The organism is Mycobacterium haemophilum DSM 44634, assembly GCF_000340435.2.
GTDB lineage: Bacteria > Actinomycetota > Actinomycetes > Mycobacteriales > Mycobacteriaceae > Mycobacterium > Mycobacterium haemophilum.
The window spans coordinates 1,843,534-1,958,876 of record NZ_CP011883.2 but is presented as its reverse complement, the minus strand read 5'-3'; the positions used below and the strand labels follow the sequence as shown (position 1 = coordinate 1,958,876).

The following is a 115,343-nucleotide window of genomic DNA, read 5'->3' as shown; positions in this document are numbered from 1 at the left end:
GTTGCCGAGCGCATAGGCGTCTCTAAAAAGCAGTCTGACGGCGGCTTTGTCGGCGTCGAAGAACTCCAACGTTGCCTGCACGGCACAGCGAAATCGCGCCTCTCCCCCGGCGTCTGCGGCCAGCGCTGCCAGCGCCGCCAAGACGTGCGCACGAAGCGCGCTCTCCTCGACCGCCATCAATGCGTGGAACAGCTCATCCTTCGAATCGAAATACCAATAGATCGAACCGTAGGCCAGGCCGGCCTGTTTGGCGATGTCAGCAATAGCCGTAGCGTGAAAACCCTTGCGGGCGAAGACTTCTTTGGCAGCCGCCATAATCTCGTCGCGCCGCTCTGACTTGTCCTCGTCGCTGACCGCGCGGCGCCTGCGCCGGGTGCTGGTGCCCGTCGACTTTTCAATCACCTTTCGATCTACCTATCAACTAAGCTCTCGAGCTGGCCGATGGTATCGATGAACTCCGCCACCATGTCGAGCACCACGGCGCGTGCCGGGCGAACGCGGTCCAGCGAGCCGACCACCTGACCAACGAAATAGGTCGCTAACTCGCGCGCCTTGGCGCCCGGGTGGCCCGCGGCCTGGTTGATACGCACCTGCGGGTCACCAATGAGTGCACTCTGCAGCGGCATACCAAGCGGGTCGGGGCTATCAGGCCGGTCCCACTCGTCGGTCCAGGCCGTGCGCAGCATCCGCGCCGGCTTACCGGTCAGCGATCGGGACCGCACCGTGTCCGAGGAAGTGGCGGCCAAGAACTTATCCTTGATCACCGGCGGCGTCTCGGCTTCCTCGGTAGTCAGCCACACCGACCCACACCACACGCCCTCGGCGCCCAATGCTAGGGCCGCCGCGATCTGACGCCCGCGGGCGATCCCACCGGCAGCCAATACGGGAAGTGGATCGACGGCATCTACTATTTCGGGGACTAAAACCATGGTCGCCACTTCACCGGTGTGACCGCCGGCCTCGGTGCCCTGCGCCACGATCAGGTCGACACCCGCGGCAGCGTGCCGCCGCGCGTGTTGCGTCGTTCCCGCTAGTGCGGCTACCAGCACGTTGTGGTTGTGGGCACGTTCGACGACGTCCGACGGTGGCGGACCGAGCGCGCTGGCGATCAGCCTGATGCGGTGAGCGAAGGCGACGTCGAGCAGCGGCTGGTAGCCCATGGGTGAGATGTTGAGCCCGCCGCTCGAGCCGCGCGACACCGCCCCGGTATCCGGGGTCGGCGCGATGTCATACCGGAACAGCAAATCGTCCACGAACGCACGGTGCTCCGCAGGCAGCAGCGCCTGAACCCGTTGGGCGTCAATCCCGCCTTGCTCGGCACCAACGTACTTGGGCGGCAACAGCAAATCGACCCCGTAGGGCTTGCCGCCGGTCTGTTCCTCGATCCAGGTCAGCTCGTTCTGGAGCCGCTGCGGGCTGTGCGCGACGGCGCCGAGGATCCCGAACCCACCCGCGTTTGACACCGCGGCTACGACGTCGCGGCAGTGGCTGAAAGCGCATATCGGGAACTCAACACCGAGGAGTTCGGCAACCCTGGTCCGCATTTCACGACGCTAGGAGTTATTGATTGATATGTCAATCAAATGTGGACATGGCTTGAACACCGCGCCAACCACTCGCGTTCGGCGAGCAAGCATCTTGTTTTTCCCGCGACCGCACGATTTCCCGACGTGTGTGGCGTTAACCGACTATGCTGCTGGTCACTTCAGGATTTCAAGCTTGACTTTGTCGATGTGGGGGTCGGTGGACCTACGTGCGGCACCGCGGTTTTCGCGGTATTCCCATCTACATCGGAATTCGACAACGTTTTCTGACAGCGCGTGAGAAGACGTGAAGTATTGCCAACAAGAGGATCCCGGTAGACATCTAGGCGCGAACCAAGACGACCGACTAGGAGCAGCCCGACAATGAAATTTGCATTGGCGGTCCATGGAACTCGAGGCGATGTCGAGCCCTGCGCCGCGGTTGGTCTAGAGCTGTTGCGCCGAGGACACGACGTGCGCATGGCGGTTCCCCCCAACCTGGTGGAGTTCACCGAATCGATCGGTCTGGCGGCGTTCGCGTATGGCCCGGACTCGCAGGCGCAGCTGGACGAGGACCTTTTTCAAAATTTGTGGAAGGTCCGCAATCCGATCGGCGTGCTACACGCAGGCACCGAGTACATCACGCGGGGCTGGGCAGAAATGAGCACGACGCTGACGGTGCTCGCGGACGGAGCCGACCTGATTTTGCATGGTCAGACTTACCAAGGGGTCGCCGCCAATATCGCAGAGTACTACGGCATTCCGATGGCAGCGCTGCATCACTTCCCGCACCGAGTCAACGGCCAACTGCTTCCCGTTGTGCCGCCGTCGTTGATCCGCACCACGATGAAGGTTGGCGAGTGGATCTATTGGCGCATGACGAAAGCGGCGGAAGACGCGCAGCGCAGTGACTTGGGAATGGCGAAGTCACTGACCTCCTCGGTGCGCCGCATTGCGGAACGCGGCTCGCTGGAGATCCAAGCTTACGAAGAGCTCTACTTTCCGGGACTGGCAACCGAATGGGGTAGCCGACGCCCATTTGTCGGCGCACTGACGCTCGAATTGCCGACCGACACCGACGACGAGGTTGCATCGTGGATTGCCGCGGGAACACCGCCGATCTACTTCGGTTTTGGCAGCATGCGGGTCGAATCTCCCGCCGACACAGTCGCCATGATCAGCGAGGCCTGCGCACAGCTCGGCGAGCGAGCCTTGATTTGCTCTGGCGCAAGCAATTTCAATGACTTACCACATCGTGACCACGTCAAAGTGGTCCGGGAGGTCAACCACGCTGCGGTCCTTCCCACTTGCCGCGCCGTCGTCCACCACGGGGGCGCGGGTACCACGGCCGCAGGCATGCGAGCCGGAATCCCCACCTTGGTCCTCTGGATCGGAGCCGAACAGCCGATCTGGGCAGCTCAGGTCAAACGGCTAAAAGCCGGCACGTCGCGGCGCTTCGCGAGCGCCACCAGGAAATCACTGATCGCCGACCTGCGCCGGATCCTCATGCCCCAATATGTCGCTCGAGCCCGCGAAATCGCCACCCTGATGACCAAACCGACGGCCAGCATTACCCGCACCGCTGATCTACTGGAACAAAGTGCCCGCCTCGGCGTCTGACATGGCCGGTGGTCCCCAAAATACAAAGAAGCAACGGGGCTAGTCGATCACACCGGTCAGGTCAAACTGCCCAAGCGTGTGCGCCACCAGCTCACGCAATAGGGGCTTGGAGTTCTCCACGCCAGGCTGATAGGCAACGATGCTGATCGACATCTTGCCGGTGATGCGTCCAGCCACCAGAGTGAGAAGGCCACGTCTTTTCTCCAGGAGCTGTCGCGTTACATGTCGGTCTACCCCTCGTAGCATGACGTAGTCAGCGTCGGTCCCATCAACACGACCGACGGCAGGATCGAGGTCTCCAAGAAACGAGCAGGCCACCGGGAGATCAGCGGTTAACAGTGCATCGGCGGCTCGTCTCACCACTCTCTTCGGGATAAACGGGGTCAGTGGAAGGATCTGCAGCGCCGGATCGGGCACTTCCCGCGCCATCTTCAGTCCCTGCCTGATGGCGACACGGACATCGGACAAGTCTGTCGTGACCTGCATTGGGTCAACGCTGGCGTGGGCAAGAATTGCTGCGTTCGCACGCGTATCGTCCGGGATCCGGTCGCTCATAGGGAAGTACAACGTGACGGCGCGGTCGTCGGCGCATCGCCCCATACGTTCGGCGAATTTCGCAGCGAACCCGGCAAGCAACGAGTTGCTAGTTCCAGCAAGGGTTTTGGCTCGGTCATCCCAGTCTTCAAGATCGACGTAGACAGTGATCGCCGGAACGACAAAGTTGCGATCGGCGCCCGCTGCTGAGATCAATGTGGTTCGCGATTCTCGTGATTGACCGAAATCACGTCGGCGGGCGTATACCAGTTTGGCCGCTGCGACAAGGGTTCGAGCGACCTCAGGCACACCCCGGGCGGTCTCGCGGAGATCGGAAGCCGCAGCGCGAAGTCGAGTCCGCGAATTTGGCGGTGGGTAGCCAAAATCGCGTACATTGCCCTTGACGGCATCGATGACAGTGGCAAAACCCCCGAAACCGTCCGCCAGACAGTGCGAAATCACCAGGCTGACCGCATTCGAACCGTCGGTAAGCGGCAGGACTCCGATATGCCAGCCGGGCCCCCATTCCGGATCAATGGGCAGTTGTGCGCGTTCATCCGCCCAGTCGCTGAGCTCAGCGCGTGGGCGGGCGCACTCTGCGATCTCGATGTTGGACGGCGGCTCCTCGGACGCGACCCATCGATGTCGACCGAACGGCAGCGGTGAACGCTCGATCCGCCGTCCCATCAACCCGTGACCGAAATTGCGATGAAAACGGCTCAGCCCATCGAAATCGAGAGCGCGCTCATACAGCCACACGGCCTGGGCAACAGGCTCTTGACCAGTGGCACGTAACGACAGAAACATGACCTGATCCGCAAACGAGAGCCGATTGTCCGGCGGTGCTGCTGGACATCCAGTCATCGATTCGACCCTTTCTCATTCGAAACGTTGAAATGGCGGTCCCCACTTGAGGATTGCCGCGTGGTCGGCATCCATGATCGGGTCGTTGCAGCGGGCTGCGCAGGCGCCACGTTCGGACTCACGTGCGGAAAGAAGTCCCCCACCTCGGCTCTCTCGATCCCGCTTCGGCACATCCCACGATTTATCATGTGGATCGGCAGTTTACTGGCTGCGCTCCATACTTGGAGCAAAATAGCCTGCTCGAGGAAATACCCGGGTGCCATCAAGCACTGCGACCCGCGTGTCGTGCCCGCACCACTTGGCGACGCAAGGAGCTCACCTTCACCGAGATCACCCCTAGGGCGATCGGCCGTCGGGCGGCCAGCTAGAAACGCCCTCCTCCAACGGGACGTTGAGACTACGCGTAATTGAGGCGATCATTCGCCACGCGCCGATAGCGGTGATCAGTTCGACGAGAACTGTTCTGTCGCTATGCAGTTCGCGTTCACAGGCGGACCAGCTATCGGCGCTCACCGCGCCATCATGTACCACGTCATCGGTGGCTGCCAAGACCGCCCGCTCAGCAGGCCCGAACCCGGTGTATGCCCGCCAATCACGCACGCCGAGCAGATCGTTGGCCGATACGCCGAGCCTCGAAGCAACGCGCCAGTGCTGGGTCCACTCGTAGTCAGACCCGGTGAGCCAGCTGATCCGCATAATGATCAACTCGCGTAGTCGGCAGTCGAGGGCACCGTGCCACAGCATGGTGGCAAGCAGGTCATTGAGGGCCCGCGCCAATTGCGGGTGGTTCAGTAACACCTGGAAGATGCTGAGCTCGGCCATGTAGTCCGGCACGCCCGCTTCGTCGGCAGCGGCCTTGGCGTCACCGAGCGGCAGTCGGGGGACGCGAGATGTGGTCATGGTGTGAGCACTCCGTGGACTAGCGAGACACCAACGCGTTCACCGGCCATGGTAGTCATGGCGAATCCGCTGCGCTGCCGAGCCGAACGCGCCGGCGTAGCAAGTCCCCACCAAACCAAGCGCAAAGCGGTAGGCGGTGACGTCCGTCAATTTCGCGCAGCTCTTTGAATACAACTTTGAATACAACGGGTCGCATGCTCGCGGACCGGCAGCGAGGAAATTTTCGGTTCGTCCACCCGATTTTTCCACGCGCCGGATATCAAGCGGCTACGCTGTTGAGCACTTGCTAAATTGACGATTTGACCTGGATGTTGGGGGGAGTGGAGCTCCGTGCGATGCTGCAGATTTCCCAACACCAAGGGTGCCGGCTTTGCGGAGGCGTCGACTCCCCTGACTTGCTGCGCGCAGCTCGGCTGTGCAACAACGCAGCTAGCCTCGACGATTGTCCCGGCTGATGGGCAATGCTGAGGTAGCCCGCCCCGGCGGCATCTTCGACCGACTAGGCGACTTGGTCGTCCAGTGGCCCGTTCTGGTCATCGGATTCTGGATCGCCATCGCGGGCATTCTTAGTACCTCATTACCGCCCCTGGCCGCGATTGCCGCACAAAGTCAGGGCGGGGCCCTGCCGAACGACTCCGCAACGATGGTCACAGCCCGCGAAATGACCAAGGCGTTTCACGAAACAGGCAAAGGCGCCCAGGTCATGGTCATCTTGACCAACGAGAATGGCCTAAGTCCCGCCGATGTGGATACGTACCGCGCACTGGTGGACAAGCTGCACCAGGAACCGGCGAACACGCTGTCGACGCAGGACTTCATCAGCCAACCGAAAATGCACGACTTCTTAACCAGCAAGGACAACAAGGCCTGGAATCTACCGATCAGCTTCCCCGATAACCCAGGTACACCGGCAACTGATGCGGCATACAAGCGAGTCAAGGAGATCGTCAAGCAGACCGTCGCGGGATCCACGCTAACCGCAAACTATTCCGGCGGGCTGCCCAGCATAGAAGACCTGACCAACATCGGTATGGCGGATGCGCATCTCATCGAGATCGGCACCGCAGCCAGTGTGCTAATCATCTTGTTGATCATCTATCGCAACCTGATCACCATGATGGTACCGCTGGTCACGATTGGCATATCGATAACGACCGCGCAGGGCGTTATGTCTGGGCTCACCCAATTCGGCCTGGACGTGAATACGCAAACCCTGATCTTCATGAGCGCCGTCATGATCGGGGCAGGGACCGATTACGCTGTCTTTCTGATCAGCCGATATCACGACAATGTGCGGCTTGGCAGAAATTCTGATCAAGCCGTCAAACATGCGTTAATGTCTATCGGAAAGGTGATCGCCGCGTCGGCGGCCACCGTGGCGGTCACGTTTCTCGCGATGATCTTCACCAAATTGCCGGTGTTTTCGACAATCGGCCCAGCAATTTCAGTCTCGATCGGCGTGGCGTTTCTGGCTGCGGTAACGCTGCTGCCCGCCATCCTCGTCCTCATCGGGCGACGAGGCTGGATCAAGCCACGAGGCGACCTGACCCACCGTTTCTGGCGCCGAACTGGAACACGCATTGTGCGCCGACCCAAAATCCATCTGGTGGCGAGTCTGATCGTCCTCATTGCCCTGGCCAGCTGCACGGCCCTGGTGAGCTTCAACTATGACGATCTCCGGGCACTGCCGGATGACACCCCGAGTGTCGCCGGACGCGACGCGATGGAACGCCATTTCGCGCCGAACCTAACGTCTCCAATGGTGCTCTTCATCAAGTCGTCACACGACTTGCGGGCCCCGGCCGCACTGGCCGACCTGGAGCAGATGGCTCACCGAATAAGCCAACTGCCCAATATCACGGTGGTGCGCGGCTTGACCCGGCCCGAAGGAGAGCCGCCGGACCAGACCAAAGTGTCGTATCAGGCCGGCGAAGTCGGCGACAAACTCGACCAAGCATCCACCCAGATCCACGACCACAGTGGCGATATGGACAAGCTGGTCAATGGTGCGAACACGTTGGCCGACGCCCTAGCCCAAATACGGGGCCAGGTCAACGGAGCGATGGGTACCGTCAGCACGCTGGTCACGCTGCTGACCACGATGAAGCAACTGATGGGCGGCGATAAAACGCTGAGCAGCCTTGAGCAAACGTCCAAACTCGTCACCCGCATGCGAGCCCTCGGTGATGCCCTCAATGCCAACGTGTCGGATGTCGGAAACGCCGCCACGTGGGCCAGCCCGATGGTGGCAGCTCTCAATGCCAGCCCGGTCTGCAACGCCAACCCCTCGTGCAGAGCCTCGCGGGCCCAGTTGCAGGCATTAGTCGTCGCGCAGTCCAACGGGACTCTTAAGAGCATTGCCGAGCTAGCGCACAACTTGCAGCAAACCAAAGAAGTGCAAACAGTCGGCCAGACGGTGACCAAACTACAGAAATCGCTAGACCAAGCCGTCAGCACCTTAAAGTCTATTGACGGACTGCAGGCGCGAATGAACCAATTACAGCAAGGCGCCAATGCCCTGGCCGAAGGCAGCCGCGCAGTTGCCGACGGCGTGCAAGCGTTGGTCGAGCAAACCAAGCAGATGGGTCTGGGGCTTAACGATGCGTCGTCATTCCTTTTGGGGATGAAACGCGACGCGGACAAGCCGTCGATGGCGGGCTTCAATATTCCGTCGCAGGTACTGGCTGGGGACGACTTCAAGAAAGGCAGCGTTTTTTTCATCTCACCCGACGGGCACGCGGTGCGTTACCTCATACAGAGCGCAATACCTGCATTTACCCCCGCTGCCATGGAGCAGGTCGCCGATATCCTCGCGGCGGCACGAGCCGCCCTACCGAATACCGAGCTGTCGGATGCCTCAATATCACTGGCGGGAATTCCGAGTGGGCTTCGAGACACGCGTGACTATTACAATGCAGACATCCAATTCATTGTCGCGGCGACCGTCATCATCGTATTTCTCATTCTCGCTATTTTGCTGCGCGCGATTATCGCTCCGCTATACTTAATTGGCTCGGTGCTGCTTTCATTCTTATCTGCCCAGGGAATCGGCGTGCTCGTTTTCCAGCTAATACTTGGCAAGGAATTGCATTGGAGCCTTCCCGGACTGTCCTTCATATTATTGGTAGCAGTCGGCGCCGATTACAACATGCTGCTCATCTCCCGGATCCGTGATGAATCACCACATGGCGTGCGGGTGGGCGTCATCCGCACAGTGGGTTCGACCGGCGGTGTGATCACGTCGGCGGGTCTCATCTTCGCCGCCTCAATGTTCGGCTTGCTGGCCGGCAGTGTCATGACCATGGTCGAGGCCGGTTTCATAATCGGCTCGGGCATTCTGATCGACACGTTCTTGGTGCGCACCATCACGGTGCCGGCTCTGGCCGCAATGATCGGGCAGGCAAACTGGTGGCCATCACGAATCGGATCCCGCAAGGCTACGCACCTGCACCGGCAACAATCGATTCAGCTACCCACCACTCGACCTCCGGTCGGCGCCGCTAGCGGACGACCTCACGCCGCACGGCCCGCGTTGCAGACAACAGGAGTCGTCACCTGTGATCACGGAAGCGACGAACCAATCGATCCCGATGGCCAAGCGCTGCCGCTGTTTGGCCCCAACGGGTTATCCCAGATCCTGACCACCACGCCGCGAGAGCCAACAGCAGATTGCCCAATCAATGGCAACAGCAACGGCAATCACCGCAACCGGGTCGACAGCCACCCGCTACCGCTGTTCGGCCCTAACCGCCTACCTCAGCTGACCAACCTGCAGAAATTGACGCCGTTCCTCCCAAACGCCAACGGCAACGGCCACACCAACGGCAACGGCCATACCAACGGCAACGGCAGTGGCAATAGCCACACCAATGGCAATGGCAAACACCCAAGCGACCGTCTCGACGGCCACCCGCTACCCCTATTCGGCCCCAACGACCTACCTGAGCTGACCAACCTGCGTAATACCCTGCGTAATGCGAGGCCAGATTCCCACGGCAACGGCCAACACGCTCTCGACGATCTCGACAGCCACCCGCTACCGCTATTCGGCCCTAACCGCTTACCTCAGCTGACCAAGTTGCTAACGACGACACCAACCTCCAACGGCAAACACGACGTCGACCATCCACAGGAAATGATCAATCGGCCGGTGACCACTTAGTTCTTACGGCGCAACGCTTCTCGTGTCCATGACCGGGGTCCGGTCACGCTGCTGTCAGGGAGATGACGGCACTAAACGTCTAGACGCGTGAACTCGTCGTGTTGATACAACTCGACACACTGCGCTCGTCTGACCTTGCCACTTGTGGTGATGGGAATTGCCCCTGGGGACACCAGGACGAGATCTGCTACCCGCAACCCGTGCGACTTTGATATCGCCGAGGTGACTTCACGCTTGACGACGCGCAGCGACGTCGCATCCTCGTCGGAGCCGTTCCGCTTCTTGAGTTCGATAATCGCGACCAGCTTCTCAACACCATGATCGGGAACCGCGATTGCCGCGCAGCGGCCGGGGGTGACTTCTTGAATCGTCGCTTCGATGTCGTCTGGAGAGTGATTGCGGCCGTAGACGATCAAGAGGTCCTTGATGCGGCCGATGATAAACAGGTCGCCTTCGGAGAAGAAGCCTGAGTCTCCGGTTTTCAGCCAGGGACCTTCGGGCGTGCCGGCCGACGGGTTGACAATGGTTGCACTGAACTTGCACACCGACTCCTCGGGCTTCTGCCAATAGCCGGTAGCAACGTTGCGGCCGTGCACCCAAATCTCACCGACCGTTTCCGCCGGACACTCGACAGCGGTGTCGGGATCGACGACGCGCACCAGCGGTGACGTCGCCACGCCGTAACTCACCAGCGGTGTGCCGCTTCCGCTCGCGCACCGCTTCGCGTTGCCTGCCGCAAGTTCGTCGGATTCGAAGTGAACGACCTCTGGCGGCGTCCACGCTTCGCGGGTCGCCACGAACACCGTTGCTTCAGCCATTCCATACGAGGGCCGCAGCACCGTGGGATCAAGGTTGTAGGCAGCGAACCGATCAACGAATCGTTTGAGGGTCACCGGCTGTACCCGCTCACTACCGTTGAGAATGCAGTGCACATCCCCGAGGTCAAGCCCGGCCATTTCGTCGTCTGAGGTCTTGCGGGCCGCCACCTCGAACGCGAAGTTTGGCGCTGCCGAATACACGCGACTGTTGTTTGCCAGCAATTGCATCCACCGGCTCGGCCGCTGCAGAAATCCCGCCGGGCTGGTCAACACCGCGTGAGCTCCGGCCAAAATCGGCAGCATGATTCCTACGATGAAACCCATATCGTGATAGAAGGGCAGCCACGACACAAACGTGGTATCGGGCGGAGGAACGTTTCCGTGAGTTCCATAGTAGCCGGCCATTATTTGCTCGAAATTGGTGAAGAGGTTCTTGTTCGAAACCATCACACCGGCCGGCGTACGGGTGGATCCCGACGTGTACTGCAGATACAACGTACTCGGCCAGTCGACACCGGCCGCGCGAGCGCCTGGCCGACTCGATGAGCGAAGCCGAGAGTCTAGATCCAGCACATCAACTTCGACGATTGATGCGGCAGGTTGGTCAGGCCGCGGCTGTGCATACGGGGCCACTTGGTCAGCGACCGCAGACGTGGTGAGAATGACAGCGGGCGAAGTATCACCCAACACCGAAATCGCACGCTCGTCGTGCGCGCCACCGTGTGGAACCGATAGCGGAACCGCGATAAGCCCGGCCTGGAATGCGCCTAGTAATCCGACTATATAGTCAAGTCCCTGCGGCGCCAGTATCACCGCCCGATCACCGGGCGACCCGGAAATTCTGAGCACTTCGGCGACGTTGAGCATTCGCCGATACAACTGCGACCACGTCAGGCTTGCTGCGACGCCGTCCCAATCCTGCTCGTAGTCAATAAATGTGAGCGCCGTGTCATTGGGCGCCAGACTGGCGCGCTCACGCAGCACACCAGGTATCGAAGGCTCAACCACGGGCCTCACACTACCTCGGATGTGCACCAGACGGTCGCAGATTCTCTCCTCCCAACCACAAGCAGCACTTAGCTATGAGGAGGCCGCTCATCAACCACGCCTGAAGGTCGGCAACAAACGGGAAAGAGCGGGTTCGAGACCGCCAACGGCTGTGGTATTCGACCTAGTCAACCGGCGAAAGAGAGCCTCACGTAAATTTTTTTGGACGTACGCACAATTCATCCACACGCGTGGATCCAAGCGGCTACGCTGCAGATCACTTGACTAGTTAACGGCTGGCTTGGATGCGGGGGAAACGTGCTTCTATGCCTGATACGTGCCATCCCCGACCCGGGTCCCGACGCGACAGCATCTCGTTCAGGCTGGGGCGAAAAGAGGTGAGCGGCCATGAATGACCCACACATGACGCCTGTTGCCGTGATCGGCATGGCATGCCGGCTTCCAGGCGGGATCAATTCCCCCGAGCAGTTATGGGAGGCGTTGGCCCGCGGCGACGACTTGGTCACCGAAATCCCCACCGACCGTTGGGATGCCGACGAGTACTACGACCCCGAGCGTGGCGTGCCCGGTCGCTCGGTGTGCCGGTGGGGCGGATTCCTGGATGACGTCGCGGGTTTCGATTCGGATTTCTTCGGGATGACCCAGCAGGAGGCGACGGTAATCGATCCGCAGCACCGGCTGTTGCTGGAAATCTCCTGGGAGGCCATCGAACACGCGGGTCTTAATCCGGCGACGATGACGGACACGCGGACCGGTGTATTCGTGGGATTGATGCATGACGACTACACCTTGGTGGCAGCCAATGCTCAAGCCCTGGAAGGACCGTACGGCATCACGGGCACCGGCTTCAGCTTGGCGTCGGGGCGGATCGCCTACGCGCTGCAGGCCCATGGTCCGGCGTTGACGGTCGACACGGCGTGCTCGTCAGGCCTGGCCTCGGTGCACGTGGCATGCCGCAGCCTGCACGACGGCGAAAGCGATCTTGCCTTGGCCGGCGGCGCCAACGTGCTGCTGGATCCACGCAAATACTCCTCGGCCTCGGCCCAAGGCATGCTGTCCGCGACCGGACACTGCCATCCGTTTGACGTCGAGGCGGACGGATTCGTGCCCGCCGAGGGTTGCGCAATCGTGGTTCTCAAGCGGTTGCCGGATGCGCTGCGCGACGGTGATCGGATTCTGGCCGTCGTCCGTGGTACCGCCGCCAATCAGGATGGCCGCACGGTAAACATCGCGGTGCCGTCGCAGCCCGCACAGGTCGAGGCCTTCCAGAATGCATTGGCCGTGGGAGGCGTGGACGCGGGCACGGTCGGCATGGTGGAGGCGCATGGCACGGGTACCCCGGTCGGCGACCCGATCGAGTTCCGGGGCCTGGCTGAGGTATATGGCCTCGACGGCCCGTGCGTGCTCACATCAGCCAAGAGCAATTTCGGACACGCCCAGTCAGCCGCGGGAACATTAGGGCTGATGAAGGCGGTCCTCTCCGTGCAGCACGGTGTTGTCCCACCCAACCTGCACTTCAACCGCCTGCCTGATGACCTTGCCGAAATCGACACGGAACTCTTTGTGGCACAAGAGCTTACCCCCTGGCCGACGAACGGTCAGCAGCCCCGCAGGGCCGCGGTGTCGTCGTATGGAATATCCGGAACGAACGTGCACGCCATTGTCGAACAAGCCCCGCAGACCATTGCATGCAATGACGCGCTAGCTAACCCCGCCATTGACGGTGCGCTGATTTTTCCGCTGTCCGCGACTTCCGCCGACGGGCTGCGGCAAACCGCCGCACGGCTCGCTGACTGGGTCGAGGCCCACGTGCAGGACCTGACGGCGTCTGATCTGGCCTACACGCTTGCCCGTCGGCGTGGGCATCGACCAGTACGGACATCCATACTGGCCAGCAACCCCCAGGAACTAGCAAAGGCATTGCGGGTGGCCGCCGAGGACGAGACTCCGCGTCAGGCCGCGGTGGGGCAAGATGACCGCGGCCCGGTGTGGGTGTTCTCCGGGCAAGGTTCGCAGTGGGCCGCTATGGGCGCCGACCTGCTCGCGACCGAACCTGTGTTCGCAGCGACCGTCGCGGAACTGGAACCGCTGATCGCCCGCGAGTCAGGGTTCTCGGTGACCGAAACATTATCCGCGCCAGAGACCGTAAGTGGCATCGACCGGATCCAGCCGACCATCTTCGCCATGCAGGTAGCGCTGGCCGCCACCATGAAGTCCTACGGGGTGCACCCAGGCGCGGTCATTGGGCATTCCCTCGGAGAATCCGCGGCGGCCGTCGTCGCCGGAGCACTGTCGCCCGAAGACGGAGCCAAGGTTATTTGCCGTCGCTCTCGCCTGATGACCCGTATCGCTGGGGCCGGCGCCATGGCATCAGTGGAACTTCCTGCCCAGCAAGTGCTTTCAGAACTGATGGCTCGCGGCATCGACGACGTCGTCGTCTCGGTCGTAGCTTCTCCGCAGTCCACCGTGATCGGCGGCGCTACCACGACGGTGCGCGAGCTTGTCGCCGCGTGGGAACAGCGTGACGTGATGGCACGTGAGGTGGCCGTCGATGTCGCTTCGCACTCCGCGCAAGTCGATCCCATCCTCGACGAACTGTACGACATGCTGGCTGACCTCGAGCCCGTCACACCCGAGGTTCGGTATTACTCCGCAACCCTGTTCGACCCGCGCGAAGAGCCAATCTGCGATGCAGGTTATTGGGTGGACAATCTACGTCATACCGTGCGGTTCGGTGCCGCGGTGCAGGCCGCGCTGGAGGACGGATACCGAGTCTTTGCCGAGCTGGCACCACACCCGCTGCTGACCCGTGCCGTCGAGAAGACCGCCGAGAGCTTCGACGTTGCAGTAGCTGCCCTGGCCAGTTTGCGACGCGAGCAATCGCTACCGCACGGGCTGCGCGAACTGCTGGCCGATCTGCATAGCGCCGGCGCCGCGGTGGACTTCTCTGTCCTGTACCCCTGTGGGCAGCTGGTGGACACCCCGCTGCCGACCTGGACTCACCAACCGCTGCTGCTGAACCGCGATTATGGGGACCACCAGGCGCAGGGTCCCTGCACGGTCGCAGTCCACCCGTTGCTGGGCTCGCATGTGCGATTGCCGGAGGAGCCGGAGCGCCACGTATGGCAGGCCCAGGTCGGTACCAAAGCGCTGCCATGGTTGAGCGACCACCAAATACACAGTGCCGCTGCGCTTCCCGGGGCGGCCTACTGCGAGATGGCGCTAGCGGCGGCCCGCACCGTGCTCGGCGAGTCATCCGAAGTCCGCGACATTTGCTTCGAGCAGATGCTGTTGCTCGATGACGAGACGCCGCTATCAGCCGTCGCATCGGTGACATCACCGGGCGTCGTCGACTTCGTGGTGGAGACCTTCAGTGAAGGTGGAGTCGTTCGGCGGACCACAGCGGTGCTGCACCAGGCAGAGGATGACCAACAGCCACCCGCGTATGACATGCCTACCTTGCTGGCGGACCACCCACACCGGGTGCAGGGCGACGAGCTGCGGCAGCGGTTCGACGAGCACGGTATCCAATATGGTCCCGCTTTCACCGGACTAGTCGCGGTACACGTTGCAGATGAGGCGTCCAGCACGGTGCTGGCCGAAGTCGCGTTGCCTGCCGCGTTGCGCTCACAACAGCGGGGATACGGGATTCACCCTGCCCTGTTGGATGCCTGCTTCCAAGCCGTCGGTGCCCATTCCGACGTCCAGCTGGCAAGCAGCGGCGGTCTCATGCTGCCGTTGGGCGTGCACCAGATCCGTGCCTACGCACCTACTCGCGGCGCTCACTACTGCTATACGCGGGTGACCAATGTCGGGGCGGCCAGCGCAGAAACGGACCTCGACGTGCTGGACGAGCACGGAACAGTCCTGCTGAGCGTGCGCGGGTTGCAGCTCGGCACCGGGGCCTCCGAGAACGGTAACCGCGATCGGGTGCTGAGCGAGCGGCTGCTGACCATTGAGTGGCAACGCCGAGAGCTGCCCGAGGTCGACCCGGCGGAAGCCGGATCATGGCTGCTGATCACCACCTCCGATGCCGCCGACCTGGCGGCAACAGAGGTGACCGATGCGCTGAAGCTACATGGCGCGCAATGCGCGACCATGTGCTGGCCATGGCATGGCGACCACGCCAGCCACAAGGCCTACGCTGAGCGGCTACACAATCAGCTCGGCGCCGGCGGGTTCACCGGTGCAATCGTCCTCACCGGGCCGGACCACGGTAACCAAGCTGACACGTCGGCGGTCCGTGGCGGTGAGTACGTTCAGCATCTGGTGCGCATCGCCCGCGAACTACCGGAAATCTTGGGCGACGTGCCCCGGCTCTACGTCGTAACCAGAAGCGCCCAGACGGTGCTGGCCGACGACTGCGCCAACCTTGAGCAGGGTGGGTTGCGCGGTCTGCTGCGGGTGATCGGCGCCGAGCACCCACACCTGCGCGCCACACTCATCGACGTCGACGAGCACACCCAGGTCGAACACCTGGCGCGCCAATTGCTCACGGGCTCCGAAGAAGACGAGACCGCCTGGCGCAACGACGAGTGGTACACCGCCCGGTTATGCCCCACTCCGCTACGCCCCCAAGACCAACAAACCACCATCGTGGATCAACGACACGACGGTGTGCGCCTGCAGATCCGCACACCGGGCGACCTGCAAACGCTGGAGTTCGCGGCGTTTGACCGGGTGCCGCCTGGGCCCGGACAAATCGAGGTCGCCGTCAGCGCCTCGAGTATCAACTTCGCCGATGTCCTCGTCGCATTTGGCCGGTACGCCACCGTCGACGGGCAGATGCCGCGGCTGGGCACTGATTTCGCCGGCGTGGTGAGCGCGGTCGGGCCCGACGTCACCGATCACCAAGTCGGCGATCATGTCGGCGGCATGTCCCCCGACGGCTGCTGGGCCACGTTTGTCACCTGCGATGCCCGGCTGGCCACCAAAATCCCTCCGGGCCTCACCGACGCCCAGGCCGCAGCGGTGACCACCGCGACGGCCACCGCCTGGCACGGTCTGCATGACTTGGCTCGGATCAAAGCCGGTGACAAGGTGTTGATCCACTCAGCAACCGGCGGGGTCGGCCAAGCCGCGATCGCGATAGCACGCGCCGCGGGCGCTCAAATCTTCGCCACAGCAGGCAGCCCAAAGCGTCGAGAACTGTTGCACAGCATGGGCATTGAGCATGTCTACGACTCACGTAACATCGACTTCGCCGAGCAGATTCGCCGCGATACCAACGACTACGGCGTCGACATCGTGCTCAACTCGCTGGCTGGTGCCGCCCAACGCGCCGGGCTGGAATTGCTGTCCTGGGGTGGGCGGTTTGTCGAGATCGGCAAGCGCGACATCTACGGCGACACTCGGCTGGGTCTCTTCCCGTTCCGACGCAACCTCGCTTTTTACGGTGTCGACCTGGGGTTGCTGTCGCTCACCCATCCCCACCAGGTGCGGGACTTGCTGACCACCGTCTACCAGCTGACCGCTCAAGGCATGCTGCCGATGCCCGAAAGCATGCACTACCCGCTGGCCGAGGCGGCCACCGCGATTCGGGTGATTAGCGCCGCCGAACACACCGGCAAGCTCATCCTCGACGTCTCCCACACCGGGCGTAGCAGTGTAGTACTGCCGCCCGAGCAGGTCCCGGTCTTTCGCCCCGATGGCTCCTACCTCATCACCGGTGGCCTGGGTGGCCTTGGGCTGTTCCTGGCCGAAAAGATGGCCGCCGCCGGCGCTGGCCGAATCGTGCTCAACTCACGATCGACGCCCAGCCAAAAGGTGCTCGAGACCATCGAACTCGTCCGGGCCATCGGATCGGATGTCGTGGTGGTGTGCGGCGACATCGCCCAGGTCGACACCGCCCAACAGTTGGTCGCAGCCGCCACCGTCACCGGGCTTCCGTTGCGCGGTGTACTACACGCCGCCGCAGTCATCGAGGATGCCACCTTGACCAACATCACCGACGAGCTGGTCGACCGTGACTGGGCGCCCAAGGTGTACGGCGCATGGAATCTGCACCACGCCACCGCTACCGAGCCGTTGGACTGGTTCTGCTCATTTTCCTCGGCAGCCGCGTTGCTCGGCTCACCAGGCCAAGGCGCCTACGCCGCCGCCAACAGCTGGTTAGACGCCTTCACCTGTTGGCGACGCGCGCAGGGCCTTCCGGCCACCGCGATCGCCTGGGGACCCTGGGCCGAAATCGGGCGCGGCACCGCCTTCGCGGAAAGCACCGAAACCGCCATCACCCCCGACGAAGGCGCCTATGCGTTCGAAACATTGTTGCGCTACGACCGCGCCTACAGCGGTTACGCCCCGGTCATCGGAACGCCGTGGCTGACTGCCTTCGCACAACGGAGCCGGTTCGCTGAAGCGTTCCGGGCATTGGAACAAAAGCGTTCGGGCACGAGCAAATTCAGAACTGAACTAGAGTCACTACCACCGGACAAGTGGCCAAGCCAGCTACGGCGTCTGATCTCCGAACAGGTTAGCCTGATCCTGCGTCGTACCATCGATCCGGACCGTCAGCTCTCCGAATATGGCCTTGACTCGTTGGGGAACCTGGAGCTGCGCACCCGCGTCGAGACGGCAACGGGGATCCGGGTCGGCTCCACCGACATCACCACGGTTCGGGGTTTGGCGGATCACCTCTACACCATGCTGGCGCCGGAAGAAGCCTCAGCACCTTCGTAACGTTTCGGCAACTCCATCGCCGCTAAAGCATAGCCCGCGCACGCACTTCGCCGGCACCCTGCTCAACAGGACCAGCGACGAGCGGGTGACTTGTATAGGTTTGGCTCACATCCGCTTTCCGCAACGTCGGCGGCGCCCACGACCCCGGCGGGAATTGCTTGCGCCAGTTACGGCCATGCAGTTTCCGCATCCCGCGAACCTTCGCCAAGTTAGCTGCCGCAGCGTACCGCCGCCTGCCGAATGTAGCATCGGCGGTCTTGTGTCCAAAGTGGTTGATATAAGCCATCTCAGTTACGTACAAACCGTATCCAGCGTTTCGTGCGCGCAGGGCCAGGTCGAGGTCGATACCCCACCCATAGCGTTGAAAGGTGTGTAGGTCTAGCCCTCCAATGGTCAGCCAACAGTCACGGGACAGTACGAGCGCCGTTCCCTCCACGGTCGGCACAGCGCGATATACAGGTCGGGGAAGGTAGTCTGCGGCAGCTGGCTTCTCGTCAGCTTCCGCACAAGGGAAGCCGTGATCAATCATCGGCCCAACTATTCCCGCATCAGCGGGTAACCGACGGTCGAGCAGAGCGGCAACAAACCCCTTCGAGATGCGAGTGTCGTTGTTGAGCGTCATCGCGTGGGAGTAGCCCTCCGAGAACGCAATTCGGAACCCAAGGTCGCTGCCTCCAGCCCAACCTAGGTTCTCGCGGGTTCTGATGATCCGTTCACTGCCGATGGCGGAATAGTCACCCCGGTTGTCAACGATTAAATAATCTGCGCCCTCGCGCTCTAAGTCTTCGACGAGGGTATGGCTGTAGTCATGCTGCCCATATACAGGGATCGTAATCAGCAGAGACACCACCTGACCGTACACCGGCTACCCCGGCCGCGACTGCCATTCGGCAACGGTCAGTCCCGCGGAACATCACCCCAACTTTCACTCGTGAATCAACAGTATGCTTGCGTCCACTTGCTCAGCTGACGGGCATCGCCTGGTCGGGACGGCGATCGTGCGCCGCAAATCCGAACGAAAACCCCGAATTCTTATTGAGCCATTGCTAGTTTGCCAGCATGACGGCAATCACGCTGGTACCCGCGCGGACCGCGGGACACGTGAGAGCATGGTGTGCGACGACGACATTGGGCTCGGCCCGTTGGCAACAGGGCCTCGGGGCGTTCATTGCTGCTGCCCTCTTTTGGCCCAAGTCATCGATCGATCCTATCGTCGGACTCGATCCCTCGTGGCAGGCCGGGCTCGCACTGGCCCGGATTCACCACATCGCGTGGGGACCCGAGCTGGTATTCACCTACGGACCCCTCGGGTTCCTGCAGAACAGCGCCTACTACTCGTTCGCACAAGCGGTACTCGCCTCGATCTACCAGATAACAGTCATTGCCGCGCTGTTCCTGGGCATCGCAACGGCACTGCGCCAGCGTCACGCCCCGATGACGTCACTCATCGGCGCGTTCGTGACAACCGGCATTGCCGTCTCCCTGCACGTGGGTAACGGCTTTTCCGTCAAGGGTTCGCTGGGTATGTGGTACCCCGAGCTGGCCGTTCTTGCGGCATTCGCGTGGGCGAGCGCGTCCTTGTTGCAGCACGAACCCAAGCGGTCGACAGTGTTCACCACCTGCACAGCACTCGGCGCGGTCGCAGGCTTTCAACTGCTGGTCAAGCTCAGCAGCGGCCTCTCGATCGTGGTCATCGCGCTGGCCGTGTCGGTGCTGCTCGGCTGGCGAGCAGTCGGGCGACATTGCGCAACGCTGGTCACCTTCGTGGCGTCCATCCCGATCTGGTGGTTGCTGGCCGGCCAACAACCGGGCGACCTGCCCACCTGGCTCAAGCTCAGCGCCGCCATCGTGTCGGGTTACGTCGACGCGATGGCCACCGTGCCTCTCCCGCCGAACGCCGCGCTCGGGGTGTTATTAAGCCTTGCCTGGACGGTTGTGCTCGGTGTGATGTTCGCGCGTGGCCGCCCCGAAATCCCCCGCCGCTTCGTCGTGCTCGTGGCCATCGTGACACTGATCGCCGGCAAGGAGGCGTTCGGCCGGTTTGACCTGTGGCACTTCAGCATCTTGCTGGGCGTGATCGTTGTTGCCCTGGCCATTACCCCGCTCACCGGCACTCGCCGCCGCCGCGGCTATGTGGTGGCCGCGGTGGCGATCACTTTGGCCTCCGCCAACATTTACGCCTCGGCTGTCTACGACCGCGCTGTAGCAGTGGTGCAGGCGCCGATGCAGGTGGTCGACCGCCTAGCCACGCTCACCCTGCCTGGCCGCCTCGGCCAACGCATCGAACAAGCCAAGGCAGATCAGCGCACCCTCTACGCGATCCCGAGCCGCTTCATCACCACCATCGGGTCGGCACCAGTCCACATTGACCCCCAGGAGATTTCAGCCGCGTGGGCCTACGACCTGACATGGCGCCCAACACCGGTATTCCAAACCTACTCGGCCTACAACCCCACACTGGACCACCTAAACAGCGAATCACTAGCCAACAGACCACAATTCGTCCTATCCCGGCTATCACCAGCCTCACCCGCCACCGGCATCGACGGCCGGCTAGGGGTACAAGAATCCCCGCAATATTCGCGTGCACTGCTATGTGATTACACCGTGAACGGCATCGAAAACCGCTGGGCACTACTGACCCGCACCACCCCCCACTGCGGACCGCTCACCCCACTGTCGACGGTCCCCCTTCGCGAAAACGACACGATCATGGTCCCTGCCCCCAGCGAACCCGATATGGCAGTCCTCGTGGGAATCGATCTGGATCAAACCATTGCCGACCGGCTCTTTGCGGGAACCATCGCCCCGTTAACTAACTTCACGGTCCTACTCAACGGGATCACCTACCGCCTCGTCGCCAAAAACGCGGCCGAGCCATTTCTGGTCACCACCCCCGCCTCAGTCGCTGGCACGAACCTGCAAATCCATGCCCACGCCATCAGTGTCGGCAGAACGGTAAACCTGGGCCAACCCTTGACCACTGCACGACTACGCTTCTACGAGATGCGCGTCAAGCCATGAGCCGCAGTTGATATCGCTAAACAAGTTGACCTACAAGGTATTCCAACAGACCTTGATATGACCGGAACAACGAATGCGACTCCCTGCCGCGCGGGCAACAAAACTTATCCGGTAAATAAGAAACTCCAACGCGTCTGCCTTGTCGTGTCTACAATCCATACGCATGAAGCGTCTTGCGCTGGCCGCCGGCGCGCTATTACTCGCGGGGTGTGGAAGCGCCACGCACACCACAGCCTCGACGGTGACTGTCACGCAAACTGTCACTGTGCAGCCGACCGTCCCGCCAGCAGTAGCTCACACAACATTGCCGCCAACGGGTCCCAAGACCGTCATCGACTCCTTCGGCCTATACGAGACTGTCATCGACAACAACGGCACATACCTAATCGGCGCCGACATATCGGCGGGCAAGTACCACACACTTGGTGGCGCGACGTGTTACTGGGCACGGCTGCGCAGCCTTAACACTACGGACATCATCGATAGCCACCAGGGCAGCGGTCCGCAGGTAGTCCAGATCCGGGAGAGCGACATCGCGTTCTTGACGCAAAACTGTGGGACCTGGCAGATGGTTCCCTGGTTCTAGGGCGTGCTTAACCGACCTTGACATATCGCCGATCGACACCAGCGTCGTGGCACCAACCCCGGCCGGTTCTGTTGCGCGAAAGCACAACATGTGCGGATTGGCCTCGCCATATTCGCGCGAAACGCCCCATGCATTTGTTGCAATCTCGTACGCTCAACCGTGAATGTCAAGCATGCTTTTGATCTCGCCGAAACCCTGACGAGATCGGAGACGAGCAAGGGGAGGTGGGGGTTCGCGTGACAACTCAACCCGATAAGCGCATCTGCATCGTCGGTGGCGCCGGGCACGTCGGACTGCCGCTAGCATTGGTGTTGGCGGACGTAGGTTTTGACGTCAACATCCTCGACACGAACGCCCAGGCTTTGAAGACCGTTATGGCCGGGCGGATGCCCTTCATCGAAAATGGCGCCGAGGATCTCCTCAAGCAGCTCTTGCCGACCGGGCGTCTCACCGCGAGCAGCGACGCGTGGACGGTCAAGAACGCCGACATCGTCATCTGCGTGGTCGGGACACCCGTCGACGAGTACCTGACACCGCAAGCGCACGCCTTCTTCCGCATCATCGACGAGATCAGTCCACACTTCCACAATGAGCAGACACTCATCCTTAGAAGCACCGTCTACCCGGGATTGAGCCAGCGCGTTCACGACATGTTCTCCGAACGCGGCATTGGCGTTCACGTCACCTTCTGCCCCGAGCGCATTGCGCAGGGACACTCGATTCGTGAGCTGCGCGTCATTCCGCAGATCATCAGCGGATTCGACGACGAGGGGCTACGGGTGGTCCGCGAGCTCTTCTCGCAGGTGACCACCGAGATCATCGAAGTCAAGCCGCAGGAAGCCGAGCTGGCCAAGCTATTTTGCAATAGCTACCGCTACATCCAGTTCGCGGTGGCCAACCAGTTCTACCTGCTCAGCCGTGAGGCCGGGCTGGACTTCGCGCGCGTCCATCACGCGGCAACGTACAAGAACGGACGCGTCGATAGCCTGCCAGGCGCCGGACTGGCTGCCGGCCCGTGCCTGCTGAAGGACACCATGCAGCTCGCGGCTTTCAGCAACAACAATTTCATGCTGGGACACGCGGCTATGCTCATCAACGAAGGCCAGCCGCAGTTTCTTGTCAATATGCTCAAGCGCCGGATTAGCTTGCGCGACAGGTCGGTTGGCATCCTGGGTATGACATTCAAGGCCGATTGCGATGACACACGCGACTCGCTCAGCTTCAAGCTCAGGCATCTGCTGATGCTCGAAGCGAAAGAAGTGATGCTGCACGACCCATTCCTGGAAGGCAAGGATTATTTCCCGCTGGACACCATCTTGGACCGGGCCGACGTCCTTGTCGTCGGCGTACCCCACTCTGAGTATCGTGGCCTGCGGGTACCACGAGGCAAAGTGGTCGAGGATGTCTGGGGGTGTCTGGATTTGAGCGAGCTTGACCATAGCGAGCTGAACGGCGCGCGCTTGGCGACTCTGGGGACCAGGGCGGTTGCGCTGTGAAGGTTCTGGTAACCGGCAGCGCCGGATTCATCAACGGCTATGTCGTCGACGAGCTGCTCCGCGCCGGCCACCATGTTGTGGGTATAGACAACTACTCGAAGTACGGCAAGGTCAAGAAGAGCTATGACGACCACCCGCACTACGAGTTCGTCGAGGGCGACGTCAAAGACGTTGATCTCATGTGCCGCCTTGTCGAGGGCTGCGATCAGATGGTGGCCAGCGCTGCCCGTATCGGCGGCATTACTTACTTCCACGAGTATGCATACGATCTGCTAGCTGAGAATGAGCGTATTGCGGCTGCTCATTTCGACACCGCCCTCTACGGCTATCACAAGGGCTGGCTGCAGAAGATCAACGTGATCAGTTCGTCGATGGTGTTCGAAAACGCGACCGTCTTCCCGACTCCGGAGAAGCACATCACCGAATGCCCGCCTCCGACAAGCACTTACGGATTCCAGAAGCTGGCCTGTGAGTACTTCGCGCATGGCGCCTACGAGCAGTACGGTCTCCCCTATACGATCATCCGCCCCTTCAACTGTGTGGGTACCGGCGAGCAGCGGGCTATCGGCGGGCGTGAAATTCCAAGCGGCAACGTTAAACTCGCGATGAGTCACGTCGTGCCGGACTTGATCCAGAAAGTGGTGAAGGGCCAAGATCCACTGCACATCCTTGGGGATGGCACGCAGGTGCGCCACTACACCTACGGCGCCGACCTGGCCCGCGGGATCCGCATGTGCATGGAACACCCAGCCGCGCTGGGTGGGGACTTCAACCTTTCCACCCCCGAGGCCACGACGGTGTTGCAACTCGCCGAAGTGATCTGGCGTAAGATGCGACCCGACACCCCGTTTCGCTACGAAAGTGATCCGCCGTTCGAGCATGACGTCCAGCTACGCTCGCCGGACGTCCAAAAGGCATCCGAAATCCTCGGCTTCTCGGCGACGACTACGCTCGATGCCATGCTGGATGAAGTCATACCCTGGATCGTGAACGCCGTCGAGGCAGGGACCATTTGACGCGCGTTGCTGCTATCAAACCTAAGGAAAACATGCGAATAGCGGGTGAGCCCGACCTGCAGCGCCTCTACCGCAATCGCTTCGGCCACGACCAAGAGTCGCGATCTGCCATTTGGGGTGTACTCGTCCACCACTTTTTCCAGGCATGGGTCAGGCGCAGCGACACGGTGGTGGACTTGGGATGCGGATACGGCGAGTTCCTGAATCAGGTGGGCGCTGCCCGCCGCATCGGTGTCGACCTGAACCCGGACAGTGCCGGCATGCTCGAGCCCGGGGTCGAGTTCCACGAAGGCCCAGCCGACGATCTTCGCTTTCTTGAGGACGGCTCGGTGGATGTGGTCTTCACCAGCAACTTGCTGGAACATCTGCAAAGCAAAGCAGATGTGGAGCGCATGATCGCCGAGGCCTGGCGAGTGCTCAAGCCAGGCGGGCATTTCATCGCCATGGGGCCCAATATTCGCTTCCTGCCCGGCGACTATTGGGACTTCTGGGACCATACGGTACCCATCAGCGATCGTTCCCTCATTGAGCTGCTGGCGTCCCAGCAGTTCACGGTCGTGGACGCTTACGACCGTTTCCTGCCGTACACATCGCACTCGTCGCTGCCGCAGGCACCGATCCTGGTGCGCCTATATCTGCGGCTCAGGGCGGTGTGGCCGATCTTCGGCAGGCAGTTCGTGATCCGTGCCCGCAAATCACGACCGCCGTCGGCGACGGATAACGAGCAGCTGGTGAGTGTGGTGATTCCCGTGTTCAATGAGGGCGAGAATATTCAGGTCTGCGTCAGAGGACTCACCGAGGCGTTAGCGGAAACACCCCACGAACTGGTCGTGTGCTACGACTTCGACGAGGACAGCACGCTGCCGGCGCTCGCGGCCATGCCCGACCGGCCGACCACGGTGCGACTGGTTCGGAATTCGCTGGGCAAGGGGGTAGCAAATGCGCTGATCACCGGCTTCGCAGCCGCCCGTGGCGACGTCATCGTCAGCACGATGGCTGACCTGTCCGACCCACCGTCGGTAATTCCGTTGATGGCGGCCAAGATCCGGGAAGGATGCGACGTGGTCAGCGGGTCGCGATACATGCCCGGCGGCTTCCAGCACGGAGGTCCTCGCTTGAAGGGGCTGATGTCGCGGACAGCCGGGCTTAGCTTGCACTACCTGGGCGGTATGCCGACCCACGACGTCACCACCAATTTCCGCGCGTACAGCCGTCGATTCCTCGACGAGGTCCCGGTGGAAAGCGTGCGTGGGTTCGAGGTGGGGCTAGAGCTCACGACGAAAGCGCATCTGCTGGGCTTTCGGATCGACGAGGTCCCCAGCGGCTGGCATGACCGCGTAGCCGGTACAAGCAAATTCGATCTGGTCGGCTGGCTGCCCGCGTACCTTCGCTGGTACATGGAGGCAATGTGGCGGCCGATGTTGCGTTGGACCGGTGGCGGACTGGCAGCGCTCGGGGCCTTGCTGGTCATGCGCCGGCACAGACGGGGCAACCTGCGGCTGAGCTGAGCGCGAAAAATCATGTCGGCAAAGTGAATTGGGCTCCGGCGTCGCACCGGTAAGCTTGAACAGCCATCGGTCCAGAATGAAGAAGCGGCCGACCCAGACAATGCCGTAACCCACCAACTGGGCCAAGAACACCGCCGGGCCACGGACGAGCCTCGTCTGATCAGCCATCACGTTCTCGACAAAGTGCGTTAACAGTGTGGCCTGCGCAACGCCTAGCATCATGGCCACCCAAGACACGACCACCTGGCTGCCCACGTTCTTGCGGGACGTGACCCGCCAGACGAAGTGCTTATTAGCGAAGAAGTTTGGGACTAGCACGATGCCGGCCGACAGCAGTGACGCAGCGGTATAGTCGTCGAACCAGAGGCCGAAGACCTGGATGAGAATTTGGCCGGGCGGCACGAAGACCACCGACACGACGGCGTAGCGCAGCTTCTTGCGTGCCTCCTCGGTACGCCCGCCAACGATCAGACCCGCCCGCGATAGGTCCATGGGCGGCAACATACCTGCCAGCCGTTCGCTCCGGGCCCGAACAGGCGAAACTCGAAGAACCAAAATGGCGAGCACGTCACGGCTTTGTTCTTCAAGCTAGCTTAGCTATTGGCTTGGCTTGCAAACATTTACAAAGTCGCCACGTGTGCGTCTGGCTCCATCTACAATCGCTACCCATGCAGCGCGTCCCACTGGCCACGTCTGTGCAGCGGCTGTGGTGCCGCTATGCCCTCGGCCTGGCACGGGTCAGAACTGGACACCGCCGGTGAACAAAGTAGCCTCCCTGCAGCATTGGTCGCCTCTCGCACGGCGCGAAGACAACACGTGGACCCGCTTGGTTCCAAGTGCGCTTGACTCGTGCAGCCGGTCGGCAATGGCACAGTGGATTGGCCTACCACTGCTGGCATTCCTCTACCCCGTGATTACGGTGGCTACGCAAAAGGCTCCCTTTTACGACGACCCCTTCATCCTGATGCGCTACGGCGACCACCTCGCCCATGGTTTGGGGTGGACGTACAACCCGGGCTCGCCGACCAATAACGCCGTAACTTCCCCGCTCTATGTCCTGCTTATCGCGGCGGGAACATTCATCGGCGGCTCGCCCGAAATGTGGTCGACGGGCCTCTATGTCGGGGCATGGGGGCTGGGAGGCATCGTCCTCGCGCGCATTTTCTTCCTGGAGGGACGGCGCTTAGGCGGGTGGCTGGCATGCGGCCTGTACTCGATCGCACCGCTGCTAGCGAACGTGCGCGGCATGGAAACGTCCCTGTATTTGCTGCTGATACTCGCCGCGATCTGGGCCTTTCAGCGTGAGCGCTGGCTGGTATTGGGATGTCTGCTGGCACTGTTGGCAATGGCCAGGTCAGACGGATGTCTGCTCGCCGCAGCCTTGATCGGCTGGCTCACCGTTCGACAGCGGCGGACCGCGCTGACGGTGCTCGGACCATGTGTAGCGATAGGTGCCTTGTGGGCTGCTGCCTCGTGGGTGTTGACCGGCAGCCTGTTGCCGAGCACGCTGGCTGCGAAGCTTGCGCAACGCGACTCTGGGCAGTGGGGCGGCCAATGGAGCTTCCTGAAAGGGCTTTCCGCGAACGGCATCATCGGCGTCGAGCTTGCCCGACTAAGTGATCCCCGCGGTGTCATGCCTGGGCTCCTGTTGCTCGCAGGCGATCTGGTGCTGATAGCGGCAGTGTTCGGGACTGTGCTTGCGTTCCGGCGCGGCGGACACACACTCCCCCTACTCAGCGCGGCTGCAGCCATAGTCGTACTCGAATACGGGATCGTGCTTCGCATACCCGGGACCTATGTCTGGCATTACGGGCCATGGACGCTGTGGGTGATCGCCGGGTTAGCCGTTGCGCTGGAGGAAACTGCCCGGCATGGTCATCGTGTTACGACGTCGCTGCTGCTGGCCGGAGCAGTGGTCGCCTTGATAGCGGCGGCTCATGTCCCGGATGCGTGGAGATCGGTTCGGAGCCACTACCGGCAAGTCGCCGAGTGGATAGACCGCAACGCGGCCAGCCCACACCCCACAGTGGCAGCGGGCGAGGTCGGCGCCCTGGGCTACTACGGCCACGCCGATATAGTCGATTACCTAGGGCTTTTGGACTCCAGGGCCAACGATTCAGTTCGACGCAACGACTTTACCTGGTGGCTGTCGGTGAGACCGGACTATTGGGTCACGCCGAATGACTGGTCGGTCGACGCCCCGACGATTGCGCTGCCCGAGTTTCAGCGTGAATACGCCGTTGCAGTCACCATTGGGCCAGACACCGTCTATCGCCGAATCGCTCGATAGTGGCCGTCAGGGGGGCGGTCACCGCGATCCGTGAGCAACTCTTGGCGGTCTGCGGCCTAACCGAGCGGACGCTCCTGCTCGGCGCGGTCCTGCTGGGATCTGCGGTGTCGGCGGCGACGAGTTTCGTTCTCGCCCAATATTATTCCATCGACGTGCTTACCTCTCTCACCGGTAGCGCCGAGGATTGCTGGCTCGATTGGGGCACGCAGATCGGCCGACACTGCTTCAGTGACTACGCAATGACAGTGGGTTTCGGGATGCGCCCCAATCCGTGGGTGAGCTATCCGCTGTTCTTGCCCTGGAACAATTACCAGACCGGCGGGAGCCCCTACCCAGCAGCGGGGTTGCTGCCGCAACTGTTTTTCGGGATTCTCGGCGAATGGCTACACAGGCCACGACTGGGACTGGTGGGCTACCAACTCGTTTTGACGTGCGCGGTCTTGACGCCCGCCGTCTGGGCGGCGCGCGGCGCTCGCGGTCTGGAGCGGTTGATCGTCTTTGTGGTGGTGGGCGCCGCGGCCATCCCTGCATTGGCCGTGATCGATCGGGGTAACTCGGCTGGGTTGGTCGCACCGATTGGCCTGGTGTTCCTGGTGGCGCTATGCAGGCAGCAGTGGAGACTGGTAGCGATCACAGTGGTCCTGGCCGCGCTGCTGAAACCACAGTTTGCGCTACTCGCCGTCGCGTTGTTCGCCGCCCGAAAATGGCGGTTAGGCAGCACCGCGGTCGTGGGGGTCGTGATCTCCAATCTCATCCCGTATTTGCTGTGGCCGCGCGACTTTCCGGGAACGATCGTGCAGTCGGCCCGCCACGCCCTCCATTACAGCAGTTCGGTCGCAGCGCTTGTCGGGCCATACAACGCATCCTTTGGGAAGGGAATCTTTTTCATTCCGGATAGGATCGCTTACCCGCAGTGGGGCTATGTGTCGAACGGCTTTCTTGACGGAGTCCGACCGCTGATCGGCTATGTCGTGCTTGTTGTCGTCGTTGGCTGCGTGCTTGCTCTCGGCCGGCGCATTCCCCCAGTCATGGTGGGCATCGCGCTGCTGGCCACCGCCTGCCTCTTCCCGGGCCTGGTATTCCAGTACTACCTGGTGTTCGCCTTACCGGTCGCGGCGTTGCTGGCCCGTGCCCCAGACGGATCGGCGGGATCGGGGATCTTCGACCAGCTTACGGCCCACGGTGAGCGCCGTCGCGCCGTCGGCATCTGCGTGACCCTCGCCGCGGCGTTCAGCATCGTCTGCATCCCCCTGCCCGGCCAGCCGATCATGTCGCCGATCGCGGGCCAGCTGGGGGTCATCGGGGTCATCGGCACCACGCCAATTGTCCACACCACGATGGAACTGACGCCGCTGCTGTGGTTGATCGCGTGCGCGGCGATCATCGTCTCGTATGCGCGAAGACCGGTGGCCGACGCCCAAGCGGATGTCTGCAGCGCATCGGCGTTAGACGAACTGGCCCCGGCAGCCGCGGCCCAACTGGGTGGCGAGTAAGACAAACCGTCAGGAAGCGACTTCGCTCTGATGCCATTGCAACACAAAATCGTTCGCGCACCGCTTCGGCTGCTGTCGAGAGTGATTCCCGAACCTCGGCATCAGTCCGTGGTCTTGCCTTACTGGTACACACTCGTGCGGCTCGCAGCACCAATGCGCACGCCACCTCCGGCTGGGGTAGCTGATCGGTCGCTCACCTACCTTACCTAGGGGCTGGCGCCTGCCCAGCGTTCGCGAGGTTGTTACGGCGCATCCGCCGCTCGATCAAGTGGTACACAGCGCGTCGACCAACGGCATTCACACGGGCTCGCGCGCTGCCGGCGAGCAGGTGGTGCCGACCAAGCAATCCCGGGTGCGCGGCAGCCAACTCGCGGTGAAAGTCGATGGCCTGGGCGGCCTGGGTGCCCTTCAGCTGCACACTCCACTGAGAATGACTGACCCGGAACGCGGCGAGCGCGCGGGGCACCGCTACGAGATTTCCGAGGAGCAGCACGGCACAGTAGGTGGCCTCGTCGATGAGGTAGGGGAAGCGGTCGTCCCAACCTCCGGCGTCGGCCAGGGCGATGCGTCTGAACAACACCGACGCGGGCTCACCGAAAATGTTCGTGCCGGCGAGCACGGTGCGCCGGATAGCATCAACGCCGGTGACTTCACCGCGTAGTCCCCCCAGCCCACGGTTGGGTAGGACCGGCATTCCCGCGGCGTCAACGACGTCCCTGGTGCTCGCGGCAAGCACCGCTGAGGGGTGTGCTGTCAACGCCGCCACCTGCACCGCGAGGCACTCCGGGTAGAGCACATCGTCGCCGCAGACCAATTTGATGAACTCGCCGGAGGCAAAGTCGGTGACGGTATTCCAATTCGCCGGCGCCCCACCACCGGAAGCCAGCCGGCTCAAGCGTACCCGCGGATCGGCGGTGAACGGCTGCAGTGCCTCCCAGGTGCCATCGGTGGAGCTGTGATCGGAAACCACCAGCTCAAAGTCGCTGTACGTCTGCGCCAGAATCGATCGCATGGTGGCTTCAATGAAGGCGACACTGTTATATGCCGGGACGACGACCGACACCCGCGGCATCATGCCTGAATCTGTTGATGCTCGGCTAGACCAAGCTCGGCGGGGGTACGACGGAACGAGAACCCGCGGTGAGCGAACCAACTGAACACCACGGCAGCGCCGACGATTACCACCTGGGCCGGCAACACCGGCCAACCAAAGACCTCCACCAGCAGCGGCAGCACCGCGACGTTGGCGCCTAGGACGGAGAGGTTAACCAGCTCGAACCGCACTAGGTCGCGCACGACGTGTCCGGTCACGCGGAACACGAACCTACGGTAGAGCACAAACGCGCACAGCACCGCTACGACGTGCGCGCACAGCAGCAAGCCCAGGTAACCAACGGCATCCTGAAAGAGCCATAGGAGCAACGCAAACCACGCTGTTGGGATTGCGGTGTTGATCCCGCCGACAATGAGGAAGGCGACCCGCTGATCCCTGATCAGCCGAAACAGTGGACCGGGGACGCCGATCATGCCTGCCGGTGCACGAATATGCTCGTCGTGGGCCGCAACGGTGTCGAGATTCATGGGCAGCTCGGCCAATTTGGCGGGTAGCCCGGCAACGATGCCGCTGCACGCCGGCTCGCGGCTGCGACCAACCCGGGGGCGCCTCCGACCGTTTCGCGGATCATGAACAGCGGCCGGCCTTTGGCCTGGTCATAGAGCCGGCCAAGATAGGCGCCGATGGCGCCGAGAATCAGGAACTGCATACCGCTCAGGATGCCGATCGCGGCCGCCAACGAGCTCCAGCCTGGGACCGTCTGTCCTAGTATCGCTCCCATGCTCGACCAGACAGCAAAGGCAAATCCTACGAACGCCATCACCCAGCCGAGCATCATCGACGCCCGGAGCGGCATCACCGAGAAGCCGCAAACTGCGTCAGCCGCGAAACGCACCATCTTGGTGAACGGGTACTTGCTCTCCCCGGCCATCCGAGGCTTGCGGTCGTAAACCAGTGGCACCTGCTTGCCGCCGATCCATGCAACCATGCCGCGCACAAAGCGATGGCGCTCCGGCATGGCCAGCAGCACATCGAGAACGCCCCGCGTGATCAAGCGGAAATCGCCGGTGTCACACGGGATGTCAACATCGGTGACCCGACTGAGCGCTCGATAGAAGAGGCTGGCGGAGGCGCGCTTGAACATGTCCTCGCCTTCCCGATGACGGCGATGGCCGTAAACGACGTCGGCGCCCTGATCCATCAACGCCATCATGTCGGGCAAGAGCTCTGGTGGATCCTGCAGGTCGGCGTCAATGATCAGCACACGATCGCCACGGCACACGCTCAGTCCTGCAGTGAGTGCAAGCTGATGGCCGTGATTGCGCATCAACCGCACACCGACGATGCGCGAATCCTCAATTGCCGTCTTGGCCATGATCTCCCAGGTCCTGTCGTGGGAGCCGTCGTCGACGAGAATAATCTCGCTGGTGCCACCCATTACATCGAGTACAGCCCCCACCCGCCGCAAGAACTCCGGTAGCACTTCCTGCTCGTCGTAGCAGGGTGCCACCACCGATAGGGTCGGGCGGGCGACAGAACCCATGCGCAGTAATGTAGTTCGGAATTTGTCTCGGCGTCGGGCTTTCGCCCTTATCGCGCCAAGCGTGGGCCAAGCATGCGGGAGCAGTCGCCTGTCCGCGGCCGGCAAAAGAGCTGTTCGAGAGCTGCCTCTAGCTGATCTCGGGACGGCCGCACCTGGCTTTCCGGCGGTTGGCCAGAGCTGTCCTGATCAACCCCACCCCCTGGTTGGGATTCACGACATGCGCCAGGATGCTGATAACGCGACTGAGGTTGAGCAGGCACCGGTACGCGACGAATCGTGTTTTCCGGATAACACCGGCCTGCTCTCCGTGCTCCCTCCAATAGGTCGTCTCGTCACCGCTGAAGTTGCCAGCCGGAGCGGCCGTGTAGTAATACAGCGCTACCGACCGCCGCCACTTGCCTTTGGCGACCGGAACCGGGAACCCATGCACCGACTGGTCATCAGTGCGGAAGATGACGACCTTTCCCCAGTCCGGTAGGACCGTCTGAATAGCCCGGTTCTGGCTGTCGTACAGCGACAAACAACCCCCGTCCTGCAACGACCAGTCCTCGTTTAGGTAGACAAGAACATTGATGCGCCGATAAAGGTTCAGCGCGCGGTAGTAGTGGAAATCGGTATGAGGACTCAGGATGCCGCCCGGACCACTCAGGTGTAGGCCGCCGCCCATGAGGTAGGGATCCGGGAGCAACCGTTGGATGCCGGTGATTTGCTCGAGCACCCTCAGGAACCGTGGTTCGCTGAGCTCCCTGATAAGGGCTTTGAATGGCTCCGGAATGAGCTCGAGATTCGCGCAGGCCCGTTTGTTCTGCTGGTAGCGATCGCCCAGCTCATCCCACCCAGGCCAGGAGATGTCGGGAAAGGAACGCGCAGCAGACGGAGAAAAAAGCAGCAGATCGTCAACCACCAAGTGTTGGAATGGCTCAGCCGCATGGAATTTGCGCCGCAGGTCCGACACGTTGTGCTCGAGTTCTTCCACGTTGAAAACGGCATCCGCCATGGTGATTTCCCCCGTCGTCGGCAGGCATCGAACACAGTGAACATACAACCGCGCAGGCACGATGGCGGCCGCAATCGACGGATCTGGCGAGCCTTTGGCGCCGCAATGGTTCAGAAGCGCCATCTGCGTGTGTTTAGCCCACGAGACGGGTGTGCTGGTTACTGTTCACTCACCGACCCTAGAAAGGGACACGATGAGCAATCACAGCTACCGGGTGATCGAGATCGTCGGAAGCTCGCCCGACGGAGTTGATGCGGCCATCCGCAACGGTCTAGCGCGAGCGGCGCAGACAATACGCGCCTTGGATTGGTTCGAAGTGCAGTCGATTCGTGGCCACCTAGCCGACGGCACCGTTGCACATTTCCAGGTAACGATGAAAGTTGGCTTCCGCCTGGAAGATTCGTAGTCCCTATGACGCCGGCGGGCGTCATAGGATCAGCGAGCATTGCCTCCCGATTCGCAAACAGGGCCGAATACAGCATCAACACTGCGCGCGCCCTCTACTATGTGTTGACACGACAGGTGCCTGCCGCTGCGTTCGGGGAGAGGGATGATCGGCATGATCGTTGTCGCCACGCTGGAAGGCAAATGCTGCTCGCATAGCGGTGCCGCGGGCGCCGGCTACCGTATCGGTCCCGTACGGCTGCCCCTCATCGCTGCAATGGAACTTTCGCCGTGGTGAGCCTCATGGCGGCGGTGAAAGCCCGAATAGGACGGCCCGTGGTGCTCAACCTGCGCTCGCCCGGCGACCGTCGTGCCGATGAGACAGGCCGCTGCGTCGCGTGCGGAGCCGATACGAGATTCGCCTTCAGCTCCTGGGTTATCGGCGATGACCTGCACGCCTGCTGGGCCGATCCCAGCGTGTCGCGCGCCTACACCCGGCGCGAAAGCATGTTCTGCCACTGCTGCTGTGCGAACCTGCGGGTGAGACGGATCGCCGAGGTCCTGATTTCGCTCTATGGACCCGCCGGGTGCAGGTCGTGCGCCGAACTGGTCGAGGACCCGGTGTTCCGGGCCCTCGACATTGCCGAAATCAACACAATCGGAGCGCTGGGAGCGTTGCACAACTTCCTGGGCCGGCTCCCGCGGCTAGCCTTCTCCGAGTACAAGGGACCGCAGCGTCTGGGCGAGACGATCGAGGGCGCACGCAACGAGGACATCTGTCGTCTCACCTACCCTGATGCTGCCTTCGACCTTGTGCTGTCGTCCGACACGCTAGAGCATGTCCAAGACTTCCGCGCCGCGCTGGCCGAAACGCGGCGGGTGCTCCGCCCTGGCGGACGCCACATCTTTACGGTGCCGGTCGTTTGGACTCGCCCCACGACCGGGGCGCGGGCGCGGATCGGCGACGATGGCGAGATCGTCCACCTGATGCCGGCTCTTTACCACGGCAGGGGCAGCGGGTTGTACCGGTTCATTCCGGTGGGCCAAGATCTGCTGACGTTCACTGAGTTCGGCCGCGATATCGTCGATTATCTGCGCGAGGCGGGCTTCGAGCCCGAGATCTACGAGGGACCTGACGACGGCACGGGAGCCCAGACCGTCTTCGCGGGCCGGGTCAGCGAATGATCGCCGTGCCACCGACCATCGATTCGAACCTCACGACGGCGACTTGATCAGGATGCCCTGCCGAGCGGCCCAGACAATACGCGCCCGTCGTCATAGGGTCAGCCGGCAACGGCTCCCGGCTCGGGAAATGGCGCCCCGAACTCGGTGACCGGCTGGAAGCCGCGTTTACGGGCGCGAATGACGCCCTGCCGAATGAGATTGCCGAACATCGCCACCCCGCACTGATCCAGCACGACGAAGGGCGACAACAGTCGGTTATGCACGTATGCAAAAGCCACCCCGGTCGCCGGGTCGGCCCAACCAAACGAGCCGCCCAGCCCGCAGTGACCAAAACCTGGCATCACGCACCTGACGGGTCCGCTGTGGTAGCCGAGGTGAAATGAGAGCGGTACCAGGATGTTTCGGTCCAGCTGCCGGTCCGGTCGGCCACTCAGCCCGGCGACGAGCTCGCGCGACAAGAACTGAGCGCCGTCGATCTCACCACCATTGGCGATCGCACCATACATCCGCGCCAACGCGCGCGCGGTGACAACCCCGTTCGCGGCTGGGATCTCAGCGTCCAGCAACGGGATATCGCCTTGCACGGTATCCACAACGCCCTTGTAGTAGACCGAGCGGAATGCACCCGACACCTGGTGGGCGACCTTGCAGGCCAGATCGTTGACAACGGGATTGCCGAGGGTGCGCGGCATGATGATCTCAGCGACCCGCGTCGGAGCGTCGGCCGGCGGTCGACCCAGATGCATGCCGTCAGTTCCTAACGGCTCGGCGAGCTCCTCGCGGATCAGCGCGGCCATCCCCTTTCCGGTGACCGCCCGAGCCAGCCCCGACATCAGCCAGCCGAAGGTCAGCGCATGATATGCCGGTTTACCCAGCAAGCGTCCCGGAGACGCCGTCGCTAACCGTTCCTCCATGACGATGTGGTCCAGCAAGTCATCCTTGGTGGCGCCGCGCAGACCCGACAAGCCGGCGTGGTGTTTCATCACCTCACGAACGGTCAGCGCTGACTTGCCATTGGCTCCGAACGCCGGCCAATACTCGGCGACCGGAGCGTCGTATTCGATCAACCCCCGGTCGACGAGCCGGTGAATGACGGTGGCAGCCAACCCCTTGGTCGCGGAGAACGCCATCGGAGCGGTGTCAGCCGTCCACGGCACTTGGCCGCGCCGGTCCGCGCGCCCGGTCCACACGTCGACGACCGGTTGGCCGTCGAGATACACGGCCAGTGCTCCCCCACCGAATCGACGCCCGGGGAACAGCGCGGCAAAACTACGAACGACGCACGCAAAGTTTGAGTCCGCCGCGCCGAACACACGACGACCAGCGTCAAGGGCGTCGTGAGGAGGGTCCACGCGGCGATCGACTCGGGCTTCCACCGTCACGCTTGTGAATTTACGGCGATTTCACATCAGCCATGGGCAAACAATGATTAATTTACCTTTCCGTTAGGATGATGCCGCCTGCAGGATTTGCTGGGCCGCCATCGCGGGAGTCAGCTCCCCTGCCCGCACCTGGCGCTCCAGCTCAGCGCGGATCTCACGCACCGCAGGGTTAGACAACACCCGGTCTAGCACCGCGTCACGGACCATCTGCCAGGTCCACTCGACTTGCTGGGCCCGTCGGCGGTTCTCGAACTCGCCGGCGGCGGTAAGCACCTGACGATGACGTTCGACCGCTTCCCACATCTGGGTCAGACCGGTCCCCTCAACCGCACTCATCGTGAGAACCGGTGGTCGCCATAGTGTTTCGTGTGGATAGATCAGTCGGAGCGCCGAGGACAGATCCCGGGCGGCTACCCGCGCCTCGCGCAGATGTTCCCCGTCAGCCTTGTTCACCACCACGACGTCGGCCAGCTCCAGCACGCCCTTTTTGATGCCCTGCAACTGATCGCCGGTACGCGCCAAGGTCAACAAGACGAAGGTGTCGACCATATTGGCCACCGCGACCTCGGACTGCCCGACGCCGACGGTTTCGATCAGGATCACGTCAAAACCAGCCGCCTCCAACAGGACAACTGTTTCCCGCGTGGCCTTCGCCACGCCGCCCAGCGTGCCCGACGTCGGCGACGGCCGGATATAGGCGTCCGGGTGTACCGCCAGCCGCGCCATTCGGGTCTTGTCGCCAAGAATGGATCCACCGGTACGGGTCGATGACGGATCGACGGCCAACACCGCCACTCGATGACCCCGTTCGATCAGATGCATGCCGAGCGCCTCGATGGTGGTGGATTTTCCTACCCCGGGCACCCCGGTGATGCCGACCCGATGGGCGTTTCCAGCGTCCGGCTGCAGCGCCAACAGCAGCTGCTGCGCCTGCTCACGATGGTCGGCGCGGGTGGACTCCACCAACGTGATAGCCCGCGGCAATGCCGCGCGATCACCGCTGCGGACCGCAGCCGCCAGTTGCTCTACCGTCATTTATCCGCCATCGCGAAAGTGCAACTGGCGACACATTTCCCGAGTAACGCCGCCAGTGGTTGCACTCTCGCGGCCATCTAGGTAAGCGTGTAACCCAGCCGCTCGGCGAGCTTGTGCAGCAAGCCAATTGCGGCGTCGGCGATCACCGTCCCGGGCGGGAAGATGGCAGTGGCCCCGGCGGCGTACAGCTCATCGAAGTCACCAGGCGGGATCACGCCGCCCACCACGATCATGATGTCAGGCCGGCCCACATCGGCAAGTGCGTCTCGAAGTGCCGGTACCAGCGTCAGGTGGCCGGCGGCCAGCGACGACACACCGATCACATGCACGTCGTTGTCGGCCGCCTGACGGGCGACCTCCTCGGGCGTGGAGAACAGCGATCCGACATCGACGTCGAACCCGATGTCGGCGAATGCCGTCGCGATAACCTTCTGCCCGCGGTCGTGGCCGTCCTGGCCCATCTTGGCCACCAGAATCCTGGGCCGGCGACCATCAGCCTCAGCGAATTTTTTGACTAGTTCTGTGGCGCTTGCGATATCGGTGGCCTTCCCAGCTTCTCCCACTTCCCGGCGGTAGACCCCGGTGATGGTACGGATCTCCGCTTGGTGACGCCCGTATACCTTTTCCAGCGCATCGGAGATCTCGCCGACGGTGGCGTTGACCCGGGCGGCGTTGATAGCAAGCGCCAACAAATTATCACCGGCACGGCCGGGGGCCCCGGCGGCAGCAGACAGCTTGGCCAGGGCCGCGTCGACCGCCGACTGGTCCCGGTTTGCCCGCAACTGCTGCAGTTTGGCTACTTGTTCGGCGCGCACCCGGCTGTTCTCGACCTTGAGTACCTCGATCTCGTGATCCTCGTCAACTTGGTACTTGTTGACCCCGACCACCGGCTGACGCCCGGAGTCGATACGGGCCTGGGTGCGCGCGGCTGCCTCCTCGATGCGCAGCTTGGGGATGCCGTCGCTGATGGCTTGGGCCATGCCGCCGTGCTCGGCGACCTCGGCGATATGAGCACGAGCACGGGCAGCCAGTTGATGGGTCAGCCACTCCACATAGTAAGAGCCCCCCCACGGGTCGATCGGCCGCGTGGTGCCCGACTCCTGTTGCAGCACCAGCTGAGTATTGCGGGCGATCCGGGCGGAAAAGTCGGTGGGCAGCGCCAACGCCTCGTCCAGCGCGTTGGTGTGTAACGACTGGGTATGGCCCTGTGTTGCGGCCATCGCCTCGATACAGGTGCGGGCCACGTTGTTGAACGGGTCCTGGGCGGTCAACGACCACCCCGAGGTTTGCGAATGGGTGCGCAGTGATAGGGATTTTGGGCTTTGGGGTTCGAATTCGGCGACCAGTTCGCTCCATAGCAGCCGGCCGGCACGCAGTTTGGCGACTTCCATGAAGAAGTTCATCCCGATACCCCAAAAGAAGGACAACCGCGGCGCGAAAGTGTCGATGTCCAGTCCGGCATCCAGGCCCGCCTTGATGTAGTCGACACCATCGGCCAAGGTGTATGCCAGCTCCAAATCCGCTGTGGCGCCAGCTTCTTGGATATGGTAGCCGGAGATCGAGATGGAGTTGAACTTCGGCATCTTAGCGCTGGTGTAGGCAAAGATATCGGAGATGATCCGCATCGAGGGCTTCGGCGGGTAGATGTAGGTGTTGCGGACCATGAACTCTTTGAGGATGTCGTTTTGGATGGTGCCGGCCAGCTTCCCCGGCGGCACACCCTGCTCCTCAGCCGCTACCACATACAGCGCCAGGATCGGCAGCACAGCACCGTTCATTGTCATCGATACCGACACCGCCGACAGGTCTATACCATCGAACAGTTGTCGCATGTCGAGGATGGAATCGATTGCCACACCGGCCATTCCGACATCGCCCTGGACGCGAGGATGGTCGGAGTCGTACCCGCGGTGAGTCGCCAGGTCGAAGGCCACCGACAGGCCCTTCTGACCGGCTGCCAGGTTACGACGGTAAAACGCGTTGGAATCCGCGGCGGTGGAAAACCCAGCGTATTGACGGATGGTCCACGGCTGGTTGACATACATCGTCGGGTAAGGTCCGCGTACATAAGGCGGCTCGCCGGGGAAGCTATGCAACGGGTAGCCGGCGGCCTCGGCGGCGGCGCGGTCGGCAGCGATGTATACCGGTTTGACGTCGATACCTTCCGGTGTATGCCAGTGCAGTTGATCAGGCGTGTACCCGTGCGCTGAGGCGGCCGCGGCGACATGCCTTTCGACCGCGGCTTCAGACGGCGACAACACGGCACGATCGCCATGCAGCGGGATGTTGGCGAAACTGCCAATCACAGGTGCGGTAGTCGTCATCGTGGCTACGCCCCCAATCGGGTGAGCAGATTTGACAGTGCCTCGACCGCATTGATTTTCGTGGTCAGGTATTCATCGGGCCGGTGCCCGACGTCCCCCAAGGCTTTTTCGGGTCCCGCCAGGTAAACCCTTGATACCCCGGCGCTTCGGGCTGCCTGAACGATGTCTGCGGCCTCGTCCTGATAGCGCGAATCGGTGCCGCAGATCACCGCCGTGTTGAGCGACCCCGCGTCGACGACAGCCTGAGCGACACCCGCGGCATCGACCGTTCCCGGGTTGATCGCCACTACGCCGCCCGAGGCCAGCAGATTCGTTGCGAACGTCGCTCGAATGTTGTGCTCAGCCAGCGGGCCCAGCGGCAGCAACAGCACCTGCGGACGTGCACCGGTGCGAGCCAAGTATGCATCCGAACGATCCCGTAGCGCTTCGAAGCCGGCAGCGTAGCGCAGCAGGTTTCCCGCAGCGGTCGCCGAAACAGGCGAACCACCTTGCAGCAGAGCAGGTTCAGCGAGGTTCGGATATTCGTTGACACCGGTGATCGCGGTGCGGCGATGCGCGATGTCGTCGGTACGGCGTGCGGCTGTTTCGTCGATCTGGCCGGCAAGGTAGTCGCCGGCGTCGACGAACCCACCGTAGGTCTCGACAGCCTGAAAATGCTGCCAGGCTTGCGCAGCCAGCGCTTCGGTGAGGTCCTCGACGAACCAGGACCCGCCAGCCGGATCCAACACCCGGCCGACGTGTGACTCTTCCAACAGCAGCAGCTGAGTGTTACGGGCGATCCGGCGCGCGAAGTTGGCCGCCATGCCGGGAAAGCCACCGGGAATCGCCACGTCGAACGGGAGCACCAGCACGGTGTCGGCACCACCAACGCCCGCACCGAACGCGGCTAGCGTGCCGCGCAGCATGTTCACCCACGGGTCGCGCTGGGTCATCATCGGAAGCGACGTTTCCGCGTGCACAACGGCCGCGCCGCCTTCGGGGTCTCCCGCGACCTCTGCGACACGCGCCCATAGTTGACGCACGGCCCGCATCTTGGCGATGGTCAGGAACTGATCGTCGTCGGCAGCTAGCCGAAAACTGATTTGTCGGAGCGCCCGGCTGACCGGCATCCCGGATTCGGTGAGCACCCGAAGGTAGGCCACCGCTGCCGCAATCGCAGCGGCGAGCTCCCACGCCGCGCTGGCCCCCAGATTGTGGAAGGCAGGCCCGTCGACGGTGATCGCCCGCACTCCGCGGTCGCCGGCGACCCGCGCCGCGACTGCGGCCACCTGCTCGATCGACGGGGCCGGACGGCCGCTATGCGACGCGGTCAGCGGGTCGGCACCCAGATCGATCGAGAGCGTGCTGCGCCGACCCGAGTCCAGCTGAGCCACCAGGGCCACCATGACATCGCAGGCTTCGAGGTAGTCGACGCCCGCGTCGAGGATCACCGGAGCCAAGTCCAAGTACACGCCGAGGAGCAGGCTGCCCAGCTGCCCAGGCGCTACCCCGGACTTCCCCACCCGGATTCGCAGCGCGCCGACTCCGTCAGCGAGCGCAGCCAGTACTGCCGCGTTGCCGACCGCGCCCTGGTCGCCAGCCGCACCTGCGGCTGGCGGGTCGACCGGAAACACTTCGGCGACCTTCCAGCCGGAATTGACATCGCGTACCGCGTCGCCGCCGCGCCGATACGGCCACTCTCCCGGCAGCGGCGGCTCCGGCAGCTCGTCAAACGCGGTGTACAACGGCCGGATAGCGAACCCGTCGTAGGTCGCGGTGTCCAGCAGCCGCTCGGGCTGATCCCCCAACGTGGCGGGGTCGCTCCCGATGCTCTTCGACAGCACCCCGGCGACCGCGCTGCGCCACCGCCCGCGAATCTGCTCCAACTCGGCGAGCTCGGGTACATCTACGGACACCGACCGCTCCTATTTCCCAGCAATTGGCGAGCCCTCAATGCAGGGCCTCGAGGCTGCCACTTGCTAACCAGGCTAATTGATCGCGGCCGTCGTAAAGCGCCGAGGTGAAGCGATTGTGGCAGGTCGGCGACGAAACGCCAGCCACGAGAAACGACTTATTCATCTGGGCCCCGTAACCTTGTGAGGCGTGACGGGGGCCGCCACCTGCAAAACCACCAGCACACTGCGCAGTCTTGCCGGTGCGCTGGGCCTGGTCGCGCGTCAGGTGTCCTGGCCGCGGATCATCGCGACCGTGGTTGGAATCACAGTTCTGGTTGCGGTGGCGATGTGGGTTCCGGTACCCACCGCGGTGCAGTTGCGCGAGTGGGCGACGTCGCTGGGCCCATGGTTTCCGCTGGCGTTTCTGATCGCACACATCGTCGTCACGGTGGTGCCCGTTCCCCGCACGGCGTTCACCCTGGCTGCCGGGTTGCTGTTTGGCCCGGTCGTCGGTGTGCTGATCGCGGTGCTCGCCAGCACCGGGAGCGCGGTACTGGCGGCGCTGCTGGTCAGAGCCGCCGGGTGGCAGCTGAATCGCCTGATTCGGCACCGAGCGGTCGGCAGGGTGGACGAGCGCCTGCGGGAGCGGGGCTGGCTGGCTGTGCTGTCACTGCGGTTGATTCCTGTGGTGCCGTTTTCCGCGATCAACTATGCCGCCGGCGCGTCTGCCGTGCGAGTACTGCCCTACGCGTTGGCCACGCTCGCCGGTCTGCTGCCCGGCACCGCGGCTGTGGTGATCCTCGGCGACACGCTCGCCGGTCACGTGAGCCCGATGCTTTATCTGGTGTCGCTGTGCACGGGCGCCTTGGGGATGGCGGGGCTGATCGTCGAGATCCGCCACTACCGGCAGCGTCACCACCGCCCGTCGGAGCGGCTCGCCGCCGAGCGGGTCATCAGCGGCTAACCGACTGGCATTGTTGAGCCTGGGTATTTAGCCGGCGTCCTGATCCGGCCCCCGCACGGTCATCACCGCGTACATTGCCAGGAACGACGCCGCCGGAATCGCATTGACAGCCTTGTCACCGACCCGGATGTGCGCACCCACCGCCAAAACGAAATACAGCGTCAGCATCGCCGTCGTCAACCGCGCCAAGGCTGGGAACCGGGTAACCGATAGCAGACCGATCGTGGCGGCGGCTTTCACCACCGGCAGGACGGGGCGAATATTGTCTGAAACCTTCAGGTCGTCCAAGGTTTTGGCGATGATCGGCAGTGGAATCGCGCATGCCACCGCGTCACCAGCCTGAAAAAGGCTGAGCGCTGCATAGGTTTTCGGTGAAGTCAAAACGCCCATACGCAAATCCTGTTAAGTCAACTCGGGGCGCGCACCGGGCTGTCCGTCAACCGGCTGGTGAGCCATCGCCTCGGCTTTGGCGACCGCTTGAGCGATCGCCGGGTCGGTCTCGGTAGAGAACCAGCCCGCGACTTCGGCGTCGTCATCGGCCTGCTTATCTGAGGCATGCTTGGGGACGTCCTCAATTGGGGACGGCTGGAACCGAAATACCCCGTCCTCACCGGGGGTGCCCAGCAGTTTGGTGAACCCTTGCAACGCCGCGCTGAAGTCGCTGGGGACCACCCACACCTTGTTGGCGTCACCGCGCGCCATCTGCGGCAGCGTCTGCAGGTACTGGTAGGCCAGCATTTCCGGGGTCGGCCTGCCAGCTTTGATCGCGGCGAACGTCTTCTCGATGGCCTTCGCCTGCCCCTGCGCCTGCAGATAGGCCGCGGCGCGCTCACCCTGAGCGCGCAGCATCCGCGACTGCCGGTCGGCCTCGGCGGCCAGAATCGCGGCCTGCTTCGCGCCCTCGGCGGCGAGGATCTGCGCCTGCTTGTTGCCTTCGGCCTGCTTGATGGCCGCCTCCCGGGTGCCTTCGGCGGTCAGGATCATCGCCCGCTTCTCCCGGTCGGCCTTCATCTGCTTTTCCATCGAGGCCTGGATCGACGGCGGTGGGTCGATGCTGCGCAGCTCCACCCGGGCCACCCGCAGTCCCCAGCGGCCGGTCGCCTCGTCCAGCACACCCCGCAACTGGGCGTTGATCTGGTCGCGGGAAGTCAGGGTCTGCTCCAGCGTCATGCCGCCGACAACGTTGCGCAGCGTGGTCGTGGTGAGCTGCTCGACCCCGACGATGTAGTTGCTGATTTCATACACCGCCGCCTGCGGAACGGTGACCTGGAAGTAGACCACGGTGTCGATGTTCAGCGTCAGGTTGTCCTCGGTGATCACCGGCTGCGGCGGGAAGGACACCACCCGCTCCCGCAGGTCCACTCGGGCGCGGACGCGGTCAATGAAAGGCACCAACAAGGTCAGCTGCCCGCTGACCGTGCGGCTGTATCGACCTAGCCGTTCAATCACCGCGGCCTCGGCTTGTGGGATCAACGCAATTGACTTGGCCACCACAACGATGGCGAATATCACCAGGACGGCGAACAACGCCAGACCTGCAACCGCACCTTGCACTGGGGTTCCTTTCTTCGCAGGGTCTACCTCAGGTTCTGTCGAGCCCTTACCCGTTCCTAAACACCACCGCCGTAGCGCCGTCGATGTGCACGACGGTGACCGACTCGCCGGCTTCATAGACATCGCCGTCGTTCAGCGGGCGCGCCGTCCACACCTGGCCATCCAGCTTGACCTGGCCCTCGTTGCGGGCAACGCGATCAAGCACCAGGGCGGCCTTGCCTTCTAGCGCCTCGATTCCCAGCTGTGCTCCCAGAGCGGGCGTTAGCCGCCGCCGCACCGCAGGCCGAACCAACGCCAGCAGCAGAACCGAGACGATCAGGAACACCGTCCCGTCGGCCCATATTGGCCAATCCGTCAGCCAGCTACTGACGGCCGCGGCCAGAGCACCGCCGCCGAGCATCAACAAGAACATATCGCCGGTCAGCGCCTCCGCACCGGCCAGCACCAGCGCGAAGATCAGCCAAATCAGCGCGACAGGCATGCGGCCAGAATACGCGCAATCGGCCTTCCTGGGGCCGAACAACTACACTGCGAGATCATGTGGTGTCCCAGTGTTTCGCTGTCCGTGTGGGCCAACGCCTGGCTCGCCGGCAAGGCCGCGCCCGACGATCTATTGGACGCGTTATCACTTTGGGCGCCAATGCAATCGGTTGCCGCCTATGACGCTGTCGCTGCCGGCCACACCGGACTGCCGTGGCCCGACATTCACGACGCCGGAACGGTCTCACTGTTGCAAACCCTGCGTGCCGCGGTCGGCGGGCCGGCGAAATCCATGCCCGGTGGCCCGCATCGGCTGCGCGGGACGATCAATGTAGTACAACCGGTGCCCGGCGACGTGCGCGGGCTGGCCGCCGGCACACAATTCGAGCGTGATGCCCTGGCTGCGGGCGAGGCGGTGATCATCACCAACCCGGATGATTCCAGCACCGCCGTCGGGCTCGTCCCGGAGTACTCCTACAGCGATTCCGAGCAGAACACCGACAGCGAGGAGACGCGTCTAGCCGAATTGTCTGCGCTGTCGTGGATGGTGTACTCACTGCCCGGCGCACCCGTGTTTGACCATCACGAGCTGGGCGACGCCGAGTACGCACTGCGGTCCGCGGTACGCGCTGCCGCCGATGCGCTCGGCACCATTGGGCTGAATTCCGCCGCAGCTGACATCGTCGATCCGCGGGGACTCGTCGAACAATTGCTGGAATCCTCACGGCAACACCGGGTTCCCGACCACGCGCCGTCGCGCGCATTGCGGGTGCTGGAGAACGCTGCGCATGTTGATGCGATCATCGCGGTCAGCGCCGGCCTGACGCCGATCGGAACCCAATCACTGTCCGACATTCAGATTGCCAGCGATGCGCTGCGACCGCTCACCGCGGTGGTGCGTTCGGCGAGGATGGCCGCGGTCAGCGCAATCCTGAACTCGGCCTGGCCCGACTGATTGCACCGCGCCTACGAATCCACGCTGGAGTCTTCCCTCGCAACACAATGCGGCGGACGGCACGGCGCACCGTTGATGCTGGCCAGACAGCCCGGCACCGGATCGGGGTCATGCAGCCGAACAGGCAAGCGGCCGTGTGTGAGTTCGTCGATCAAACCTGCGGCCAGCCGGGCGAACCGCCGATCGGCGTTGGGCGTGGCGGCCCGGGCAAACGCGATGCCCGCCGCGTCGGCTTGAGATCGCAATTCGTGATCGAGATCCCACACCACCTCGATATGGTCGGCGACAAACCCGACTGGACAGACGATGACGGCTTTGGTGCCGGCGGCCGCCAGCGTCAAGAGATGATCACCGACATCGGGTGTTAGCCACAGAACATGCGGCGGCCCCGATCTGGACTGCCAGGTCAGGTCATAGTCGGCGTATCCGGCGCCGGCCGCGACGAGCCTTGCGGCATAACCGACTTGGCGGCTGTAGAGCGCAGGACCGCAGCGCCGGTCGGCGGCCACTGGCACCGAATGGGCGGTGAACACCAGCCGCGCCTCGCCGCGCAGCGCAGCCGGTAAGCTGGCGGCGGCCGCCGCGATGGCGTCGACGAACATTTCGACGAGAAGCGGATGGTCGAAGTAGGGCCGCAATTTGACCAGGTCGGGCGCATCGTGCCCGGCGTGCCGACGGGCCCGGGCAATGTCTTCGACATACTGCGTGCAGCTGGAATAACCACTCCACGCCGAGGTGGTGAACACCGCGGCACAGCGAATACCGTCGTCCCGCATGGCCACAACGGAATCTTCGATGTAGGGTTCCCAGTTGCGGTTGCCGAAATACACCGGCAGATCCAGTTCCGCTTGCAGCTCGTTGATCAGGGCGAGGTTGATCCCGTTGATTGGCGACACTCCACCGAAATGCAGGTAGTGCTCGGCGACTTCGTCAAGGCGTTCGGGCGGCACGTTGCGGCCCCGGGTGACGTTCTCCAGAAACGGCCGCACCTGCTCGGGCCCCTCCGGCCCGCCGAAGGACAGCAGCAGGGCGGCGTCGAAAAGCATTGCTGTTTAGAGCAATTGGGTGCTGGCGCCGCCGTCGGCGTAGATGATGGTCCCGGTGGTAGCCGGCAGCCACTCGGACAGCAGCGCGCACACCGTCTTTGCGACCGGCGTGGGGTCCTTCATGTTCCAGCCGATCGGGGCACGCTGATCCCAGCCCTCCTCGAGCAGCTGCATCTGGGCGCCGGCCTCCTCGCCGAGCGCGCCACCAACGATCGCGCTCATCGCCAGTGTCCGGATCGGTCCCGCCGCAACGAGATTGGACCGCACGCCGTACTTGCCGGCCTCGCGCGCAACGAACCGGTTGACCGACTCCAGCGCGCTCTTGGCCACCGTCATCCAGTTGTAAGCCGGCATGGCCCGGGTCGGATCGAAGTCCATACCGACGATGGAGCCGCCGGGGTTCATGATCGGCAGCAGCGCCTTAGCCAGCGAAGCGTACGAGTACGCCGAGATGTGGATGCCCTTGGAGATGTCTTCGTAGGGCGCGTCGAAGAACGGGTTGATGCCCATCCCAGTTTGCGGCATGAAGCCGATCGAGTGCACCACACCGTCGAGCTTGTTGTCCTCGCCGATCTCGGCCGTCACCCGCTCGGCCAGCGTGGCCAGGTGCTCTTCGTTCTGCACGTCGAGTTCGATCAGCGGCGCCTTGTCCGGCAGCCGGTCGGCGATGCGCTGAATCAGCCGCAACCGGTCGAATCCGGTCAGCACCAACTGCGCCCCCGCTTCCTGGGCCACCTTGGCGATGTGAAATGCGATCGACGAGTCGGTGATGATCCCGCTGACCAGGATCCGTTTGCCTTCCAGCAGTCCTGCCATGTCCGTCCTTGTATGTGTTCGATGCCGTCTCAGTGGCCCATACCCAGGCCGCCGTCGACCGGGATCACCGCGCCCGAAATGTATCCGGCATCCTCGGATGCCAGGAAGCTGACGGCGCCGGCGATCTCTTCGACCGTGCCGATGCGGCCCAATGGAATCGCTTGCAGCGCGGTTTCCTGGTATTTCGGGTCCATGGCACGGGTCATCTCGGTGTCGATGAAGCCGGGCGCCACAACATTGGCGGTGATCGACCGCGACCCCAGCTCGCGGGTCAGCGACCGGGCCATCCCGATGAGGCCTGACTTGGATGCGGCGTAGTTCGCTTGTCCGGGTACGCCGCTGAGCCCGACGACCGATCCCATAAAAATGTAGCGACCGAACCGCTTCTTGATCATGTTGCGTGACGCCCGCTTGGCGACCCGAAAGACACCGGTCAGGTTGGCGTCGATGACTTTCTGGAATTGCTCTTCACTCATCCGCATGATCAGCATGTCGGAAGTGACGCCGGCGTTGGCCACCACCACCTCCACCGGCCCCTGGTGCTCCTCAACGGCTTTGAAGGCAGCGTCGATGGCATCGTTGTCGGTGACGTCGCACTCGACGCCGAACAGCCCGTCGGGGGCGCCGGATGCCCGGTGGGTCACCGCCACCCGATGCCCATCGGCGGCCAGGCGGCGAGCCACCGCCAACCCGATCCCCCGGTTTCCGCCGGTGACCAGCACTGAACGAGACACGAATGCGGGTTTACCCCCCTTAGGGGCTGCTGGGGCCTTGGTAGCAGCGTTAGTCACCCCGCCAACCTATCGCCTCACGGCGACCAGCCCGACACCGGCCGGCCCTGACACTTACGCGCCCCTGTCAGGGTGAGTCAGCACACGTCGCGCTACACGAAGACGTGTACGTGCGGAGGGATGCGGAACTGACACCGGTGTTGCGGGCGAAAGCGCTTTGGCTGCGGTCGCGGCGGCGCGGCATCCTGGCGGGCTTTCGCCGCGGCTTAGAAAAGGTGCAACAAACGCTACGGCTGGATCGTGGTTCGGGTCATCGCCGAAGACCGTCCCGACGACATCGATGGCGTTACGCTCGCGTGCTAAGTGGGTAGCCGGCGGTTGATCAGCAGCGCTGCCAGCGCCGCCAGCGCCAGCACCAGCGCACCCAGCCGCAGCCAGCCCACGCTGGCGTCACCCTTGATGGTCTCGTAGCCGATCTGCTGCTGCAGTGACGCGTAGACGGCTTTTAGTTCCGCCAAAGTCGCCGCGTTGTACGAGTTCCCACCGGAGAGCTGGGCGACCTTCTTCATCGTCTCGTCGTCGACGGGCACCGGCTGACGCTGGCCGTTGATCTCAACGAAGCCGTACGGGGTGCCGAACGAGATCGTCGAGATCGGCACGCCCTGGTCCTTGGCGGTGCGCGCCGCGGTATAAGCGCCTTTAGGGTTGTCTGGGTTGGTCGGCATCGTCTCCTTACCGTCAGAGAACAACACGATGCGCGCCGGTGGTGGCGTGTCGCCGCCGCCGATCACCGCACCGACGGTGGCGATGGCCTGCAGCGCGGTGAAGATGGCCTCTCCGGTGGCGGTGCGGTCGGCGAACTGCAATTTGTCGAGCGCGTTCTTGGTGGCGTCCCGGTTGGTGGTCGGTGACACCAGCACCGTTGCCGTACCCGCGTAGGCGATCAGTCCAAGGTTGATGCCCGGGGTCAGTTCGCCGGCAAACTGTTTCGCAGCCTCTTGCGCCGCAGCCATCCGATTGGGTTCGACGTCGGTGGCGCGCATCGACTGCGATACGTCGATCACCAGCATGACGACCGCACGGTTACGCGGAATCCGGACGTCGTTCGTCGGCCCCGCCATCGCGATGGTGAACAGCAACAACGCCAACACCAGCAGGATCGCGGGCACGTGCCGCCACCCCGCAGGTCGTTTAGGAGCGACGCTTTCCAGCAGCTCCATGTTGGCAAACCGCAGCATGCGTCGCTGGCGCGCCACCTGCATCACGACGTAGAGCGCGGCTAGCCCGAGAGCGACAAGGATGAACAGGAAAAACCACGAGTGTTCAAAGCCGGACAGCGACATCGGCCCTAGCAACGGCAAAGTCACTGGCGTCCCGCCAATGCCCCACGCCGACGGGATTCGACGAAACGGACGATGTCAGCGATCCAGTCCCGGTCGGTGCGCAGCGACATCAGCGGCGCCCCGCAACTGCGCAGGGTGCGCGAGACGTCGGCGCGGTGGTTGGCGGCGGCCCTTGCGAAGTCGTCACGCAGCGCTGCATCGATGGTGAATTCTCGGGTGACACCGGTCTCGGCGTCCTGCAAGACAACCTCGCCGATGTCAGGCAGTTCAACGTCACGGGGGTCGAGCACCTCGATGCCGAGCACCTCGTGCCGGGCCGCAATCGCGCGTAGCGGACGCATCCAGTTAATCGGGCCCAGGAAATCGCTGATGATCACGGCCATTCCGCGGCGTCGTTCCGGCCGGCGCAGTGCGTCGATGGCAACCGCCAGGTCGCCGCGCACCCCGACCGGCGCTTTGGGCGTGGTAGCGATGGTGCGCAACAGCGTCTGCTCATGTTGGCGTCCGGAACGTGCCGGTACCCGGGTCATCGTCACGCCGTTGGAAATCAGCGCGCCGAGCCGGTTCCCGCCACCACTGTTGAGAAAGGTGATCGCCGCCGCAGCAGCCACCGCCAGGTCACGTTTCTCGCAGATGGTGGTGCCGAAGTCCAGACTGGCCGACATGTCGACCACCATCCAGGTCTCTAGTTCGCGGTCGGCGATCATCTGCCGAACGTGCGGGTGTGTCGTGCGTGCGGTGACCGCCCAATCCATTCGACGGACGTCGTCACCAGGCTGATACTCGCGCGACTCTCCCGGCTCTGATCCCGGGCCCGGGATCAGGCCGAGATGGTCGCCATGCAAGACGCCGTCGAGCTTGCGTTTGACGGTGAGCTCGAGGGTCCGCAACGCCGCCGACAGCTTCGGGTCGTCGATCTGCCCGCGCTGCATCGACGGCGGGTGGAGCGCCCCTGGCTTCGCGGCGGGGTGTGTATCGGTCACCGACTACTTGCCGCGGCCGCGGCCTGCATCACCGGGGGTACCGAATGACCTTGTTGCGGAACGGCATTCACCTGTGGCAGGGCAACCGTCTGCAGGACACGGTTGATGACAATTTCCGGGGAGATTTCGTCGGCGAGCGCGTCGTAGGTGAGCACCAATCGGTGCCGCAGCACGTCGGGAATGACCTCGATGACGTCCTGCGGGATCACGTAGTCGCGGCCCCGCACCAAAGCCAGCGAACGAGATGCCGCGATGATGCCTAGTGACGCACGCGGGGATGCGCCGAACGAGATCCACGTCTTAACGTCGTTCATGCCCAGCTGCTCGGGGTGGCGAGTAGCGGTGACGACGCGCACCACATAGTCAACCAACGCATGGTGAACGAAATTGTTGGCGGCGATCTCCTGCAGCCGCAGCAGATCGCCGGTGTTCAAGATCTGTTTGGGCACCGGTGGGGTGACACCCATCCGGTAGATGATCTCGCGCTCCTCCTCCGGCGAGGGGTAGCCGACGTTGATCTTGAACAGGAAGCGGTCTCGCTGCGCCTCAGGCAACGGATAGACACCCTCGTGCTCGATCGGGTTCTGCGTCGCCATCACCAGGAACGGGTTGGGCAGACCGAAGGTCTTGCCCCCGATGGACACATGGCGTTCCTGCATGACCTCCAGCAATGCCGACTGCACCTTCGCCGGAGCCCGGTTAATCTCATCGGCCAGCAGGAAGTTGACCACCACCGGGCCAAGCTCGGTGTCGAATTCCTCCTTGCCCTGCCGGTAGATGCGGGTACCGATGATGTCGGTGGGCACCAGGTCGGGGGTGAACTGGATGCGCGCGAACGTCCCGCCGACCACCCGCGCGAAGGTCTCCACTGCCAGCGTCTTGGCCACGCCGGGAACACCCTCGAGCAGCACGTGCCCTTTGGACAGCAGACCGACCAGCATCCGCTCGACGAGTTGGTCCTGGCCGACGATGATCCGCTTGACCTCGAAGATCGCCCGCTCCAAGGTGTGCACCTCGGCAGCCAGCCCATCAGCGCCACCGGAAGGCGCCGCATGGGCCCCCGGGCCTGATGGCCCACCCGGGCCCACGTAATCACCTGCTGCTGTCATCACTTACCTTTCTTGGCTCCACCGACAATCGCGGCGTGCCCGCGTTCAACTATTCCAGGCCTCGTGGATTCCGTCGACGCCGCGGTTCCCGCCGGCCTGCCGGCTAGGACTCGATGATCCGAGTCACAAACGGCGTCATACCGGTCTTACGCACCGGGCTGACGGTGACTTTGCCGGCGCTGCCAGATGCCTCCAACATCTGACCGTTGCCCAGATACATGGTGACGTGCTGGCCTCCGCCCGGGCCGTAAAAGATCAGGTCACCGCGCTTGGCCTGGTCGGGAGGAAGGTGGCGACCGGCGTTGTACTGGTCACCGGAAAACCGCGGGATCAGCACGCCGACGCCAGCGAACGCGTATCGCATCAGACCCGAGCAGTCGAAACCGGTGATGCCCGCGCCGTCGCCGACGCCCTTGCTGGGACCCTGCAGCGAGCCGCCGCCCCACGAATACGGCACCCCCATCTGTGACCCGCCCCGCTTGATCACGTACTCGATGGCCTGACGACCGTAGACCCGCGGAATCCGGCCTCCCGGGTTGCTGGGTGGGGTCGCGGCGCTGGGCGGATCACCACCGAGATTGATCCCCAGCCTGCCCAGAAATTGCTTACCCAGATCGAGCGTGGTCTGGGTGGCCTGGGCGGTGGCCTGCAGCGAAGCATTGGCAACAGCGAGTGCATCTCCCGGGGCGCCCGCACTCACCGCTGCCGGCAATGTCGGATCCCACTGGCCAGGGTCCGCCGTAGCAGGCGTCGCGACAACGATCGTCAGCCCGGCCACCATCGCGGTGAGCCCGGCCAGGTTGATCAGGCGAAAACGCTTGTGTCGCATAGCTCCTCGTTAATAGTCAGCCTCGTTTAGTATTCGATGTAGCGGACCACGTACGGGGTCATGCCGCTGGTACGCACCGGGGCGACGCGCACCTTCAAACCGATGTCGGGGGCCTCGAGCATCTGGCCATTGCCGAGGTAGATCGTCACGTGCTGGCTGCCGCCCGGGCCGTAGAAGATAACGTCGCCGCGGCGCATCTGCGAGGACGGGATCTTGCGGCCCAGGTTGTACTGCGAGCCGGAGTAGTGCGGCAGCTTGATGCCCACCCCGGCGAACGAGTACAAAACCAGCCCCGAACAGTCGAAGCCGGTAATCCCGGCACCCGAGTCGATTCCCTTACTCGGGCCAGCCGCGTTGCCGCCGCCCCAGGAGTAGGGCACGCCGATCTGCGCCATGCCACGACGGATCACGTATTCGGAGGCTTGCCGCCCGTAAACCCGCGGAATGCGGCCCTGCGTCGATCCGGTCGGGGCGTTGGTGATACCGGTGTCGGTCGGTTTCAAGATGCCCAGCTGCTGCAGGAAGTTACGCCCCATGCTGGCGGTGACCTGCGCCGAGGTCGCCGAATAGCCCAGCAACTGGTTGATCACCGCGATCGGGTCGCCCGGGATGTTGGCGCTGGGTATCGCCGGCAGCGTGGGATCCCAGCCGTCCCACTTGCGGCCGCCGACCGGGCCGGTCGACGCTGGCGAACCGGGATCCCACCGATCGCCGGACACCGTCCAGGTTGCGGCCGCGAGTTGGGCCGCCTCGAGCCTGGCCTGCGCCTGGTCCCGCTCGGCAGCCAGTCGATTGACTTCGTCTCGCTGCTCGTTAAATTTGCGCTGCGACTCGGTGAGCGCCGCCACCGCGGCGTCCATGCTGGCCTTGGCGTCGTCGGCGGCCTTATCGGCCTTCTGCTTGGCCAGCCGCGCCACTGACTCCTTGTTCACTTGCTCGGTCCGGGCCCGCTGCAGGTTAGCCATCGCCGCCTCCGAACTGGCGGTCAGCGTCCGGGCGGCGGTCGCGGTGGCAATGATGTCATCTGGGCTGGTGGCAATCAGGTAGCCGCTCGACGGGCCGTTCATGTACGTGGCCGCCGCGAAGCGGTCGAACCGATGCTGAGCCGCGTTGATCGCCGCATTCGCGTCCTTGACCGACTGCTGGCTGACCTCGAAGTCGTGATCGGCCGCGGCGGCGTCGTCCCGGGCCGTCTCCACGTCAACCATCGCCTTGTTGACGCTTTGCTCTTCGGTTTCGATAGCCGCACTCAGGTTTTCTAGCCGCTGGTTGGCCTTGGCAACGTCGGCGATCAAGGTGGCCACGCTGTTGCCGCCTGGATCAGCGGTCGCCAGCCCCGGGGGGCATACCAGCAGGGCCGCACTCACGAGTGACGGAATGGCCGGCCGCGCAAACCTTGCGGTCGGTCGCAAAACAGAGCCACGGCGGGGCCGTCTCATTCGACTCGGATCTCCTATGGCTCAACACGGACGGGCGGCGCACTAACCACTGCTTTCGCGGACAACGCCGATGACAACATGAGCATCATCCGCACCGTACGTCACATCTGACGCTGAGGAAACGCAAGCCACAAACTGCATTCAGGACGTGCGACTACTGTGACCGAACAGTGACCTAGTGTGTTTGCCGCATCACGAGCTTCGGCCGGTGCGACGGCACCGGAGGAACGGCATTTACTTGGCTAGTCGGCCTGATTCGAGTTTTCTACCGGAATGTCGGCGGCGTCCGCTGATGTTGCTGACCGCTTGCTGCGCAGCTGCATGAACCGAGTACCGACCGCTGCCGCCAGCACCCCGATCAGCACTACGATGGTCAACGCGGTCCACGGAAACTCGGGGGTGTTCAGTTCACCCAAGAAATTCTGTGCGGACTGCACGGAGTTACCGGTCTTGGAGATGTCTTCCCCCGCCTCCAGCGTGACGCGCGGGTAATGCGTGCTGTAGCTGCCGACGTAGTTGGGGCTAAGCGTGAGAACTGTGACATCTGGGTAGTCGGCGCCAACCACGGTGGCGATATCGCGCAACGGCGTGTCGTTCGGGGGGTTGTGGTCGAGCAAGACGATCTTGAGGTTGATGCCCTCGGCGTGCGCATGGTTGACCACCTCGAGCAGTCCCGGCATGGCGGCCGGTGGCGCACTGACGCCGGCCGCGGCGACCTCAGACTTCACCGCGGTCATATCGACATCTTGCGGAATGTAGATCGGCAGCGGGTGCCCGGTCATCGATGTCCCTCCTGCTGTGGCGCTACCGGCACGGTACGCGACACTGGGTGTCGAGATTGCCGTGAGGGCTGCGACTGAGAGTTGCAACAACGACCATGGCGGCAATCTCGCCGCAAAGCACAATGCAGGACAAGCGTACTGTTAATGTGGCTTGAGCATTCGAAGCACCGTCGACACGACCCGTCGGCGGGAGAATTTAATCCCAGGGAGTTGATGTGAGTAGCAAAGGTTCGGTGAACTCGTTTTCCGCCCGCGACACCCTGAAAATCGGCGAGAACAGTTACCAGATCTATCGTCTCGACGCCGTCCCCAATACCAAGAAACTCCCCTACAGCCTCAAAGTCCTCGCCGAGAACCTGCTACGCAACGAGGACGGCAGCAATATCACCAAAGACCACATCGAAGCCATCGCGAACTGGGATCGACAGGCAGAGCCCAGCATCGAAATCCAGTACACGCCGGCCCGGGTCGTCATGCAGGACTTCACCGGCGTGCCGTGCATCGTCGACTTGGCCACCATGCGGGAGGCCATCGGGGATCTCGGCGGCAACCCGGACAAAGTCAACCCCCTGGCGCCGGCGGACCTGGTGATCGACCACTCGGTGATCGCCGACCTGTTCGGCCGGGCCGACGCATTCGAGCGCAACGTCGAAATCGAGTACCAGCGCAACGGCGAGCGCTACCAGTTCCTGCGCTGGGGACAGGGCGCGTTCCGCGACTTCAAGGTGGTGCCACCGGGCACCGGCATCGTGCATCAGGTCAACATCGAATACCTGGCGAGTGTGGTGATGACCCGCGCAGACGGCGCGGGAACAATAACTGCATACCCCGACACCTGCGTGGGCACCGACTCGCATACCACGATGGTCAACGGCCTCGGCGTCCTCGGCTGGGGCGTAGGGGGCATCGAAGCTGAGGCCGCCATGTTGGGCCAGCCGGTGTCGATGCTGATCCCCCGGGTGGTCGGCTTCAAGCTGACCGGTGAGATTCAGCCGGGTGTCACGGCCACCGATGTCGTGCTGACCGTCACCGAGATGCTGCGCAAGCACGGCGTTGTCGGCAAGTTCGTCGAGTTCTACGGCGAGGGCGTGGCCGAGGTACCGCTGGCCAACCGCGCCACTCTAGGCAACATGAGCCCTGAATTCGGTTCCACCGCAGCAATTTTCCCGATCGACGAAGAGACGATTAACTACCTGCGGTTCACCGGCCGCACGCCTGAGCAGGTTGCCCTGGTCGAGGGTTACGCCAAAGAGCAGGGCCTGTGGCACGACCCCAAGCACGAGCCGGCGTTCTCCGAATACCTCGAACTAAACCTGTCTGACGTGGTGCCGTCAATCGCCGGACCGAAGCGTCCGCAGGACCGAATCGTCTTGACGCAAGCCAAGTCCACGTTCCGCGAGCAGATTCCCAACTATGTCGGCGGCGGTTCGCCGCACGATCACCACTCGAAGCTGGACGAGGTGGTCGAGGAGACATTCCCGGCCAGCGACCCCGGGCAGCTGTCGTTCGCCAACGACGATGAGGTGGTAGTGCAATCCGCCGCCGCGCATGCCGACGGCCGAGTGAGCAACCCGGTGCGGGTCAAGTCGCAAGAACTCGGCGAGTTCGTGCTCGACCACGGCGCGGTGGTGATCGCCGCGATCACGTCGTGCACCAACACCTCCAATCCGGAGGTGATGCTGGGCGCGGCGCTACTGGCCCGCAACGCCGTCGAAAAGGGACTGGCCTCCAAGCCATGGGTGAAGACCACCATGGCGCCGGGATCGCAGGTGGTCAACGACTACTACGACCGCTCCGGTCTGTGGCCGTATTTGGAGAAGCTCGGCTTCTATCTGGTCGGCTACGGCTGCACCACCTGCATTGGCAACTCTGGCCCGCTGCCCGACGAGATTTCGAAAGCGGTCAACGACAACGACCTTTCGGTGGCCGCCGTGCTGTCGGGCAACCGAAACTTCGAAGGGCGCATCAACCCCGATGTGAAGATGAACTACTTGGCCTCGCCACCGCTAGTGATCGCCTACGCGCTGGCCGGGACGATGGACTTCGACTTCGAGAGCCAGCCACTGGGCACAGATAAAGACGGCAAGGATGTCTACTTGAAAGACATCTGGCCCTCGCAAAAAGATGTCGCCGACACCATCGCCTCGGCGATCAATCAGGAGATGTTCACCAAGAACTACGCCGACGTGTTCAAGGGCGATGACCGCTGGCGCAACCTGCCCACACCGAGCGGCAATACCTTTGAGTGGGACCAGAATTCGACGTATGTGCGCAAACCTCCCTACTTCGAGGGAATGTCCGCGGAACCCGCGCCGGTGCGTAACATCACCGGTGCTCGAGTGCTGGCGCTGCTAGGCGACTCGGTGACCACCGACCATATCTCCCCCGCCGGCGCCATCAAACCGGGTACCCCGGCGGCACAGTACCTCGACGCGCACGGCGTCGGCCACTTGGACTACAACTCCTTCGGGTCGCGGCGCGGCAACCACGAAGTCATGATCCGTGGCACGTTCGCTAACATCAGATTGCGCAATATGCTGCTCGACGACGTTGCGGGCGGCTACACCCGCGACTTCACCAAGCCCGGCGCTCCGCAGGCATTCATCTACGACGCGGCCCAAAACTATGCGGCAGAAAACATTCCGCTGGTGGTACTCGGCGGCAAAGAATACGGATCCGGATCGTCGCGCGACTGGGCGGCCAAGGGCACGTTGCTGCTAGGAGTGCGGGCGGTGATCGCCGAGTCGTTCGAACGCATCCACCGCTCCAACCTGATTGGTATGGGCGTGATCCCGCTGCAATTCCCGAAGGGCGAATCGGCTTCGTCGCTTGGGCTGGACGGTACCGAGGTGTTCGAGATCAGCGGTATCGATGTGCTCAATGATGGCAAGACACCAAAGACCGTGCATGTCAAGGCCAGCAAGGCCGCCGGAGCTATAGTGGCGTTCGACGCGGTGGTGCGCATCGACACCCCCGGTGAGGCCGACTACTACCGCAACGGCGGCATCCTGCAGTACGTGCTGCGCAACATGCTGAAGGCGGGCTAATCCCAACCACCCCCGCCTAGGACAAGCCACCCGTGCCTAAGGTCAGTGAAGACCATCTGGCGGCTCGTCGCCGTCAAATCCTCGACGGCGCCCGCCGCTGCTTTGCCGAATATGGTTATGACAAGGCCACCGTGCGTCGGCTGGAACAAGCGATCGGAATGTCGCGCGGCGCGATCTTCCACCACTTCCGGGACAAGGACACGCTGTTTTTTGCCTTGGCCCACGAAGATGCCGAGCGGATGGCCGATGTCGCAGCGCGCGCAGGTCTGATTCAGGTGATGCGCGACATGCTCGCCGCACCCGAACAGTTCGACTGGCTGGTCACCAGGTTGGAGATCGCTCGCAAGCTGCGCACCGACCCGGCATTCAGCCGCGGATGGGCGGAACGCTCCGCGGAGTTGGCCGCGGCGACAATGGATCGGCTGCGTCGACAAAAGCAGGCCGGCCGAGTGCGCGACGATGTTCCGAGCGATGTGCTGCAGTGCTACCTGGACCTGGTTCTGGATGGATTGGTGGCCCGACTGGCCTCCGGCGAAGACCCGCAGCGGCTCGGCGCGGTCCTCGACTTAGTGGAGAACTCGGTGCGCCGCAGGTAGATTCGGCCGGCGCTACACTCGCGGCTGGCCCACTAGAAGCGGCTAGCGTGACCGAGCGCGGTGGTTGGGACCGCCACGGCTGCGCATTGTGGTGCCCGACTCGCGCAGCATGCTATGAACGGATCCGTATGACTTTCCGGTGGTGGCCACCAGGCTGCGGATGCTGGCCCCGCCCTCATAGGCATGCCGCAACTCATGCAACAACTCATCGCGCGTCTTCTTCGACTTTCTCATCGCGCCTCCACGCATCGACAGACTCTAAGCTCATAGCGTAAGAACCCGTCGGCGGCGGCGGGGCCACTTTGGCCGAAAAGGCCTGCTGCACCGCCTTTAATTGGTCAGGCTAACTCGATGAGATCCCGATACTCGTCGGACCAATAGTCCTCGGTGCCGTCAGGCAACAGCACGACACGTTGCGGATCCAGCGCCTCCGCCGCCCCGGGGTCGTGCGTCACCAGTACCACCGCGCCCTGATAACTACGCAACGCGTCGAGCACCTGCTCGCGCGACGCGGGATCGAGATTGTTGGTCGGTTCGTCGAGCAATAACACGTTCGCCGTGGACGCCACCAGGCCTGCGAGGGCGAGTCGGGTCTTCTCGCCGCCGGAGAGGGTGCCCGCCGGTTGGTCGAGCTGCGGGCCGCTGAACATGAACGCGCCGAGCAGGCCGCGTAGGTCCTGTTCGCCGGACTCGGGTGCGGCGTGCCGGATGTTCTGCCAGACAGTGTCTTCGTTATCAAGCGTGTCGTGTTCCTGCGCGAAATAGCCGATCCGCAAACCGTGTCCAGGTTCTAGCCCGCCGGCGTCGGGCAACTCGGCGCCGGCCAGCACTCGCAACAACGTGGTCTTGCCGGCACCGTTGAGGCCCAGCACGACCACGCGCGAGCCGCGGTCGATAGCCAAATCCACACCAGTGAACACTTCAAGGGACCCATACGTCTTACTTAGCCCCTTGGCCACCAGTGGTGTGCGCCCGCACGCCGCTGGGGTAGGAAACTTGATCCGGGCCACCTTCTCGGCGACCCGTTCCTCGTCGAGTGCAGCCATCATCCGATCGGCTCGACGCAACATGTTTTGAGCCGCAACAGCTTTGGTCGCCTTGGCGCCCATCTTGGCGGCTTGTGTCCGCAGCGCGGTGGCCTTGCGTTCGGCGTTAGCGCGTTCTCGGCGGCGGCGCTGCTCGTCGGTGGCCCGGGCGTCGAGGTACTTCTGCCAGCCCATGTTGTAGACGTCGACCTCGCCGCGCACCGCGTCCAGGAACCACACCCGGTTGACGACATCGGCGATCAACTCGACGTTGTGGCTGATCACCACCAGTCCGCCAGTGTGCGACCGCAAGAAATCCCGCAGCCAGCCAAGCGAATCGGCGTCGAGGTGGTTGGTCGGCTCATCCAGCAGCAGCGTGGTTCCCGAACCGGAAGCACCGGCTCCTCCTTCGGAGGCCGCGAACAGAATGCGCGCCAGCTCCACCCGGCGCCGCTGACCTCCCGACAAGGTGTGCAACTGCTGGGTAAGCACCCGTTCGGGCAGGCCTAGACTCGCGCAGATCCGGCCGGCTTCACTTTCGGCGCTGTAGCCCCCCAACGCGACGAATCGCTCCTCGAGCTGGCCGTAGCGGCGGATCGCGCGATCACGCGCGTCGTCGTCGGCAACCTCGGCCATCAATGCCTGCTGCTTCTCTAAATCGGTCAGCAGCACGTCCAATCCGCGGGCGGACAGCACCCGGTCTCGGGCTAACACGTCAAGATCGCCCTCTTTGGGATCTTGCGGCAGGTAACCGATTTCACCGGTCCGGGTGACCGACCCGGCATAGGGTTCAGTTTCCCCGGCCAAGATGCGCAGGGTGGTGGTTTTGCCTGCGCCGTTGCGCCCAACCAGACCGATGCGGTCACCGGGCTGCACGCGCAAGTCCGGGCCGTCGGGTGAGAGCAAGATGCGCGCACCAGCGCGGACCTCCAGGTCCGTGGCCGTGATCACATTCGCTCCCCTTATTGTTGGTTATCGTCACTTGTCATCGGTAAACACTGCCGGCCGCTGCTCGGCGCGTGCGGCAACCGCTTCTTCGAAGTTGGCGGTGAGCAGCCGAACAAAAAGCTGTCCCAGACCCTCGGTCTGCATGTGGGTTTCTAGGCTAGCGGCGTCTAGTCCACTCCAGAGTGTGCGTTTGGTCAACTCGATTCCTGGCCGGGAGAACGCCGCAATCCGCGCTGCGATCGCATAACAGGTGTCGAGCAGCTGCTCATCCGGCACATGGCAGGACACCAGACCGATCCGTTCGGCCTCCTCGGCGGTGATATCGCGACCGGTCAGCATGATCTCGAACGCGCGCGAGGATCCGATGGCCCGAGGCAATAGATAACTCAGCCCCAGTTCGCTGGCGGTTAGCCCGTTGTTGATGCCCGCGGCCCGAAAGTAGGCAGTGGTGGCGGCCACCCGGATATCGGCCGCCAGCGCTAGGCAGAGCCCACCACCGATGGCTGGGCCGTTGACCGCGGCGATCACCGGTTGGTGCAACCGGCGCAACATTAAGATGACGTCGTCGAGAAGCTCCATGGAGCGCAGCGCATAGGTCGGCCGGGTCAATCCGTCGACGTGCGGCACCGCTCCCGCGGACTTGTGATCGGCACCCGACGAAAAGCCTCTGCCTGCCCCGGTCAGCACGACCACTCGCACCGAATTGTCGTAAGTGACCTTCTCGAGCGCCCTCTTGAACGGCACCATGACATCGAACGCCATGGAGTTCATCCGCTCCGGCCGGTTGAGGGTTATTAACGCGACGCCCGGCCGCGGGTGGTCAACAAGTACGAAAGTCACCGTTGAAAGTTAGCGCGCACGGCGCCCACGGTAACGCCGAATCCGCGCAAACACCGCCCACGCACGTCCTGGTTAGACCTGTTCGGCTGGCGCGCCCGGATCGTCGGCGACGTCGAAGGCCTTGATTTGTTGCACCAAATCCTCCAACGCCGCCGGCGGCAGGGCCCCGGCCTGGTTAAACAGCAGCTTGCCTTTCTTGAAGGCCATCAGCGTGGGGATGGACCGGATCTCGGCGGCCGATGCCAGCTGCTGTTCGGCTTCGGTGTCTACTTTGGCGTGCACGATGTCGGGGTGCTTCTCCGACGACGCCTGGAACGTCGGCGCAAACGCCCGACACGGCCCGCACCAGGACGCCCAAAAGTCGACAAGCACCATGTCGTTGCCGTTGATGGTTTCGTTGAACTGCTCAGCAGTGAGGTCTCGTGTGGTCACGTCTGGCCCAACGCCGCACACCGGCGCCGTGTTCCCGGACTATTCACCGTCAGCGCACGGTTGACGCCGCCGCCCGCCATGATGGTCGGGATGGCCGCACAGGTATGTGGATCCGGGATCACGCTGCGCTTCCAGGCACTGCAACGAGATCACGGCGCCCGAGCTGTCGAGGCCGGCGGCTGGGGCGGCAACCAGCGCGGTAAACCGCGGTCCCAGCCAAGTTACGGTTGCGTACATTTTCCCAAGTCGGACACACTGAGGCGTGACTATCGGGACTGGAGGGAACCGCATTGGGCCACTACATCGCTAACGTCCGTGATCTCGAGTTCAACCTGTTCGAGGTCCTTGATCTAGCGGCCGTTCTCGGCACTGGACGCTATGGCGATCTCGACGTCGACACGGTGCGAACGATATTGACCGAAGCCGCTCGCTTGGCGGAAGGACCGGTTGCCGAGTCGTTCGCCTACGCAGACCGCAACCCACCGGTGTTCGACCCCGCGACCCACACCATCAGCGTGCCCGCCGAGTTGGTCAAGTCGGTGCAAGCGATCAAGGAGGCCGAGTGGTGGCGCCTGGGTCTGGCCGAGGAGATCGGCGGCATGGCCGCGCCGGCACCGCTGACCTGGGCGGTCAACGAAATGATCTTCTGCGCTAATCCCTCAGCGTGTTTCTTCAACCTGGGCCCGGTGATGGCCAATGCGCTCTACATCGAAGGCAACGAACAGCAACGTCACTGGGCGGCGAAGGGGGTCGAGCGCGGATGGCAGGCCACCATGGTGCTCACCGAACCCGACGCAGGCTCCGATGTGGGCGCGGCCCGGGCCAAGGCCGTCGAACAACCCGACGGCACCTGGCACATCGAGGGCGTCAAGCGATTCATCTCCGGCGGAGACGTCGGCAATACCGCCGAGAACATCTTCCATCTGGTGCTGGCTCGACCCGAGGGCGCCGGTCCGGGTACCAAAGGGTTGAGCCTGTTCTATGTCCCCAACCACCTTTTCGACCCCGACACCTTCGAACTCGGGCCCCGCAACGGCGTTTTCGTTACCGGGCTGGAACACAAGATGGGGCTGAAGTCCTCTCCCACATGCGAGTTGACTTTCGGTGCCACCGACGTGCCCGCCGTTGGCTATCTGGTCGGCGGCGTGCACAACGGGATCGCGCAGATGTTCACCATCATTGAGCACGCTCGCATGACGATCGGCGTCAAATCGGCCGGCACGCTGTCCACGGGCTACCTGAACGCGCTTGCCTACGCTAAGGAACGGGTCCAGGGCGCGGATTTGACCCAGATGACCGATAAGACCGCACCGCGGGTCACCATCATGCATCACCCCGATGTGCGCCGCAGCCTGATGACTCAGAAAGCCTACGCCGAGGGTCTGCGGGCGCTCTATCTTTATGCCGCAGCGCACCAGGACGCCGATGTAGCGCAACAGGTTTCTGGAGCGGATCCCGACATGGCGCACCGCGTGGACGATCTGCTGTTACCGATCGTTAAGGGGGTGGGCTCGGAACGGGCCTACGAAATCCTGACCGAGTCGCTGCAGACGCTAGGCGGTTCGGGCTTTTTGGTCGACTACCCCATTGAGCAGTACGTCCGTGACGCCAAGATTGATTCCCTCTACGAGGGCACCACTGCCATCCAGGCGCTGGACTTCTTTTTCCGCAAAATCGTCCGCGACCACGGTCAAGCATTGCAGCATGTGACAGCTCAGATCAGTCGCACCATCGAAAACTGCGATGAGTCGCTGAAAACCGAAGCCGAGCTGCTTGCGACCGCGCTCGATGACATCACGGCGATGACGGGCGCGTTGACCGGATACCTTATGTCCGCCGCACAACACCCTACCGATATTCACAAGGTGGGGCTCGGATCAGTGCGCTACCTGCTGGCCGTCGGCGATCTGTTGATCGGTTGGCGGTTACTGGTGCAAGCCGATATCGCACGCGCCACGCTGGCTAACATCGAGGCAGGCAACGACGGCAAAACTGATTTAGCGTTCTATCAAGGCAAGATCGCGACCGCAGCGTTCTTCGCCAAGAACATGTTGCCGAGATTGACCGCGCTGCGCGGCATCGTCGGGTCCATCGACGACGAGATCATGCGCGTCTCCGAGGACGCGTTCTGACCGATCACGCATAGCCTGCCTACACCCCAAGCTTTAGACGGTAAAGCCGAGGGCGCGTAGTTGTTCGCGCCCGTCGTCGCTGATTTTGTCCGGGCCCCACGGCGGGGTCCAAACCCAGTTGATCCGCAGGTCGCTGACCAGACCACTGCCGACCAACGCGCTGCGTGACTGGTCCTCGATGACGTCGGTCAGCGGGCAGGCCGCCGACGTCAACGTCATGTCGATCAGCGCGACCGTTCCTTCGTCGCCCTCTTCAAGACCCAGGCCATAGACCAGTCCGAGATCGACGACGTTGATCCCCAGTTCCGGGTCGACGACGTCGCGCATCGCCTCCTCAACGTCGGCGAGCAGCTCGTCACCCGGCACGGTGGTTTCGCTCATCTGTGACCTCCTCGAAGGCTTCGTGTTTCGAGCTGGCTCGCGCCAATGCATCTTTGCAAGCCATCCAGCCAAGTAGCGCGCATTTCACCCGGGCCGGGTACCTGGCTACTCCGGCGAACGCGACCCCATCGCCCAGGACGTCTTCATCACCCTCAATCGTTCCGCGCGAGGACACCATCTCGGTGAATGCGGAGATGGTGTCCAGCGCGTCGGGCACACTCTGACCGATCACCTGCTGGGCCAGCACCGAGGTTGACGCCTGGCTGATCGAACAGCCTTGTCCGTCATAAGAAATGTCTGCGACGCTCGCACCGTCGGCGGATAACGCCACCCGCAAGGTGATTTCGTCACCGCAGATCGGGTTGACGTGGTACACCTGCGCGCCGAACGGCTCCCGCAGCCCACGATGCTGAGGGTGCTTGTAGTGATCGAGGATCACTTCCTGATAGATCTGTTCTAGGCGCAACGTCAGTCTCTCCCAAAGAAATCCAGCGCGCGTCGCACACCTGCCACCAAACGGTTGACCTCGTCGACGGTGTTGTATACGGCAAACGACGCCCGCGCAGTGGCTGCCAGGGCGAATCGGCGATGCAGCGGCAACGCGCAGTGGTGCCCGACCCGCACAGCCACGCCGTCGTCGTCGAGCACCTGACCGACGTCGTGCGCGTGAACACCGTCGACAACGAACGACACCGGCGAGCCGCGGTTCTCCATCGACGTCGGCCCGATGATGCGTACGCCATCGATTTCGGACAGACCCTTAACGGCCGCGGTGACCAGCTCGCGTTCGTGGGCTTCGACGGCGTCCATCCCGATGGCGTCGAGATAGCGTGCCGCTGCGGCTAATCCGACCACCTGGGAGGTCATCGGGGTACCAGCTTCAAATCGCTGCGGCGCCGGCGCATACGTTGTAGCTTCCATCGTCACTGTCTCGATCATCGAACCGCCGGTAAGAAATGGCGGCATCGCCGATAGCAGCTCGCGACGCCCGTAGAGCACACCGATCCCGTTGGGGCCCAACATTTTATGCCCGGAAAACGCGGCGAAATCGACACCTAACCCATGCAAGTCGACCGGCTGGTGCGGCACTGCCTGGCAGGCGTCCAGCACCGTCAGCGCACCCGCCTCCTTGGCCCTCGAGACCAACTCGCGTACCGGCGCTACCGCACCGGTCACATTGGAATGGTGGCTGAAGGCAACAACTTTGACGTGCTCGTCGAGTTGCAGCGAGTCCAGGTCGATGCGCCCGTCGTCGGTGACGCCGTACCAGCGCAACGTAGCACCGGTGCGACGGGCGAGCTCTTGCCAGGGGATCAGGTTGGCGTGGTGCTCGAGCTCGGTGGTGACAATGACGTCCCCTTCGGTCACCGCGGCGTTGAACCGCTTGTCGCCGAAGACATAAGACACCAAGTTGAGCGATTCGGTGGCGTTCTTGGTGAAGACCAATTCGTCGACGTCAGCACCGACAAATGCCGCGATATCGGCGCGTCCCTGCTCGTAGGCATCAGTGGCCTCTTCCATCAGTTGGTGCGCACCGCGGTGCACCGCACCGTTGGACGTGACGAGAAAGTCGCGCTCGGCGTCAAGGACCTGTACCGGACGCTGCGACGTCGCCCCGGAATCCAGGTACGCCAACTGGTTTCCGCCTCGCATGACGCGCTTGAGGATCGGGAAATCGGCACGGATCGCCGAGAGATCCAGCGGGGTCAGCGAGATAGTCATGGTTAGGCCCCGGTTGCCGCCGCTTGGTGGGGGTACCTCCCGCTTGCGGGGGCGAAACGTACGTAGCCGTTCTGCTCAAGTTCGTCGGCCAGCTCCGAGCCACCGGACTCGACGATCCGGCCGCCGACGAACACGTGCACGAATTCCGGATGGATGTAGCGCAGGATGCGGGTGTAATGGGTGATCAACAGGATGCCGCCGTGCTCCGATTCGGCATAGCGGTTCACCCCTTCGCTGACTACTCGCAACGCGTCAACGTCCAACCCGGAATCGGTCTCGTCCAGGATGGCGATCTTGGGCTTGAGCAGTTCCAGCTGCAGGATCTCGTGACGCTTCTTTTCGCCACCGGAGAAGCCCTCGTTGACGCTGCGCTCGGCGAAGACCGGATCGATCTCCAGCGCGCTCATCGCGGCCTTCACCTCTTTGACCCAGTGCCGTAGTTTAGGCGGCTCGCCGCGGATGGCGGTCGCGGCTGAGCGCAGGAAGTTCGACACCGACACGCCAGGTACCTCGACGGGATATTGCATGGCCAGAAACAACCCGGCTCGCGCGCGCTCGTCGATGCTCATCGCTAGCACGTCCGCACCGTCCAGCGTGATGGATCCCGAGGTAACCCGGTACTTGGGGTGGCCCGCGATGGCATAAGACAATGTGGACTTGCCGGAGCCGTTGGGACCCATCAACGCATGCGTCTCACCGGATTTCACGGTCAGGTCGACGCCATTGAGGATGGGGATCTGTCGCTCGGATTCGGCAGCGTTGGGATTCTCAACGCTGACGTGCAGGTCTTTGACTGTCAAAGTCGTCATGAGGCTGTTGATCTCGATTCCGTGATGGTCAGTTCGTGTTCGATGGCTGCGGTCAGGCGGTCCCGGACCTGGGGCACCGCGACCTTGGAGATGATTTCGCCGAAGAAGCCGCGGACCACCAGCCGACGGGCCTGCTCTTCGCCAATGCCACGGGAACGCAGATAGAACAGCTGCTCATCGTCGAAACGTCCGGTAGCGCTGGCATGTCCGGCGCCGACGATCTCACCGGTCTCGATCTCCAAGTTGGGCACCGAGTCGGCACGCGCACCGTCGGTGAGCACCAGATTACGGTTCACCTCGAAAGTGTCGGTGCCGGTCGCCTCGGCGCGAATCAACACGTCACCGACCCAGACGGTATGCGCGTCGGGCCGTGACGAGTCCGGATCTCCTTGCAGCGCACCTTTGTACAGCACATTCGACGTGCAGTCGGGATGAGCGTGATCGACCAGTAGCCGCGACTCGAGGTGCTGCCCGTCGTCGGCGAAGTACAAACCCAGCAGCTCAGCATCCCCACCGGGCCCGGAGAATCGTACGTTGGCCGACATCCGCACGACCTCGCCGCCCAGCGTGACGGTGACATGCCGCAGCACCGCGTCCTTGCCCAGCAGGGCGTGGTGCGCGCTGAGGTGAACCATGTCGTCGGCCCAGTCAGCGATCCACACCACGGTGAGCCGCGCGGCGGCCTCGACGATGAATTCGACGTTGTCGGCGTAAGTTCCACTCCCCCGGTGGTCAATGACCACGACCGCTTCGCCGAGTTCGCAGACCCTGATCTGTAGATGGCCGTAAGCCACTGCGCCTTCGCCGGGCCCCGTGACGGCGATGTTGACCGGCTCAGCGATCTGCGTGTCCCGCCCGACGGTCACCACCGTCGCCGAGTTGAACGACGAAAATGCCTGGGCCGCAACACGGTCAGCGGGGATACCGCCCTGCCCCAGCCGTCCGTCGCCACGGCCCACGGTCTCGGTCTGCACGCCGGGCGGCTGGCTGACAGTGATCTGTGCCTTGCCATTGGCCACGGCCGAGCCGTCATGCAGCCCGCGCAACCGCCGCAACGGGGTAAACCGCCAGATCTCGTCGCGACCGTGCGGAACCTCAAAAGCGTCAACATCGAAGGATGCGAAAAGCTCGCCCTTGTTTAAGGCGGCTTTCAGAGCGGCGGAGCTCATCCGACCGCGCCCTCCATCTGCAACTCGATCAGCCGGTTGAGTTCCAGCGCGTACTCCATCGGCAGTTCCTTGGCGATCGGCTCGACGAAGCCGCGCACCACCATCGCCATTGCCTCGTCCTCGGTTAGCCCACGGCTCATCAGGTAGAACAGCTGGTTCTCGCTGACCTTCGAGACGGTGGCCTCATGGCCCATCGTGACGTCGTCTTCGCGGATATCGACGTACGGATAGGTGTCGCTGCGGCTGATCGTATCGACCAGCAGCGCATCGCATTTCACGCTGGAGCGCGACCCCTGTGCGCCTTTATTCACCTGCACCAGGCCGCGGTAGGAGGTGCGGCCCCCACCTCGAGCCACCGATTTGGACACGATATTGCTCGACGTGTTCGGCGCCAGGTGCAGCATCTTGGCACCGGTGTCCTGGTGCTGGTCTTCGCCGGCGAACGCCACTGACAACACCTCACCTTTGGCGTGCTCACCGGTCATCCAGACCGCCGGGTACTTCATGGTGACCTTGGACCCGATGTTGCCGTCAATCCATTCCATGGTGGCACCCGCTTCGGCACGGGCGCGCTTGGTGACCAAGTTGTAAACGTTGTTCGACCAGTTCTGGATGGTCGTGTAACGGCAACGGCCACCAGGCTTTACGATGATCTCGACGACTGCCGAGTGCAGCGAGTCCGACTTGTAAATAGGAGCGGTGCAGCCCTCCACATAGTGAACGTATGCGTTCTCATCCACGATGATCAGCGTCCGCTCGAACTGACCCATGTTCTCGGTGTTGATCCGGAAATAGGCCTGCAGCGGGATGTCGACGTGCACGCCCGGAGGGACCACTATGAAGCTGCCGCCTGACCACACCGCGGTGTTCAGCGCGGAGAACTTGTTGTCCCCCGCCGGGATCACGGTGCCGAAGTACTGCTTGAAGATCTCGGGGTGTTCCCGCAGACCCGTGTCGGTGTCGAGGAATATGACCCCTTGGGCCTCTAGGTCCTCCCGAATCTGGTGGTAGACGACCTCGGAGTTGTGCACCACCAAACCTTCGGCGACGAAGTTGTGCGGGCCGTCGACCTCGATGTCATACACCGGCTCGACTGCGTACGGTTCGATCGACTTCACCCGCTCGAAGCCAAGCCATTCATTGGTGTGCGCCCGAATCGTTGTCCCGTGCGCACCATTGGATGAATGCATGTACTTGCGGCGTCCAAAGCGGTTAGTGCGCTTGGTGTTACGACATCCGAGCCGCTCAAAGTTGCCGGAAATACCGAGCCGCCAAGCGACTTGTATGCGCTCCGGCGCGTGACGATAAGGCTGCGCGAAGGACCACGGCCCGCCCGCGCGCAAACCCGATAGCTCGGCCAGTTCACGCGCTTGACCAATGAGCGCTTCATTGGCGCAGGTCAACAAGATTGAGCCACTCTGGTCAGGGCCCACGTAGCCGTCGGCATCGACCCAGCCGCCGAGGAACGCCAATCGCTGATCGACGGGCAAGCCGTAAACCCAGTCTGGTACCCGCTTCGTGAGCGACACGCCACCGAAGCCGAACTCCACGATCAACTCGGTTAGCGCCTTGGAGTTCACCACCACGCGGAACTCGTCGGCTTCTATGCAGCACAACCCGAATAGATCTTTGACGACGCGAGCTAGTTCGGCCCGCAGCTCGACATCCGTTGCTGGAATGGCGAATTCAACGCGATACGTCTTCGTCGAGAGATGTAAGTTGCCGTCGCCGATGTACAAGCCAAGCAGCCACATCAGGTCAACGGAACTCGTTGACGGTGATATGAACCCAGGAATGCTCGGAAGGTCAACACTGGCACCAAATTCGGGCACTTGCCGTGGCACGGCAATGAAGTCGCCAGGCTTGATCTCGCCTACCGACACCCACCGCCGCGCATACCGGCTGCGTTGGCGACCTGGCTTGCGCTCGTCACGCAATACCAGCATCGGGTGGTTGTCTGTTGCACGGATGCTCCGCCGGATGGTCTGAACCGTGTAAGTGAGCCGGGTGTCAGTCTGCGCCGATGCCTTGACCGGCGCGACCACAAATCGCTTGCCGTCTTCGTCGTAAGAAAACACCCGATCACCGAACTGCACGTCCTTGATTGGGATCTGGCCGCGATTGGCGGTCCACACCAAAGTGTCGCCGGCGAGGCATTCGTATTGCGCCGCTACGCCGGCAACGAGGCGCTGCTTCTCCGCCTCGGGGATGCCTAGCCGGTCGTAGGTATTGCGAATATCTTCGGGCAGCTCATCCCAGCTGGCGGCCTGTTTCTCGGTAGAGCGCACGAAGTATTTGATGTTGTCGAAGTCGATGCCGTCCAGGTTGGAGCCCCATCGCGGCATCGGCTTGCGCTCGAAGATGCGCAGCGCCTTCAGGCGGGTTTGCAGCATCCATTCGGGTTCGTTCTTTTTCGCTGAGATGTCGCGGACAACGTCCTCAGAGAGTCCGCGCTGTGCGCTGGCACCCGCGACGTCGGAGTCCGCCCACCCGTAACCGTATTTACCCAGCGAGTCGATTGCCTGCTGCTGGGTCAACGGCTCGGGAGCCGGCGACTTCGCGGCCTCTGACGTGAGTGTCATCTGAGCGCTCCTTTGGTGCTCGTGGTGTGGCGCGGGCTGAGCGCCGCGGTGTTAGGTCTTGCTCGGTACCGGCGTGAGTGGCACGTGGGTCGTGCAGGCGCAATCTCCGTTGACGATCGTCGCCAACCGCTGCACATGGGTCCCGAGCACCTCGGCAATAGCCTGCTGCTCGGTTTCACACAATTCGGGGAATTCCTCGGCGACATGGGACACCGGGCAATGATGCTGGCAGATCTCCACTCCGTGGATCGGTCCGCCTACCCGCGTGGTGGTTGCGACATAGCCGGCGTCGCTCAACGCACTGGCGACCCGGTTGGCGGCTGCCTCAACGTCGACATCGGCAGCGCCGCCGGCCGGCTCAACATCGGCCAAGATCGCGTCGATGCGCTGCCGGGCGAACGTGCGAACCGCGTCCTCCCCACCGATTTCCCGCAGTTGTCGCATGGCCGCCGACGCCAAGGTGTCGTAGGCATGGTCGAGCTTGGCCCGGCCCGCCGCGGTCAGCCGGTAATGCTTGGCGGGGCGGCCGCGGCCAACCTGCTGCCAGGCCGCCGCAGCCACAGACTCGGCGTCGCCCGCCTCGATGAGCACGTCGAGATGACGCCGCACGCCTGCAGCCGACAGGCCCAGACGGTCACCGATCTCACCAGCGGTGATCGACCCGGACTCCAGCAGCAAGCGCACCACCGCGCGGCGAGTGTGACCATCCGGCACCGCGGCTACCGCAGCAGCACCCAGCTCCGACCGGATTTTCACAACACCAGTGTGACGCAATTCTGGCGATCGGTCTAGCAAGGGTACCCTCGGTGCGACCGAGGGCCCGTCACACACCCGATGGCCCCACTCCTCAACGGCCCGCGTTCCGCGGCCCGCCTCGTCGCCGGGGCTACACCCAATGGCCCCACTCCTCAACGGCCCGCGTTCCGCGGCCCGCCTCGTCGCCGGGGCTACGCTGCTCTGATGGCAGCCCGCCGCCACCACACGCTGAGCTCGTCGATCGCCAGTTTGCACGGTGACGAGCAGGCGGTGGGCTCGCCGCTGAACGATACCGACCTCACCGCACTGCAGCGCACCCGCTTGTTCGGGGCCACCGGCACCATCTTGATGGCGATTGGCGCGCTCGGAGCCGGGGCCAGGCCCGTCATCCAGGACCCCACGTTCGGGGTCCGGCTGCTTAATCTGCCGTCGCGAATCCAGACGGTCTCGTTGACGATGACTACCACCGGGGCAGTCATGATGGCGCTGGCCTGGTTGATGCTCGGCCGGTTCGCGCTGGGCAAGAGGCGAATGTCGCGCGGCGAGCTGGACCGCACCCTGTTGCTGTGGACGCTGCCGCTGTTGATTGCACCACCGATGTACAGCAAGGATGTCTACTCCTACCTGGCGCAGAGCCAGATCTCCCTACAGGGACTTGACCCTTACCGGGTGGGTCCGGCGTCCGCACTGGGACTCGGCCAGGTGTTCACACTTTCGGTGCCCAGCCTCTGGCGGGAAACACCAGCGCCCTACGGCCCACTGTTTTTGTGGATAGGGCGCGGAATCTCGGCGCTGACCGGAGACAACATCGTCGCCGCGGTGCTCTGCCACCGGTTGGTGGTGTTAATCGGCGTCGGTCTGATCGTGTGGGCAACCCCGCGGCTGGCCCGACGCTGCGGCGTCGCCGAGGTCAGCGCGCTGTGGCTAGGTGCGGCCAATCCGCTGCTGATCATGCATCTCGTCGCCGGCATCCACAACGAGGCACTGATGCTCGGGCTGATGCTCACCGGGGCCGAATTCGCGCTGCGTGGCATCGGTTTATCGTCCACAACGCGACTGATGCCCACGTCCCGGCGAGGTGGAGGCACCGGCGGGCGGCGCCGCGGCACTCGGGCGAGCCAGGCAATCCGATTCGGCTCGAATTGGGAGCCGCTGGGCATGTTGCTGGCCGGTTCGATCCTGATCGTGCTGTCGTCACAAGTGAAGTTGCCCTCACTGCTGGCGCTGGGATTCGTCGCGATGGCGCTGGCCTACCGCCTTGGCAGCACCCCGAAAGCGCTGCTACTGGTCAGCTTGGGGATGGCAGGGTTGTCGCTGGCCGCGATGGGCATCGTTGGCTGGGCCAGTGGGCTGGGGTTTGGCTGGATCTACACGCTGGGCACCGCAAACGTGGTGCGCAGCTGGATGTCACCGCCGACGCTGCTAGCTCTCGGCACCGGGCACGTGGGCATTCTGCTGGGTCTGGGGGATCACACCACTGCAGTGCTGTCGTTGACCCGCGGCATCGGCGTACTGATCATCATGGTCATGGTCTGTTGGCTGTTGCTGGCCGTGTTCCGCGGCCGGCTGCATCCGATCGGCGGCCTCGGCGTCGCGCTGGGCGTCACAGTGCTGCTGTTTCCCGTCGTGCAGCCCTGGTATCTGCTATGGGCCATCATTCCGCTGGCCGCCTGGGCGACCCGCACCGGCTTCCGAGTGGCTGCAATCGCCGTCACCATCGTCGTGGGCGTCTTCGGCCCGACAGCCAACGGTGACCGCTTCGCGTTGTTCCAAATTGTGGATGCCACCGTAGCCAGCACCATCATCGTGTTGGTGCTCATTGCGCTGACCTACACCCGCTTACCGTGGCGACCACTCCAGACGGTCCCAGCCGAGAGCCGTGAACTCGATCAACAATCGGTGAATATGGCAACGCCGGACCCGGGGACCTCGCAGAACTCCGAGTCCGCTGCGACCCGGCGGCCGACCGCCGCGCCCGACGCCTACGCTGACTCGACGTGAGCTCGGCCTGCACGGTCCCCAAAAACCCCGAAGTCGTCGTCCGGCTGCGCGGCGTGTGCAAGCACTACGGGTCCATATCGGCGGTATCGAACCTCGATCTGGACGTCCATGCCGCCGAGGTGCTGGCCCTGCTGGGTCCCAACGGCGCCGGCAAGACGACGACGGTCGAGATGTGCGAGGGCTTCGTACGCCCAGATGCCGGCACGATTGAGGTGCTAGGCCTGGACCCGATCACCGACAACGCACGTCTGCGCGCCCGTATCGGCGTGATGTTGCAGGGCGGGGGCGGTTACCCGGCGGCCCGCGCGGGAGAAATGCTCAGCCTGGTGGCCTCCTACTCCGCCGACCCGCTGGACCCGGAGTGGCTGCTAGAAACCTTGGGCCTCACCGATGCTGCCCGTACCACCTACCGGCGGCTGTCCGGCGGCCAGCAGCAACGGCTTGCCTTGGCCTGCGCGTTGGTCGGCCGTCCGGAACTGGTGTTCCTGGACGAGCCCACCGCGGGCATGGATGCGCACGCCAGGCTGCTGGTGTGGGAGTTGATCGACGCGCTGCGCCGAGACGGCGTGACGGTGGTGCTGACCACCCACCAACTCAAAGAGGCTGAGGAACTCGCCGACCGGCTGGTCATCATTGACCACGGGCGCATGGTGGCCGCCGGCACACCGACCGAACTGATGCGCACCGGCGCCAAAGACCAGCTGCGGTTTAGTGCGCCGCCGCGGCTGGACTTGTCGCTACTGACGTCCGCGCTGCCGGAGGACTACAAGGCCACGGAGCTGACTCCGGGCGAGTACTTGGTCGAAGGCCCCATCGACCCGCAGGTGCTGGCGACCGTCACGGCCTGGTGCGCGCAAATCGATGTGCTGGCCACCGATATGCGGGTCGAGCAACGCAGCCTTGAAGACGTGTTCCTGGATCTCACCGGCAGGAAGTTGCGATGACAACCGGTCCGACGTTCCCACCAGGCACCTTCACCCCCGAGCCACGCCCCAATGCCGTGCCCCGGATGGTGGCCGCACAGTTCACGCTGGAGTTGAAGCTGCTGCTGCGCAACGGCGAGCAACTGCTGCTGACCATGTTCATCCCGATCACCCTGCTGGTCGGGCTCACGCTGCTGCCGCTCGGCTCCTTCGGCCAGCACCGCGCTGCCACGTTTGTCCCGGTCATCATGGCGCTGGCAGTGATCTCGACCGCCTTCACCGGGCAGGCCATCGCGGTTGCTTTCGATCGTCGCTACGGCGCACTCAAAAGACTCGGAGCCACCCCGCTACCGGTTTGGGGAATCATCGCCGGCAAGTCCCTGGCGGTCGTCGCCGTTGTGTTCTTGCAGGCAATCATCTTGGGCACCATCGGCATTGGGCTGGGTTGGCGACCGACGCTGGCATGCTTGGCGCTAGGCGCGGCGATCATCGCGCTGGGCACCGCGGGCTTCGCGGCGCTCGGCCTGCTGCTCGGCGGCACCTTGCGGGCCGAGATCGTCCTCGCGGTCGCCAACCTGATGTGGTTCGTGTTCGCCGGGTTTGGCGCGCTGACCCTGGAGACGAACATGATCCCGGCAGCGGTCAAGTGGGCGGCCCGGCTAACCCCCTCGGGCGCACTCACCGAGGCGCTGTCGCAGGCGATGACCCTGTCGGTGGACTGGTTCGGGCTCGTCGTCCTGACGGCTTGGGGCACGCTGGCGGCGCTCGCCGCGCTGCGCTGGTTCCGGTTCACCTGATATCGCGGTGGGTTCGCCTTTAGCTCACTGCACCAAGCAATCCGGCTCCCAGGTACCGGGCAGCATCGGCACCCGCGGACCAGCACCGAATCCGTCGCCACTCAACGTGTGCAATCCGGCCGGCTGCACAACCGTCTCCTTCACTCCGGTCCCAGCAAACGCCAGCGCGCCTGCGCCTCGGCATACGTCGTCGGCGAGCTGCGCGCCCGGCTGGCTGTTTAAATGCCCGCCGATGCCCAGTGGTAGCGCGATCGCCGAGGCGGTGCCCAGCGCGCCCAACACAGGACCAATGGCCGGCGCGGCCAACAGGCTACCGCCAATCAAAAGCAGTCCCGCAAGGCCCATTGCGGCTATCGCCACTATGCCCAGCAGCAGACTCAGCAAGATAAACAATGACGCGCCCACCAACAGCACAGACCCGCCTAGGAACAGCAAAAGCAGACTCGCGAACACTGCAGTCAACAGCAAAGCCTTGACGACAACTTGCAAGAGCAAGATCCACCACACCGGGTCGAAACCCGGAGCGCTCCCCGCTGTGGTAGCTACGGCGTCGCCAGCCGCACCGACACCAGGTCTGATGATGACTGGTGCCTGCATGGTGTGCGGCGTCGAGGCCACCGCCGTACGCGCTACGGCATCGTAGACGCTCATGGTGGTGGCGGCTCGGATCCATAGCCACACATACTCGGCCTCATTAAGCGCGATCGGGATCGTGTTGATCCCAAAGAAATTCGTCGCCACCAACACCGCGTGCGCGGCGTGGTTGGCGGCCAACTCCGCCAACGTCGGCATCGCCGCCAACGCGCTCACATACGCGCCCGCAGCGGCCTCGTGCTGGGCGGCCGCCTTCGCGCTATCGGCACTGGCCTGGGTCAACCAGACCAGATAAGGCACGTGGGCGGCCACATAACTCTCCGCGCTGGGGCCCTGCCACGCCCCAGCCTGCACCGCATCCAGAACCGCGGCGAGTTCTCCTGCTGCCGAGGCGTATTCGGCGCTCAGAGCGGTCCAGGCCTCAGCTGCCGACAGCAGCGGAGCAGTGCCCGGGCCAGCACTCAGCATCGTCGAATGCACCTCCGGCGGCAAAGCAATCCAAACCAGCGCCGTCATAAACCCCACCGCGGTCTGCAACGACACCGGATCACCCGCAGCGTCACGTTCACAACCTCTCCACCAGGTATTCACCGAGCAACCGCGGCTGAGCTCTCGTCAACCAACGCATCAGCGCCTGCGCTACGCACATCGAATTGCGTTGTTGGTGCCAAACTGCAGCAAATGGTGACCGTTGCGCGACGGCCGCAACAGGGCAAATTCACCCAAACCACCGCAGCCGAAGAACCGCAATGGTGCACAATGCACGCACCAGCGCGGCCGAAAGGTTAAATTCCCCCAAGACAGCGCAGTGGAACACCCACAGTGATGCAAAGTGCACACACCGTCACCCGTGCTAATCCCCTACTACCGGGTGTAGTTTTCATTGCCTTACGATCGGGCGGTGCCTGTCGGACGAGTCCTGTTGCGGTTAGTCGACCTGCTGCCCAACCCCGCTCTGCGTGTCCAGCGGATCATTGCCGCGACCGTCATCCTCACCCAGGGCGGTATCGCCGTCACCGGCGCAATCGTTCGCGTCACGGCGTCCGGGCTGGGTTGTCCCACCTGGCCGCAGTGTTTTCCGGGCAGCTTCACCCCGGTCGCCATCGCCGAGGTGCCGCGGGTCCACCAGGCAGTCGAGTTCGGTAACCGGATGGTCAGCATCGCGGTGGTCATCGCCGCGGCGCTGGCCGTTTTGGCCGTTACCCGGGCGCGACGGCGCACCGAAGTTCTGGTCTACGCGTGGCTGATGCCGATCTCGACGGTGCTGCAGGCGGTCATCGGCGGCATCACGGTGCTTACCGGGCTGCTGTGGTGGACGGTCGCCATCCATCTACTGACATCGATGACCATGGTGTGGCTGGCGGTGTTGCTCTATGTCAAGGTCGGTCAGCCCGATAACGGCGGGGCTGAAATTGCCCATGAGCGGGTAACCCGGCCGCTGCGCGCGCTGACGGCCCTGACCGCAGTGAATCTGGCCGTGGTGCTGGTGACCGGCACGTTGGTGACGGCTGCCGGCCCGCACGCGGGAGACCGCAGTCCCAGCCGGACGGTTCCGCGGCTCAGAGTCGAGATCACCACCTTGGTGCACCTGCATTCGTCGTTGCTGGTCGCCTACCTCGCACTGCTGGTTGGGTTGGGCTTCGGACTGTGGGCGGTCGGCGCCACCCGGGCCATCCTGGTGCGGCTCGCCGTGTTGCTCGCTCTGGTTTGCGCGCAAGCCGCTGTTGGCACCACGCAATACTTCACCGGGGTGCCTGCCGCCCTGGTCGCAGTCCATGTGGCCGGCGCTGCGGCGTGCACCGCGGCCACCGCGGCGCTATGGGCCTCAATGCGAACCCGGTTGCCGGAACGAGCCAAGCCCGAGGCGCTCGCACGCTGACTCCACGCCCAACGCGAACTCGTGTTGGGCATGGTCGCGGGTGGCGGCGTCCAATCGTTGCCAGCCCAGCGACGGCTCGACCAGCTGCAATTCCAGCAACCGAGGCTCCCGGCGATCACCGACCACGTGGGCGCGCGCGTAGAGCACCTCGCCCACGTCGATGCTCACCTCGGCGGCCGCAGCCGCTAGCGCGGCGGCGCCGATATCCCAAATTTCGAAGTCGGGCTCGGCCTGAATCAGGGTGTCCTGCTTGATAAACGCATGCGACGGCGCACCGCCGATGAAGATCAATACCGTTTCTTCGCCCGACCCGCCCGGCTGCACGAGAACGCTCCGGCCACCCTCGTGCAGTTCGGCCGCGTAGGCAGCCGCCGCCGACCGGGCGTTGCACCGCCGTGCGCCGGTACCGACGGTCGGGCCGACGAAAACAGGGCCGACACGGGGCAACCGCAGCGGCTCACCCGGCGCAAACACCTGCCCTGGCAGCGTCGGCACCCCTCGATCGGCTAGGTCGGCCAAATACCGCCGGCCGACATTCCACGCGACGACGGCGGGCGCGTTCAGCAGGTTGGGCACGTCGGTGGTCCAGGCCAGAAACTCGTCGAGCCGCCCGGCGTAGTCGTGGGTAGCCCGCAGAATCAGCAGGTCCACGCTGCCGGCCTCGGGATCGTCCCAGGGCAACCAACGAGCGTGCAGACCGCGGCGTCGCAGCGCCGCAACCAGCCCGGCATCGTCGCCGTCACCGCTGGGCTGCTGGCGGGAACCCGCCAACACGATACGGGGATGGAAGAGGTCGGGCCGCGCGAGCTTCATGCCCGGGCATGATAACCAGATGCACGCAATCGAAGTCGTCGAAACCGGCGGTCCTGAAGTCCTGCGCTACGTCGACAAGCCGCAACCCAGCCCAAGCCATGGCGAGCTGCTGATTAAAGCCGAAGCCATCGGCGTCAACTTCATCGACACCTATTTCCGCTCGGGACAATACCCACGGCCAGTGCCGTTCATCCTCGGCTCTGAGGTGTGCGGCACCGTCGTTGCTGCTGGAGAGGGCGCCGACAGCAACGGTATCGGTGTGGGCGACCGGGTGGTCACTGCCACGGCTAACGGCGGCTACGCCGAATTCTCCACTGCACCAGCATTTTTGACCGCCAAAGTGCCAGACAGAGTAACTTCTGAGGCGGCCGCGTCGGTACTACTAAAGGGCTTGACCGCCCACTACCTGCTGAAGTCGGTGTATCCGGTGCAACGCGGCGACACCGTGCTGGTGCACGCCGGCGCCGGCGGCGTCGGTTTGATCTTGACCCAGTGGGCCACTCATCTCGGGGTGCGGGTCATCACCACCGTCTCGAATGCGGACAAAGCACGACTGTCCAAGGAGGCCGGCGCCGACGAGGTGCTCTCCTACCCCGAGGACGCCGCCCAATTCGGCGGGCAGGTTCGGGCACTCACCGAAGGTGCCGGTGTGGCAGCGGTGTATGACGGCGTAGGCGCCACCACCTTTGACGCCAGCCTGGCCAGCCTGGCCACCCGCGGGACACTGGCACTGTTCGGTGCCGCCAGCGGACCCGTTCCGCCTGTCGATCCGCAGCGCCTCAACGCTGCCGGCTCGGTCTATCTCACTCGGCCGACGCTGGCTCATTTCATCCGCACCGGCGAGGAATTCAGCTGGCGGGCCGCCGAGCTGTTCGACGCGATCGGCAGCGGCGCCGTCACCGTCGAGGTCGGCGGACGCTACCCGCTGTCCGACGCCGCCCGCGCCCACAAAGACCTGCAAGGCCGCAAGACTGTCGGCTCGGTCGTACTGCTGCCATAGGGCGAACCCGCGAGAGTGCAACTGGCAACCCACTTTCCGAGAAACGCCGTCGGCAGTCGCACTTTCACGACAAACTAGAATAGTGTCGGCAGCGCGAGCACTGAGTCGACGGCTAACGCGCAGAACACCACCGCCAGGTAGTTGTTCGATTGCAGGAACAGCCGCAGCGGCTTGACCGGTTCGCCGGCACAGACCCCAGCGTAGAGCTGATGCGCCATCGTTAAGAACCATGCCCCGGCAACGACGGCTACCGCCGCGTACAGCCATCCTGTCGCCAGTGTCAGCACCAGCGTCGACAACACGGTGAGCCAGCTATAGATCAAGATCTGTTTGGTGACGTGACGCTCGGTCGCCACGGCCGGCAGCATCGGGACGCCGGCCACCTTGTAGTCGTCCTTGTATCGCATCGCCAATGCCCAGGTGTGCGGCGGAGTCCAAAAGAAGATGATGGCGAACATCGCCAATGCCGGCCAGCCGATAGTGCCGGTGATCGCCGACCAACCAATCATCACCGGCATACACCCGGCCGCACCGCCCCACACGACGTTTTGCGACGTCCGGCGCTTGAGTAACAGCGTGTATACGAACACATAGAACGCGACGGTGGCGAGCGCCAGCAGTCCCGACAGCAGATTGGTCGTCCACCGCAGCCAGAAGAACGAACCCGCAGTCAACGCCAGCCCGAGCGCCAACGCATTTCGGGGGGGCACCGCCGCCCGCGCCAGCGGCCGCCGGGCAGTCCGCTTCATCAGCTTGTCGATATCGGCGTCGGCCACACAGTTGAGCGTGTTGGCACCTGCAGCGGCCAATATCCCGCCAACCAGCGTGTTGAGGATCAACAGCGGATTCGCGCTGCCGCGGTCGGCGAGCAGCATCGCAGGTATGGCGGTGACCAAAAGCAGCTCGATAACACGCGGCTTGGTCAACGCCAGGTATGCCAACACTCGGCTTGGCACTCGGCCCTGTACTCCAAGTGGCGCAACGCGCCACCGAACGCTCACGCATTAACTCCTCGGGATCGCAGCAGCGCGCAGCTTCTACTACGCACGATGGTAGACCGCATGCCCGCCGCCAACAGCCCGCAGGGTCCTTCACGCAGATTTTTCCCAGATTGCGGGCCAGATTGCAAAGCGCGAGCGGGCGCACGCTAGATGCACCGCAGCGGGCCGTGGGCACCCGGAAACCGGGCCCTGCAGAAGCCCGCACTCCCGCACTAGGGTGAGATTGATCAGTTGGATGACCTGACGACTGACCCAAGGACTGATTCGTGACCACACTCGACGAGATCTCCACGCTGACCCGACCGCGCCACCCCGACGACTGGACCGAGATCGATTCGGCTGCGGTCGACACCATCAGGGTGCTGGCCGCCGACGCGGTCCAAAAAGTAGGCAACGGGCACCCAGGGACGGCGATGAGCCTGGCCCCGCTGGCCTACACCTTGTTCCAGCGCACGCTGCGCCACGATCCCAATGACACCGCATGGCTGGGTCGTGACCGGTTCGTGCTGTCGGCCGGGCACAGCAGCCTGACCCTGTATCTGCAGCTCTACCTCGGCGGCTTCGGTCTGGAACTGTCTGACATCGAATCGCTTCGCACCTGGGGATCCAAGACTCCTGGGCACCCAGAGTTCCGGCACACCAAGGGTGTTGAGATCACCACCGGCCCGCTCGGCCAAGGCTTGGCGTCGGCGGTCGGAATGGCGATGGCATCGCGTTACGAGCGTGGCCTGTTCGACCCCGACGCGGCGCCCGGAACCAGCCCATTCGACCACTACATCTACGTGATCGCCTCCGATGGGGACATCGAAGAAGGGGTGACATCGGAAGCGTCGTCGCTGGCCGCAGTCCAGCAGCTCGGCAACCTCATCGTGTTCTACGACCACAACCAGATCTCGATCGAAGACGACACCAACATTGCGCTGTGCGAGGACACCGCCGCCCGCTACCGGGCCTACGGCTGGCACGTACAAGAGGTCGAAGGCGGCGAGAACGTTGTCGGCATTGAGGAAGCCATCGCCAACGCGAAAGCCGCCACCGACCGGCCGTCGTTCATCTCGCTGCGCACCATCATCGGTTATCCCGCGCCGACCTTGATGAACACCGGCAAGGCGCACGGTGCGGCTCTCGGCGACGACGAGGTGGCGGCCACTAAGCGAATCCTTGGGTTCGATCCCCACAAGACCTTTGAGGTCCGCGAGGACGTCATTACCCACACCCGCGGACTAGTGGCCCGCGGCAAACAAGCCCACGAACGCTGGCAACTGGAATTCGACGCGTGGGCGCAGCGCGAGCCCGAGCGCAAGGCACTGTTGGATCGGTTGCTCGCCCAGCAGCTGCCCGACGGCTGGGACGCTGACCTGCCGCACTGGGAGCCGGGGTCCAAGGGGTTGGCCACCCGCGCCGCGTCTGGTGCGGTGCTATCCGCGGTAGGACCGAAGCTGCCGGAGTTGTGGGGCGGGTCGGCCGATCTAGCAGGCAGCAACAACACCACCATGAAAGACGCCGATTCCTTTGGGCCGCCGTCGATTTCGACCGACGAATATACCGCCCACTGGTATGGCCGCACCTTGCATTTCGGTGTTCGCGAACATGCGATGGGCGCCATCCTGTCCGGCATCGTGCTGCACGGCCCCACCCGCGCCTACGGTGGCACCTTCCTGCAGTTCTCCGACTACATGCGCCCGTCGGTGCGGCTGGCGTCGTTGATGGATATCGACACGATCTACGTGTGGACGCACGATTCGATCGGACTCGGCGAGGACGGCCCCACCCATCAGCCCATCGAACACCTCGCGGCGTTGCGTGCGATCCCTCGACTGTCGGTGGTCCGTCCCGCCGATGCCAACGAGACGGCATACGCCTGGCGCACGATCTTGGCACGCGGCGCCGGCAGCGGTCCGGTTGGGCTGATCCTGACCCGCCAAGGTGTGCCGGTGCTGGAAGGCACCAACCCCGAAGGCGTCGCCCGAGGCGGCTACATCCTCGGCGACGAGGACGGCGGCCCCGAAGCTGAGGAACCCGACGTTATTTTGATCGCCACCGGCTCCGAGGTCCAACTCGCCGTCGCGGCGCAGAAGTTGTTGGCGGACAAAGACATCATCGCGCGGGTGGTGTCGATGCCGTGTGTGGAATGGTTCGAGTCCCAGCCATACGAGTATCGCGACAGCGTGTTACCCCCGTCGGTGTCGGCCCGAGTGGCCGTCGAAGCCGGCGTCGCGCAGTGCTGGCACAAGCTGGTCGGCGATACCGGCAAGATCGTATCCATCGAGCATTACGGCGAATCCGCGGATTACCAGACTTTGTTCCGTGAGTACGGCTTCACGCCGGAGGCCGTGGTTGCCGCAGCGGAACAGGTAGTGGACAACTGAGAAAGGGCGATCGGAGATGACTTCACAAACTCAGAACCCCAACCTCGCCGCATTGAGTGCTGCCGGCGTGTCCGTCTGGTTGGACGACTTGTCGCGAGACCGGTTGCAGTCGGGCAACCTGCAGGAGCTGATTGATACCAAGAGCGTCGTTGGCGTGACCACCAACCCGTCCATCTTCCAGAAGGCATTCGCAGACGGCCACGCCTACGACGCCCAGATCGCCGAGCTGGCCGAGCGCGGCGCCGACGTGGATGCCACCGTCCGCACCGTCACCACCGACGACGTGCGTAACGCATGCGACGTGTTAGCGCGTGAGTGGGAGGCTTCCCACGGAAAAGATGGCCGGGTCTCGATCGAAGTCGATCCCCGTCTAGCGCATGACACCGACAAGACCATCGCGCAGGCCGTCGAGCTATGGAAAATCGTCGACCGCCCAAACTTGTTCATCAAGATCCCGGCGACCAAGGCTGGACTACCGGCGATCACCGCCGTTCTAGCGGAAGGGATTTCGGTTAACGTCACACTGATCTTCTCCGTGCAGCGGCATCGCGAGGTGATTGACGCCTACCTGGCCGGGATCGAAAAAGCCGCCAAAGCTGGACACGACCTGTCCAAGATCATCTCGGTGGCATCGTTTTTCGTCTCCCGCGTGGACACCGAAGTCGACAAGCGACTGGAAGAACTTGGTTCCGAGCAGGCGCTCGCGCTGCGCGGCCAGGCCGGAGTCGCCAACGCCCGATTGGCCTACGCGGCCTACCAGCAGGCCTTCGAAGGCGGCCAGCGCTACCAGGCACTCATGGCCCACGGCGCCCGGGTCCAGCGCCCGCTGTGGGCGTCGACCGGTGTCAAGAACCCCGATTACGCCGACACCCTGTACGTCACCGAATTGGTCGCTCCAAACACAGTAAATACCATGCCGGAGAAGACGATTGATGCCGTCGCTGATCACGGTGTGATCCGCGGTGACACGATCAGCGGCACCGCTTCGGCCGCCCAAAAGGTGTTCGACTCGCTAGCGGCGGTCGGGATCGATCTGACCGATGTGTTCGCTGTACTAGAACATGAAGGCGTGCAGAAGTTTGTGGAATCCTGGAACGAGCTGCTCAAGGAGACTCAGGCGCAGCTGGACTCCGTAGCCAAATGAGCCCAGCCGCCGCACGCACCTCCACCGCCGCGCAGTGGCAGAACCCGTTACGGGACAAGGAGGATAAGCGGCTACCCAGAATCGCCGGCCCGTGCGCGATGGTGATTTTCGGGGTCACCGGTGACCTGGCCCGCAAGAAAGTGATGCCGGCGGTCTACGATCTGGCCAACCGGGGCCTGTTACCACCCACGTTTTCCATGGTGGGCTTCGCCCGCCGAGATTGGAGCACCCAGGATTTCGGCGACGTCGTCTACAACGCTGTCAAGGAGCACTGCCGGACGCCATTTCGGCAGGCGAACTGGGACAGGCTAGCCGAGGGATTCCGGTTTGTATCAGGCTCTTTCGACGACGACGATGCTTTCGCTCGGCTCGCAGAGACCCTGGACAAGCTGGACGCCGAACGCAGCACCGGCGGCAATCACGCGTTCTACCTGGCGATCCCGCCCAAATCTTTCCCGGTGGTCTGCGACCAGCTGCATAAGTCCGGATTGGCCCGCCCACAAAACGGCAGCTGGAGCCGGGTTGTTATCGAGAAACCGTTCGGCCACGATCTGGACAGTGCACGCGACCTGAACAGGTCGGTCAATGCAGTCTTCCCGGAGGAAGCTGTTTTCCGCATCGACCATTACCTGGGCAAAGAGACGGTGCAGAACATCTTGGCGCTTCGGTTCGCCAATCAACTGTGGGATCCGATCTGGAACGCGCACTACGTCGACCACGTGCAGGTCACCATGGCCGAAGACATCGGACTTGGTGGCCGGGCCGGTTACTACGACGGCATCGGTGCGGCCCGTGATGTCATCCAGAACCATCTGATGCAACTGCTGGCGTTGACCGCGATGGAAGAGCCGGTCAGCTTCAATCCGGCTGCGTTGCAGGCGGAGAAGATCAAGGTGCTGTCGGCGACGCATCTCGCCGAGCCGTTCGACGAGACCACCAGTCGCGGCCAATACGCCGCCGGCTGGCAAGGCGGCGAAAAAGTGGTCGGGCTGCTCGACGAGGACGGGTTCGCCACGGACTCCAACACCGAGACCTTCGCCGCCATCACGCTCGAGGTTGCCACCCGGCGCTGGGCCGGCGTGCCGTTCTACCTGCGAACCGGGAAACGACTAGGCCGCAGGGTGACCGAAATCGCTCTGGTCTTCAAACGCGCGCCGCATCTCCCTTTCGACGCCACCATGACCGACGAGCTCGGCGCCAACGCTTTGGTCATCCGCGTACAGCCCGACGAAGGGATCACCTTGCGGTTCGGTTCCAAAGTCCCGGGCAGCGCAATGGAAGTCCGCGACGTCAACATGGACTTTTCCTACGGCTCGGCGTTCGCCGAGGATTCGCCAGAGGCCTACGAGCGACTGATCCTTGATGTGTTGCTCGGCGAGCCGTCCCTGTTTCCGGTCAATGCGGAGGTCGAATTAGCTTGGGAAATACTTGACCCAGCCCTCGCCTATTGGGCGACACACGGCAAGCCCGATCCGTACGAGGCCGGAACCTGGGGTCCGGAATCATCCTTCGAGATGCTGCAGCGCACCGGCCGGGAATGGCGGCGGCCATGATCCGCGCCAGCGACGATATGGCGCGTAGCGACAAAATCGGCGAGGAGGAGCGGCGCAAATGATCCGCGCCAGCGACGATGCAGAGCGAAGCGATGAGGAGGAGCGGCGCAAATGATCGTTGATTTGCCCGACACCACCACCACGGCGGTCAATAAGAAACTCGACGAGCTCCGCGAAAGGATCGGCGCCGTCACGATGGGTCGAGTGCTTACGCTGATCATCGCGCCGGACAGCGACGCCGTGCTCGAGGAATCTATCGAAGCCGCCAATGGGGCCAGCCACGAGCATCCCAGCCGGATCATCGTCGCGATGAGAGGCAATCCGTACGCCGATAAAGCGCGCCTGGATGCGCAACTGCGGGTGGGCGCCGACACCGGCGCCGGGGAGGTGGTGGTGCTGCGACTGTCCGGACCTCTCTCCGGGCACGCCCACAGCGTCGTCATCCCGTTCCTGCTCCCCGACATCCCGGTGGTGGCCTGGTGGCCGGACATCGCCCCGGCGGTGCCCGCCCAAGACCCGCTGGGCAAGTTGGCAATTCGGCGGATCACCGACGCCACCAACGGTATCGACCCGCTGTCGGCCATCAAGAGCCGGCTACCCGGTTACACCGCCGGCGACACCGACCTGGCGTGGGCCCGAATCACCTATTGGCGCGCTCTGCTGACCTCCGCGGTCGACCTGCCACCCCACGAGCCGATCGAGTCGGCACTGGTTTCCGGCTTAAAGACCGAACCAGCGCTCGACGTTCTGGCCGGCTGGTTGGCCAGCCGGATCGCCGGACCGGTGCGCCGAGCAGTCGGCGATCTGAAAGTAGAGCTAGTACGCAATAGCGAAACCATCGTCTTAAGCCGACCCCAGACTGGGGTGACCGCCACCCTGAGCCGGACGGCGAAGCCAGACGCACTAGTTCCCTTGGCACGCAGGGAAACCGGCGAGTGCCTGGCCGAAGATCTGCGACGGCTGGATCCCGACGAGATCTACTTCGAAGCCCTCGAAGGCATTAAGAAGGTGCAGTACTTGTGAGCGCCAGCGTAGAGATCTTTCCAGACAGCGAGACCATGATCGGGGCCGCCGGCAAACGACTTGCCGACACCATCCGGTCCGCCGTTGCGGCCAGGGAAAGAGCACTGATCGTGCTGACCGGTGGCGGCAGCGGCATTGGACTGCTGCGGGATTTAGCCATACGTGGACGGCAGATCGACTGGTCTAGGGTGCACCTGTTCTGGGGCGACGAACGCTACGTCCCCGAAGACGACGACGAGCGCAACGAGAAGCAGGCACGTGTGGCGTTGCTCGACCACATCGCCATCCCGCCCAGCCAGGTGCACCCGATGCCCGCAGGCGGTGGTGAATTCGGCGACGATCTAGAAGCAGCGGCACTGGCTTACGAACAGCTGCTGGCCGCCAACGCCGCACCCGGTGATCCCACCCCGAATTTTGATGTGCACCTGCTGGGCATGGGACCCGAGGGCCACATCAACTCGCTGTTCCCCGATACCACAGCCGTGCGCGAGACCAGTCGTATGGTGGTCGGGGTCGGGGACTCTCCGAAACCGCCGCCAGAACGAATCACCTTGACACTTCCCGCTATTCAGCGTTCCCGCGAGGTCTGGCTGCTGGTGTCCGGGGCGGCGAAGGCCGACGCGGTGGCGGCCGCCATAGGTGGGGCTCCCCCTGCCTCGATACCGGCCGCCGGAGCTGTTGGGCTGGAGACCACGCTCTGGCTGCTAGACGAGCAAGCCGCAGCCAAGCTGCCTGGCTAGCGGCGTCATAATGGCCCTCATGGCAGACAGAACCGTGCGCAGTGGGCCCGAGCGACGGTGGATCAGGACTCTGCCCCAAGCCGCACTGAACGCCGACCGGACGGTTGGACAGGTCGAAGACGTCCTCGATGGGCTGGGCAAAACGCTGAACGAACTAAACAGCTCGCTGCCGCGGTTGAACGGCACGGTCGAACGCTTCGAGGGCACCGCGGTGTGCTAGACCGGCTGCGGAATCGGACCGTGCAGTAGCCTCGGCCGGCTATCGGCCGCTGTTACCCGCTGTTACGTAGCGCGCTGGCCAATCCGTTCATCGTCAAAAGGATGCCACGCTGCACCAGTTCGTCGTCGTCGCCTGAACGGTAGCGGCGCAACAGCTCCACCTGAAGGTGGTTTAGGGGTTCCAGATACGGGAAGCGGTTGAACACCGAGCGCGCCAGCGCCGGGTTGTCGGCAAGCAGATCGTCTTGACCCGTGATGAGTTTGTGCATGGCAATGGTTCGCTGGTGCTCGTCGACGATCTTGTCAAACACCCTGCGCCGCAAGGCTTCGTCGGCCACCAACTCGGCGTAGCGGGCCGCCAGGCCCAGGTCACTTTTGGCCAGTACCTGCGCCATGTTCGACAGCACACTGCGAAAGAACGGCCATCGCTGATACAGGTCGTGCAGTATTTCTGCCCGCTGTGATTCGCTTTCGGGTCCAGCCGCAATCCACTGCTGAAACGCCGAGCCGGTGCCATACCAGCCGGGCAGCATGACCCGCGACTGGCTCCACGCCAGCACCCACGGGATGGCACGCAGATCCGCGATCGACGCGGTGGGCTTGCGTGATGTCGGCCGGCTGCCAATGTTCAACGACCCGATCTCACTGACCGGCGTGGAAGCCTGGAAGTAATCAACGAAACCCGGTGTGCTGACTAATTCGGTGTAGGCGCGCCGCGCAAGGGTGGCCACCTCATCGAGTACGGCGTAAGCGGGTTCAGCCGCATCGCCAAGGCCTTCAACATCTAGTAGCGTCGATTCCAGGGTCGCGGCCACCAAGCTCTCCAGATTGCGTCGCGCCATCTGCGGTTCGGCGTACTTGGCGGCGATGACCTCGCCCTGCTCGGTGAGACGCAGCGAACCGTTCACCGCCCCCGGGGGTTGCGCCAGAATGGCTTGATAGCTGGGGCCGCCACCGCGTCCGACGGTGCCGCCGCGACCATGGAAGAGCCGCAACCGGATTCCGGTTTTGCGGGCCACGTCGACCAGGGCGAGCTCGGCGCGGTAGACCGCCCAGTTGGCGGTCAGATAGCCACCGTCTTTGTTGGAATCGGAGTAGCCGAGCATCACTTCCTGCCAGTCACCGCGAGCGGCCACCAGCGCTCGATATAGCGGAAGTTCGAGCATCGCGTGCAGAATGACCGCCCCGTTGTGCAGATCGTCGATCGTCTCGAACAGCGGCGAGATGCCCACTGGGCAGTACGGCTGCGGCCCGGAGGCGTCCCACAGACCCGCCTCCTTCAGCAGGATCGCGGCCTCCAAAACGTCCGACACCGACTGGCACATCGAGATGATGTAGTTAGACACCGCGGCCTGCCCATAGATCTTGACGGCGTGGGCGGCGGCCGCAAGGATAGCCAGCTCGCCGCGCGCCAGCTCGGACAATTGCGCGCGGTCCCCGACTAGCGGGCGGCGGATGCCGAGTTCGCCCGCCAGCAGCTCGACTCGTTGGTCTTCGGGCAACGAACGATAGTCCGGATGCACCCCGGCCCACGCCAACAACTCGGCGACCACCTGTTCGTGCACGTCGGAGTTTTGCCGCAGATCCAGGCCGCACAAGTGAAACCCGAAGACTCCGACGCCTTCCCGCAACAGTGCCAGCCGATCGTCGGCTAATAGTGCGGCGCCGTGCGTGCGCAGGGAGGCCTCGATGGTGTCCAGATCGGCCCGCAGTTCGGCTGGCACCGAATACGGTGGCAAACCCAGGTCAAGCTGGTCAGGTGGCTGCCGATCCAGGATGTCGGCGGCGGTCGCAGACAACCGACCGCGGATCACCCGCAATGCTCGCCGGTATGGCTCGTCGGCCCGGGCCGCGTCCTGACAGCCAGCGGCCAGCGCGGCCAGCTCGGGGGTGACGGTGATCAGTCGCGCCGACATCGACAGCTCCTGCTCGAGGTGCGTGAGTTCGGCCAAATAGTGCGCCACCGCGGTGTAGGCGGCGCTGCCGGTCGCGCGCCGCACCACGTCGGCGGTCACGTTCGGGTTTCCGTCCCGGTCACCGCCTATCCAGGAGCCGGGTTGCAGAAGTGGGTCGGAAAGCAGCTCGGCGTCGGGCCACCGAGCACGCAACGCGTTGCGCACCTCGGAATTCACCTGCGGGATCACCTGGAAAAGCGCGGCGGGGTAATACCGCAGCCCGACGTCGATCTCGTCGGTGATCTGCAGCCGCGACAACCGGATCAGCGCCGTCTGCCACAGCGTAAGAACTTGACGGCGCAATTCACGTTCAATGCTGCGGCCATCGTCGGTTTCGGTGTGTCCCTCCGCATGCAGCCGCATCAACTCGGTGATCCGGTGTTGGGTGACGAAGACGGTGCGCCGACGGGTCTCGGTGGGGTGCGCGGTGATCACCGGCGAGACCACAGCGCCCATCAGGGCATCTGCCACGGTGGCCGAATCCAGCTCTGCCAGATCAAGTTTCGCGTAGGTGGCCGCTAAGCTGCTGTCCTGTGGCGGCTCGCCAGCGTCGGCGTGGATGTGGCGCCGACGCTCCCGGTGGATATCTTCAGCAACGTTGGCCAGCAGTGCGAAATGGCTGAACGCCCGGATGATCGGGATGGCCAGGTGAATGTCGAGAGCAGAGAACATGCGCGCCAGCTCGGCCCGATCGATCTCAGAACGCCGCACCCGGAACGACTCCACCCGGGCTCGTTCGACGAGGTCGAATACCTCGTCGCCGTTCTGCTCCCGCACGGTGTCACCGAGGATGCTGCCCAATAGTCTGATGTCGGCACGCATTGGCTCGGTCGCCTCGCGACCGAGCCGAGTCCGCTGGACCGCGCCGATCGGTTCCAGCACGGCATCGGAAACCTCAACCATGCGTCTGGGTATCGACTTGGGCAGCCGCGCTACCGGTATTTGATGAGCAGGGCTACACCGATGATGGATACCAGCCAGATACCGGTGATGAACAGCGTCAACCGGTCCAGGTTCTTCTCCACCACCGTCGACCCGGACAGGCTGGATTGCACGCCACCGCCGAACAGCGTCGACAGGCCGCCACCCTTCGCACGGTGCAACAGCACCAGCAACACCACGAGGATGCTGGTGACCACCAGGGTGATCTGCAGGGCCAACTCCATGGCCGACAGACTACCGTCTCTAGGGGGTTTGAGCCTCGAGGGGTGTCATAACCCTCAGCGCATACCGCCCACCGCTTTGTCACAGTTGATCGTCACCACGGTGTCGCGGAGCGCAGAGACGAACCCGAGCACATTGCACGGGATGCTTAATTGCCCATCACGACCTATCAATGGGGATAACGGCGCTAGCAGGCCGGTGACGTACTATCTGCACAATCGCACATTACATTGGCGCACAACACAACTCGCTGCCCAAAGTGTAGCCGTTTGGCGTGATCCAGGCCGATCGCGCGCGGCGCCTGTCGAAGATCGCTACAACAGTCTTGCAGTCAGGGGGCTGGGCCGGCTGGCGGGGTGGTGCGGGCGTGATGATTTTGTCGGCGTTCGGTGGCGATGCGGTGGGCCCGGTCTTGCGCACGGGTACGGCGCCGTTTGGGCATCATCGCGGTCCGGTCGCCGCAATACTGTGGCAGCGGGTCGGCTTCGGGCGCCGGCATACCGCCAGTGGACCGACACAAACTCGGAAACAGCAGCGCACTGCCCGGGGTGGTCACATAGGTACACCCCGATGGTGAAGTCAAAATCAGCGTCCCGTCCGGCAACTGCTGCTCACGCCAGCCCCAGAACGTCTTCACCAGGTGATGAGTGCGGCAATAGCACTTCAAGTTCGACGCATGCGTCGGCCCGCCCGCAGCGTAGGGAATCGTATGATCCAGGTCGCAATCGATGGCCGGGCGATCACAGCCAGGCCAGCGACACGTCAAATCCCGACAACGCACAAAATCCGCCAACGCCGCCGAGGGCACATACCCCGGCTCAGGCGCCGCATCAGCCGGGTGAACCAACGCCACCAACCTGGCCGACTTGGCCAACTCCGCAACCACCTCAGGCGCGATAAGCCCATCAGCACCCACCTGGGAAGCCGGCGCCAAGCCACCACCGTCGATCGTGGCCTGCTCGGCAATCACATGAATCACCACCGACGTTGCCGCCCGCCGCTTACCGGCCACACAGTCGCGCCGCCCACACCGACACCCCAACCGATCAGCACCAGCCGCCAACGCCCCCACCGCATCAGCGCGACGCTGCTCACGACTACGCGGATCATGCTCACACACCGTGGCCGCCAACGCAGTCAACCGTGTATCGAGAGCCTGCGCATCCGGAGTCAACAAACTGCCATGAATCTCCGAGACCCCGTCGGCGCACTCCCCGATCCAGATCTCGCGGTCAACCCGCCGCTGCGTACGCCGCCGCACCGCATCCGCATCGGCCTTGGCCACGATCTTGTCGACCTGGCCAGCCAGCCGGCCCCGCGTCATCGACGGCCACCGCACCACCTTGACAGCCAACAGCCCATCCACCGCCGCCACCTTCGGCAACCGCTCCCGCATCGCCCGCGCATACCGCAACCGGCTCGCCGCCAACCCCTGACTGACCCGCAACGCCGCGGCCACCTCAGCAGCCACCGCCGCCATAGTGTCAATCGCCCACGCCTCGGTCTCCGCACAACGCGCCAACCGATAACCAAACAAATCACCAATCGCCACCAACTGCGCCGCCGCCGCCCGATTCTCCGCCCGCGACCATGAACAAATCCGATCCACCAACACCGCAGACTCCGACGTCATCGACGGATAACGTCGCTCGAACAGCTCATCAAACCGGGCCACCACCTGCTGATCGAACATACATTCGATCATGCCACAATCCACTCGCGTTATCCACAACGCATCCTGTTGTTGAGGAGTTAGGTGGTGTCATGTCGAAGTCAAGACGGTCGAAAGTGGCACCATCCGCCCCCACCAAGCCCTAGCCGACCACACCCCCAAACAGGCCTACCTCGACAACAAGAGCCCACAAAACCTGCCAACTTCTTGACTCAAGACAACAGCCGTCCGACACTGACACCGAAACCGCGACCCACCCCGGTCCTGACCCAGCGTGAGATCAATCGAATGACAGCCCCAAGGCTTCCTAGGAAAGGGGCCCCCCGGCGGCGATCGCCGCGAGAGTCGCGAATTGCTCCCCATCCAGCGACGCTCCGCCGACCAGGCCGCCATCGACGTCTTGCTGGGCGACGATATCGCCGATGTTTTTGGCGTTCACCGAGCCGCCGTACAGCACCCGAACGGTTTCGGCAATCCCCGATGAGGCTAGCGACGCCAACTCTTTTCGGATCGCCGCGCACACCTCTTGGGCGTCGGCCGCGCTGGCCACCCGCCCGGTGCCGATCGCCCAGACCGGTTCGTAGGCGATGACGACGTTGCCGATCTGTTTGGGCGACAGCCCGGCCAGCGAGCCGCGTAGCTGGTTCTGGCAGTGGCTGACGTGTTCGCCCGCCTCTCGGATCTCGAGGTGCTCACCGATGCACACGATCGGGGTCAGGCTGTTCTTGAGCGCCGCGGCCGTTTTCGCGGCCACCAGCGCGTCATCCTCGTCGTGGTAGGTGCGCCGCTCGGAGTGCCCCACCACCACGAAGCTGCAGCCCAGCTTGGCCAAGAAGGCCCCGCTGATGTCGCCGGTGTAGGCGCCCGGGTCATGTTGCGAAAGGTCCTGGGCGCCATAGGTCAACCGCAGCTTGTCGCCATCGACCAGGGTTTGCACGCTGCGCAGGTCAGTGAACGGCGGGAGGACTGTGACGTCAACCTTGTCGTAGTACTTGTCCGGCAATGAAAACGCGATCTTTTGCACCAGCGCGATCGCCTCGAAGTGATTGAGGTTCATCTTCCAGTTGCCGGCGATGAGCGGCTTGCGGCTCACGAGTCTCCGCCTCCCTTGCTTTGACCAGGCTGGGGCTCGCCAAGTACCTCGATCCCGGGTAGCGTCTTGCCTTCAAGGTATTCCAACGATGCGCCGCCGCCGGTGGAGATGTGCGAGACGCTGCCCTCAGGGAGGCCGAGCACCCGCATCGCGGCCGCGGAGTCGCCGCCGCCGACCACACTGAACGCGCCCTTGCCGGTCGCGGCAACGATCGCTTCAGCGACACCTCTGGTGCCCGCGGCGTACGCCGGGAATTCGAACACGCCCATCGGTCCGTTCCAGAAGATGGTCGAGGCGTTGGATAACAACGCAGCAAACCGCTTGACCGATCCCGGCCCGATATCCAGGCCCATCAATCCATCTGGGATAGCGTCGGCGGCGACGGTCTGCGGCGGCGAATCGGCGGCGAACTTCTCTGTCACCACAATGTCCATGGGCAGCCGAAGCACATCAGCGTAGGTGTCCAGCAGCCTACGGCAGGTCTCGATCATCTCGGTTTCCAACAGAGATCTGCCGACCGGAAATCCCTGTGCAGCAAGGAATGTGAAGCACATGCCTCCTCCGATTACGATGCTGTCAGCTTTTGTCGCCAGCGACTCGATGACGCCGAGCTTGTCGGATACCTTCGACCCGCCGAGCACCACTGCGTAGGGGCGTTTGGTCGAGCTGGTCAATTGCTCGAGCACCCTTATCTCGTCGGCGACCAGCGTGCCGGCGTAGTGCGGCAACAGCGTGGCGACGTCATACACCGAAGCCTGTCTGCGATGCACCACACCGAATCCGTCCGAAACGAAAGCGCCTCCCGGCCAGACCAACTCGGCCAGCTTCTTAGCCAGTGCAAGGCGCTGCGCGTCATCCTTACTGGTCTCGCGTGCATCGAAGCGAATATTATCCAGCAGCAGGATGTCGCCGTCGGTCAACCCCTCCGCACGGGCCAAGGCGTCACTGCCGACCACATCACCGGCCAACTGAACGTGCTGGCCCAGCTGCTCGCCGAGCGCCGCGGCGACCGGCGCCAACGACAGCTTTGGGTCTGGTCCTCCCTTGGGACGACCCAGGTGTGCGGCAACCACCACCTTGGCGCCGGCTTCGAGCAGCGCTTTCAAGGTAGGCACCGACGCGGTGACCCGACCGAGGTCGGTGATGGCGCCGTCATCATCTAGCGGGACATTCAGATCGCAGCGCACCAGCACGCCGCGACCCGAAACACCTTCCGCAAGAAGGTCTTTGAGATTAGGAATGTTCACGGCTAAAGCGACTTGCCGACCAGTGCAATCAGATCAACCAGACGGTTGGAGTAGCCCCACTCGTTGTCGTACCAAGACACCACCTTGGCCTGGTTGTCGATCACTTTGGTGAGGCCGGAGTCGAAGATCGAACTGTGTGGGTCGGTGACGATGTCGCTGGAGACGATCGGGGCATCGTAGTACTTCAGGATGCCTTTGAGCCGGCCCTCGGCGGCGGCCTTGAACGCTGCGTTGATCTCGTCGGCGCTGGCGGATTTGGACAAGTCGGCGGTCAGGTCGGTAACCGAGCCGGTGGGGATCGGCACCCGCAGCGCGTAGCCGTCAAGCTTGCCCTTGAGCTCGGGCATCACCAGGCCAATCGCCTTAGCCGCACCGGTGGAGGTCGGCACGATGTTCAGCGCGGCAGCGCGGGCGCGACGCAGGTCCGAGTGCGGACCATCCTGCAGGTTCTGGTCCTGGGTGTAGGCGTGGACGGTGGTCATTAAACCCTTGACGATGCCGAACTCGTCGTGCAGCACTTTAGCCAGCGGCGCAAGGCAGTTCGTCGTGCACGAGGCATTGGAGATGATGTTCTGACTGCCGTCGTACTTGTCGTCGTTGACCCCGAGCACGATGGTGATATCGGGATCGGTGGCAGGTGCCGAAATGATCACTTTCTTGGCGCCGGCTTCCAGGTGCCCTTTGGCCTTGGCCGCGTTGGTGAACAAGCCGGTCGATTCGACGACGACGTCGACGCCGAGGTCACGCCACGGCAGCGCCGTCGGACCTTCTCGGACCGCAAGCGCCTTGATTTTCGCGGGGCCGACCACGATCGTGTCCTCTCCCTCGAGGCTAACGTCGTGCGGCAGCCGGCCCAGGATGGAGTCGAATTTGAGCAGGTGCGCCAGCGTGCTGTTGTCGGTGATGTCGTTGACGGCGACCACCTGCACGTCGGCGATACCTTGCTCCTGCTGGGCCAATAAGGCCCGGTAGAAGTTGCGTCCGATTCGGCCGAAGCCGTTAATGCCCACGCGGACGGTCACTGCTCTCTCTCCCTTGTCGTCTTCACTCGGCTGATGAACCGCTCGCCGCCAGCCTAGATCAGTAGCAGCCAACCGCTACCGGGCTGGTTAGGGGTGAGCGGCGTTCTCGACGGTTAGCCCAAGTTATGGACAGCTTCTCCCCCAGGTTGCTGAAGTCGCTACCAAAACTTGACCGAGACTTGACCGAGCTACTGGCGCGTGCTTCCCCCGCTCAGGCGGCATGCGCTCCTACGATCGCCACCATCAACGACATTTGGTCATCTCACAGGTGATGGGAACAATGCGCGCGATAGTTCGATGTGTTCTTGTGGTGATCGGGATTGCGGCGGCGGTGGTCGCAGGACCGGTGGGTGCGAGCCTGGCGGCGGTGAACCAGTCGTCTGGCTTGGCCATCACGTCGGTTCTCCCGACGCGGGGCGCGGTGGTGGGCGTCGCGCACCCCGTAGTGGTGACGTTCGGCGCGCCCGTCACTAACCGGAAGGCGGCCGAACGTGCCATTGAAGTGCACTCGGCGCCCGCAATGACTGGCAAGTTCGACTGGCTTGACAGCACCGTTGTGCAGTGGGTCCCCGACCGCTACTGGCCAGCGCACAGCACGATCGCACTCTCGGTGGGCGGCCTGTCCACCAACTTCAAAACGGGTCCTGCCGTCGTCGGTGTTGCCGACATCTCGGATCACACGTTCACGGTGACGATCGACGGAGTCGAGGCGGAGACACCACCCCCACTGCCTACGCCCCACCACCGACCCCACTGGGGAGAAGAAGGGGTGATGCCGGCCTCCATGGGTAAGGCGGAATTCCCGACGCCTGCCGGCAACTACACCGTCATGTCCAAGAACCGCTCGGTGATTATGGATTCGAGCAGTGTCGGCATACCCGTCGACGATCCCGAGGGTTACCGGCTCTCGGTGGATTACGCCGTCCGTATCAGCAGCCGTGGCCTCTACGTCCATTCGGCTCCGTGGGCGGTGCAGTCAATGGGGTTTGATAACACCAGCCACGGTTGCATCAGCCTGAGCCCCGCCGACGCAGAGTGGTACTACGACACGGTTAACATTGGTGACCCGGTAATCGTGAAGGAATAACGGTCGTCAACCCGCTTTTGTCTAGGACGCGGTAACGGAAAGCTGATTAGAATTCGGCGCCATTGTCTGGGTGGATGATCTGCACAGGACGGGCAGTCGTTCAAGCACGTAGTGAACTGGATTTGCGGTTTTCTGTTGCAGCGTCGATAGCTGCGCAGCACCCGTAATCGGGTGTAGTCGCCGATCGCAGCGAATCGGTAGCACGTGTTTCTCGTGGCATTCCACCGATCGTCATGCCGCTTGCGGCTGGCGGCGCCGGTTGGCCGCTTCGGAGCGGCCCAACCGGATCTTTGAGACGGTCAAAGCGGTGGTAGCCGTGACCGGAGTTCTAGCCGCTAAGACGCGTCGGGCCTTGGATTCCACGGTGCTTGAGGACGCAGTGGCCCCCCAGGACGCCATGACCCAGCTGATCGGCGCGATCCGGCGGGTGCGCCGCGAGGTGCCGGGAGCGGCCGTCGGGCTGAAATTGCTTGCTGAAGAACCGCATTCGCTGACCGCCCTGGCTGACGCTGCCTAAGGATCCGGCGAATTCCGCGCCGAACTGGCCGCCCGCGGGCATACCGACCGGGTCGATCCCCCACAGGCTCGCCGCCCGTTCGACGGCGGGTTCGGCGTCGACGATTTCACCGTCAACCACCACAAGCGCACCGCGACATCGCAAATGAAACTCATCCTATCGGTCGCGCGACGGCATGTGCAATGAAATCTGTTGATACACGGCATGATTCGCGATGATAGGAGCGCACACCTTGAGCCGAGACTGGAAAATTCGTGCACACCCCGCCCGACGACCGCGCAACACTAACACCCGAATCCGCGGCACCAGTGCGCACTAGCTTGTGAAAAGTCGGGTGAGAAGACCCTTCCCGACGATGTCGACGTGGGTAGCCGTCCGAGGTCTGGCGCGGCCGGCGAGTCGGAACTACCTGACCGGTGGTGCTGCCTCCCCACAACACGGAAGCGGCTCGGCAGCCGCAGCATCCGCCGGAGCAGGCGCAGCCACCGGCGCCGCTGCAGGAGGTGCCTCGACGCTGGCGGGCGGACCGGGCAGCACCACGAAACCAGACAAAGCCGCCTGCGGCGGAGCAGTCGGCCTGCCCTTACCCGCCAAAATCCCACTCCCCAAAGCCGCCGGATCCTCAGCGAGCAGCGGTCCCATCGCCGGAGCCCCAGCCGGCACCACCGGAGGAAACCCGCCAGGCGGCACCACCGGAGGAAACCCACCAGGCGGTACCACTGGGGGGAACCCACCAGGAGGTACCACTGGGGGGAACCCACCCGGCACCAGCGGTACAGGAGGCACGGCCCCTGCTACCGGACCAGGCAGGACCGCCGGAACGGCTGCCGGTGCAGCACCCAGGCCGGACATCTGCTCAATGCAAGTGGGGCCGCCCGTTGGCATTGGCAGCGGTGCAGCTGCTGCGCCGGGACTGAACGCCAACGCAGCCCCGCACAACCCGGCGCTGACAAGTATTGCGGTGTTGAATCGATCAAAGATCTTCAACGCTAACTCCCTTATTTGTGTCCCTTTTTCGTACTCAAGATGTCTCCGCCAATCGGGCCACCAGCACCGTATCGCTTGTCCCGAAACCTTGCCTAGGTAGACGATGAATTGGTTGTCGAACCGATGTAGAACAATTGCAGAACCGATGTGGGATACGAACCACGCCGTGACCGTGTCTTTTCCAAATGATGACCGATGGCGTGGTTTGACGTGCCCAACCGTGGGCCCAACCTTGACCAACTGCCGTCGTCATCACCTACCGGAAGCGCTGTGTTGAGTTGTGACGTGGACGGGGAACTCGTCACCGGGCTCAGGCCACGGCTGGCGGGTCAGCATGTCCGCGACCTCGACGTAGCCCGCCTCGATCACCCCGATCTTGGCGTCGAGGATGCGGTACCACTGCTTTTGGATATGGATCGGTTGGCCTTCGAGGACGATGACACGAACGTCACCTTCGTCGAAGCTGCACCGCCGCTGCACCGCAGCCAGCAGCTGCTCGTTGTGCAGGTGACCTTCACCGAAATTCCAGCCGACAAGCGGCCCTGCAACTATCTCGCCCTCGCGAACGCGGTAGTCGGCTTCGTTGTCTATTGCCCGGGACAGCAGCCCGTTGAGCGCCCGGCCATGCGTGTGCATCGCCCGGAACGCCGCCACCTTGTCCGACATCACTTCGGCCGTCGCCGCCCCGTACAGCTTGGCCAGCTGATTGGCAACGAGCGCAGAGCTTTTGACGATATTCTCCTCTAGCCTTTCTTCGGCACCAGCGCGGAAGCACCACAAACTGGTGGCCCAGTTGCCGGCGTAGTAGCGCATGGCGGGCAGGAACGAAATCTTTTCCGGGAATAGGTTCCCCGCGATCACGACGGCCACCGCGGCGATCACGAGGGCCAGCAGCAGCGGTGATCGAAGGTCGGTGGCACGAATGGAGCCATAGTGCCCGAAGAGATAGAACAGCGAAAAGATAAAGAACACGTTCCACTCCAATGGAACTCCCATCGGGAGGTTGGACAGGATGTTGAGGTGGAAGACCACCATGAACCCGATAAGGAACCATCGCCACGGTTCACCACCGGCGACCAGGACCAGAATCCCCGGAACCAGAAATTCTGCAGTGGTGCCGCCGACATGGGCCATCAACTTCGGTAACCGGGAGGGGCGCAGGTCGTTGACCGGGTCGATATAGAGCATGTGCTTGATCGGGTTGAACAGCTGGCTTCGCAGCAGCGCATTGTTGCTCGTCATCACTGCGACCACGTACGGGAAGTGGTGATTCACCTTCGAAGTCGCCGCTCCCCACCACAACGCAAGCATGATGAGCTTGAAAGCTGCGATCTGGTCGGTGAATGGGAAGAAGAACACGAACAGTTTCAGCCAATAGTGCTCTCCGCGGGCGGCCAGGAAGATGGTTTTGTCGCGCAGACCCAACAGCACCAACGCAACAATGGTCGGCGCCACCAGAACGGGGTTGATCAAGCCGACGTCGCCTGCAGCGGTGAGACGGGGCCCGCCTTGACCGGGTGAGCCGGGTGACAACAGTGCCCACGTTCCGCCGAGCAACACGATGACATAGAGCACGACGTCGGCACTGGTACGAGTATCACCGCTGGTGAGTGGAACCTTGCCCGGCCAGGCCGGAAGCCGAATTGTTTTGGGCCGCAACCAATAAAGGAAACCGCCGATCGGTGGCATGAACCGCCCGGTCAGCGGGCCGGATCCGCAACCGAGGCCTAAGACCTCGAATAGCAACGTGAAGACGATGACTTTCTGGTACACGATCGGCTGCATCCACCAGTCACCGATGTGGCCCAGGCCACCCAGGCCCGGGGTATGCGAGATGATCACGGCGGGGGCGGCTATATACACCGCGATCTTGAGCAGGTACAACAGGTACACGGCGTAGGGAGTTCCGAAGCCGTGTTCGACCCAGTGTCGGGTCACAACCTGCAGTCGCAGTGCCCGTGGCTCGGTCTGCCAGGTGTCGCGATCGACGTCCGGGAGTTCCGGTGTGATGAATCCCATGGCGGCCTCGTTCTACGTGTCCAACCAGTTGGCGAATTCAATGTATCGGTATCACACCACCGGCGTCTCCCCCTCACCCGGATCCGGGCACCGGGATCACGGGCCGCGCCGTCGGCACCCGTCAGTGCCATGTCACCTAACATGTTTCCGCTGCCCGCAGTACAGCCGGAGCCATCAACAAAGCGGGCCGAGCGATTCACCAGCTCGATGATCGTCGGCAGACGCTGTTCGGGCTCCAATAGCGATGCGTGTTGTATCGCCACCTCGACGAACCGCGCCTGCCCGATCCGATGGGCTCGCCACCAGCTTCAGCCATTTGGGGCCACCTGCTGTCCTTTCTGCGACACCATCCGCCAGGACCGACTTCTGCCATTGATCACTGTGCTCTCCTGACACCGATAGCGTCGAGACTTTCACTTGCGATGCGGCTCGGGAGAAACAGCGCCATGGCGGCCGTATCCGCGGTCGCTACCCACCGCCCAACGCGCTTTCGACGCCTTCGGTTCTCCGCGTGCACATCAAACCTCGACGACCGTTGCCGGTTTGTCCTGGATATACCTGACGAACCCGCCAGAGCATCGATCAGCCTGCGGAACAACAGATTTCGGCTCGGATGGCGGATCGACTCTTTCTCCGCAATATTGGTGTAGTCCGGCCGCGCCAGTTGTAGCATTTTGTTTGGCAGTGCTCAGCCGACGGAAGAGGCCAGCGATGTCTTTTGTAGTAGCGGCACCGGAAGCGTTTGCGGCGACAGCAACAGATTTGGCCGGTATCGGATCGGCGCTGACCGAAGCCAACGCGGCGGCGGCGGTGGCCACCACCGGCGTGCTGACAGCGGGCGCTGATGAGGTGTCGGTCGCGATCGCCGGGCTGTTCGGGCAGTATGGCCAGGTCTACCAAGGGCTCAACGCGCAGGCGGCGGCGTTTCACGACCAATTCGTGCGCGCCTTGGCCGCCGCCGGCAGCATGTATGTATCCGCGGAGGCGGCCAACGCATCGCCGCTGCAGGAACTGCTCAACCTGGTGAACGCGCCCACCCAGATCCTGCTCGGGCGCCCGCTAATTGGCGACGGTGGCAACGGATCTGCGCCAGGTCAGGCCGGCGGGAACGGCGGGTTGTTGTACGGTAACGGCGGCAACGGCGCGCCCGGCGCGGCAGGGCAGACCGGCGGCGCCGGCGGAAATGCCGGGCTGATTGGCAACGGCGGGGTGGGTGGCACCGGCGGGACCGGCTCCACCGGCGGCGCCGGTGGAGCCGGCGGATGGTTCTACGGCAATGGCGGCAACGGCGGGACCGGTGGAGTCGGCCTCGCCGGCGCACCTGGCGGCGCCGGTGGAGCCGGCGGCAACGCCTGGCTGTGGGGCACCGGCGGCAGCGGCGGGCAGGGCGGTGCCGGCGGTCTGGGCGCGACCGGTGTCAACCCCACCGCGCACCAGACGAGTCAGGCGAACGCCGGCGCTGTCGGCTCCAACGGCCCTGTCGGCGGCAACGGCGGCAACGGCGATAATGGCGCGATGGTGGGGCAGGCCGGCGGTGACGGTGGCACCGGCGGCAAAGGCGCTTTCAACAGCCCCAATATCCCCGCGGTCGGCGGCACTGGCGGCAATGGCGGTGCCGGCGCTGCCGGCGCGCCCGGCGGGGACGGCGGCCATGGCGGCGCCGCTAGCAACCTATCAACAGGAGGCACTGTGGGTGGTGCCGGGGGCGCGGGGGGTGCCGGCGGTGACGGCGCGCCCGGTGGGCGCGGCGGCGACGGCTACGGCACCAACGTCACCACTAGCACCGGAGGAGCGGGCGGGGCTGGCGGCTCCGGCGGGCTCGGAGCTGACGGCGGGGCTGGCGGTACCGGCGGCATAGGCAAGATCGGCGGCAACGGAGGCAATGGAGGTAATGGAGGTGTCGGCGCGGCCGGCGGGACCGGCGGGGTCGGCGGCACCGGCGGGCGGGCGGTCACGGCGGGCTGCTCTTCGGCGACGGTGGCGCCGGCGGGGCCGGCGGAGCCGGCGGCCTCGGAGGTGTCGGCACGATCGGCGGGACCGGCGGGGACGGTGGAGCTGGCGGCGGGTCCGCGGTCACCGAAATCGGCGGTGTCGGCGGAAACGGCGGTAATGGCGGGACGGCGGGGAGGGCGGGGCCGGAGGCGACGGCGGAAACGGCGGAATCGGCGGCGCCGGCGGGCTGTTCGGCCACTCGGGCGCGTCCGGAGCCGGCGGGACCGGCGCCACCGGCGGCGGTGGCGGGGCCGGCGGAAATGGCGGGGCCGGCGGAAATGGCGGCTTCGGCAACGCCGTACCAGTAAATGGCCTCCCGGGGGCCCACGGCGCCACCGGCGGCACCGGCGCCACCGGCCTCGACGGCCAGCCGGGCTAAACCCGAGTCCAGGTGCGCCTACCGCAAGTCCGCGGCGCGCTCAAGTTCGGTCAATGCGGGCCCGATGGCGTCGGTCATCTCGTCGATGTCGTTGGCCACTTCGGGGGTGGTCACGAACCCAAAATCCAAGTGGTCCTGATACGAGAAGCACGTGATGTTCAGGGCGACGTCCATGGCCGGTGGCCCCAGTGACACCAGCGATTCCAGCCGCGCGCCGGCCATTTCTTTGGCGCTCTGGGTGCTCGCATGGATGGCCTGGAGCCGTTCGCCGGGGTCGGCCACGTTGGCGGCAAGTGACCCAGTCATCGAGCTGATCCGGTTCCCGACCTCACTCATCGTCTCGTCAGTGCGGGGGGAAACCGGAATCTGCGCGATAAGCGGCTTGGCGGGCAACTCATCACGCTTGTGCAGGTATTCGCGGGCCGCACCAGCCACCAGTACAAGTACGGCGTCGTTGGGCTTGACGCCGAAGGCATCCTTGACGGCCTTGGCCCGGGCCAGCTCAACGCGACAGCCGCTAATCCGCCGGTGCGGCGAGACTGACGCGTTGAATCGGGTCTTGGGCGCTTCAAAGTAGCGCAGCGGCTTGCTGCGGATGCCAAGGACGGCGATCTGCTGGCGTACGGTCTGCTGCACCAGCCTGTGCGCCGCGGAAAGCTGATTAAGCGTCCTCCAATTCGCCCAACTCCTCCTCACACCACTTCGCGGCGCGCATCGGCGTTAAGCGTCCTCCAATTCGCCCAACTCCTCCTCACGCCACTTCGCGGCGCGCATCGTCGTTAAGCGTCCTCCAACAAATCTGGCGTCACCGCGGACTCGGTGTCGGGGATGCCTTCGACCTTCGCTTTGCGGTCCGCCATCGACAACAACCGTCGAATACGGCCTGCCACAGCGTCTTTCGTCATTGGAGGGTCGGCGAGCCGGCCCAGTTCCTCTAGCGAAGCTTGTCGATGCTCGACGCGCAGTTTGCCTGCCGAGGCCAGATGATCGGGCACCGTATCCCCGAGTATCTCCAGCGCCCGCTCCACTCTGGCGGCCGCCGCGACCGCGGCCCGCGCCGAACGGCGCAGATTGGCGTCGTCGAAATTAGCGAGCCGGTTGGCCGTCGCCCGCACCTCGCGACGCATCCGACGCTCCTCCCAGACCAGCCGGGTGTCCTGGGCGCCCATTCGGGTCAGCAGCACGCCGATCGCCTCACCGTCGCGCACCACCACACGATCGACACCACGCACCTCGCGGGCCTTAGCACTGACTCCCAGCCTGCGCGCCGCGCCCACCAGCGCTAGCGCAGCCTCTGGGCCAGGGCAGCTGACCTCCAATGCTGACGAACGTCCCGGCTCAGTCAGCGATCCGTGCGCCAAAAAGGCGCCCCGCCACGCAGCCTCGGCATCGGCGAGACTGCCGCCCACGACCTGGGCCGGCAAACCGCGTACCGGGCGGCCACGCATGTCAAGCAGACCGGTCTGACGTGCCAGTGCCTCACCGTCGTTGGCCACCCGCAGCACGTATCGAGTATTCTTGCGAATCCCGCTGGCCGACAAGACATGCACAACCGCGTTGTAGCCGTACAGGTCAAAGATGTCCTTGCGCAGCCGTCGCGCGATGTTGCCCAGGTCGACCTCAGCTTCAACCACCACACGGCCACCGACGATATGCAACCCGCCAGCGAACCTCAGCAAGGACGTGACTTCCGCACGACGCGCGCTGACCGATTTCACTACCAGGCGGCTCAATTCGTCCTTGACTTCGGTCGTCATCGCCACGCGTCGTCACCCCTTGGTCCCTTGCCAACCGGTCCATTCACCCCGGTCTGTGGACGTTCACCGTCGAGCCGAATCTGGTCGGTGGCGGTCACCGTAGGCGCCGACGAGTCCCGGTTACCTACCCGCACCCCGTCCAGGGCCGCCGCCAGCTTGCCCGGGTCATGTAAAGGTGTACCAGGTCTGGCCACGTCGGCGAAGTGGACCTCGGCCTGCAGCAGTGTCGCGGCGCGGCGCAGCTGCTCCCGCTCCCGGTCACTCGGCACCCGGCCGGCGTCGATGATGATGTCGTGGACGGTGAACCCGGGCGCGTGCTGGGCAAGCACATGTAGGTGACGCTCCACGGAAAATCCCGCCGTCTCCCCCGGCTCGGCCACCAAGTTGAGCACCAGCGCTCGCCGGGCGGTGGTGGCCCGCAGCGCCGCGACAAGCCCCGGTACCAGCACATGCGGGATCACGCTGGTGAACCACGACCCCGGCCCTAGTACCACTAAGTCGGCGGCCATGATGGCGTCGACAGCCTGTCTGGTCGCCGGCGGGTCCACCGGAAGCAACCGCACCCGCCGCACCTTTCCCGGTGTGGACGCGATCGCCACTTGGCCGCGGATCAGCCCGAATATCCGTGGGTCGGCCTCTAGACCGGACACGTCGGCTTCGATCTGCAGCGCGATCGGGCACATCGGCAGCACCCTGCCTTTGACCCCGAGGATGCGTCCGACCTCGTCGAGCGCGGCAACCGGATCAGCTAGCACCTCACTGAGGCCAGCAAGCATCAGATTCCCGATCGGATGTCCGGCCAGGGCACCGCTGCCGCCGAATCGGTGCTGCAGGATAGTCGCCCACAGTCGTCCATACGGGCTGTCGGATGCCAACGCCGCCAGGGCCATTCGCAAATCGCCTGGTGGCACCACGCCCAGTTCACTGCGCAGCCGGCCCGAGGAGCCTCCGTCATCGGCGACGGTCACGATCGCCGTGACGTAGGGGGTGAGCCGACGGGCTGCCGACAGCGTCGCGTACAGGCCGTGCCCGCCGCCCAGCGCAACGATGCTTTGGTTACTTGGGGAGCATCCAGGTGAGCTCATTCGCGACCCAAATCCCGGTGCAGCACCCGCACCGACAATTGCAGATCCGACCGCAGCAGTCCCATTAATGCTTCCGCGATCGCCACGCTGCGATGCTTGCCGCCGGTGCACCCGATGGCGACTGTCATATAGCGCTTCCCCTCCCGTCGGTAGCCGTCGACAACCAACGAAAGCAATCGATGGTAAGTCTGCAGAAACTCAGCCGCGCCGGGCTGGCCCAGCACATAGTCGCGCACCGCCGGATGCTGGCCGGTGAGTGGACGTAATTCGTCAACCCAATGCGGATTCGGCAGGAACCGCACATCCATGACGATGTCGGCGTCCATCGGCAGGCCGTACTTGAAGCCGAAGGACTCCACGGTGACGCTGGTGGTCGCGCCGGCATCACCACCGAACGCACGCTCGATGCTTTCCCGCAGGCCGCGCACGGACAGCGTCGACGTGTCAATGATCAGGTCGGCTGTAGCGCGAACCGGAGCCAGCATCCTCCGCTCAGCGGCAATGCCTTCGGCCAACGTCTGCTCGCCCTGCAGTGGATGGCTACGCCGATTCTGTTCGTAGCGACGCACCAACATGTCGTCGGATGCCTCCATGAACACCACGCGCGGAGTGATGTTGCGGGTGGCGAGCTCGCTGCGCACCGAGTCCAGATCGCCGGTGAAGCCGCGCGATCGCACATCCATCACCACCGCCAGCTGGGTGATCCGCGACCCAGCTGCCAACCCGAAATCCACCATCCGGGTGATCAGCTGGGGCGGGAGGTTGTCGGCGACATACCAGCCGAGGTCCTCGAGCACCTTGGCCGCGGTGCCGCGCCCGGCCCCGGACAAGCCGGTCACCAGAACGACGTCGATTCCGACCGCGACCTCACCCGGCGCGCGCGTAGTACCGGGCCGAACCTCGCTATCCTCACCGTGAGTCGTCATCCGTCAAGCTCCGGGCGAGTCGGGTCGCAGCGCCTCGAGGACGGCGGTGGCCGTTGCCACGCCGATGCCCGGAACGGCAGTGATCTGGTCTACGGTGGCCTCCTTGAGGCGCGCTATCGATCCGAAGTGGGTGACCAGCGCCTTGCGGCGGTGCTCTCCTAAACCCGGCACCGAGTCCAGCGCCGATGCGGTCATTCGCTTGGATCGCTTGCTGCGATGGTAGGTGATGGCGAACCGGTGCGCCTCGTCGCGGACCCGCTGCAGCAGAAACAGGCCCTCACTGTTGCGCGGCATGATGACCGGGTCCGGCTCGGACGGCACCCACACCTCTTCGAGCCGCTTGGCCAGACCAATCACCGCCACATCGGTGACACCGAGCTCGTCAAGCACTGCGCTGGCCGCGTTGACTTGCGGCGCGCCGCCGTCGACGACATACAGATTCGGCGGGTAGGCGAACCTTCGCGATTTTCCTTCCGGCGAAAGCATGTTCGGGTCGCTCTGATCACTTAGGTGTCGCATGAATCGGCGCCGGGTCACCTCAGCGATGGAGGCGACATCATCAGAGCGCCCGTGCCCAGCAGCTTCCCTGATCCCGAAGTGGCGATAGTCCGACTTGCGCGGCAAGCCGTCCTCAAATACCACCAGGGAACCCACCACGTCGGTGCCCTGCACGTGGCTGATATCGACGCACTCGATCCGCAGCGGCGCATCGGCCAAACCCAGTGCGTCTTGAATATTCTGCAGCGCAGCTGATCTGGCGTTGAAGTCACCGGCACGCTTCAGCTTGTGTTGCTGCAGCGCCTCTTTCGCGTTGCGCTGCACCGTCTCAGCTAGCGCACGTTTGTCGCCGCGTCGTGGCACCCGTAGCGCGACCCGGGATCCGCGCAGACCGGACAGCCAACTGGCCAACTCGTCGGCGTTGGACGGTAGACACGGCACCAATACCTCGCGGGGGACCGGGTTGGCGGATTCGTCGGCAGCACCATCTAACTCCGCCTGCTCGCCGTAGAACTGTGTCAGAAACTGCTCCACCAATAGCTCCTCCCCGGATTCCCCTGGGTCGCCGAGCTTTTCAACAATCCAGCCGCGCTGGCCACGCACCCGCCCGCCACGGACGTGGAACACCTGCACCGCCGCCTCTAGTTGGTCGTCCGCGAATGCCACCACGTCAGCGTCAGTGCCATCGCCAAACACCACCGCCTGCTTCTCCAGGGCCCGCTTGAGCGCAGAAAGGTCGTCACGAAGCCGCGCGGCTCGTTCGAAATCGAGTTGCTCGGCTGCGGCGTTCATCTGCTGTTCCAAGTCGCGGGCATACCGGTCGGTCTTGCCGGAGAGGAAGTCGCAAAAGTCTGCCACGATGTGGCGATGCTGCTCGGCGCTGACCCTACCCACACACGGCGCCGAGCATTTGTCGATGTAGCCGAGTAGGCAGGGACGGTCGATCTGCTTGTGTCGCTTAAACACTCCAGCAGAACAGGTTCGAACCGGGAACACCCGGGTGAGCAGGTCCAGCGTTTCCCGGATGGCCCACGCGTGCGAGTACGGTCCGAAATAGCGCACGCCCTTGCGCCGCGGACCGCGATAGACCATCAGCCGGGGAAACTCCTCGCTCAGGGTGACTGCCAACACCGGATAGGACTTGTCGTCGCGGTAGCGGACGTTGAAGCGCGGATCGAATTCCTTGATCCAGTTGTACTCCAGCTGCAGCGCCTCGACCTCGGTGTTGACCACCGTCCACTCGACCTTGGCCGCGGTAGTCACCAGTTGCCGAGTCCGCGGGTGCAGGTTCGCGACGTCGGCGAAGTACGACGTCAGCCGGCTGCGCAGGCTTTTGGCCTTGCCGACGTAGATGACGCGCCCGTGCAGGTCCCGGAATCGGTACACACCCGGCTCGACCGGGATGGATCCGGCCGCGGGGCGATACGTCGCGGGATCTGGCACGTATCTAGGCTAGTGGTCGCTGGCAGAGCGCTTAGACAGGCGGTGGGTCGTCGGGGTCGGGTCGTGCCCGGTCACGGAATGCGATCCCACTCCTGGCCGGGTCCATCGAGGCCGCAATTGAGGTGGTTCACCTCAGTCCCCGGGTTCGGTGCGCCGAAACCAGCATTGAGGCAGCCAGCGAGGACGGTTGAGATCTGGCCGTTGGGCTGGTCACTCCAACGCTGGCCGAGCCCACCGTTACAGGGCACGAGGGTCACCGGCCATTCGCTCAGTACGTCGACTGCCAAGCAGTTGCCGGGAAATGCCACGCTCTCGATCTGCCCGGGAGAGTTGAAATTCCAGCGCTGGGTTTTCGACCCGTCGCAGGGGTTGATCACGGCCGGCGCGTTGAAGTTCCCACTCGGGCCGTCCAGACAAACCTCGCCCAATCGGCTCTTCAACTGGACCGGGCCATCGGCACTCGCCACACCAGCGTTTAGCGCCGCGACGGCGAACACCGCGGCGACCACGACAACGACCCGGCGCACACCACCCCTCAACCGCGACCCATGCACGTCAGTTCTTCCTCTCATCTTGGTCCACCTCAACCGCGATGACTCACGCCGTGATCTCGTCGAGGTGGAATGTCTCGATCGTGACTAGAAATACCCGAGCGAGCCCGATTACGGAACGCTATACCACTGTTGGTCGGGTGCATCGGGGTCGCACCAGCGGGTCGACACCCACGTCCCAGGTCCCGGCCCGCCGAGAACGGCGAGGCAGCCATCGAGTTCACCCTTGACCTGGCCGTCGGGCTGAATGGTCCAATGCTGGGAGAACCAATTTATACAAGGCTGGAGGTGCGCCCACCAACTCTCCCCTGGCTGCATCAGGCACTCCCCGGGGAAGGCCACGCTCTCGAGCTGCTGGTCAGCGGTGAGACTCCAGCGCTGAAAGTCCGTCCCATTGCAGGGGTTGATCACCACCGGGCTGACCCAGCTGCCAGTCGGAGCGTCCAGACAAACATCGCCCAATCGGCTCTTCAACTGGACCGCGCCATCGGCGCTCGCCACCCCAGTGTTTAGCACCGCGACAGCCAACGCTACGCCGACGATGACAAGGGCCCGGCGCACACCGCCCCGCAACCGCGATTCACGCATTTTCAACTCCCCTTCTCAGTCTTTGGTCCCACCCCTCACGCATCATAAGCGGCGTGGTCCATGCAGATACCACCGAAAGGGGTAAGTATCCAACTGTTTGACAAGTCGCTTGGCATCGCAGGCCGAGGTTAGCAGACCGCGGGACCACGGCGAGTCCACGGAGGATGCTGAAGCCACTGAGCCACATCGGTTTATACGTTCCGCTATGACCTTCTTGTCGACGACGACCGACTCTGCCTACAGCGCTGGCAAGACGAAGCGCGAACCCTCGAAGAGCGATGCCGCCGAGCATTCGACTAACTGAGCACTGACGAAAGTAGTTGCTGCCCAGCTGGATTACGGTTGCGACTGTATCTAGCTAGCCGAAGATGCGCCTTCGGACGATCGAAAGACGGATGCACACTGAATCAGTGTGCATCCCAAGAGATTAACAACAGCACGGCACCCGACGACCAGACCACTTTGCAGCCATATATGTATTTGATCGGCTGGAAAAGCTGCAGGGTTTGGCGCAGCAATGTTTCGGCACGCCGCACCTGGCCCAGGCGCCAAAGGCACGGTGCAACCGTCAATAACACGTATCCCCGCAGAATCGACTCATCGCGGGTTTGGGCCACCGCTTGAGCTTGTTCAGACCAGCGCAACCAACTGCACTTCGACATCGTCGGTTGCGGTCAGGGCCCGCTTCACACAGTCCTGGGCCCGCTCAACAAACAACGTCACTGCGTCATAGCCGGCCAGTGATCGCGAAGGCGTTGCGTGAACGCTGGACCACCGCCGGCATCAGTGCTCGGGCGAGTCCGGCCGATATCGTGCCAGCAGCGCACGCACAGCGTCCATGGCGTCCACAGCACGATCCTTATCAACAGCCTGGATCGCCATCAACGGGATGTACTCATCATCGGGCAGGTCGATCCGTGCCCAGCGGCCGCTTGACGGAAATGACACGTCAACCACATCCGACCACGGAATCAGCCTGTAACCCAAGAGATTACGCACTGAAAGTCCTGCAGCGCCGCCCCGAAGTCGCGGCCGCGCGAACAACAGCACTGCGCTCGCGATAACCAGTCCGAGCGCGCCGATCGCCACCTGATCGGCGGTCTGGAAGACCACCCCACTGGACTTGATTCTGAGCAGCAAGCCCACCGTGATGTGCGCCGCTGCGATCAGAAATGCTGCAGCGTAAGCAAATAACGGCGTCCAGTAAGGACGCAATTCCACATCCCAGTCCCGGTCCACCCGTGCGGTCATGTCCGAGCGCGCAAGTTAAGCAGGGTCAATGCGGTGGTCAGGGCAGCCGCTGCAGCCTGGGCCCCCTTGTCCTCGGCCGACGTCGGAAGCCCGGCCCGATCCAGCGCCTGTTCCTCGGTATTGGTGGTCAGCACACCGTTGCCAACCGGCGTCGAAGTATCCAGCGCGACGCGCGTCAGGCCCTGCGTTACGGAATTACAGACATGGTCGAAATGTGGTGTGGCACCACGGATCACGACACCCAGGGCAACGACGGCATCATGGGTTCGAGCGAGCTCCTGCGCCACTACCGGAATCTCAATGGCGCCGAGCACGCGGACCACCGTCGGGTTGTCAACACCCGAGTTGGCAGCAACTTTGCGTGCGCCCGCCAACAACGCATCGCAGATCCTGCCGTGCCAGGTGCTCGCGACAATACCGAGCCGCAGACCGGACGCGTCGATCGTCGGAACCTCCGGCACACCGGCTCCACCGCTCACAAGCGCCGCTCCTTCCCCCACAAGTGGGTGGTACCCCCATCCCGGCAAGCGGGAGGTGCCCCCACATCGCTTCGCTCTGCATCGTCGTCGACGGTCACAAAGCACCGCCGAATTCACCTGGCAAATGGGCTGATTCATGAAAATCATCTAACCCGGCCAGGTCGTGGCCCATCTTGTCGCGCTTGGTCATCAAGTAACGGATGTTATCCGCGTTGGCCCGCACCGGAAGCGGCACCCGCTCGATGATGTGCAATCCGTACCCGTCCAGCCCGACCCGCTTGGCCGGGTTGTTGGTCAACAGCCGCATCGAGCGCACTCCGAGATCGACGAGTATCTGCGCACCAATGCCGTAATCCCTTGCATCGGCCGGGAATCCAAGCTTGAGGTTGGCGTCCACGGTGTCCGCGCCAGCGTCCTGCAGCTGATAAGCCTGCAGTTTATGCATCAGCCCGATACCTCGACCTTCGTGGCCGCGCATGTACAACACCACGCCGCGTCCTTCTCGCGCCACCATCGCCATAGCGGCGTCGAGCTGGGGCCCGCAGTCGCAACGCCGTGAACCGAACACATCACCCGTCAGACACTCGGAGTGCACCCGGACCAACACGTCGTCGCCGTCAGCGTTGGGTCCGGCGATCTCGCCGCGGACCAGTGCCACATGTTCGACGTCTTCGTAGATGCTGGCATAGCCGATAGCGCGAAACTCTCCGTGACGGGTCGGGATCCGGGCTTCAGCGACCCGCTCGATGTGCTTCTCATGCTTGCGCCGCCATTCGATCAGGTCGGCAATGGTGATCAGCGCCAGATCATGCTCATCAGCGAAGACCCGCAACTCGTCGGTCTGTGCCATCGAGCCTTCGTCCTTCTGGCTGACGATCTCGCAGATCGCGCCCGCGGGTTGCAGTCCAGCCAGCCGGGCCAGGTCGACGGCGGCCTCTGTGTGGCCCGGCCGGCGCAACACACCGCCGTCCTTGGCACGCAACGGAACCACATGGCCGGGACGGGTGAAATCGTCGGCGACGCTGGCCGGGTCGGCCAATAACCGCATGGTGGTAGCCCGATCAGAAGCCGAAATCCCGGTGCCGACGCCGTTTCTCGCATCAACAGTGACCGTGTAGGCGGTCCCGTGTTTGTCTTGATTCACCGCAAACATCGGCAACAGACCCAGCCGGTCGCAGATCGCGCCGTCTAGCGGCACGCACAGGTATCCCGAGGTGTAGCGAACCATAAAGGCCACCATCTCCGGCGTCGCCTTTTCGGCGGCGAAGATCAGGTCGCCCTCGTTCTCGCGGTCCTCATCATCGATGACGACGACGGCTTTACCGGCCGCAATGTCGGTAACCGCCCGCTCGACGGAGTCCAACCTCGTCATCTATGCCACCTTGCTATCAAATGGGCCCAGGCACGCAGCCCACACGCTGCATTCAGTATGAACCACCGCGCCGCCGCGGTTATTACCACGGCTTTTTCAGGGCAGATTCAACGGTATGAGCCCCGCGGCTGCGCGGCGCGGCCGCAATGTCGCTGCAAGAACGGCTATCGGGTCAAATCCCCAGTGGGAGCGTTCTGTAGTAGCCGCTCAACATATTTGGCGATGACGTCCACTTCAAGGTTCACCTGCGTTCCCACCGGAGTACGGCCGAGGGTGGTCAGCTCTCGGGTCGTTGGGATCAACGAAACCTCGAACCAGTCCCGGGGCTCAGCACCGAGCCCGGAGACCGTCAGTGAAATCCCATCGACGGTGATCGAGCCCTTTTCGACGATATAGCGAGCCACCGGCGGGGGCACCTCGATCCGCACCACCTCCCAGTGCTCTGAAGGCGTACGGGCCACCACCTCACCGGTACCGTCCACATGTCCCTGCACGATGTGCCCGCCGAGCCGGCTGTTGATGGCCGCGGCGCGCTCCAGATTGACCCGGCTGCCGACCCGTAACTCGCCCAAGTTGGACCGATGCAGCGTTTCGGCCATCACATCGGCGCTGAATTGGCCGTCGGGCAGCACCTCCACCACCGTCAGGCACACGCCGTTGACCGCAATCGAATCGCCATGTCCAGCGTCGGCGGTGACGGTGCGACCGCGAATGACCAGGCGCGCCGCATCGGCATGGGCGTCGCGGCCGGTCACCTCTCCGAGTTCCTCGACAATTCCGGTGAACATGGCACCAGGCTAGTTGGCCGTCCTCCCAGCCCCTATCGGGCACGGCAAACGCCGTTGTCAAGCGACGTCGGCACGCCGCGTTCGACCCCCACCACTCCCCGTGTTTTCCGGGCCGGTCACTGGCACCCTCTACGATGCAGGGTATGCCAGCCCCCAGACGTCACCGCCGTCTCTTCGCCGTCCTCGCCACCCTGAGCATTGCCACCGCCGTGATCGCCGGCTGCTCATCGGGCTCCAAGCTGAGCGGCGGACCACTGCCCGACGCGACGACCTTGGTCAAACAGGCCACCGACGTCACCAAGAACGTCACCAGCGCACACCTGGTGTTGTCGGTGAACGGCAAAATTACCGGGCTGCCGGTCAAGACACTGACGGGTGACTTGACCACGAAGCCGAACACCGCCGCGTCGGGAAACGCCACGATCACCATTGGCGGGTCTGATCTGAATGCCAACTTCGTGGTCGCCGACGGGGACCTGTACGCCACCCTGACGCCGAACAAATGGAGCGATTTCGGCAGAGCCTCCGACATCTACGATGTCGCGTCGATCCTGAATCCGGAGACCGGCCTGGCCAACGTGCTGGCGAACTTTACCAGCGCCAAGGCCGAGGGCCGCGACAGCATCAACGGTCAAAGCGCCGTCCGCATCAGTGGAAACATCTCCGCAGATGCGGTAAACAAGATCGCGCCGCCCTTCAACGCGACGCAGCCCGTGCCGGCCACCGTCTGGATTCAGGAGACCGGCGATCACCAGCTAGCGCAGATCAGGATGGATAAGAGTTCGGGCAATTCCGTCCAGATGACATTGTCGAATTGGGGCCAGCCGGTGCAGGTCACCAAGCCCCCGGTGAGCTGATGAGCACGCAGGCGGGACGCCGAGTCGCGATCAGCGCCGGCAGCCTCGCGGTACTGCTAGGGGCCCTGGACACCTATGTCGTGGTCACCATCATGCGCGACATCATGCGTGACGTCGGCATCCCGGTGAACCAGATGCAGCGGATCACCTGGATCGTCACCCTGTACCTGCTGGGCTACATCGCCGCAATGCCACTGTTGGGCCGGGCTTCCGACCGATTCGGCCGCAAGCTGTTGCTACAGGTCAGCTTGGCCGGATTCGCCGTCGGGTCAGTGGTCACCGCGCTGGCCGGGCAGTTTGGCGACTTTCATCTGCTGATCGCCGGCCGCACCATCCAGGGGGTAGCCAGCGGCGCGCTGCTGCCGATCACTCTGGCGCTGGGCGCGGATTTGTGGGCACAGCGCAGCCGCGCTGGCGTGCTCGGTGGCATTGGCGCCGCGCAGGAGCTCGGCAGCGTGCTGGGTCCGCTGTACGGAATCTTCATCGTCTGGCTCTTCAGCGATTGGCGATACGTGTTCTGGATCAACGTCCCGCTGACCGCGATCGCCATGCTGATGATCCAATTCAGCCTGCCCTCGCACGACCGCGGCGACGAGCCGGAGAAGGTCGACGTGGTCGGTGGTGTGCTGCTGGCCATCACGCTAGGCCTGGTGGTCATCGGGCTCTACAACCCCCAACCCGACGGCAAACAGGTGCTGCCCAGCTACGGGTTGCCCATGCTGGTCGGGGCGATCGTCGCCGCGGTGACATTCGCGGTCTGGGAGCGCTTCGCCCGCACCCGGCTAATCGAACCGGCCGGTGTGCACTTCCGGCCATTCCTGTGCGCACTGGGCGCATCGGTTGCCGCGGGCGCGGCGCTGATGGTGACGCTGGTCAACGTGGAACTGTTCGGCCAGGGTGTGCTGGGAATGGACCAGACCCAAGCGGCCGGTCTACTGGTGTGGTTTCTGATTGCGCTGCCGATCGGGGCGCTGCTGGGCGGGTGGATCGCCACCATGGCCGGGGACCGCATAATGGCCTTCGTCGGGCTGCTCATCGCCGCGGGTGGCTATTGGCTGATCTCCCACTGGCCGGTCGACTTGCTGAACTATCGGCACAGCATCTTCGGTGTATTCAGCGTGCCCGCCATGCACTCCGACCTGCTGGTGGCCGGCCTGGGACTCGGCCTGGTGATCGGCCCATTGTCGTCGGCTACCCTGCGTGTTGTCCCGGCGGCGCAGCACGGTATCGCCTCGGCGGCAGTGGTGGTAGCCAGGATGACCGGCATGTTGATCGGGGTAGCCGCGCTGACTGCCTGGGGGTTGTACCGGTTTAACCAGATCCTTGCCGGGTTGTCGACGGCGGTCCCGCGCGATGCCACCTTAATTGAACGCGCCGCCGCGATAGCCGGCCAGGCTCAGCGCGCATACACGATGATGTACGGCGACATCTTCACGATCACGGCCATCGTATGTGTCATTGGAGCGCTGCTGGGTCTGCTGATCAGCGGCCGCAAGGAACACGCGAACGAGCCAGAAGTCGTCGAGCTACAGGCGGCTACCGCGCCACCAGGCTGAGCACCAGATCAGGGCCAGCTCGATCGATGCCGTCGAACTGCCAGCGCAGCGCCCGCGCGATGTTGGGCACGCCTACGTCGTCAACGGCAGTGACGGGGCCACCCAGCAGGATCGGCGCGACGTAGGCCAGGATCCGGTTGATGACTCCGGCCCGCAGGAAAGCACCGGCGAGGGTGGGGCCCCCTTCCAGCAGTACATCGGTCCGATCTGAGAGCGCCTTGAGGACCTCCATGG

The 115,343-nt window shown here is 63.7% G+C and carries 91 protein-coding genes and 5 pseudogenes (2 of these 96 only partly in view); 34 read left to right on the top strand and 62 right to left on the bottom strand.

Annotated elements, in window-relative coordinates:
• Both B586_RS09340 and B586_RS09335 read right to left on the bottom strand, forming a co-directional pair.
• Positions 1-399: the 5' portion of a TetR/AcrR family transcriptional regulator gene (locus tag B586_RS09340; protein WP_054880992.1), read on the bottom strand. The gene continues 276 nt to the left of window position 1, outside the view; 399 of the gene's 675 nt are visible here — the first part of the coding sequence; it begins with the start codon at positions 397-399; the stop codon falls past the left edge of the window.
• Positions 400-410: 11 nt separating this feature from the next.
• A complete protein-coding gene (locus tag B586_RS09335) occupies positions 411-1,544 on the bottom strand; it encodes an NAD(P)H-dependent flavin oxidoreductase (RefSeq protein ID WP_054880095.1) in 1,134 nt (377 codons plus the stop codon).
• A gap of 363 nt (positions 1,545-1,907) precedes the next feature.
• Between B586_RS09335 and B586_RS09325 the strand changes: the two genes are divergently transcribed.
• Positions 1,908-3,143: a glycosyltransferase gene (locus B586_RS09325; RefSeq protein WP_054880097.1), complete on the top strand. Its 1,236-nt coding sequence runs from the start codon at positions 1,908-1,910 to the stop codon at positions 3,141-3,143.
• Positions 3,144-3,182: 39 nt separating this feature from the next.
• Here the strand turns inward: B586_RS09325 and B586_RS09320 are convergent, their stop codons facing one another.
• Positions 3,183-4,541, bottom strand: coding sequence for a WS/DGAT/MGAT family O-acyltransferase (locus tag B586_RS09320; protein ID WP_054880098.1), 1,359 nt, complete (start codon positions 4,539-4,541; stop codon positions 3,183-3,185).
• A gap of 336 nt (positions 4,542-4,877) precedes the next feature.
• Positions 4,878-5,441 (bottom strand): carboxymuconolactone decarboxylase family protein, encoded by a 564-nt coding sequence (locus B586_RS09315; RefSeq protein WP_054880099.1) that lies wholly within the window; start codon positions 5,439-5,441, stop codon positions 4,878-4,880.
• 454 nt (positions 5,442-5,895) lie between these two features.
• On the opposite strand from B586_RS09315, the gene B586_RS09305 reads away from it, so the two are divergent.
• Complete coding sequence (locus B586_RS09305; RefSeq protein ID WP_054880100.1) at positions 5,896-9,603, top strand: MMPL/RND family transporter; 3,708 nt, start codon at positions 5,896-5,898, stop codon at positions 9,601-9,603.
• A gap of 71 nt (positions 9,604-9,674) precedes the next feature.
• On the opposite strand, the gene B586_RS09300 is transcribed toward B586_RS09305, so the two are convergent.
• On the bottom strand, positions 9,675-11,429 hold the full coding sequence (locus B586_RS09300) for an AMP-binding protein (RefSeq protein ID WP_054880101.1): 1,755 nt from the start codon (positions 11,427-11,429) through the stop codon (positions 9,675-9,677).
• Positions 11,430-11,816: 387 nt separating this feature from the next.
• Between B586_RS09300 and pks2 the strand changes: the two genes are divergently transcribed.
• Positions 11,817-18,107 (top strand): sulfolipid-1 biosynthesis phthioceranic/hydroxyphthioceranic acid synthase, encoded by a 6,291-nt coding sequence (gene pks2 / locus B586_RS09295; protein WP_054880102.1) that lies wholly within the window; start codon positions 11,817-11,819, stop codon positions 18,105-18,107.
• Between the two features lie 22 nt (positions 18,108-18,129).
• Here pks2 and B586_RS09290 read toward each other — a convergent pair whose 3' ends face one another.
• Complete coding sequence (locus B586_RS09290) at positions 18,130-18,969, bottom strand: glycosyltransferase family protein (RefSeq protein WP_047313876.1); 840 nt, start codon at positions 18,967-18,969, stop codon at positions 18,130-18,132.
• Positions 18,970-19,166: 197 nt separating this feature from the next.
• Here B586_RS09290 and B586_RS09285 point away from each other — a divergent pair, with 197 nt between their 5' ends.
• The 7 genes from B586_RS09285 (at position 19,167) to B586_RS09255 (ending at position 29,520) form a co-directional block, all read left to right on the top strand.
• Positions 19,167-21,131, top strand: a complete 1,965-nt coding sequence (locus tag B586_RS09285) for a hypothetical protein (protein ID WP_054880103.1) — start codon at positions 19,167-19,169, stop codon at positions 21,129-21,131.
• A gap of 163 nt (positions 21,132-21,294) precedes the next feature.
• A complete protein-coding gene (locus B586_RS09280; protein ID WP_047313874.1) occupies positions 21,295-21,717 on the top strand; it encodes a hypothetical protein in 423 nt (140 codons plus the stop codon).
• Between the two features lie 224 nt (positions 21,718-21,941).
• On the top strand, positions 21,942-23,213 hold the full coding sequence (locus B586_RS09275) for a nucleotide sugar dehydrogenase (protein ID WP_308207689.1): 1,272 nt from the start codon (positions 21,942-21,944) through the stop codon (positions 23,211-23,213).
• Positions 23,210-24,229, top strand: a complete 1,020-nt coding sequence (locus tag B586_RS09270; RefSeq protein WP_054880105.1) for an NAD-dependent epimerase/dehydratase family protein — start codon at positions 23,210-23,212, stop codon at positions 24,227-24,229. The genes B586_RS09275 and B586_RS09270 overlap by 4 nt, the downstream gene beginning before the upstream one ends.
• A gap of 32 nt (positions 24,230-24,261) precedes the next feature.
• Positions 24,262-25,737, top strand: coding sequence for a glycosyltransferase (locus B586_RS09265; RefSeq protein ID WP_054880106.1), 1,476 nt, complete (start codon positions 24,262-24,264; stop codon positions 25,735-25,737).
• A gap of 865 nt (positions 25,738-26,602) precedes the next feature.
• Positions 26,603-28,027: a DUF2079 domain-containing protein gene (locus tag B586_RS22010; protein ID WP_236971372.1), complete on the top strand. Its 1,425-nt coding sequence runs from the start codon at positions 26,603-26,605 to the stop codon at positions 28,025-28,027.
• The gene (locus tag B586_RS09255; RefSeq protein ID WP_156406742.1) at positions 28,027-29,520 is read left to right on the top strand and encodes a hypothetical protein; all 1,494 of its coding nucleotides are present in this window, start codon (positions 28,027-28,029) and stop codon (positions 29,518-29,520) included. Before B586_RS22010 ends, B586_RS09255 begins: the two co-directional genes overlap by 1 nt.
• 202 nt (positions 29,521-29,722) lie before the next feature.
• Here the strand turns inward: B586_RS09255 and B586_RS09250 are convergent, their stop codons facing one another.
• The 4 genes from B586_RS09250 to B586_RS09235 all read right to left on the bottom strand — a co-directional run bounded on the left by B586_RS09250 (position 29,723) and on the right by B586_RS09235 (position 33,237).
• Positions 29,723-30,592 (bottom strand): glycosyltransferase family 2 protein, encoded by an 870-nt coding sequence (locus tag B586_RS09250; protein WP_236971397.1) that lies wholly within the window; start codon positions 30,590-30,592, stop codon positions 29,723-29,725.
• The gene (locus B586_RS09245) at positions 30,592-31,101 is read right to left on the bottom strand and encodes a GtrA family protein (RefSeq protein WP_236971371.1); all 510 of its coding nucleotides are present in this window, start codon (positions 31,099-31,101) and stop codon (positions 30,592-30,594) included. Before B586_RS09245 ends, B586_RS09250 begins: the two co-directional genes overlap by 1 nt.
• A complete protein-coding gene (locus tag B586_RS09240; protein ID WP_054880109.1) occupies positions 31,098-32,117 on the bottom strand; it encodes a glycosyltransferase family 2 protein in 1,020 nt (339 codons plus the stop codon). Before B586_RS09240 ends, B586_RS09245 begins: the two co-directional genes overlap by 4 nt.
• 127 nt (positions 32,118-32,244) lie before the next feature.
• Positions 32,245-33,237: a 2OG-Fe(II) oxygenase gene (locus B586_RS09235; RefSeq protein ID WP_054880110.1), complete on the bottom strand. Its 993-nt coding sequence runs from the start codon at positions 33,235-33,237 to the stop codon at positions 32,245-32,247.
• A 70-nt stretch (positions 33,238-33,307) separates the two neighbouring features.
• On the opposite strand from B586_RS09235, the gene B586_RS09230 reads away from it, so the two are divergent.
• Positions 33,308-33,520 carry a dodecin gene (locus B586_RS09230; RefSeq protein WP_054880111.1) on the top strand — a complete coding sequence of 71 codons (213 nt, stop codon included), beginning with the start codon at positions 33,308-33,310 and terminating at the stop codon, positions 33,518-33,520.
• A gap of 281 nt (positions 33,521-33,801) precedes the next feature.
• Positions 33,802-34,683, top strand: coding sequence for a class I SAM-dependent methyltransferase (locus B586_RS09225; protein ID WP_054880112.1), 882 nt, complete (start codon positions 33,802-33,804; stop codon positions 34,681-34,683).
• A gap of 98 nt (positions 34,684-34,781) precedes the next feature.
• Here the strand turns inward: B586_RS09225 and lipL are convergent, their stop codons facing one another.
• The 4 genes from lipL to mutA form a co-directional block, all read right to left on the bottom strand.
• Positions 34,782-36,065 (bottom strand): esterase/beta-lactamase LipL, encoded by a 1,284-nt coding sequence (gene lipL / locus B586_RS09220; RefSeq protein ID WP_054880113.1) that lies wholly within the window; start codon positions 36,063-36,065, stop codon positions 34,782-34,784.
• Between the two features lie 63 nt (positions 36,066-36,128).
• Positions 36,129-37,100 carry a methylmalonyl Co-A mutase-associated GTPase MeaB gene (meaB, locus tag B586_RS09215; protein ID WP_054880114.1) on the bottom strand — a complete coding sequence of 324 codons (972 nt, stop codon included), beginning with the start codon at positions 37,098-37,100 and terminating at the stop codon, positions 36,129-36,131.
• A 77-nt stretch (positions 37,101-37,177) separates the two neighbouring features.
• Positions 37,178-39,424, bottom strand: a complete 2,247-nt coding sequence (gene scpA, locus B586_RS09210) for a methylmalonyl-CoA mutase (RefSeq protein WP_054880115.1) — start codon at positions 39,422-39,424, stop codon at positions 37,178-37,180.
• A 5-nt stretch (positions 39,425-39,429) separates the two neighbouring features.
• Positions 39,430-41,319, bottom strand: coding sequence for a methylmalonyl-CoA mutase small subunit (mutA, locus tag B586_RS09205; protein WP_054880116.1), 1,890 nt, complete (start codon positions 41,317-41,319; stop codon positions 39,430-39,432).
• 187 nt (positions 41,320-41,506) lie between these two features.
• Between mutA and B586_RS09200 the strand changes: the two genes are divergently transcribed.
• Positions 41,507-42,262, top strand: a complete 756-nt coding sequence (locus B586_RS09200; RefSeq protein WP_054880117.1) for a TVP38/TMEM64 family protein — start codon at positions 41,507-41,509, stop codon at positions 42,260-42,262.
• Positions 42,263-42,289: 27 nt separating this feature from the next.
• On the opposite strand, the gene B586_RS09195 is transcribed toward B586_RS09200, so the two are convergent.
• From B586_RS09195 to B586_RS09185, 3 genes are read right to left on the bottom strand one after another with little or no spacing between them, the layout of a single operon-like run.
• A complete protein-coding gene (locus B586_RS09195; protein WP_054880118.1) occupies positions 42,290-42,652 on the bottom strand; it encodes a DoxX family protein in 363 nt (120 codons plus the stop codon).
• Positions 42,653-42,664: 12 nt separating this feature from the next.
• A complete protein-coding gene (locus B586_RS09190) occupies positions 42,665-43,816 on the bottom strand; it encodes an SPFH domain-containing protein (protein WP_054880119.1) in 1,152 nt (383 codons plus the stop codon).
• Between the two features lie 46 nt (positions 43,817-43,862).
• Entirely contained in the window at positions 43,863-44,297 is a 435-nt protein-coding gene (locus B586_RS09185; RefSeq protein ID WP_054880120.1) for an NfeD family protein, read from the bottom strand.
• Between the two features lie 57 nt (positions 44,298-44,354).
• Here B586_RS09185 and B586_RS09180 point away from each other — a divergent pair, with 57 nt between their 5' ends.
• Positions 44,355-45,251, top strand: coding sequence for a hypothetical protein (locus tag B586_RS09180; RefSeq protein WP_054880121.1), 897 nt, complete (start codon positions 44,355-44,357; stop codon positions 45,249-45,251).
• Positions 45,252-45,262: 11 nt separating this feature from the next.
• On the opposite strand, the gene B586_RS09175 is transcribed toward B586_RS09180, so the two are convergent.
• The 3 genes from B586_RS09175 to fabG1 are packed head-to-tail and all read right to left on the bottom strand — an operon-like array spanning position 45,263 to position 47,904.
• Complete coding sequence (locus tag B586_RS09175) at positions 45,263-46,297, bottom strand: ferrochelatase (protein ID WP_054880122.1); 1,035 nt, start codon at positions 46,295-46,297, stop codon at positions 45,263-45,265.
• Between the two features lie 6 nt (positions 46,298-46,303).
• The gene (gene inhA / locus B586_RS09170; protein WP_054880123.1) at positions 46,304-47,113 is read right to left on the bottom strand and encodes an NADH-dependent enoyl-ACP reductase InhA; all 810 of its coding nucleotides are present in this window, start codon (positions 47,111-47,113) and stop codon (positions 46,304-46,306) included.
• Positions 47,114-47,142: 29 nt separating this feature from the next.
• Entirely contained in the window at positions 47,143-47,904 is a 762-nt protein-coding gene (gene fabG1, locus B586_RS09165) for a 3-oxoacyl-ACP reductase FabG1 (RefSeq protein WP_054880124.1), read from the bottom strand.
• A gap of 77 nt (positions 47,905-47,981) precedes the next feature.
• Here fabG1 and B586_RS22005 point away from each other — a divergent pair.
• A pseudogene (locus B586_RS22005) lies at positions 47,982-48,101 on the top strand (hypothetical protein); the annotation flags it as partial.
• Between the two features lie 102 nt (positions 48,102-48,203).
• Here the strand turns inward: B586_RS22005 and B586_RS09160 are convergent.
• The 6 genes from B586_RS09160 to B586_RS09135 form a co-directional block, all read right to left on the bottom strand.
• On the bottom strand, positions 48,204-49,211 hold the full coding sequence (locus B586_RS09160) for a VWA domain-containing protein (RefSeq protein WP_047313856.1): 1,008 nt from the start codon (positions 49,209-49,211) through the stop codon (positions 48,204-48,206).
• Positions 49,208-50,119, bottom strand: coding sequence for a DUF58 domain-containing protein (locus tag B586_RS09155; protein ID WP_047314007.1), 912 nt, complete (start codon positions 50,117-50,119; stop codon positions 49,208-49,210). The genes B586_RS09160 and B586_RS09155 overlap by 4 nt, the downstream gene beginning before the upstream one ends.
• Before the next feature lie 47 nt (positions 50,120-50,166).
• Positions 50,167-51,279 (bottom strand): chaperone MoxR1, encoded by a 1,113-nt coding sequence (gene moxR1, locus B586_RS09150; protein ID WP_054880125.1) that lies wholly within the window; start codon positions 51,277-51,279, stop codon positions 50,167-50,169.
• 103 nt (positions 51,280-51,382) lie between these two features.
• Positions 51,383-52,108: an NlpC/P60 family peptidoglycan endopeptidase RipB gene (ripB, locus tag B586_RS09145; RefSeq protein ID WP_047313854.1), complete on the bottom strand. Its 726-nt coding sequence runs from the start codon at positions 52,106-52,108 to the stop codon at positions 51,383-51,385.
• 26 nt (positions 52,109-52,134) lie between these two features.
• Entirely contained in the window at positions 52,135-53,547 is a 1,413-nt protein-coding gene (ripA, locus tag B586_RS09140; RefSeq protein ID WP_054880126.1) for an NlpC/P60 family peptidoglycan endopeptidase RipA, read from the bottom strand.
• A 242-nt stretch (positions 53,548-53,789) separates the two neighbouring features.
• A complete protein-coding gene (locus tag B586_RS09135) occupies positions 53,790-54,329 on the bottom strand; it encodes an Rv1476 family membrane protein (protein WP_054880127.1) in 540 nt (179 codons plus the stop codon).
• A 215-nt stretch (positions 54,330-54,544) separates the two neighbouring features.
• Here B586_RS09135 and B586_RS09130 point away from each other — a divergent pair, with 215 nt between their 5' ends.
• Together B586_RS09130 and B586_RS09125 are read left to right on the top strand one after the other, a co-directional pair.
• Positions 54,545-57,376, top strand: a complete 2,832-nt coding sequence (locus tag B586_RS09130) for an aconitate hydratase (protein WP_054880128.1) — start codon at positions 54,545-54,547, stop codon at positions 57,374-57,376.
• Positions 57,377-57,408: 32 nt separating this feature from the next.
• On the top strand, positions 57,409-57,972 hold the full coding sequence (locus tag B586_RS09125; protein ID WP_047313850.1) for a TetR/AcrR family transcriptional regulator: 564 nt from the start codon (positions 57,409-57,411) through the stop codon (positions 57,970-57,972).
• 42 nt (positions 57,973-58,014) lie between these two features.
• On the opposite strand, the gene B586_RS09120 is transcribed toward B586_RS09125, so the two are convergent.
• From B586_RS09120 to B586_RS09100, 5 genes are all read right to left on the bottom strand, one after another.
• On the bottom strand, positions 58,015-58,206 hold the full coding sequence (locus tag B586_RS09120; RefSeq protein WP_054880129.1) for a helix-turn-helix domain-containing protein: 192 nt from the start codon (positions 58,204-58,206) through the stop codon (positions 58,015-58,017).
• Between the two features lie 104 nt (positions 58,207-58,310).
• A complete protein-coding gene (locus tag B586_RS09115) occupies positions 58,311-59,948 on the bottom strand; it encodes an ABC-F family ATP-binding cassette domain-containing protein (RefSeq protein ID WP_047313848.1) in 1,638 nt (545 codons plus the stop codon).
• Between the two features lie 27 nt (positions 59,949-59,975).
• On the bottom strand, positions 59,976-60,785 hold the full coding sequence (locus B586_RS09110) for an enoyl-CoA hydratase (RefSeq protein ID WP_047313847.1): 810 nt from the start codon (positions 60,783-60,785) through the stop codon (positions 59,976-59,978).
• A gap of 72 nt (positions 60,786-60,857) precedes the next feature.
• Entirely contained in the window at positions 60,858-61,217 is a 360-nt protein-coding gene (trxA, locus tag B586_RS09105; RefSeq protein WP_047314006.1) for a thioredoxin, read from the bottom strand.
• A 39-nt stretch (positions 61,218-61,256) separates the two neighbouring features.
• Entirely contained in the window at positions 61,257-61,454 is a 198-nt protein-coding gene (locus B586_RS09100) for a hypothetical protein (protein WP_054880130.1), read from the bottom strand.
• A gap of 53 nt (positions 61,455-61,507) precedes the next feature.
• On the opposite strand from B586_RS09100, the gene B586_RS09095 reads away from it, so the two are divergent.
• Positions 61,508-63,349, top strand: coding sequence for an acyl-CoA dehydrogenase (locus B586_RS09095; protein ID WP_054880131.1), 1,842 nt, complete (start codon positions 61,508-61,510; stop codon positions 63,347-63,349).
• A 33-nt stretch (positions 63,350-63,382) separates the two neighbouring features.
• Here the strand turns inward: B586_RS09095 and B586_RS09090 are convergent, their stop codons facing one another.
• From B586_RS09090 to B586_RS09060, 7 genes are read right to left on the bottom strand one after another with little or no spacing between them, the layout of a single operon-like run.
• On the bottom strand, positions 63,383-63,730 hold the full coding sequence (locus B586_RS09090) for a metal-sulfur cluster assembly factor (protein ID WP_047313845.1): 348 nt from the start codon (positions 63,728-63,730) through the stop codon (positions 63,383-63,385).
• On the bottom strand, positions 63,705-64,202 hold the full coding sequence (gene sufU, locus B586_RS09085) for a Fe-S cluster assembly sulfur transfer protein SufU (RefSeq protein WP_047313844.1): 498 nt from the start codon (positions 64,200-64,202) through the stop codon (positions 63,705-63,707). Before sufU ends, B586_RS09090 begins: the two co-directional genes overlap by 26 nt.
• Positions 64,199-65,452: a cysteine desulfurase gene (locus tag B586_RS09080; protein ID WP_054880132.1), complete on the bottom strand. Its 1,254-nt coding sequence runs from the start codon at positions 65,450-65,452 to the stop codon at positions 64,199-64,201. Before B586_RS09080 ends, sufU begins: the two co-directional genes overlap by 4 nt.
• A 2-nt stretch (positions 65,453-65,454) precedes the next feature.
• Positions 65,455-66,261 (bottom strand): Fe-S cluster assembly ATPase SufC, encoded by an 807-nt coding sequence (gene sufC, locus B586_RS09075; protein WP_047313842.1) that lies wholly within the window; start codon positions 66,259-66,261, stop codon positions 65,455-65,457.
• Complete coding sequence (sufD, locus tag B586_RS09070) at positions 66,258-67,430, bottom strand: Fe-S cluster assembly protein SufD (RefSeq protein WP_054880133.1); 1,173 nt, start codon at positions 67,428-67,430, stop codon at positions 66,258-66,260. Before sufD ends, sufC begins: the two co-directional genes overlap by 4 nt.
• A complete protein-coding gene (sufB, locus tag B586_RS20055; protein ID WP_156406741.1) occupies positions 67,427-70,012 on the bottom strand; it encodes a Fe-S cluster assembly protein SufB in 2,586 nt (861 codons plus the stop codon). Before sufB ends, sufD begins: the two co-directional genes overlap by 4 nt.
• Positions 70,013-70,063: 51 nt before the next feature.
• On the bottom strand, positions 70,064-70,843 hold the full coding sequence (locus tag B586_RS09060; protein ID WP_054880134.1) for a helix-turn-helix transcriptional regulator: 780 nt from the start codon (positions 70,841-70,843) through the stop codon (positions 70,064-70,066).
• Positions 70,844-70,972: 129 nt separating this feature from the next.
• On the opposite strand from B586_RS09060, the gene mptB reads away from it, so the two are divergent.
• Genes mptB through B586_RS09045 form a run of 3 tightly spaced genes read left to right on the top strand, consistent with a single transcriptional unit; the run spans position 70,973 to position 74,489 of the window.
• Positions 70,973-72,769, top strand: coding sequence for a polyprenol phosphomannose-dependent alpha 1,6 mannosyltransferase MptB (gene mptB / locus B586_RS09055; protein WP_054880135.1), 1,797 nt, complete (start codon positions 70,973-70,975; stop codon positions 72,767-72,769).
• On the top strand, positions 72,766-73,713 hold the full coding sequence (locus B586_RS09050) for an ABC transporter ATP-binding protein (protein WP_047313838.1): 948 nt from the start codon (positions 72,766-72,768) through the stop codon (positions 73,711-73,713). The genes mptB and B586_RS09050 overlap by 4 nt, the downstream gene beginning before the upstream one ends.
• Complete coding sequence (locus B586_RS09045; RefSeq protein ID WP_054880136.1) at positions 73,710-74,489, top strand: ABC transporter permease; 780 nt, start codon at positions 73,710-73,712, stop codon at positions 74,487-74,489. The genes B586_RS09050 and B586_RS09045 overlap by 4 nt, the downstream gene beginning before the upstream one ends.
• Positions 74,490-74,513: 24 nt before the next feature.
• Here B586_RS09045 and B586_RS09040 read toward each other — a convergent pair whose 3' ends face one another.
• Complete coding sequence (locus B586_RS09040; RefSeq protein ID WP_082607733.1) at positions 74,514-75,599, bottom strand: PPE family protein; 1,086 nt, start codon at positions 75,597-75,599, stop codon at positions 74,514-74,516.
• Positions 75,600-75,966: 367 nt separating this feature from the next.
• Between B586_RS09040 and B586_RS09035 the strand changes: the two genes are divergently transcribed.
• Complete coding sequence (locus B586_RS09035; RefSeq protein ID WP_414738695.1) at positions 75,967-76,962, top strand: COX15/CtaA family protein; 996 nt, start codon at positions 75,967-75,969, stop codon at positions 76,960-76,962.
• Here the strand turns inward: B586_RS09035 and B586_RS09030 are convergent.
• On the bottom strand, positions 76,909-77,775 hold the full coding sequence (locus B586_RS09030) for an ATP-grasp domain-containing protein (RefSeq protein WP_054880138.1): 867 nt from the start codon (positions 77,773-77,775) through the stop codon (positions 76,909-76,911). The two genes, B586_RS09035 and B586_RS09030, sit on opposite strands and share 54 nt — an antisense overlap.
• Before the next feature lie 19 nt (positions 77,776-77,794).
• On the opposite strand from B586_RS09030, the gene B586_RS09025 reads away from it, so the two are divergent.
• Positions 77,795-78,775 carry a quinone oxidoreductase family protein gene (locus B586_RS09025; protein WP_054880995.1) on the top strand — a complete coding sequence of 327 codons (981 nt, stop codon included), beginning with the start codon at positions 77,795-77,797 and terminating at the stop codon, positions 78,773-78,775.
• A 74-nt stretch (positions 78,776-78,849) separates the two neighbouring features.
• Here B586_RS09025 and B586_RS09020 read toward each other — a convergent pair whose 3' ends face one another.
• Positions 78,850-79,776, bottom strand: a complete 927-nt coding sequence (locus B586_RS09020; RefSeq protein ID WP_054880139.1) for a heme o synthase — start codon at positions 79,774-79,776, stop codon at positions 78,850-78,852.
• 266 nt (positions 79,777-80,042) lie between these two features.
• On the opposite strand from B586_RS09020, the gene tkt reads away from it, so the two are divergent.
• The 6 genes and pseudogenes from tkt to B586_RS08990 all read left to right on the top strand — a co-directional run.
• The gene (gene tkt, locus B586_RS09015) at positions 80,043-82,145 is read left to right on the top strand and encodes a transketolase (protein ID WP_054880140.1); all 2,103 of its coding nucleotides are present in this window, start codon (positions 80,043-80,045) and stop codon (positions 82,143-82,145) included.
• Between the two features lie 16 nt (positions 82,146-82,161).
• Positions 82,162-83,289 carry a transaldolase gene (gene tal / locus B586_RS09010; RefSeq protein ID WP_047313832.1) on the top strand — a complete coding sequence of 376 codons (1,128 nt, stop codon included), beginning with the start codon at positions 82,162-82,164 and terminating at the stop codon, positions 83,287-83,289.
• Positions 83,286-84,842, top strand: a complete 1,557-nt coding sequence (zwf, locus tag B586_RS09005) for a glucose-6-phosphate dehydrogenase (protein ID WP_054880141.1) — start codon at positions 83,286-83,288, stop codon at positions 84,840-84,842. The genes tal and zwf overlap by 4 nt, the downstream gene beginning before the upstream one ends.
• Positions 84,843-84,953: 111 nt before the next feature.
• Positions 84,954-85,865: a glucose-6-phosphate dehydrogenase assembly protein OpcA gene (gene opcA, locus B586_RS09000; protein WP_047313830.1), complete on the top strand. Its 912-nt coding sequence runs from the start codon at positions 84,954-84,956 to the stop codon at positions 85,863-85,865.
• On the top strand, positions 85,862-86,605 hold the full coding sequence (gene pgl / locus B586_RS08995; RefSeq protein ID WP_054880142.1) for a 6-phosphogluconolactonase: 744 nt from the start codon (positions 85,862-85,864) through the stop codon (positions 86,603-86,605). Before opcA ends, pgl begins: the two co-directional genes overlap by 4 nt.
• Before the next feature lie 10 nt (positions 86,606-86,615).
• Positions 86,616-86,807 (top strand): annotated as a pseudogene (locus B586_RS08990) (ATPase); the annotation flags it as partial.
• A gap of 70 nt (positions 86,808-86,877) precedes the next feature.
• On the opposite strand, the gene ppc reads toward B586_RS08990, so the two are convergent.
• From ppc to gap, 6 genes are all read right to left on the bottom strand, one after another.
• A complete protein-coding gene (gene ppc / locus B586_RS08985) occupies positions 86,878-89,682 on the bottom strand; it encodes a phosphoenolpyruvate carboxylase (RefSeq protein ID WP_054880143.1) in 2,805 nt (934 codons plus the stop codon).
• A 29-nt stretch (positions 89,683-89,711) separates the two neighbouring features.
• Positions 89,712-89,945 (bottom strand): preprotein translocase subunit SecG, encoded by a 234-nt coding sequence (secG, locus tag B586_RS08980; RefSeq protein WP_047313827.1) that lies wholly within the window; start codon positions 89,943-89,945, stop codon positions 89,712-89,714.
• A gap of 329 nt (positions 89,946-90,274) precedes the next feature.
• The gene (locus tag B586_RS08975) at positions 90,275-91,636 is read right to left on the bottom strand and encodes an HNH endonuclease signature motif containing protein (protein WP_054880144.1); all 1,362 of its coding nucleotides are present in this window, start codon (positions 91,634-91,636) and stop codon (positions 90,275-90,277) included.
• A 286-nt stretch (positions 91,637-91,922) separates the two neighbouring features.
• Positions 91,923-92,708 (bottom strand): triose-phosphate isomerase, encoded by a 786-nt coding sequence (gene tpiA, locus B586_RS08970; protein WP_054880145.1) that lies wholly within the window; start codon positions 92,706-92,708, stop codon positions 91,923-91,925.
• Positions 92,705-93,955 carry a phosphoglycerate kinase gene (locus tag B586_RS08965; RefSeq protein ID WP_047316256.1) on the bottom strand — a complete coding sequence of 417 codons (1,251 nt, stop codon included), beginning with the start codon at positions 93,953-93,955 and terminating at the stop codon, positions 92,705-92,707. Before B586_RS08965 ends, tpiA begins: the two co-directional genes overlap by 4 nt.
• 2 nt (positions 93,956-93,957) lie before the next feature.
• The gene (gene gap / locus B586_RS08960; RefSeq protein WP_047316257.1) at positions 93,958-94,977 is read right to left on the bottom strand and encodes a type I glyceraldehyde-3-phosphate dehydrogenase; all 1,020 of its coding nucleotides are present in this window, start codon (positions 94,975-94,977) and stop codon (positions 93,958-93,960) included.
• Positions 94,978-95,257: 280 nt separating this feature from the next.
• Between gap and B586_RS08955 the strand changes: the two genes are divergently transcribed.
• Positions 95,258-96,064 (top strand): L,D-transpeptidase, encoded by an 807-nt coding sequence (locus B586_RS08955; protein WP_211141598.1) that lies wholly within the window; start codon positions 95,258-95,260, stop codon positions 96,062-96,064.
• A 202-nt stretch (positions 96,065-96,266) separates the two neighbouring features.
• Positions 96,267-96,515 (top strand): annotated as a pseudogene (locus tag B586_RS08950) (IS5/IS1182 family transposase); the annotation flags it as partial.
• Positions 96,516-96,986: 471 nt separating this feature from the next.
• Here B586_RS08950 and B586_RS20050 read toward each other — a convergent pair.
• The 3 genes and pseudogenes from B586_RS20050 to B586_RS22590 all read right to left on the bottom strand — a co-directional run.
• Positions 96,987-97,568, bottom strand: coding sequence for a hypothetical protein (locus B586_RS20050; RefSeq protein ID WP_082607569.1), 582 nt, complete (start codon positions 97,566-97,568; stop codon positions 96,987-96,989).
• 252 nt (positions 97,569-97,820) lie between these two features.
• Positions 97,821-99,587 (bottom strand): DUF3556 domain-containing protein, encoded by a 1,767-nt coding sequence (locus tag B586_RS08945; protein ID WP_054880147.1) that lies wholly within the window; start codon positions 99,585-99,587, stop codon positions 97,821-97,823.
• Between the two features lie 173 nt (positions 99,588-99,760).
• Positions 99,761-99,886: pseudogene (locus B586_RS22590) on the bottom strand (hypothetical protein); the annotation flags it as partial.
• A 412-nt stretch (positions 99,887-100,298) separates the two neighbouring features.
• Here B586_RS22590 and B586_RS20040 point away from each other — a divergent pair.
• Positions 100,299-101,958 (top strand): annotated as a pseudogene (locus tag B586_RS20040) (PE family protein).
• An 18-nt stretch (positions 101,959-101,976) separates the two neighbouring features.
• Here B586_RS20040 and B586_RS08920 read toward each other — a convergent pair.
• The 11 genes from B586_RS08920 to B586_RS08865 all read right to left on the bottom strand — a co-directional run bounded on the left by B586_RS08920 (position 101,977) and on the right by B586_RS08865 (position 112,696).
• A complete protein-coding gene (locus B586_RS08920) occupies positions 101,977-102,654 on the bottom strand; it encodes a WS/DGAT domain-containing protein (protein ID WP_257720476.1) in 678 nt (225 codons plus the stop codon).
• An 83-nt stretch (positions 102,655-102,737) separates the two neighbouring features.
• On the bottom strand, positions 102,738-103,715 hold the full coding sequence (whiA, locus tag B586_RS08915) for a DNA-binding protein WhiA (RefSeq protein WP_047316297.1): 978 nt from the start codon (positions 103,713-103,715) through the stop codon (positions 102,738-102,740).
• Positions 103,712-104,800 (bottom strand): YvcK family protein, encoded by a 1,089-nt coding sequence (locus tag B586_RS08910; RefSeq protein ID WP_054880153.1) that lies wholly within the window; start codon positions 104,798-104,800, stop codon positions 103,712-103,714. Before B586_RS08910 ends, whiA begins: the two co-directional genes overlap by 4 nt.
• Complete coding sequence (rapZ, locus tag B586_RS08905) at positions 104,797-105,726, bottom strand: RNase adapter RapZ (protein ID WP_047316261.1); 930 nt, start codon at positions 105,724-105,726, stop codon at positions 104,797-104,799. The genes B586_RS08910 and rapZ overlap by 4 nt, the downstream gene beginning before the upstream one ends.
• 3 nt (positions 105,727-105,729) lie before the next feature.
• Positions 105,730-107,667 carry an excinuclease ABC subunit UvrC gene (gene uvrC / locus B586_RS08900; protein ID WP_054880154.1) on the bottom strand — a complete coding sequence of 646 codons (1,938 nt, stop codon included), beginning with the start codon at positions 107,665-107,667 and terminating at the stop codon, positions 105,730-105,732.
• Positions 107,668-107,738: 71 nt separating this feature from the next.
• On the bottom strand, positions 107,739-108,221 hold the full coding sequence (locus B586_RS08895) for an Rv1419 family lectin (protein ID WP_156406882.1): 483 nt from the start codon (positions 108,219-108,221) through the stop codon (positions 107,739-107,741).
• A 108-nt stretch (positions 108,222-108,329) separates the two neighbouring features.
• On the bottom strand, positions 108,330-108,806 hold the full coding sequence (locus B586_RS08890) for an Rv1419 family lectin (protein WP_054880156.1): 477 nt from the start codon (positions 108,804-108,806) through the stop codon (positions 108,330-108,332).
• A 783-nt stretch (positions 108,807-109,589) separates the two neighbouring features.
• Positions 109,590-110,057 carry a PH domain-containing protein gene (locus tag B586_RS08880; protein WP_054880157.1) on the bottom strand — a complete coding sequence of 156 codons (468 nt, stop codon included), beginning with the start codon at positions 110,055-110,057 and terminating at the stop codon, positions 109,590-109,592.
• Complete coding sequence (ribH, locus tag B586_RS08875) at positions 110,054-110,536, bottom strand: 6,7-dimethyl-8-ribityllumazine synthase (protein ID WP_054880158.1); 483 nt, start codon at positions 110,534-110,536, stop codon at positions 110,054-110,056. Before ribH ends, B586_RS08880 begins: the two co-directional genes overlap by 4 nt.
• A 94-nt stretch (positions 110,537-110,630) precedes the next feature.
• Positions 110,631-111,908 carry a bifunctional 3,4-dihydroxy-2-butanone-4-phosphate synthase/GTP cyclohydrolase II gene (locus B586_RS08870; RefSeq protein WP_047316268.1) on the bottom strand — a complete coding sequence of 426 codons (1,278 nt, stop codon included), beginning with the start codon at positions 111,906-111,908 and terminating at the stop codon, positions 110,631-110,633.
• A gap of 164 nt (positions 111,909-112,072) precedes the next feature.
• Entirely contained in the window at positions 112,073-112,696 is a 624-nt protein-coding gene (locus B586_RS08865) for a riboflavin synthase (protein WP_047316269.1), read from the bottom strand.
• Positions 112,697-112,839: 143 nt separating this feature from the next.
• Between B586_RS08865 and B586_RS08860 the strand changes: the two genes are divergently transcribed.
• A complete protein-coding gene (locus tag B586_RS08860) occupies positions 112,840-113,553 on the top strand; it encodes an LppX_LprAFG lipoprotein (RefSeq protein WP_047316270.1) in 714 nt (237 codons plus the stop codon).
• Positions 113,553-115,109 carry an MFS transporter gene (locus B586_RS08855; protein ID WP_054880159.1) on the top strand — a complete coding sequence of 519 codons (1,557 nt, stop codon included), beginning with the start codon at positions 113,553-113,555 and terminating at the stop codon, positions 115,107-115,109. Before B586_RS08860 ends, B586_RS08855 begins: the two co-directional genes overlap by 1 nt.
• On the opposite strand, the gene ribD is transcribed toward B586_RS08855, so the two are convergent.
• On the bottom strand, positions 115,090-115,343 hold the final stretch of the coding sequence (gene ribD, locus B586_RS08850; protein ID WP_276012167.1) for a bifunctional diaminohydroxyphosphoribosylaminopyrimidine deaminase/5-amino-6-(5-phosphoribosylamino)uracil reductase RibD. 730 nt of this gene lie beyond the right edge of the window; only the last 254 of its 984 coding nucleotides appear in the window; its start codon lies beyond the right edge, outside the window; its stop codon occupies positions 115,090-115,092. The two genes, B586_RS08855 and ribD, sit on opposite strands and share 20 nt — an antisense overlap.

What these genes read in the sequence shown, in the direction of transcription:
- B586_RS09335 (WP_054880095.1), bottom strand. Translation starts at nt 1,544, where the DNA reads ATGCGGACCAGGGTTGCCGAACTCCTCGGTGTTGAGTTCCCGATATGC.
- B586_RS09325 (WP_054880097.1), top strand. Translation starts at nt 1,908, where the DNA reads ATGAAATTTGCATTGGCGGTCCATGGAACTCGAGGCGATGTCGAGCCC.
- B586_RS09320 (WP_054880098.1), bottom strand. Translation starts at nt 4,541, where the DNA reads ATGACTGGATGTCCAGCAGCACCGCCGGACAATCGGCTCTCGTTTGCG.
- B586_RS09315 (WP_054880099.1), bottom strand. Translation starts at nt 5,441, where the DNA reads ATGACCACATCTCGCGTCCCCCGACTGCCGCTCGGTGACGCCAAGGCC.
- B586_RS09305 (WP_054880100.1), top strand. Translation starts at nt 5,896, where the DNA reads ATGGGCAATGCTGAGGTAGCCCGCCCCGGCGGCATCTTCGACCGACTA.
- pks2 (WP_054880102.1), top strand. Translation starts at nt 11,817, where the DNA reads ATGAATGACCCACACATGACGCCTGTTGCCGTGATCGGCATGGCATGC.
- B586_RS09285 (WP_054880103.1), top strand. Translation starts at nt 19,167, where the DNA reads ATGACGGCAATCACGCTGGTACCCGCGCGGACCGCGGGACACGTGAGA.
- B586_RS09280 (WP_047313874.1), top strand. Translation starts at nt 21,295, where the DNA reads ATGAAGCGTCTTGCGCTGGCCGCCGGCGCGCTATTACTCGCGGGGTGT.
- B586_RS09265 (WP_054880106.1), top strand. Translation starts at nt 24,262, where the DNA reads ATGCGAATAGCGGGTGAGCCCGACCTGCAGCGCCTCTACCGCAATCGC.
- B586_RS22010 (WP_236971372.1), top strand. Translation starts at nt 26,603, where the DNA reads ATGGCACAGTGGATTGGCCTACCACTGCTGGCATTCCTCTACCCCGTG.
- B586_RS09250 (WP_236971397.1), bottom strand. Translation starts at nt 30,592, where the DNA reads ATGCCGCGGGTGTCGGTCGTCGTCCCGGCATATAACAGTGTCGCCTTC.
- B586_RS09245 (WP_236971371.1), bottom strand. Translation starts at nt 31,101, where the DNA reads ATGAATCTCGACACCGTTGCGGCCCACGACGAGCATATTCGTGCACCG.
- B586_RS09240 (WP_054880109.1), bottom strand. Translation starts at nt 32,117, where the DNA reads ATGGGTTCTGTCGCCCGCCCGACCCTATCGGTGGTGGCACCCTGCTAC.
- B586_RS09235 (WP_054880110.1), bottom strand. Translation starts at nt 33,237, where the DNA reads ATGGCGCTTCTGAACCATTGCGGCGCCAAAGGCTCGCCAGATCCGTCG.
- B586_RS09230 (WP_054880111.1), top strand. Translation starts at nt 33,308, where the DNA reads ATGAGCAATCACAGCTACCGGGTGATCGAGATCGTCGGAAGCTCGCCC.
- B586_RS09225 (WP_054880112.1), top strand. Translation starts at nt 33,802, where the DNA reads ATGGCGGCGGTGAAAGCCCGAATAGGACGGCCCGTGGTGCTCAACCTG.
- meaB (WP_054880114.1), bottom strand. Translation starts at nt 37,100, where the DNA reads ATGACGGTAGAGCAACTGGCGGCTGCGGTCCGCAGCGGTGATCGCGCG.
- scpA (WP_054880115.1), bottom strand. Translation starts at nt 39,424, where the DNA reads ATGACGACTACCGCACCTGTGATTGGCAGTTTCGCCAACATCCCGCTG.
- B586_RS09195 (WP_054880118.1), bottom strand. Translation starts at nt 42,652, where the DNA reads ATGGGCGTTTTGACTTCACCGAAAACCTATGCAGCGCTCAGCCTTTTT.
- B586_RS09185 (WP_054880120.1), bottom strand. Translation starts at nt 44,297, where the DNA reads ATGCCTGTCGCGCTGATTTGGCTGATCTTCGCGCTGGTGCTGGCCGGT.
- B586_RS09180 (WP_054880121.1), top strand. Translation starts at nt 44,355, where the DNA reads ATGTGGTGTCCCAGTGTTTCGCTGTCCGTGTGGGCCAACGCCTGGCTC.
- B586_RS09175 (WP_054880122.1), bottom strand. Translation starts at nt 46,297, where the DNA reads ATGCTTTTCGACGCCGCCCTGCTGCTGTCCTTCGGCGGGCCGGAGGGG.
- inhA (WP_054880123.1), bottom strand. Translation starts at nt 47,113, where the DNA reads ATGGCAGGACTGCTGGAAGGCAAACGGATCCTGGTCAGCGGGATCATC.
- B586_RS09155 (WP_047314007.1), bottom strand. Translation starts at nt 50,119, where the DNA reads ATGCAGCGCGGGCAGATCGACGACCCGAAGCTGTCGGCGGCGTTGCGG.
- moxR1 (WP_054880125.1), bottom strand. Translation starts at nt 51,279, where the DNA reads ATGACAGCAGCAGGTGATTACGTGGGCCCGGGTGGGCCATCAGGCCCG.
- ripB (WP_047313854.1), bottom strand. Translation starts at nt 52,108, where the DNA reads ATGCGACACAAGCGTTTTCGCCTGATCAACCTGGCCGGGCTCACCGCG.
- ripA (WP_054880126.1), bottom strand. Translation starts at nt 53,547, where the DNA reads ATGAGACGGCCCCGCCGTGGCTCTGTTTTGCGACCGACCGCAAGGTTT.
- B586_RS09135 (WP_054880127.1), bottom strand. Translation starts at nt 54,329, where the DNA reads ATGACCGGGCACCCGCTGCCGATCTACATTCCGCAAGATGTCGATATG.
- B586_RS09120 (WP_054880129.1), bottom strand. Translation starts at nt 58,206, where the DNA reads ATGAGAAAGTCGAAGAAGACGCGCGATGAGTTGTTGCATGAGTTGCGG.
- B586_RS09100 (WP_054880130.1), bottom strand. Translation starts at nt 61,454, where the DNA reads ATGTACGCAACCGTAACTTGGCTGGGACCGCGGTTTACCGCGCTGGTT.
- B586_RS09090 (WP_047313845.1), bottom strand. Translation starts at nt 63,730, where the DNA reads ATGAGCGAAACCACCGTGCCGGGTGACGAGCTGCTCGCCGACGTTGAG.
- B586_RS09080 (WP_054880132.1), bottom strand. Translation starts at nt 65,452, where the DNA reads ATGACTATCTCGCTGACCCCGCTGGATCTCTCGGCGATCCGTGCCGAT.
- sufC (WP_047313842.1), bottom strand. Translation starts at nt 66,261, where the DNA reads ATGACGACTTTGACAGTCAAAGACCTGCACGTCAGCGTTGAGAATCCC.
- sufD (WP_054880133.1), bottom strand. Translation starts at nt 67,430, where the DNA reads ATGAGCTCCGCCGCTCTGAAAGCCGCCTTAAACAAGGGCGAGCTTTTC.
- sufB (WP_156406741.1), bottom strand. Translation starts at nt 70,012, where the DNA reads ATGACACTCACGTCAGAGGCCGCGAAGTCGCCGGCTCCCGAGCCGTTG.
- mptB (WP_054880135.1), top strand. Translation starts at nt 70,973, where the DNA reads ATGGCAGCCCGCCGCCACCACACGCTGAGCTCGTCGATCGCCAGTTTG.
- B586_RS09045 (WP_054880136.1), top strand. Translation starts at nt 73,710, where the DNA reads ATGACAACCGGTCCGACGTTCCCACCAGGCACCTTCACCCCCGAGCCA.
- B586_RS09040 (WP_082607733.1), bottom strand. Translation starts at nt 75,599, where the DNA reads ATGACGGCGCTGGTTTGGATTGCTTTGCCGCCGGAGGTGCATTCGACG.
- B586_RS09030 (WP_054880138.1), bottom strand. Translation starts at nt 77,775, where the DNA reads ATGAAGCTCGCGCGGCCCGACCTCTTCCATCCCCGTATCGTGTTGGCG.
- B586_RS09025 (WP_054880995.1), top strand. Translation starts at nt 77,795, where the DNA reads ATGCACGCAATCGAAGTCGTCGAAACCGGCGGTCCTGAAGTCCTGCGC.
- tal (WP_047313832.1), top strand. Translation starts at nt 82,162, where the DNA reads ATGACTTCACAAACTCAGAACCCCAACCTCGCCGCATTGAGTGCTGCC.
- zwf (WP_054880141.1), top strand. Translation starts at nt 83,286, where the DNA reads ATGAGCCCAGCCGCCGCACGCACCTCCACCGCCGCGCAGTGGCAGAAC.
- opcA (WP_047313830.1), top strand. Translation starts at nt 84,954, where the DNA reads ATGATCGTTGATTTGCCCGACACCACCACCACGGCGGTCAATAAGAAA.
- ppc (WP_054880143.1), bottom strand. Translation starts at nt 89,682, where the DNA reads ATGGTTGAGGTTTCCGATGCCGTGCTGGAACCGATCGGCGCGGTCCAG.
- secG (WP_047313827.1), bottom strand. Translation starts at nt 89,945, where the DNA reads ATGGAGTTGGCCCTGCAGATCACCCTGGTGGTCACCAGCATCCTCGTG.
- B586_RS08975 (WP_054880144.1), bottom strand. Translation starts at nt 91,636, where the DNA reads ATGTTCGATCAGCAGGTGGTGGCCCGGTTTGATGAGCTGTTCGAGCGA.
- B586_RS08955 (WP_211141598.1), top strand. Translation starts at nt 95,258, where the DNA reads ATGCGCGCGATAGTTCGATGTGTTCTTGTGGTGATCGGGATTGCGGCG.
- B586_RS08945 (WP_054880147.1), bottom strand. Translation starts at nt 99,587, where the DNA reads ATGGGATTCATCACACCGGAACTCCCGGACGTCGATCGCGACACCTGG.
- whiA (WP_047316297.1), bottom strand. Translation starts at nt 103,715, where the DNA reads ATGACGACCGAAGTCAAGGACGAATTGAGCCGCCTGGTAGTGAAATCG.
- B586_RS08910 (WP_054880153.1), bottom strand. Translation starts at nt 104,800, where the DNA reads ATGAGCTCACCTGGATGCTCCCCAAGTAACCAAAGCATCGTTGCGCTG.
- rapZ (WP_047316261.1), bottom strand. Translation starts at nt 105,726, where the DNA reads ATGACGACTCACGGTGAGGATAGCGAGGTTCGGCCCGGTACTACGCGC.
- B586_RS08890 (WP_054880156.1), bottom strand. Translation starts at nt 108,806, where the DNA reads ATGCGTGAATCGCGGTTGCGGGGCGGTGTGCGCCGGGCCCTTGTCATC.
- B586_RS08880 (WP_054880157.1), bottom strand. Translation starts at nt 110,057, where the DNA reads ATGACCGCACGGGTGGACCGGGACTGGGATGTGGAATTGCGTCCTTAC.
- B586_RS08870 (WP_047316268.1), bottom strand. Translation starts at nt 111,908, where the DNA reads ATGACGAGGTTGGACTCCGTCGAGCGGGCGGTTACCGACATTGCGGCC.
- B586_RS08865 (WP_047316269.1), bottom strand. Translation starts at nt 112,696, where the DNA reads ATGTTCACCGGAATTGTCGAGGAACTCGGAGAGGTGACCGGCCGCGAC.
- B586_RS08860 (WP_047316270.1), top strand. Translation starts at nt 112,840, where the DNA reads ATGCCAGCCCCCAGACGTCACCGCCGTCTCTTCGCCGTCCTCGCCACC.
- B586_RS08855 (WP_054880159.1), top strand. Translation starts at nt 113,553, where the DNA reads ATGAGCACGCAGGCGGGACGCCGAGTCGCGATCAGCGCCGGCAGCCTC.